The sequence below is a fragment of the Rhizobium sp. rho-13.1 genome (assembly GCF_007000305.1).
Lineage (GTDB): Bacteria > Pseudomonadota > Alphaproteobacteria > Rhizobiales > Rhizobiaceae > Rhizobium > Rhizobium rhododendri.
The window spans coordinates 340,088-421,936 of the sequence record NZ_SCFL01000003.1 but is presented as its reverse complement, the minus strand read 5'-3'; the positions used below and the strand labels follow the sequence as shown (position 1 = coordinate 421,936).

The 81,849-nt window shown below is 62.0% G+C and carries 84 protein-coding genes and 3 tRNA genes (1 of these 87 running past the window's edge); 45 read left to right on the top strand and 42 right to left on the bottom strand.

The window, feature by feature from the left end; genetic code table 11:
- The first annotated feature begins 403 nt into the window (after positions 1 to 403).
- Positions 404 to 2,353 carry a M23 family metallopeptidase gene (locus EQW76_RS13300; protein ID WP_142824842.1) on the top strand — a complete coding sequence of 650 codons (1,950 nt, stop codon included), beginning with the start codon at positions 404 to 406 and terminating at the stop codon, positions 2,351 to 2,353.
- A 12-nt stretch (positions 2,354 to 2,365) separates the two neighbouring features.
- On the opposite strand, the gene EQW76_RS13295 is transcribed toward EQW76_RS13300, so the two are convergent.
- Positions 2,366 to 2,584 (bottom strand): 4-oxalocrotonate tautomerase family protein, encoded by a 219-nt coding sequence (locus tag EQW76_RS13295; protein WP_142824841.1) that lies wholly within the window; start codon positions 2,582 to 2,584, stop codon positions 2,366 to 2,368.
- 83 nt (positions 2,585 to 2,667) lie between these two features.
- Positions 2,668 to 3,408, bottom strand: coding sequence for an SDR family oxidoreductase (locus EQW76_RS13290; protein ID WP_142824840.1), 741 nt, complete (start codon positions 3,406 to 3,408; stop codon positions 2,668 to 2,670).
- A 98-nt stretch (positions 3,409 to 3,506) separates the two neighbouring features.
- Between EQW76_RS13290 and EQW76_RS13285 the strand changes: the two genes are divergently transcribed.
- From EQW76_RS13285 to EQW76_RS13270, 4 genes are all read left to right on the top strand, one after another.
- Positions 3,507 to 4,415 (top strand): LysR family transcriptional regulator, encoded by a 909-nt coding sequence (locus EQW76_RS13285; RefSeq protein WP_142824839.1) that lies wholly within the window; start codon positions 3,507 to 3,509, stop codon positions 4,413 to 4,415.
- A gap of 98 nt (positions 4,416 to 4,513) precedes the next feature.
- A complete protein-coding gene (gene hisC / locus EQW76_RS13280) occupies positions 4,514 to 5,590 on the top strand; it encodes a histidinol-phosphate transaminase (protein ID WP_142824838.1) in 1,077 nt (358 codons plus the stop codon).
- A 241-nt stretch (positions 5,591 to 5,831) separates the two neighbouring features.
- Positions 5,832 to 7,070, top strand: a complete 1,239-nt coding sequence (locus EQW76_RS13275; protein WP_224127907.1) for an MFS transporter — start codon at positions 5,832 to 5,834, stop codon at positions 7,068 to 7,070.
- A 32-nt stretch (positions 7,071 to 7,102) separates the two neighbouring features.
- The gene (locus tag EQW76_RS13270) at positions 7,103 to 7,597 is read left to right on the top strand and encodes a GNAT family N-acetyltransferase (RefSeq protein ID WP_224127905.1); all 495 of its coding nucleotides are present in this window, start codon (positions 7,103 to 7,105) and stop codon (positions 7,595 to 7,597) included.
- Positions 7,598 to 7,643: 46 nt separating this feature from the next.
- Here the strand turns inward: EQW76_RS13270 and EQW76_RS13265 are convergent, their stop codons facing one another.
- Positions 7,644 to 9,578 (bottom strand): methyl-accepting chemotaxis protein, encoded by a 1,935-nt coding sequence (locus tag EQW76_RS13265; protein ID WP_142824867.1) that lies wholly within the window; start codon positions 9,576 to 9,578, stop codon positions 7,644 to 7,646.
- Positions 9,579 to 10,063: 485 nt separating this feature from the next.
- On the bottom strand, positions 10,064 to 10,243 hold the full coding sequence (locus EQW76_RS13260; protein WP_142824836.1) for a hypothetical protein: 180 nt from the start codon (positions 10,241 to 10,243) through the stop codon (positions 10,064 to 10,066).
- 48 nt (positions 10,244 to 10,291) lie between these two features.
- Between EQW76_RS13260 and EQW76_RS29240 the strand changes: the two genes are divergently transcribed.
- Positions 10,292 to 10,504, top strand: a complete 213-nt coding sequence (locus EQW76_RS29240) for a hypothetical protein (RefSeq protein WP_142824835.1) — start codon at positions 10,292 to 10,294, stop codon at positions 10,502 to 10,504.
- Between the two features lie 16 nt (positions 10,505 to 10,520).
- On the opposite strand, the gene EQW76_RS13250 is transcribed toward EQW76_RS29240, so the two are convergent.
- From EQW76_RS13250 to EQW76_RS13220, 7 genes are all read right to left on the bottom strand, one after another.
- Entirely contained in the window at positions 10,521 to 10,889 is a 369-nt protein-coding gene (locus EQW76_RS13250) for a nuclear transport factor 2 family protein (protein WP_142824834.1), read from the bottom strand.
- Positions 10,890 to 11,162: 273 nt separating this feature from the next.
- On the bottom strand, positions 11,163 to 13,763 hold the full coding sequence (gene clpB / locus EQW76_RS13245) for an ATP-dependent chaperone ClpB (RefSeq protein WP_142824833.1): 2,601 nt from the start codon (positions 13,761 to 13,763) through the stop codon (positions 11,163 to 11,165).
- Positions 13,764 to 13,993: 230 nt separating this feature from the next.
- A complete protein-coding gene (locus EQW76_RS13240) occupies positions 13,994 to 14,866 on the bottom strand; it encodes a DUF4167 domain-containing protein (RefSeq protein WP_142824832.1) in 873 nt (290 codons plus the stop codon).
- Between the two features lie 341 nt (positions 14,867 to 15,207).
- Positions 15,208 to 16,080: a peptide chain release factor N(5)-glutamine methyltransferase gene (gene prmC, locus EQW76_RS13235; RefSeq protein WP_142824831.1), complete on the bottom strand. Its 873-nt coding sequence runs from the start codon at positions 16,078 to 16,080 to the stop codon at positions 15,208 to 15,210.
- On the bottom strand, positions 16,077 to 17,156 hold the full coding sequence (prfA, locus tag EQW76_RS13230) for a peptide chain release factor 1 (protein ID WP_142824830.1): 1,080 nt from the start codon (positions 17,154 to 17,156) through the stop codon (positions 16,077 to 16,079). The genes prmC and prfA overlap by 4 nt, the downstream gene beginning before the upstream one ends.
- Before the next feature lie 390 nt (positions 17,157 to 17,546).
- Positions 17,547 to 19,814 carry a phosphoenolpyruvate--protein phosphotransferase gene (gene ptsP, locus EQW76_RS13225; RefSeq protein WP_142824829.1) on the bottom strand — a complete coding sequence of 756 codons (2,268 nt, stop codon included), beginning with the start codon at positions 19,812 to 19,814 and terminating at the stop codon, positions 17,547 to 17,549.
- An 87-nt stretch (positions 19,815 to 19,901) separates the two neighbouring features.
- Positions 19,902 to 21,155: an aspartate kinase gene (locus tag EQW76_RS13220; RefSeq protein ID WP_142824828.1), complete on the bottom strand. Its 1,254-nt coding sequence runs from the start codon at positions 21,153 to 21,155 to the stop codon at positions 19,902 to 19,904.
- 305 nt (positions 21,156 to 21,460) lie between these two features.
- On the opposite strand from EQW76_RS13220, the gene EQW76_RS13215 reads away from it, so the two are divergent.
- Positions 21,461 to 22,522, top strand: coding sequence for a sensor domain-containing diguanylate cyclase (locus EQW76_RS13215; protein WP_142824827.1), 1,062 nt, complete (start codon positions 21,461 to 21,463; stop codon positions 22,520 to 22,522).
- 20 nt (positions 22,523 to 22,542) lie between these two features.
- On the opposite strand, the gene EQW76_RS13210 is transcribed toward EQW76_RS13215, so the two are convergent.
- Positions 22,543 to 23,469 (bottom strand): alpha/beta hydrolase, encoded by a 927-nt coding sequence (locus EQW76_RS13210; RefSeq protein WP_142824826.1) that lies wholly within the window; start codon positions 23,467 to 23,469, stop codon positions 22,543 to 22,545.
- 366 nt (positions 23,470 to 23,835) lie between these two features.
- On the opposite strand from EQW76_RS13210, the gene EQW76_RS13205 reads away from it, so the two are divergent.
- The 3 genes from EQW76_RS13205 to EQW76_RS13195 all read left to right on the top strand — a co-directional run bounded on the left by EQW76_RS13205 (position 23,836) and on the right by EQW76_RS13195 (position 25,521).
- Complete coding sequence (locus EQW76_RS13205) at positions 23,836 to 25,167, top strand: MFS transporter (RefSeq protein ID WP_142824825.1); 1,332 nt, start codon at positions 23,836 to 23,838, stop codon at positions 25,165 to 25,167.
- Between the two features lie 124 nt (positions 25,168 to 25,291).
- Positions 25,292 to 25,364 (top strand) — tRNA-Thr (locus EQW76_RS13200).
- Positions 25,365 to 25,447: 83 nt separating this feature from the next.
- Positions 25,448 to 25,521, top strand: a tRNA-OTHER gene (locus EQW76_RS13195).
- Between the two features lie 294 nt (positions 25,522 to 25,815).
- Here EQW76_RS13195 and EQW76_RS13190 read toward each other — a convergent pair.
- Positions 25,816 to 26,406: an HAD-IA family hydrolase gene (locus tag EQW76_RS13190; protein ID WP_142824824.1), complete on the bottom strand. Its 591-nt coding sequence runs from the start codon at positions 26,404 to 26,406 to the stop codon at positions 25,816 to 25,818.
- Positions 26,407 to 27,601: 1,195 nt separating this feature from the next.
- Here EQW76_RS13190 and ubiG point away from each other — a divergent pair.
- Complete coding sequence (gene ubiG, locus EQW76_RS13180) at positions 27,602 to 28,363, top strand: bifunctional 2-polyprenyl-6-hydroxyphenol methylase/3-demethylubiquinol 3-O-methyltransferase UbiG (RefSeq protein ID WP_142824823.1); 762 nt, start codon at positions 27,602 to 27,604, stop codon at positions 28,361 to 28,363.
- 99 nt (positions 28,364 to 28,462) lie between these two features.
- Here the strand turns inward: ubiG and EQW76_RS13175 are convergent, their stop codons facing one another.
- Genes EQW76_RS13175 through EQW76_RS13160 form a run of 4 tightly spaced genes read right to left on the bottom strand, consistent with a single transcriptional unit; the run spans position 28,463 to position 30,818 of the window.
- Positions 28,463 to 28,891 (bottom strand): DUF1178 family protein, encoded by a 429-nt coding sequence (locus EQW76_RS13175; RefSeq protein ID WP_142824822.1) that lies wholly within the window; start codon positions 28,889 to 28,891, stop codon positions 28,463 to 28,465.
- Complete coding sequence (locus EQW76_RS13170) at positions 28,888 to 29,745, bottom strand: carbon-nitrogen hydrolase family protein (RefSeq protein ID WP_142824821.1); 858 nt, start codon at positions 29,743 to 29,745, stop codon at positions 28,888 to 28,890. The genes EQW76_RS13175 and EQW76_RS13170 overlap by 4 nt, the downstream gene beginning before the upstream one ends.
- 9 nt (positions 29,746 to 29,754) lie before the next feature.
- Positions 29,755 to 30,012, bottom strand: coding sequence for a glutaredoxin 3 (gene grxC / locus EQW76_RS13165; RefSeq protein WP_142824820.1), 258 nt, complete (start codon positions 30,010 to 30,012; stop codon positions 29,755 to 29,757).
- A 29-nt stretch (positions 30,013 to 30,041) separates the two neighbouring features.
- The gene (locus tag EQW76_RS13160) at positions 30,042 to 30,818 is read right to left on the bottom strand and encodes a ComF family protein (protein ID WP_244615203.1); all 777 of its coding nucleotides are present in this window, start codon (positions 30,816 to 30,818) and stop codon (positions 30,042 to 30,044) included.
- Between the two features lie 101 nt (positions 30,819 to 30,919).
- Here EQW76_RS13160 and EQW76_RS13155 point away from each other — a divergent pair, with 101 nt between their 5' ends.
- Positions 30,920 to 31,804, top strand: a complete 885-nt coding sequence (locus tag EQW76_RS13155; protein ID WP_142824818.1) for a methyltransferase domain-containing protein — start codon at positions 30,920 to 30,922, stop codon at positions 31,802 to 31,804.
- Here EQW76_RS13155 and EQW76_RS13150 read toward each other — a convergent pair whose 3' ends face one another.
- The 6 genes from EQW76_RS13150 to EQW76_RS13125 form a co-directional block, all read right to left on the bottom strand.
- Entirely contained in the window at positions 31,805 to 31,972 is a 168-nt protein-coding gene (locus tag EQW76_RS13150) for a Flp family type IVb pilin (protein ID WP_142824817.1), read from the bottom strand.
- Between the two features lie 71 nt (positions 31,973 to 32,043).
- Complete coding sequence (locus tag EQW76_RS13145) at positions 32,044 to 32,358, bottom strand: hypothetical protein (protein WP_142824816.1); 315 nt, start codon at positions 32,356 to 32,358, stop codon at positions 32,044 to 32,046.
- Between the two features lie 142 nt (positions 32,359 to 32,500).
- On the bottom strand, positions 32,501 to 32,917 hold the full coding sequence (gene mutT, locus EQW76_RS13140) for an 8-oxo-dGTP diphosphatase MutT (RefSeq protein ID WP_142824815.1): 417 nt from the start codon (positions 32,915 to 32,917) through the stop codon (positions 32,501 to 32,503).
- On the bottom strand, positions 32,914 to 33,687 hold the full coding sequence (locus EQW76_RS13135) for a GNAT family N-acetyltransferase (RefSeq protein ID WP_142824814.1): 774 nt from the start codon (positions 33,685 to 33,687) through the stop codon (positions 32,914 to 32,916). The genes mutT and EQW76_RS13135 overlap by 4 nt, the downstream gene beginning before the upstream one ends.
- 9 nt (positions 33,688 to 33,696) lie before the next feature.
- Positions 33,697 to 34,938 carry a bifunctional glutamate N-acetyltransferase/amino-acid acetyltransferase ArgJ gene (gene argJ / locus EQW76_RS13130; protein ID WP_142824813.1) on the bottom strand — a complete coding sequence of 414 codons (1,242 nt, stop codon included), beginning with the start codon at positions 34,936 to 34,938 and terminating at the stop codon, positions 33,697 to 33,699.
- A 334-nt stretch (positions 34,939 to 35,272) separates the two neighbouring features.
- Positions 35,273 to 36,187 carry a peptidylprolyl isomerase gene (locus tag EQW76_RS13125; protein ID WP_142824812.1) on the bottom strand — a complete coding sequence of 305 codons (915 nt, stop codon included), beginning with the start codon at positions 36,185 to 36,187 and terminating at the stop codon, positions 35,273 to 35,275.
- A 245-nt stretch (positions 36,188 to 36,432) separates the two neighbouring features.
- Between EQW76_RS13125 and secA the strand changes: the two genes are divergently transcribed.
- The 3 genes from secA to EQW76_RS13110 all read left to right on the top strand — a co-directional run bounded on the left by secA (position 36,433) and on the right by EQW76_RS13110 (position 42,046).
- Entirely contained in the window at positions 36,433 to 39,165 is a 2,733-nt protein-coding gene (gene secA, locus EQW76_RS13120; RefSeq protein ID WP_142824811.1) for a preprotein translocase subunit SecA, read from the top strand.
- Positions 39,166 to 39,356: 191 nt separating this feature from the next.
- Positions 39,357 to 40,772, top strand: coding sequence for a lipopolysaccharide biosynthesis protein (locus tag EQW76_RS13115; protein ID WP_142824810.1), 1,416 nt, complete (start codon positions 39,357 to 39,359; stop codon positions 40,770 to 40,772).
- Positions 40,769 to 42,046, top strand: coding sequence for a GNAT family N-acetyltransferase (locus EQW76_RS13110; protein ID WP_142824865.1), 1,278 nt, complete (start codon positions 40,769 to 40,771; stop codon positions 42,044 to 42,046). The genes EQW76_RS13115 and EQW76_RS13110 overlap by 4 nt, the downstream gene beginning before the upstream one ends.
- A 27-nt stretch (positions 42,047 to 42,073) precedes the next feature.
- Here EQW76_RS13110 and EQW76_RS13105 read toward each other — a convergent pair whose 3' ends face one another.
- Positions 42,074 to 42,451: a nuclear transport factor 2 family protein gene (locus tag EQW76_RS13105; RefSeq protein ID WP_142824809.1), complete on the bottom strand. Its 378-nt coding sequence runs from the start codon at positions 42,449 to 42,451 to the stop codon at positions 42,074 to 42,076.
- Positions 42,452 to 42,576: 125 nt separating this feature from the next.
- Here EQW76_RS13105 and EQW76_RS13100 point away from each other — a divergent pair, with 125 nt between their 5' ends.
- The gene (locus EQW76_RS13100) at positions 42,577 to 43,038 is read left to right on the top strand and encodes a MarR family winged helix-turn-helix transcriptional regulator (protein ID WP_142824808.1); all 462 of its coding nucleotides are present in this window, start codon (positions 42,577 to 42,579) and stop codon (positions 43,036 to 43,038) included.
- Between the two features lie 103 nt (positions 43,039 to 43,141).
- On the opposite strand, the gene EQW76_RS13095 is transcribed toward EQW76_RS13100, so the two are convergent.
- Positions 43,142 to 43,570 (bottom strand): hypothetical protein, encoded by a 429-nt coding sequence (locus tag EQW76_RS13095; RefSeq protein ID WP_142824807.1) that lies wholly within the window; start codon positions 43,568 to 43,570, stop codon positions 43,142 to 43,144.
- Positions 43,571 to 43,812: 242 nt separating this feature from the next.
- Between EQW76_RS13095 and EQW76_RS13090 the strand changes: the two genes are divergently transcribed.
- A complete protein-coding gene (locus EQW76_RS13090) occupies positions 43,813 to 44,793 on the top strand; it encodes an aldo/keto reductase (RefSeq protein WP_142824806.1) in 981 nt (326 codons plus the stop codon).
- Positions 44,794 to 45,021: 228 nt separating this feature from the next.
- A complete protein-coding gene (locus EQW76_RS13085) occupies positions 45,022 to 45,813 on the top strand; it encodes a class I SAM-dependent methyltransferase (RefSeq protein ID WP_142824805.1) in 792 nt (263 codons plus the stop codon).
- Between the two features lie 16 nt (positions 45,814 to 45,829).
- On the opposite strand, the gene EQW76_RS13080 is transcribed toward EQW76_RS13085, so the two are convergent.
- On the bottom strand, positions 45,830 to 46,399 hold the full coding sequence (locus EQW76_RS13080; protein ID WP_142824804.1) for a TetR/AcrR family transcriptional regulator: 570 nt from the start codon (positions 46,397 to 46,399) through the stop codon (positions 45,830 to 45,832).
- Between the two features lie 187 nt (positions 46,400 to 46,586).
- Here EQW76_RS13080 and EQW76_RS13075 point away from each other — a divergent pair, with 187 nt between their 5' ends.
- The 4 genes from EQW76_RS13075 to EQW76_RS13060 all read left to right on the top strand — a co-directional run bounded on the left by EQW76_RS13075 (position 46,587) and on the right by EQW76_RS13060 (position 49,236).
- On the top strand, positions 46,587 to 47,885 hold the full coding sequence (locus EQW76_RS13075; RefSeq protein ID WP_142824803.1) for an MFS transporter: 1,299 nt from the start codon (positions 46,587 to 46,589) through the stop codon (positions 47,883 to 47,885).
- 138 nt (positions 47,886 to 48,023) lie between these two features.
- Positions 48,024 to 48,108: transfer RNA gene (locus tag EQW76_RS13070), tRNA-Leu, on the top strand.
- 422 nt (positions 48,109 to 48,530) lie between these two features.
- On the top strand, positions 48,531 to 48,872 hold the full coding sequence (locus EQW76_RS13065) for a hypothetical protein (protein ID WP_142824802.1): 342 nt from the start codon (positions 48,531 to 48,533) through the stop codon (positions 48,870 to 48,872).
- A 1-nt stretch (position 48,873) separates the two neighbouring features.
- Entirely contained in the window at positions 48,874 to 49,236 is a 363-nt protein-coding gene (locus EQW76_RS13060) for a hypothetical protein (protein WP_142824801.1), read from the top strand.
- 70 nt (positions 49,237 to 49,306) lie between these two features.
- On the opposite strand, the gene EQW76_RS13055 is transcribed toward EQW76_RS13060, so the two are convergent.
- Entirely contained in the window at positions 49,307 to 49,540 is a 234-nt protein-coding gene (locus EQW76_RS13055) for a hypothetical protein (RefSeq protein ID WP_142824800.1), read from the bottom strand.
- Between the two features lie 445 nt (positions 49,541 to 49,985).
- Between EQW76_RS13055 and EQW76_RS13050 the strand changes: the two genes are divergently transcribed.
- Complete coding sequence (locus tag EQW76_RS13050) at positions 49,986 to 50,240, top strand: PilZ domain-containing protein (protein ID WP_224127895.1); 255 nt, start codon at positions 49,986 to 49,988, stop codon at positions 50,238 to 50,240.
- Positions 50,241 to 50,262: 22 nt separating this feature from the next.
- Here EQW76_RS13050 and EQW76_RS13045 read toward each other — a convergent pair whose 3' ends face one another.
- Positions 50,263 to 50,538 (bottom strand): hypothetical protein, encoded by a 276-nt coding sequence (locus EQW76_RS13045; RefSeq protein ID WP_142824798.1) that lies wholly within the window; start codon positions 50,536 to 50,538, stop codon positions 50,263 to 50,265.
- A 245-nt stretch (positions 50,539 to 50,783) separates the two neighbouring features.
- On the opposite strand from EQW76_RS13045, the gene EQW76_RS13040 reads away from it, so the two are divergent.
- Both EQW76_RS13040 and EQW76_RS13035 read left to right on the top strand, forming a co-directional pair.
- Positions 50,784 to 51,374: a YqaA family protein gene (locus EQW76_RS13040; protein ID WP_142824797.1), complete on the top strand. Its 591-nt coding sequence runs from the start codon at positions 50,784 to 50,786 to the stop codon at positions 51,372 to 51,374.
- A gap of 19 nt (positions 51,375 to 51,393) precedes the next feature.
- A complete protein-coding gene (locus tag EQW76_RS13035; RefSeq protein WP_142824796.1) occupies positions 51,394 to 51,909 on the top strand; it encodes a disulfide bond formation protein B in 516 nt (171 codons plus the stop codon).
- Positions 51,910 to 51,923: 14 nt separating this feature from the next.
- Here EQW76_RS13035 and EQW76_RS13030 read toward each other — a convergent pair whose 3' ends face one another.
- Together EQW76_RS13030 and EQW76_RS13025 are read right to left on the bottom strand one after the other, a co-directional pair.
- A complete protein-coding gene (locus EQW76_RS13030; protein WP_111219936.1) occupies positions 51,924 to 52,481 on the bottom strand; it encodes an HNH endonuclease in 558 nt (185 codons plus the stop codon).
- Positions 52,482 to 52,592: 111 nt separating this feature from the next.
- Positions 52,593 to 53,237 (bottom strand): DNA-3-methyladenine glycosylase, encoded by a 645-nt coding sequence (locus tag EQW76_RS13025; RefSeq protein WP_142824795.1) that lies wholly within the window; start codon positions 53,235 to 53,237, stop codon positions 52,593 to 52,595.
- Between the two features lie 50 nt (positions 53,238 to 53,287).
- Here EQW76_RS13025 and gluQRS point away from each other — a divergent pair, with 50 nt between their 5' ends.
- A complete protein-coding gene (gene gluQRS / locus EQW76_RS13020; protein WP_142824794.1) occupies positions 53,288 to 54,169 on the top strand; it encodes a tRNA glutamyl-Q(34) synthetase GluQRS in 882 nt (293 codons plus the stop codon).
- Here the strand turns inward: gluQRS and EQW76_RS13015 are convergent.
- Positions 54,134 to 55,048, bottom strand: a complete 915-nt coding sequence (locus tag EQW76_RS13015) for a YihY/virulence factor BrkB family protein (protein WP_142824793.1) — start codon at positions 55,046 to 55,048, stop codon at positions 54,134 to 54,136. The two genes, gluQRS and EQW76_RS13015, sit on opposite strands and share 36 nt — an antisense overlap.
- Before the next feature lie 98 nt (positions 55,049 to 55,146).
- Here EQW76_RS13015 and EQW76_RS13010 point away from each other — a divergent pair, with 98 nt between their 5' ends.
- The 6 genes from EQW76_RS13010 to EQW76_RS12985 all read left to right on the top strand — a co-directional run bounded on the left by EQW76_RS13010 (position 55,147) and on the right by EQW76_RS12985 (position 59,694).
- Positions 55,147 to 55,980 (top strand): SDR family oxidoreductase, encoded by an 834-nt coding sequence (locus tag EQW76_RS13010; RefSeq protein ID WP_142824792.1) that lies wholly within the window; start codon positions 55,147 to 55,149, stop codon positions 55,978 to 55,980.
- An 18-nt stretch (positions 55,981 to 55,998) separates the two neighbouring features.
- On the top strand, positions 55,999 to 56,202 hold the full coding sequence (locus tag EQW76_RS13005; RefSeq protein ID WP_111219926.1) for a twin transmembrane helix small protein: 204 nt from the start codon (positions 55,999 to 56,001) through the stop codon (positions 56,200 to 56,202).
- A gap of 10 nt (positions 56,203 to 56,212) precedes the next feature.
- Entirely contained in the window at positions 56,213 to 56,791 is a 579-nt protein-coding gene (locus EQW76_RS13000) for a cob(I)yrinic acid a,c-diamide adenosyltransferase (protein WP_142824791.1), read from the top strand.
- A 174-nt stretch (positions 56,792 to 56,965) separates the two neighbouring features.
- Positions 56,966 to 57,715, top strand: coding sequence for an electron transfer flavoprotein subunit beta/FixA family protein (locus tag EQW76_RS12995; protein WP_142824790.1), 750 nt, complete (start codon positions 56,966 to 56,968; stop codon positions 57,713 to 57,715).
- 22 nt (positions 57,716 to 57,737) lie between these two features.
- The gene (locus tag EQW76_RS12990; protein WP_142824789.1) at positions 57,738 to 58,667 is read left to right on the top strand and encodes an electron transfer flavoprotein subunit alpha/FixB family protein; all 930 of its coding nucleotides are present in this window, start codon (positions 57,738 to 57,740) and stop codon (positions 58,665 to 58,667) included.
- A gap of 145 nt (positions 58,668 to 58,812) precedes the next feature.
- Positions 58,813 to 59,694: a 3-hydroxybutyryl-CoA dehydrogenase gene (locus EQW76_RS12985; RefSeq protein WP_142824788.1), complete on the top strand. Its 882-nt coding sequence runs from the start codon at positions 58,813 to 58,815 to the stop codon at positions 59,692 to 59,694.
- 15 nt (positions 59,695 to 59,709) lie between these two features.
- Here EQW76_RS12985 and EQW76_RS12980 read toward each other — a convergent pair whose 3' ends face one another.
- Positions 59,710 to 61,080 (bottom strand): tetratricopeptide repeat protein, encoded by a 1,371-nt coding sequence (locus EQW76_RS12980; protein WP_161990916.1) that lies wholly within the window; start codon positions 61,078 to 61,080, stop codon positions 59,710 to 59,712.
- Between the two features lie 144 nt (positions 61,081 to 61,224).
- Positions 61,225 to 61,890: a TlpA disulfide reductase family protein gene (locus tag EQW76_RS12975; protein ID WP_142824786.1), complete on the bottom strand. Its 666-nt coding sequence runs from the start codon at positions 61,888 to 61,890 to the stop codon at positions 61,225 to 61,227.
- 23 nt (positions 61,891 to 61,913) lie between these two features.
- Here EQW76_RS12975 and argH point away from each other — a divergent pair, with 23 nt between their 5' ends.
- The 4 genes from argH (at position 61,914) to EQW76_RS12955 (ending at position 67,843) form a co-directional block, all read left to right on the top strand.
- Positions 61,914 to 63,317: an argininosuccinate lyase gene (gene argH, locus EQW76_RS12970; RefSeq protein ID WP_111219912.1), complete on the top strand. Its 1,404-nt coding sequence runs from the start codon at positions 61,914 to 61,916 to the stop codon at positions 63,315 to 63,317.
- A 103-nt stretch (positions 63,318 to 63,420) separates the two neighbouring features.
- On the top strand, positions 63,421 to 63,615 hold the full coding sequence (locus EQW76_RS12965) for a lipoprotein (RefSeq protein WP_142824785.1): 195 nt from the start codon (positions 63,421 to 63,423) through the stop codon (positions 63,613 to 63,615).
- 14 nt (positions 63,616 to 63,629) lie between these two features.
- On the top strand, positions 63,630 to 64,898 hold the full coding sequence (lysA, locus tag EQW76_RS12960) for a diaminopimelate decarboxylase (protein WP_142824784.1): 1,269 nt from the start codon (positions 63,630 to 63,632) through the stop codon (positions 64,896 to 64,898).
- 251 nt (positions 64,899 to 65,149) lie between these two features.
- A complete protein-coding gene (locus EQW76_RS12955) occupies positions 65,150 to 67,843 on the top strand; it encodes a TIGR02302 family protein (RefSeq protein ID WP_142824783.1) in 2,694 nt (897 codons plus the stop codon).
- A 58-nt stretch (positions 67,844 to 67,901) separates the two neighbouring features.
- Here the strand turns inward: EQW76_RS12955 and EQW76_RS12950 are convergent, their stop codons facing one another.
- The 3 genes from EQW76_RS12950 to EQW76_RS12940 all read right to left on the bottom strand — a co-directional run bounded on the left by EQW76_RS12950 (position 67,902) and on the right by EQW76_RS12940 (position 69,730).
- On the bottom strand, positions 67,902 to 68,261 hold the full coding sequence (locus tag EQW76_RS12950; RefSeq protein ID WP_111219904.1) for a response regulator: 360 nt from the start codon (positions 68,259 to 68,261) through the stop codon (positions 67,902 to 67,904).
- 133 nt (positions 68,262 to 68,394) lie between these two features.
- The gene (hpt, locus tag EQW76_RS12945) at positions 68,395 to 68,937 is read right to left on the bottom strand and encodes a hypoxanthine phosphoribosyltransferase (protein ID WP_111219902.1); all 543 of its coding nucleotides are present in this window, start codon (positions 68,935 to 68,937) and stop codon (positions 68,395 to 68,397) included.
- A gap of 67 nt (positions 68,938 to 69,004) precedes the next feature.
- On the bottom strand, positions 69,005 to 69,730 hold the full coding sequence (locus tag EQW76_RS12940; protein ID WP_224127892.1) for a hypothetical protein: 726 nt from the start codon (positions 69,728 to 69,730) through the stop codon (positions 69,005 to 69,007).
- Between the two features lie 179 nt (positions 69,731 to 69,909).
- Between EQW76_RS12940 and ftsE the strand changes: the two genes are divergently transcribed.
- From ftsE to EQW76_RS12920, 4 genes are all read left to right on the top strand, one after another.
- Positions 69,910 to 70,569 (top strand): cell division ATP-binding protein FtsE, encoded by a 660-nt coding sequence (gene ftsE, locus EQW76_RS12935; RefSeq protein ID WP_111219900.1) that lies wholly within the window; start codon positions 69,910 to 69,912, stop codon positions 70,567 to 70,569.
- Positions 70,570 to 70,636: 67 nt separating this feature from the next.
- The gene (locus EQW76_RS12930) at positions 70,637 to 71,581 is read left to right on the top strand and encodes an ABC transporter permease (RefSeq protein WP_161990917.1); all 945 of its coding nucleotides are present in this window, start codon (positions 70,637 to 70,639) and stop codon (positions 71,579 to 71,581) included.
- 115 nt (positions 71,582 to 71,696) lie between these two features.
- Positions 71,697 to 72,380 (top strand): YdcF family protein, encoded by a 684-nt coding sequence (locus EQW76_RS12925; protein WP_224127921.1) that lies wholly within the window; start codon positions 71,697 to 71,699, stop codon positions 72,378 to 72,380.
- Between the two features lie 86 nt (positions 72,381 to 72,466).
- Positions 72,467 to 73,270, top strand: coding sequence for a 1-acyl-sn-glycerol-3-phosphate acyltransferase (locus EQW76_RS12920; RefSeq protein ID WP_142824781.1), 804 nt, complete (start codon positions 72,467 to 72,469; stop codon positions 73,268 to 73,270).
- 2 nt (positions 73,271 to 73,272) lie between these two features.
- Here the strand turns inward: EQW76_RS12920 and EQW76_RS12915 are convergent, their stop codons facing one another.
- Positions 73,273 to 73,806, bottom strand: coding sequence for a gamma-glutamylcyclotransferase (locus tag EQW76_RS12915; protein ID WP_142824780.1), 534 nt, complete (start codon positions 73,804 to 73,806; stop codon positions 73,273 to 73,275).
- A gap of 50 nt (positions 73,807 to 73,856) precedes the next feature.
- On the opposite strand from EQW76_RS12915, the gene EQW76_RS12910 reads away from it, so the two are divergent.
- Positions 73,857 to 74,873: a DUF2125 domain-containing protein gene (locus EQW76_RS12910; RefSeq protein ID WP_142824779.1), complete on the top strand. Its 1,017-nt coding sequence runs from the start codon at positions 73,857 to 73,859 to the stop codon at positions 74,871 to 74,873.
- Between the two features lie 24 nt (positions 74,874 to 74,897).
- On the opposite strand, the gene EQW76_RS12905 is transcribed toward EQW76_RS12910, so the two are convergent.
- The 3 genes from EQW76_RS12905 to EQW76_RS12895 all read right to left on the bottom strand — a co-directional run bounded on the left by EQW76_RS12905 (position 74,898) and on the right by EQW76_RS12895 (position 77,789).
- Entirely contained in the window at positions 74,898 to 75,830 is a 933-nt protein-coding gene (locus EQW76_RS12905) for a prephenate/arogenate dehydrogenase family protein (RefSeq protein ID WP_142824778.1), read from the bottom strand.
- On the bottom strand, positions 75,827 to 76,936 hold the full coding sequence (gene hisC, locus EQW76_RS12900) for a histidinol-phosphate transaminase (protein WP_142824777.1): 1,110 nt from the start codon (positions 76,934 to 76,936) through the stop codon (positions 75,827 to 75,829). Before hisC (EQW76_RS12900) ends, EQW76_RS12905 begins: the two co-directional genes overlap by 4 nt.
- A gap of 97 nt (positions 76,937 to 77,033) precedes the next feature.
- Positions 77,034 to 77,789 carry a class I SAM-dependent methyltransferase gene (locus EQW76_RS12895; RefSeq protein WP_142824776.1) on the bottom strand — a complete coding sequence of 252 codons (756 nt, stop codon included), beginning with the start codon at positions 77,787 to 77,789 and terminating at the stop codon, positions 77,034 to 77,036.
- An 87-nt stretch (positions 77,790 to 77,876) separates the two neighbouring features.
- Here EQW76_RS12895 and gloB point away from each other — a divergent pair, with 87 nt between their 5' ends.
- Complete coding sequence (gene gloB / locus EQW76_RS12890) at positions 77,877 to 78,647, top strand: hydroxyacylglutathione hydrolase (protein ID WP_142824775.1); 771 nt, start codon at positions 77,877 to 77,879, stop codon at positions 78,645 to 78,647.
- On the top strand, positions 78,647 to 79,072 hold the full coding sequence (locus EQW76_RS12885) for a cupin domain-containing protein (protein WP_142824774.1): 426 nt from the start codon (positions 78,647 to 78,649) through the stop codon (positions 79,070 to 79,072). The genes gloB and EQW76_RS12885 overlap by 1 nt, the downstream gene beginning before the upstream one ends.
- Before the next feature lie 3 nt (positions 79,073 to 79,075).
- Here EQW76_RS12885 and EQW76_RS12880 read toward each other — a convergent pair whose 3' ends face one another.
- Together EQW76_RS12880 and EQW76_RS12875 are read right to left on the bottom strand one after the other, a co-directional pair.
- Positions 79,076 to 79,969: an EamA family transporter gene (locus EQW76_RS12880; protein WP_142824773.1), complete on the bottom strand. Its 894-nt coding sequence runs from the start codon at positions 79,967 to 79,969 to the stop codon at positions 79,076 to 79,078.
- Between the two features lie 48 nt (positions 79,970 to 80,017).
- A complete protein-coding gene (locus EQW76_RS12875; RefSeq protein ID WP_142824772.1) occupies positions 80,018 to 80,788 on the bottom strand; it encodes a DUF3108 domain-containing protein in 771 nt (256 codons plus the stop codon).
- Positions 80,789 to 81,022: 234 nt separating this feature from the next.
- Between EQW76_RS12875 and rpmB the strand changes: the two genes are divergently transcribed.
- The gene (gene rpmB / locus EQW76_RS12870; protein WP_111219879.1) at positions 81,023 to 81,325 is read left to right on the top strand and encodes a 50S ribosomal protein L28; all 303 of its coding nucleotides are present in this window, start codon (positions 81,023 to 81,025) and stop codon (positions 81,323 to 81,325) included.
- Between the two features lie 115 nt (positions 81,326 to 81,440).
- Positions 81,441 to 81,849, top strand: the 5' portion of a protein-coding gene (locus tag EQW76_RS12865) for a queuosine precursor transporter (RefSeq protein ID WP_142824771.1). It continues 224 nt past the right edge of the window; 409 of the gene's 633 nt are visible here — the first part of the coding sequence; it begins with the start codon at positions 81,441 to 81,443; its stop codon lies off the right edge, out of view.

Sequence of the window (81,849 nt, the reverse complement as noted above, 5' to 3'; positions counted from 1 at the left end):
CCGCCGCCCTCGTCAGTGACCGGCTTATAGGCCCTACCTCCCGAAGTAGTCAACAGTCGATTTTCACAAAATCAGAAAAAAGTCGTAACGCGCTGGAAATGAACGATAATTTTGAATCGTGTGAAAGTGCCGTGACAGAGCCTATCGGATCGCTGTCGATGCCGGCATGGCGCCCGGGCATCGAGAGCCCGTCAAACCCCGGGACTTCCATGCGCTCTGTGAAGCGGAGCCACCGGCCGCGCCGCACTTTACTCTTGTAAGGCGGTGGCAGGCGCTAAAAGGCGGCGCTCTCCATCCCCAGGAACGGCCACGGGTTGATTTGACTTGGCTGTAATAAATATGCACAGCTTGCCGCCAGCTTTGGCGCTGCCTGTTTTATGGGGAAGGAAGCGGACGGATTGGAATGGTGACGGACAAGGCGATGCTTCGCTCGCTCGGTAACGAGCCGCCGATCCTGGCCGACGGCCGGCGTGCGCCCGACCGGCGCGAAGTCTCCCTGCGCTGGCTTTCCGGAACGTTCCTGACCGGCATCACCTCCAGCATGTTGATGGGCATGGCGCTTTTTGCAGCGCTCGACGGCCGCCAGCAGCTCGCCATTCCGGCCGAGGCCTATGCAACGACCGACAGCGGCAACCCCGGCGACGGCGACGCATCCGTGACGCGCGGCGGACGGCTGGTGGCCACGCAGGTCGCCGCCAAGCCTGCCGACCGCAGCATTCTCGAAGTCTCGACGGTCGTGCGCGACGGCGACAAGGATGTCGTCCGCCGCCAGCCCTTCGCCCATGTGAAGATGCAACTGGCCGCCACCCACGCCACCTCGGAGAGCTATCCGGCCTTCGATCCGCTGGCGATCTTTGCCACCGACGACAAGTTGCCGGCTGCAGTCAACCACACCGGTGCCCTCTACGGATCCGACGTCGAATCCGAAGTCAGCCTGAAGACCGTGCCCTTTCCGGTCAAGGGCACACCCTTCACCCTCGCCCCGGCAATGTCGCTGGACGAGGTCGAGGAAAACGTCCGCTCGAACGGCTCGATCCTCACAGACGCCAACACCCAGCTTTCGGCACTCTATTACGTCGACCCGCGCCGCTTTGCGACCGATGAAGCCGATGTCGACCTGACGGCGGGGCTTGCCGCCCGTATCGTCGAGGAGAACATGTCCGTCTCGGTGCCGGAACAGGTGACGCCGAACACGCCGGAATATGCCGACGACATCATCCCCGTGCGCCAGACGACCGCCATCGAGGCCGCCCTCACCGCTGCCGGCTATCCTCCCGCCGATGCGAGCACGGTCGCCGGCAGCATCGAGCCGCTCTACGGCGCACCGGTCGTCAATGCCGGGGACGTCTTGCGGATCGGCATCCTGCAGACCGGCGAGCGCGCCAAGATTATTCGCGCCAGCCTTTATCATGGCACCAAGCATGCGCTGACCGTTGCGCTCGACGACAGCGGCCATTTCGTCGCCGGCAGCGAACCGCCGCTGCTCGACGCAATCGCCACGGCTTTCGACAACGACACGGCGCCTGTGGCCGCCGGGCGCGACCTGCCGCGCGTCTATGACGGGATCTATCGGGCAGGCCTTGCCTATGGGATGACCCGCGAGATGCTGTCGCAGATCATCAAGCTGCTGGCCAGCAATGTCGATTTCCAGGCGCAGCTGAAACCGACTGACATGCTCGAAGCCTTCTTCTCCGTCGTCAACGGCAAGGGCCAGGCGACGTCGGATTCGGAACTGCTCTACGTCAACGCCCGGTTCGGCGACACGGTCACCCGTTTCTACCGTTTCGAGGACCCGGACGACCATTCGATCGACTATTTCAACGAGGACGGCAAAAGCATCCGCCAGTTCCTGCTGCGCAACCCGGTGCCGACAGGCGTCTTTACCTCGGGCTTCGGCATGCGCCGCCATCCGATCCTCGGCTTTGCCCGCATGCACACCGGCGTCGACTGGGCCGGCCCGCGCGGCACGCCGATCATCGCCGCCGGCAACGGTATCGTCGAGAAGGCCGGCTGGGATTCCGGCGGCTTCGGCAACCAGACGCTGATCCGCCACGCCAACGGCTATGTCTCTTCCTACAATCACCAGAGCGCCATCGCCAAGGGCGTCGTGCCCGGCGCAAAGGTGGTGCAGGGCCAGGTAATCGGCTTCATCGGCTCGACCGGCATGGCAACCGGCGCCCATCTGCACTACGAGCTGATCGTCAACGGCACCAAGGTCGATCCGCTGCGCATCCGCCTTCCCGGCGGCAAATCTCTGGACGGCACTGCACTCGCAAAATTCGAGGACGAGCGCAAGCGCATCGACACCCTGCTGTCGGACGAAAAGGCCAAGCAGGTGGCAAGCCGCGGCTAGGTTGCCGGAGCGTCAGGCCGGCTCCTCGGCCCGATAGGCTTGCGGAATGACGAAGACCTCGTCGGCACGACCATAACCGCCGTCTGGCACGGTCTCGATCAGCACCATGGTGTGCGGTCGGGCCGCTTCGCTGAGATAGGCGACCAGCAGGTCCGTGGTCCGATGGATCAGTTCTTCCTTCTGGGCTTTGGAGAGAGCGCCTTCGGGCAGCTTGAAATTGGCAAACGGCATAGGGATTCCCTTGGATTGGAGACGGATTGGCGGCTGGCCTGGCCCGGTTGAGCCGAGACATGGCCAGCACGCATTCGCAATGTTCAGATCGCGCCGCCATTGGCGCGGATGACCTGGCCGTTGACCCAGCCGCTATCGGGGCCGGACAGGAACGAGACGAGGCCGGCGATGTCGTCGGGCTGGCCGAGCCGCCCGAGAGGGATCGTGCCGGCGATGGCCTTGACCAGCGCGTCGCTTTTGCCCGTCATGAAGAGATCGGTCTCGACTGGCCCGGGCGCCACGGCATTGACGGTAATGCCCTTGGGTCCGAGCTCCTTGGCAAGAATGTGGGTCATTGCCTCGACCGCTGCCTTGGTGGCGGCGTAGATTGCGTAATTCGGCTGGTAGAGACCGACGACGCTCGACGAGAAGCTGACGATCCGGCCGCCTTCTCGCAGTCGCCGTGCCGCCTCGCGCATGCCGCGGAAAACGCCGCCGATATTGACCGACACCATCCGCTCGAACGCGGCGTCGTCGACGTCGGCAAGCGGAGACAGCGACATGATGCCGGCATTGTTGACGAGGATGTCGACCTTGCCGAATTCCTGTTCAGCGGCATCGAACAGGGTGCTCATGCAATCTGCTGCGCCAATATCGGCGCCGACCGCGATTGCCCGGCCGCCGGCAGCAGCGATCGTGGCGACGACCTCGTCCGCAGCCTGGCGACCGCTGGCATAATTGACGACGACGGCGATACCATCGCGGGCCAGCCGCCGGGCGATGGCGGCGCCGATACCCTTGGAAGCACCGGTAATGATGGCGGTGCGGGAATGTTGATCTGTCATGTTGATCTCCTTCTGATGAGGAGACCAATACGCCGATGCCAGAATAGAACAATCACCGCTAATTTGACATCTCTATTCGGCTGTGATGAACAAGCTGAATGGATCGCCTGGATCGCCTGCAATTGTTCGTCCGCATTGTCGAGCGCCGCAGCTTCACCGCTGCGGCAGCCGATAGCGGTCTTGCACGCTCGACGGCGACCGAGGCGATCAAGCAGCTGGAAGCCGATATCGGCGCGAGATTGCTGGAGCGCTCCACACGTCATGTGATGCCGACGCTGGACGGCGAGGCTTTTTACCACCGCTGCCTGTCTATCCTGGCGGATGTCGAGGCGGCGGAAAACGCCTTTCGTGACGATCGTCCGCGCGGCCTGTTGCGTATCGACGCCAATGCGCAGGTCACCCGCACCTTTCTTTTGCCGCACCTGCCGGAATTCCTGGAGCGCTACCCGCTGATCGACCTGCATCTGGGACAGGGAGACCGGCTGGTCGATCTGCTGCGCGACGGTGTCGATTGCGTCATTCGCGCCGGCGAACCTTCCGACAGCGGCATGATCATGCGCCGGCTTGCCCTCGTCGAGGAGGTCACCTGCGCCAGCCCGGCCTATCTCGAGGCGCACGGGGTGCCGACCTCGCCGGACGGGCTGGACGGCCACGTGATGATCGGCTTCCTTTCGTCCCGGTCCGGCGAAGTCCTGCCGCTCGAATTTACCGTCGCTGGCAAGAGGCGCGATATCCACCTGCCGACCCGGGTGACCACCAACAGTTCCGATACCATGCATGAACTTGCCCGCATGGGACTGGGCCTGGTACAGGCGCCGCGCTATCGCTTCCGACAGGATTTCGAAGAGGGCGTGCTGGTCGAGGTGCTGAAGGACTTCTCCCCGAGCCCGACGCCCTATTTCGCGCTCTACCCGCAAAACCGCCAGCTGGCGCCAAGGCTGCGCGTCTTTCTCGCCTGGGCGACAGCAATTTTTGCGGAAGCAAAACTGTCTCGCGAAACTGACTGACGCATCCCGCCCGCTCCTGTCGGACGAACGGCGGGCATTGCGTTGCTTTGAGGGACGGAGTTTGCAAGATTGGCGCCATAGTCACCCAGGGAAAACACATGAGCCGCTTCTGGAGCCCCATCGTCTCGACATTGACGCCCTATGTTGCCGGCGAACAATCGAAGATCCCCGGCCTGGTCAAACTGAACGCCAACGAAAGCGCCTATGGGCCTTCGCCTGAGGTGGCGGCGGCAATTGCCGCGCAGCTGGACGGTTCGTTGCGGCTCTATCCCGATCCGACATCCCGCCGCCTGCGCACCGCGATTGCCGATAGCTACGGTTTCGAGCCCGACCGGGTGTTTGTCGGCAATGGCTCCGACGAGGTGCTGGCGCATGTCTTCAAGGCGCTTTTGAAACACGATGCGCCGCTGCTCTTTCCGGACATCACCTACAGCTTCTACACCACCTACTGCCGGCTGTTCGACGTGCCCTATCGCGAAATTCCGCTCGATGAGGCCATGTCGGTGCGGATCGACGACTTCCGGCAAGCCTGCGGCGCGATCATCCTGCCCAACCCGAACGCACCCACCGGTACCGCCCTGCCGCTGGGCGAAATCGAGAGGCTGCTGCTCGAGCACCCCGATCAGGTGGTGGTAATCGACGAAGCCTATGTGGATTTCGGCGGCGACAGCGCGGTGCCGCTGGTCGAGCGCTATCCGAACCTGCTGGTCGTCCAGACCTTTTCGAAATCCCGCAGCCTTGCCGGCCTTCGCGTCGGCTTTGCGATCGGCCAGAGACCGCTGATCGATGCGCTGGAACGGGTGCGCGACAGCTTCAACTCTTACCCGCTCGACCGGCTGGCGGAGGCCGGCGCCATCGCAGCCTGGGAAGACCGGGCATGGTTCGACAAACACCGAGCCATGATCGTCGCCAGCCGCGAGCGTCTGGCAGCGGCGTTGCGCGCGCTTGACTTCGATGTGCTTCCATCCTCGGCCAACTTCCTGTTCGTCACGCATCCGACGCGCACGGCAAGCGATCTTCTCGCCGAACTCAGGCAAAGATCCCTGCTCGTCCGGCATTTTGCAAAGCCCCGCATCAAAAACTACCTGCGCATCACGATCGGCACCGATGCCGAATGCGAGCGTTTGGTGAAGGCGCTGAACGAGATCCTGTCAGAACCACCCGTTGATCGGTAGCGGCGGTCATCCATACCTTGGAAATGCGCCCCGTTGACGATCTCAGGATTTATGCCTAGCTTGGCCGTCATGAAAGCTGCGACGTTTTTTCAGGTGGTGAGTGCGCGCATGGGCAGGATGGCATAGCCATCCGGCGGAAGCACCCATGCGCGACGAACAGGCTCCCGACGGGGCCTTTTTTTATGCCTCAAATCTGGCTGAGCCCCGTCGATCCCTTTCATCCCACCGACAGGACCGAACGATGATAGCCGCATCTCCGGACAACACGCTCAGACACCCGTCTGCATCTGCTACTGCCAGCCAGACGCCCGCCCCACCTCCGCTGCTCTCGCTGATCTTGCTGACGGCGCTCTCGGTTGTGCCAGTCAACATGATCCTGCCGTCGCTGCCGCACATCGCCGCCGAGTTTCACGCCAGTTCCGCCGTCGTCAGCCTTTCCGTTGCCGGCTATGCTGTTGTCACGGCTTTAATCGAGATCGTTTCCGGTGCAATCTCGGATCGATACGGACGGAGGCCCGTCGCCCTGACGGCCATCGTTGTCTTCATCTCGGCATCGATCGGTTGCGCCGTCTCCACGGATATCGTCGCCTTCATGATTTTCAGGGCTCTGCAGGCATCGATAGCCGCCTGCTTTTCGATAGCCCTCGTCATCATCAAGGAGACCTCGGGCGGACATGCGACAGCCAGCCGGTTTGGTTACCTCGCGATGGGATGGGCCCTTGCTCCGATGCTCGCACCCGTCGTCGGGGGTTCGCTGGATGCGGCCTTCGGATGGCGGGCGATCTTCATCACGCTGGCAACGGCCGGTACCGCCGTCCTCATCCTCAGCCTTGTGACGCTGCCAGAAACCGCTGACCGAGCCCGCAGGTCGCACAGTAGCGCGGGCGCCTATCTCCGGCTCATCCGTTCGTCCGCATTCTGGTGCTATGCGCTCTGCATGGCGGCATCCATGGGGACGCTCTACCTCTTTCTCGCAGGCGCCCCTGTTGCCCTCGGTCCCTTGCTTGGCGGCTCGACCGCGAAACTGGGCCTCTCCATGGGTATTGTCCCGGCCGGCTTTATGCTCGGCAGCTTGCTTGCTGGTCGTTACGCTTCGAGAATGTCGCTCGGCACCGTCCTCGTCACGGCGCGGACGCTGACCTGTACCGGCCTGCTGCTCGGTCTCGGCCTTGCGCTCATGGACGCGGGCAACGCTTTTGCGCTTTTCGGGCCCTGCATGTTCATCGGCATCGGCAACGGGCTGACCATGCCCGCCGCCAACAGCGGCGTGCTTTCCGCCCATCCCGACCATGCCGGAACCGCGGCAGGATTGGCGGCCGCCCTCAGCATCGGCGGCGGTGCTCTGATTGTCTCGCTCGGCGGCCCGTTTATCGCAGGCGCCAGTGCCATCCCGCTGTTCTTTGCCGTCATGCTCGTCCCCGCAGGCCTGGCGCTGCTGGCCGCAATCTGCGCCGCATTTCTCGGAGCGAGGGTAGAGTGAATAAAATGGAGAACCGAAGGGAGAATGACAGAATGCAAATATTGCGCCTCAAAGACAATCCAGCCTTCGCAGATACGGTTGCCGATCGCAGCTGGAACGCCTGGTGGACGGAGACGGGGGTCACTCTGGCGCAATATCGCGCCCACCTGGACCCTATGATCGAGAACGACGGCATTCCCTTTTGCCTCGTCGCCGAAGAGGACGGCATCTATCTGGGCTCGGTGCTGATGATTGAAAACGACCTGGATGCACGCCCGGACTATACACCGTGGATCGCGGCTTTATGGGTCGAGCCGCATGCAAGAAAACGAGGGGTCGCCACGCGGCTGATCGTCGCCGCGCGGGCGCAAGCTGCGAAATGGGGGAAATATAACTGCTATCTCTGCGCAACGCCGGAGATGGACAGCTTTTACCTCGGGCAGGGCTTCGAGCAGATCGAGACGGATGTCTCCGGACTGAATATCTTCCGGATCGAGCTTTCAGACCGGCCGGCGAGATCGCCTCGCGGCCGCATCTCGCCTCGGTGATCCAGCCGGTCGGCCCTCTCAGGCCTTCCGGCTGTTCGTCGTCTGATCAGAACTCTTCCCAGCTTTCCTTGACGGCGGCATTGCCGGCGGAGAAAGCCTTGGCTACCTGGCCTGCAAGACGGCGGGCGGGCGATGGGACCGGCCGATGTGCCGGGGCAGCCGCCATGGCACGGGGCGCATGACCGGAGGTGCTGCCGAGCTGGAACTGTGAAATGAGCTCCCGCAATTTGCCGCTTTCGCTGGCAAGCGTCGCGCCCGCAGCACTCGTTTCCTCGACCATCGCGGCGTTCTGCTGGGTCACCTGGTCCATCTGGTTGACGGCGGTGTTCACCTCGCCCAGACCGACCGACTGTTCGCGCGCCGAAGTGGCAATCGAGTCCATGTGCTGGTTGACGGTGACGATATAGCCTTCGATCGTCCGCAGCGCGTTGCCGGTATCGCTGACAAGCTTGACGCCGCTCTGAACATCGGTGCTCGAGTTGCGGATCAGGTCCTTGATTTCCTTGGCAGCCTTGGCCGACCGCTGGGCGAGTTCGCGGACCTCCTGGGCGACGACGGCAAATCCCTTGCCTGCCTCGCCGGCACGGGCGGCTTCGACGCCGGCGTTCAAGGCAAGCAGGTTGGTCTGGAAGGCGATTTCATCGATAACGCCGATGATGTTGGAGATCTCGTTCGACGATTGCTCGATCTTCTGCATCGCCTCGACGGCATTCGCAACGACTTTGCCGGACTGGGCAGCGCTTTCATTTGCCAGCATGGCAATCTGGCGGGCTTCTTCGGCACGCTTCGAAGAATTACTGACATTGACGGTGATCTGGTCGAGGGCAGCGGCCGTTTCTTCCAGCGAAGCCGCCTGTTGCTCCGTGCGCTTGGACAGGTCGTCGGCGCTGACGCTGACTTCGCGACTGCCGGTATCGATCCCGCTCGTTGCCTGCGCCACAGCCCGCAAGGTTTCGGCAAGCTGCTGGACTGCGGCGTTGAAGTCTTCCCGGAGGCTTTCGAACTCGGGAGCGAACTTGCTGGCAAGCTGAAAGGTCAGGTCGCCGCTGGCAAGGTGCTTCAGGCCTTCGCCGAGCCCGGATGTCGCCTCGGCCATGGATTCAGCCTTGATGCGCTCGGCTTCACTGCTCTTGCGGCGTTCCTGTTCGGTCAGGCTGCGATTGGTATCGGCATCCTGTGCGAGCCGGATGCGCTCGATGGCATTCTCCTGGAAGACACCGACGGCAGCGGCCATCTGGCCGATTTCGTCCTTGCGGCCGATACCGGGAACGACCACGCCGGTTTCTCCGTTGGCAATACGCGTCATCGTCGCATTGATGCCGGAAACCGGGCGAACCAGACCGAGGTTCAGGAGATACATGCCGAGTACAGCGACGAACAGCATTGCGCCGCCGCCGACATAAATGGCCATCTGCGCCGTGGACGCAGCATTCTCCGAAAGCGACGCGCGCTTGACGAGGAGAGCCTGCTCGTCTGCCGCCATCTCCTTCACCTTTGCCCGGATACCATCCATGGTTTGCTTGCCAGCGCCCGAAATCTCGATCTGGCGGGCCTGCTCATAGGTCGCGGGATCTTTCACCAGCACGGTTTCCGGCTCGACCACCTTTTGCGTCCAGGTCTTCACCAATGTGTCGAGATCGTCGAGACGCCGTTGCTGGACAGGATTATCGGAGGTGAGAGCCCGGAGCTGCGCCAGATTGTCTGCATAGGCTGCGGCACCGGCCTTCTGGGGTTCCAGGAAGTTGGGGTTCGAGGAGATCACATAGCCGCGCATGCCGGTTTCCTGATCCACCATGGCAGCGACGACACCCTCGAGCCGGGCCAGAACCTTGTAGGTATGCTCGGTCCAGCCCGAGGCCTGCTGCTGAGTCGCAATCGAATTTCCGCTGATCGCACTGACGGCGACATTGATGGCCATCAGCACCACAAGGGTGACTGAGATTTTGTAGAGTATCTTGAGGTTGTTGAAGTACGTCAGCATCGGGTCGGTATCCTCTGGCGGTTCAGTGGCGTTTTCACGCGTTCGATTGTTGGTGAAAGTCGATCCATCCCCACGGAGATCGTCCGGCACGGCGTTTGAAACGATCTTCAGCCCCACCGCATTGCCGCCGAAGCACAGAAAATCCGCATCCTGATTCCCGCGCGCACGGCAGCAGGCGGCGCTTGCAGAAGCGCGCAAATAACAATCTGGATTTAGAAGAAGAAATCGGGTGCGGCGGAGACGATGTAGAGATGAAGGGGAGATTTATCCGATTACAAGGGATCATGCCGCAAATCAGCAGCATGGCTCCCGGCAAGAGGCGACATCATGTCATCTCGACTGGCGTGTCCGGTAATTGCAGAAACTAGGAGGCATTGGTTAATTTACGCTAAATTCTAAGTTTAAAACAATTAACGGGCTATTTTTGTATTTAGGACTTGGCGATGACGGGCAGGGTGCGAAGAGGAATAGGCCAGGTAGAGCGCTCAGCACCCCTTGCCTCCACCACCCAAAGACAAAAGCGCAAGCCTCGTGGTCAACTCGCTGCGCGCTTTTTCGCAGAACTTCAGCATGACCTTGAACTCAGACAACAGCGTGCTCAACGGCTTCAGCTGGCCGCCGACGGAAAAGCGAGCGCGACCGCGCGGCTTGCCGGGGAATTTCAATCCACTACTTCCCTGCTTCATACCACTGACGCGTGAGGATAGAGCCCCATGACAAGCTCTCGTAAGGATCTGTTTTTTGCCCTGGCGATGATCGTTGCCGGCACAGCAGCATTTTTCCTCTTTCTCTACCTCGCCGGTATCGATCCCGATGAACAATCAATCGGCGCGATGGAATGGGTCATAGGCGGTATCCTCATCGGACCAGGCTTTAGTTATCTGCTCAGGTGGAGTAGCAAGCGGGGTAAGATCAAGGACCGTTAGACCCAAATCCGCTCGATCACTGTGGAAAGCGGCTGAGGTGCTCGTGGACGATCTTCCATTGCGCGTAGTCTTTTCTCAAGATGGTAGTGCCGCGTCCGTCGCCTTCATATATTTTCCCATCAATCTCGGCCCTCCAACGGAAGCGGTATATGCAGCTCGCAGCGTTATCGGTGACCGCAATCCAGTCGACGTCCTCAAGCCAGTATGTCTCGTTTTGAAGCTTGCGCCACGTTTCTTCGAACGCAGCCCTTATTGCGTCAATTCCGCAGTGGATACCGTCGGTAAACCAGAAGACCGCGTCCGCCGATATGAGCGGGGCGACTTCATCGAAGCGCCGCAGGTTAACTTTCGTTTCATAGAGTTTCATGAGTTCCTGAGGCTGCATTCGACGCTCTTTTCGTATCGGCTGGCATTCCGAAGTTTGTGGCCGCATGGGGTATTTTGCCATGGCACATTCATCCGGAACAAGCCGGTCGGAAATTTTGCATCTGCCCGAAAAGGATGGACTTCAGCCACCGGATTTCTTCGCGTGGAAGCAAGGGGAACGGGCCGATCCTTTGAAGCTTTAGCTGAACGGCTATCTGAACAGGGCGCCTATCCACCTCAAAATAAGGGCCGGCGTTGCCGCCAGCCCCATCTCCTTTTGCACCGCAAACCCTTACGCCGCCTGTGGCACGGTCTCGCGTGGGCGGAACAGGAGGCGGTCGCTTCCGCTGGTGACCTTGACCAGCGAGTTGTCCGGCACCTGCCCCGACAGGATCTGCTCGGCAAGCGGATCCTGGACGTATTTCTGAATCGCCCGTTTCAGCGGCCGCGCCCCGTAAACCGGATCGTAGCCCTTGTCGGCCAGCCAGCTGCGTGCATCGTCGTCGAGTTCCAGCGTGATCTTGCGCTCGGAAAGCAGCGTGATCAGCCGCTTCAGCTGGATGTCGACGATTGCTCCCATCTCACTCCGCTTCAGGCGGTGGAACAGGATGATCTCGTCGATCCGGTTGAGGAATTCCGGCCGGAAATGGCTGCGGACCTCGCCCATGACCGGTTCGCGCACCGCCTCGCTGTCATCGTTCTCGCCCAGCTTGGTCAAATAGTCGGAGCCAAGGTTCGACGTCATGATGATCATCGTGTTGCGGAAATCGACCGTCCGGCCCTGCCCGTCCGTCAGGCGTCCGTCGTCCAGCACCTGCAGCAGCACGTTGAAGACGTCGGGATGGGCCTTCTCGATCTCGTCGAACAGCACGACCTGATAAGGACGGCGACGGACGGCTTCGGTCAGCGACCCGCCTTCATCGTAGCCGACATAGCCGGGAGGGGCACCGATCAGCCGGGATACGGAGTGTTTCTCCATATATTCCGACATATCCATGCGCACCATGGCGCTGTCGTCGTCGAACAGGAAGCGGGCCAGTGCCTTTGTCAGCTCCGTCTTGCCGACGCCGGTCGGCCCGAGGAAGATGAACGAGCCAAGCGGCCGGTTCGGATCCTGCAGACCGGCGCGGGCGCGGCGCACGGCACGCGAAACGGCTTGCACTGCATCGCCCTGCCCGACCACCGATTTCGCCAGCTCGTCTTCCATGCGGAGCAGCTTGTCCTTGTCACCTTCGAGCATCTTTTCGGTCGGGATGCCGGTCCAGCGCGAGACGATATGGGCGATGTTGTCGGCGGTCACCACCTCCTGAACCATCGCATTCTGCGTGTGATCCTGGGCTTCGGCCTCCGTCAGGTCCTTTTCAAGACCGGGGATGACGCCATAGGCAAGCTCGCCGGCGCGCTGGAATTCACCTTTGCGCTGGGCAATCGCCAGTTCGTTGCGGGCTTCATCGAGCTGCTTCTTGAGGTCCGCGGCAAGGCCGAGCTTGGACTTTTCCGCCTGCCAGCGAGCCGTCAGCGCATCGGCCTGCTCCTCGAGGTTGGTGAGCTCCGTTTCGAGCCGCACCAGCCGGTCGGCCGAGGCCACGTCGGTTTCCTTTTTCAGCGCCTCGCGCTCGATCTTCAGCTGGATGACGCGACGATCGAGTTCGTCCAGTTCCTCCGGCTTGGAATCCACCTGCATGCGCAGCCGCGCTGCCGCCTCGTCCATCAGATCGATGGCCTTGTCGGGCAGGAAGCGGTCCGTGATGTAGCGGTTCGACAGGGTCGCTGCCGCCACCAGAGCGGCGTCGGCTATGCGCACCTTGTGATGCTGCTCGTATTTCTCCTTGAGCCCGCGCAGGATCGAGATGGTGTCCTCGACCGTAGGCTCGCTGACCATGACCGGCTGGAAACGACGGGCCAGCGCCGGGTCCTTCTCGACATGCTTGCGATATTCGTCGAGCGTCGTAGCACCGACGCAATGCAGCTCGCCGCGTGCCAGCGCCGGCTTCAGGAGGTTGGAAGCGTCCATGGCCCCATCGCCCTTGCCGGCACCGACCAGCGTGTGCATCTCGTCGATGAACAGGATGATCTCGCCGTTTTCCGACTGCACCTCGTTGAGCACAGCCTTCAGCCGCTCCTCGAATTCACCTCGGAATTTCGCACCGGCAATCAGCGCGCCCATGTCGAGCGCCATCAGCTTCTTTTCCTTCAGCGATTCCGGCACGTCGCCGTTGACGATGCGTAGCGCAAGGCCTTCGACGATCGCCGTCTTGCCGACGCCGGGCTCGCCGATCAGCACCGGATTGTTCTTGGTGCGACGCGACAGCACCTGGATCGTGCGACGGATTTCGTCGTCACGGCCGATGACAGGATCGAGACGGCCTTCGCGCGCCTCGGCAGTCAGATCGCGCGCATATTTCTTCAGCGCCTCGTAGCCGTTCTCGGCATTCGAAGAATCAGCGGTACGGCCCTTGCGGATCTCGTCGATAGCCTTGTTGAGACCGATAGGCGTCACACCGGCATTCTTCAGCGTCGTCGATGTCGAGGCGCTCGATTCCATCGCCAGCGCCTGCAGCAGACGCTCGACGGTGACGAAACTGTCGCCTGCCTTCTTGGCAAGATCCTCGGCAGTCGTGAACACCTTGGCCAGCGGCTGCGCCAGGTAGACCTGGCCATTGCCACCCGAAACCTTCGGAATTTTCGCCAGGGCCGCATCGTTGGCAAGCTTGGCCGCCTTGGGATCGCCGCCCGCACGCTGGATCAGCGAGGCAGCCATGCCCTGGTCGTCGTCGAGAAGAACCTTGAGCACATGCTCGGCGGTGAACTGCTGGTGATCCTGACCGAGTGCGTTGGTCTGGGCAGACTGCAGAAAGCCGCGCAGCCGTTCAGAGTATTTTTCGATATCCATCTTAGAACCTCCATGGATCGCCCTGCCCGCTTTTCGGCACAGAACGAGAGTGAGAGAAGACCCCCTGAAAAGGCAGATCCCGGTGCCGCATCCGTCAGGGACAGTGCCGCAGCCGAAGAACATATGGGTGGGAAATTACGCTGTTTAAAGGGTGCTGAAAACGAAAATACCCCGGATGAACCGGGGTATCTTGATGTGTATCAATTCAATGTGCGAAGTGGCGAAAATGCCTATTCGGAGCCGACATCCGCAAGGTTCGGGGCGTCGTTGCCACCTTCGCCGGGAGCATCGCTATCGGTGAGGCGCGGGCGGCGCGGACGGCCAGCAGCGCGACGACGCGGCTGGCGCGGCTCCTCGGTGCCCTGGGCTTCCTCGATGGCAACTTCCGCTGGCGTGCCGACGATTTCGGGCTGAGGGCCGGTACCGTCGTTGACGGGAGCGGGAGCTGCGGCCGGCGTACGTGGCGTGTAGACGCGCGGTGTGCGTGGCTGGCGCGGCGCCCGCTGGGCTTCGGCCTGCGGCTGGGGCTGATCGCCCTCGCCAGGCGTTGCATCCTGCTGGACCGGAGCCGGCTGCGGCGCCGGGCTCGGCTGCTGGCTGGCGACGGGACCGTGGGCCGGTTGCTGCGGCATCGACTGCTGCGGCGCATTGCGGCTCTGCATCGAAGGCGCGATCATTGGCTGATCGTCCATCTCGTTGCCGTCCATGTCGTCCATGTCGCGCTCGTTGCCGTCGCGATCATTGAAATCCTGCCTATCTTCGCGCTGGAAGCGTTCCTGCATCTGCGCCTGTGCGGCTGCGATGATGCGGTAATAGTGCTCAGCGTGCTGAAGATAGTTTTCCGCCATGACGCGGTCGCCGGAAGAGTGGGAATCGCGAGCCAGTGTCGAGTATTTCTCAGCGATGTGCTGGGCGGTACCGCGGATCTTCACATCGGGACCAGAACTATCGTAAGTCCGGGTCAGGGGGTTCGATCCCTTCCGATTGAAGTTGTTGTTCTGGCTGTTATTGCTGCTGCTGCCGCTGCTGGGGTTTCCGCCGCCGCTGCCGCCGCCGTTGTTGCCACGCCCTCGACCGCGCTTGTTCTGCTGTCCTGGCCTCATAGATCCTTCACCTGAATTCTCTTGTTGTGATAATTGCGCGCGGCACCCTGCCGCCATGGCCGGACAAACCGAGCCAGGGCCTGCGTGCCGCAAGCAGATCGGGTCTAACCCCCGTCTGCCGCTCGACTACGTCAGATTAACTGAATCACGCATCGGGTACGTTCAACCTTCAACACTCATTCAAGAGAGCGGACCCCTGAGGCTGACCGGAACCCGAACGAATCTCCCATTCGTTTCCGGCTGCCCAACGCGTGAGCGCAACCTATATTGCTTCCCGGCTAAATCCAAGTCCTTTTCTTTAACAGCATAATAAAGTAGGAAAGACTTGTATTTTCAGCGCGTTATATACCTTTTGCGAAGATCAGGGCACGGTCGTTGTGACCATAATCGCGCGCTGCCTCTATCAATCTGAACCCCGAGCCCTCGAACAAGGCGGTGACTGTCGGGCGCTGGTCATAACCGATTTCGAGACCGAGCACGCCGTCGTCGTGAAGAAATTGCGCAGCGTCCGCAGCGATTGCCCGGTAGGCATCAAGACCGTCCCGGCCGCCATCGAGCGCCGCCGTCGGATCGAAATCCCTGACCTCCGGAGCCAGTGTCGGCATAACGTCCGATACGATATAAGGGGGATTTGAGACGATTGCGTGAAACCGTCCCGAAATCGGCGTGAACCAGCTGCCCTCTGCGGTGCGGAACCGGTCGGCAAGGCCATTGCGTTCGGCATTTCCCCTGGCCGTCGCCAGCGCGTCGGCGGAGATGTCGCTGCCCAAACCCGCTGCCTCGCGACATTCATGCAGCAGAGCGAGGCAGATGGCGCCGGTGCCGGTGCCCATGTCGAGAATATCGATGCTCCCGTGCAAGCCGACCAGCCTGCGCAGATGCGGCAGGACGCTGTCCACCAGGATCTCGGTGTCCGCCCGGGGCTCCAGCGTCGCCGGCGACAGGCGCAGCGGCAGGCCGTAGAATTCCCGCTCGCCAAGAATGCGATGCACCGGCTCATGGCGCAAACGACGCGCGATGGCGTCCTCCAGACGCACGACCCCTTCGGCATCCACCGTTTGGTCGGAGCGGGTGACGATCTCGGTGAACGTCAGCCCGAACAGCCCGGATACCAGCACCTTGGCGTCGGCGGCAGGATCGTCGAGGCCCGCCTCCGCAAACCGGCTCCGCGCCGATGCCTGCAATGCGCCGATCGTCGGGCCGGTGTCGCTCACATGCGATCCCCGAGCTGGGCAAGCTGGCTTGCCTGGTGATCGGCACGCAGCGCATCGACGACATCGTCGATCTCGCCTTCCATCATCCGGTCCAGCTTGTAGAGCGTCAGGTTGATGCGGTGGTCGGTGATGCGCCCTTGCGGAAAATTATAGGTGCGGATGCGCTCCGAGCGGTCGCCGGAGCCGACCTGGCTCTTGCGGTCGGCCGAGCGCTCGTTGTCGACCCGCTGGCGCTCCATGTCGTAGAGCCTGGAGCGCAGCACCTGCATCGCCTTGGCGCGGTTCTGATGCTGCGATTTTTCTGAACTGGTGACGACGATGCCAGACGGCATATGGGTGATGCGAACAGCCGAGTCCGTCGTGTTGACGTGCTGGCCGCCGGCGCCCGACGAGCGCATCGTGTCGATGCGGATATCCTGCTCGCGCACTTCGATATCCACCTCTTCGGCCTCGGGCAGCACCGCCACCGTGGCCGCGGAAGTGTGGATGCGGCCGCCGGCCTCGGTGGCCGGTACGCGCTGCACCCGGTGCACCCCGGATTCGAACTTGAGCTTGGAGAAAACGCCCTTGCCGGTGATCGTCGCAATCACTTCCTTGTAGCCGCCCGCTTCGCCGTCGCTCGAGGAGAGAATTTCAACCTTCCAGCCGTTCACCGAGGCGAAACGCTCGTACATGCGGAAAAGGTCGCCGGCAAACAGCGCCGCTTCGGAACCACCGGTCCCGGCACGGATTTCGAGGATGGCGCTCTTCTCGTCGGCGGCATCCTTCGGCAGCAATAGGATCTGTATCTCGGTCTCCAGCGTCTCGATACGCTCGCGCACGCCGGGCAGCTCCATATCGGCCAGGTCGCGCATCTCGCGGTCGACCGTCTTGTCGCCCAGCATCGCTTCGAGATCGGCCCGCTCCGCCGTCGCTTTTTCGTAGTCGCGGATCTTCATGACGACGGGCTGCAGCTCGGAATACTCGGACGCCAGCTTGACGTAGACATCCGCCGCCGGGCCTTCGGACATGCGCGCCTCGATCTCGCCGAACCGGCGCTCCAGCTCACGCATTTTTTCAACAGGTAGTGTAGCCACAGTCGAACTCCGAATTTTTCCAAGGCGCCCTGATGTCAGGCGCCGTCATCCATGGCGATTATCTGGCGGCCAGCCGTTGAACTGCACGCCTCGCCCCCGATCCTTCCTCATTCCTGTGCTTGTCACAGGAATCCAGTGCGCCCAGTCCTAGGCGCGCAAGACCTCCCGATTGCCGAGACAAGTCTTTTCACGACGCAGACGCGCCGTGGCTGGATTCCTGTGACAAGCACAGGAATGAGGGGGAGAGCGTCGCGCCTTCCAGACCCGGGCGAGAGCCAGACCGCGGGAACCAGGTCCCTAGCTTCCCATGCCTGGCCCAGCCCTGAAAGGACGGGCAGAGCGCCTCTTACCTCTTTCCACCGCAGTCAGCAACAGACTGCGCAAGAGCAGCTACAGGGGAATATTATGGGTCAATGCGAACTGCGCAAGGATGTCCCGCACCGAGAGCGTCGGGTTGCGGTCGTCCAAAGCCTCTTCCATGACTGCCGCCAGCGCCCCGACATCGAGACCCAGCAGCATCGCCTTGACCGGCCCGATCGAGGCTGGCGACATCGACACCGAGCGGAAGCCGATGCCCATCAGCGCCATCGCCGAGATCGGCTTGCCGGCAAGCTCGCCACACAGCGTCACCGGTGTCTTGTTGCGCTCGCCGGCGCGCACGATATCCCGCAGGATGCGCAGGAAAGGCCGCCCGAGCGTGTCGAACCGGTCGGACACGCGGGCATTGCCGCGATCGACCGCCATGGAAAACTGGAACAGGTCGTTGGAGCCGACCGAGACGAAATCGACGGCAGCCATGAGCTCGTCGAGCTGCCAGAGCAGCGCCGGGACTTCGAGCATGGCGCCGAACTGCAGCTTCCGCGGCAGCGCATGGCCGAAGCGCGACAGATGGTGCACTTCCTTCTGCAGCAGTTCGCGCACCGCCTTGATCTCGGAAACCTCCGTGACCATCGGCACCATCATCTTCAGTTCGCCGTCGGCGGCAGCCTTCAGCATGGCGCGCAGCTGCGTGCGCAGCAGGCCCGGCCTATCCAGCGAAAGCCGGATGGCGCGCCAGCCGAGTGCCGGATTTTCTTCCTGATGCGCCCGGAAATAGGGCACGACCTTGTCGCCGCCGATATCCAGCGTGCGGAAGGTGACGACGTGATCGCCCGCCTGCTTCAGGACATTGCGGTAGAACATTTCCTGCTCATCGGCCTTCGGCATCGTCGAGGCGATCATGAACTGCAGCTCGGTGCGGAAAAGACCGATGCCTTCGGCGCCGGATTCGGCCAATTGCGGAAGATCGACCAGCAGTCCTGCATTCATCAGCAGCGAGATGCGCTGGCCGTCCCGCGTGACCGGCTCGACGGCACGCAGCGCCCGGAACTGCTCCTGGCGGCGGGCGCGGAACTTGACCTTCTCTTCATAGGACTTCAGGTGATCGGCCATGGGCCGCAGGTGCACGTGGCCCTCGTCGCCATCGATGATGACGGAATCGCCGTTTTCCGCCAGCGCCACGACGCCGGCCGCCTGTCCGACGACCGGAATGCCCATAGCGCGGGCGACGATGACGACATGGCTGGTGACGGCGCTGTCTTCCAGCACTAGGCCGCGAATGTTGTCGCGCGGATAATCGAGCAGCTCGGCGGCTCCCATGGCGCGGGCGAAGATGACTGCGTCGTTGGGAAAACCGTCCGTCGTGTTGCGGCCGGTATGGCCGGTCAGCTGCCGCAGCAGCCGGTTGGCCAGGTCCTCGAAATCGTGCATGCGGTCGCGCAGGTACGGGTCGGTGAGCCGCATCATCCGAGCCTTCGTGTCGCTCTGCACTTTCTCGACCGCAGCCTCGGCCGTCAGGCCGTTGCGGATCGCCTCCTCGAGCTTGCGAACCCAGCCCTGGTCGTGGGCGAACATACGGTAGGTTTCCAGCACCTCGCGGTGCTCTCCTTCCATCGACACGTCGCGACGCGACAGCATGTCGTCGATGGAAATGCGCAAGGAGCCGAGGGCATCGGCCATGCGCGAGATTTCGTGGTCGGTGTCTTCGTTGAGCAGGTTGGTGACGACGACGCGCGGCTCGTGCAGCACGACATAGCCAAGGCCGATGCCTTCATTGTAGCTGTCGCCGTCGATGGTGACCGAGCGGGTCAGGTCGAGTTCGAGGCCGGGCTTCGAGATCTTCTTCAGATCGCCGGTGGCGATCATCTCGGCCAGCACCATGGCCGTCGTCTCGAGCGCTTCAAGCTCCTCGTCGCGGTAGGTGCGGCTGGCCTTGTTCTGCACGACGAGAACGCCGAGCGACCGGCCGGCGCGCAGGATCGGCACACCGAGGAAGGAATGGTAGATCTCTTCTCCGGTTTCCGGCAGATACCGGAAGGCCGGGTGCGACTGGGCGTCGGAGAGATTGAGCGATTGCGCCGAGGCGGCGATGGTGCCGACCAGGCCCTGGCCCATCTTCAACTGCGCCAGATGGACGGAATCCTTGTTGAGACCTTCGGTGGCATAGAGCTCGAGCACGCCGTCGGCGCGCAGCACGTAGACCGAGCACACCTCCGCCACCATGTTGCTGGCGATCTGACGAACGATCCGGTCAAGGCGATCCTGCGGTTCAAGCGGCTCCGCCATCAGCTCGCGCAGCCGCTTGAGCAGGACGCGCGGACCGCCGGAAAGGTCTCTCATTGCGTCACGCTCCCGAAAATCATGTCCACGCTGCGAAGGGTGTCACGAAGCATTTCGCGCTTCGCCCTGCCCCTCTGCAGTTTCAAATCAACTCTTATCCAGACCGTAGCAGGAATGCAAAGTCCTGACTGCAAGTTCTGCATAGGGGCCGTCGATCAGGATCGAAATCTTGATTTCCGAGGTGGTGATTGCCTTGATGTTGATGCCTTTTTCAGCAAGTGCCCGGAAAGCGCTCGCTGCAACGCCTGCGTGCGAACGCATGCCGATGCCAATCACCGAAACCTTGACCAGACCCGATTCGTTCTGGATGACATCGTAGCCGATCTGGCTCTTGTGTTCGCCGAGAACGGCGAGCGCCTTGTCGACGTCGCCGGACGGCACGGTGAAGGTCATATCCGTGGTCGAGCCGTCCTCGGAGATGTTCTGGACGATCATGTCGACATTGATATGGTTTTCAGCGAGCGGCCCGAAGATCGCAGCCGAGACGCCGGGGCGGTCGGAAAGCCGCCGGAGCGAAATCTGCGCTTCATCCTTGGCATAGGCGATGCCGGTTACGACTTCCTGTTCCACGATCTCTTCCTCATCACAAATCAGCGTTCCGGGCGGGTTCAGAAGGTCGCCCATGCCCGGCGCATCGGGGTCTTCGAAAGACGAGCGCACGAAGGTGCGGACCTTGAATACCATGGCAAGTTCGACCGAGCGCACCTGCAGCACCTTGGCGCCGAGCGACGCCATCTCGAGCATTTCCTCGAAGGCGATCTTCTTTAGGCGGCGCGCCTTCGGCACGATGCGCGGGTCGGTCGTATAGACGCCGTCAACGTCTGTGTAGATGTCGCAGCGGTCGGCCTTGACGGCTGCAGCAATCGCCACCGCCGAGGTATCGGAGCCGCCGCGGCCGAGCGTCGAAATGCGATTGTCGGGACCGAGACCCTGGAAGCCGGCAACGACGGCCACCTGGCCCTCGCCCATGCGGCGGATGATCTCGTCACCGTTGATCTCGAGGATGCGGGCCGCGCCATGGGCGTTGTCGGTCTTGATCGGGATCTGCCAGCCCTGCCAGGAACGCGCATTGATGCCGAGGTGCTGAAGCGCGATTGCCACCAGCCCCGAGGTAACCTGCTCGCCCGAGGCGACAACAGCGTCATATTCTCGCGCATCGTGCATCGGCGAGGCATCGCGGGTCCATCCGACCAGCTCGTTGGTCTTGCCCGACATCGCCGAGACGACGACGGCGACTTCGTGGCCGGCATCGACCTCGCGTTTCACATGCCGGGCGACGACGCGAATACGATCCATGTCCGCGACGGAGGTCCCGCCGAATTTCATCACGATGCGTGCCATAAGCCTCTACCCATAGTGGCGCGCCTCGTCACTGAGACCCGCCATACGACAAGGCTCCGCCCGGGGCAGCAGCAAAAGCGGTGGCTTTTCATACTGCCGGTGCACCGGAAACGGAGCGTCTATTTCGGCCGTCTCATACCGACTTTGAAGGGTGCGTGCAATGGGCATGCGACATCGATATGACGGGCGGCGAAAGCCGGCGGCAGTCCCAAACGATGCTCTAAATTAGACAACCTCGGCAACAAAGTCTTAAAGCTTATGCGCGAGTGTAGGCGAGCCGCTTCACGCAAAGCCAGAAATCGACGATGACCAACCCGCCCGCTCCGCGTTTCCTCGACCGCCTGAAGACGCTTGGCGCATCGCTTGTCTCCGTCTGCAATCCGGCCGTTCGTCGCCTGGAGCAGCAGCTGCGCGAAAAGGAAGCCACCATCGCGGAACAGGCCGAGGCGCTGGCCCGTGGCCGCAGGATTTTCAACCGCGCGGCCGAGGCTGCCCGCATCGGCATATGGCAATGCAGCCTGCCCGACGAGACCCTGACCTGGACGGATGTAGTCTACGACATTTTCGACCTCCCGCGCGACCTGCAGGCGGGCCGCGCGGAAACGCTTGCCTGTTATACCCAGGCATCCGCCAAGGAATTGCAGGAAAAGCGCCGTCTTGCCATCGAGACCCGCAGCGGTTTCACGATGGATGCGGAGATCGTGACGCAGAAGGGCAATCATCGCTGGATCCGCATCACCGCCACGGTGGAATGCGAGGGCGAAGAGCCCGTGCGCATCTTTGGCATCAAGCAGGACATCACGGACGCCAAGCTACTTTTCGATCGCACCCGCCACCTTGCCGATTTCGACATGATGACCGGGCTTGCCAACCGCGCCCAATTCCAGCTGCGTCTCGCTGCTCTATGCGAGGAACACGACCGGTCGAAGGCGCCGGCAGCGTTGCTGCTGGTCGACCTCGACGGCTTCAAGGCGGTCAACGATACCTATGGCCATGCCACTGGCGACGCCTGCCTGATCGAGGCGGCCGACCGGCTTCGCGCCGTCTGCAATTGTGCCCATCTGATTGCCCGCATCGGCGGCGACGAGTTTGCGGTTCTGCTGCTGCAGGACGCCGAACGCGGGACGGTGACCGATATCGCAAGCGACATCGTCCAGATCGTTCGCCGGCCGATGATCCTCGGCGATCTCGTCCTCAACATCGGCGCCTCCGTCGGCGTAGCACTTGCCGACGGGTCCAGCCCGTCCGAATTGTTTCAGCGGGCCGACACGGCGCTCTATGCCGCCAAAGCCGCTGGGCGCAACACCTTCAGCATCTTCGAGCCATCAGAGCGCCAGACGCTCTGCGCACCGCGCAGCGCCGCCTGAACCCGCCGAGACCAGATAGGCTAGGCGAGGAACCCGCCCTTGCGCAGCCAGGATTCATACCAGGCCGGCCAGGCGGCGGATGGCGTACCGGCCTTGCCCATGCCGAAGCCGTGTCCGCCGGTCGCGAGGCGGTGCATATCGACAGGCACACCGGCGCTCTTGCAGGCAGCAGCCATGATCAGTGTGTTGTGCGGATCGGAAACAGCATCGTCCTCCGCCTGGACGAGGAACATCGACGGGCAATGGGACCGCACATGCGGCTGCACCGACCATTCGGCGCTTTCCTCGTCGTTCGGATGCCGGCCGATCAGCACGGTCTTTGTCGAGGTATGGTCGTAGGGCGGCTCGAGCGTGATGATCGGATAGATAAGCGCTGCAGCATTCGGCCGCGCCGATTGCTTGTCGGCCTCGTCGACGGCGCGATAGGAGCGATAGGCCGAGCGCGCCGACGCCAGTCCCATCAGATGGCCGCCGGATGAAAAACCGAGCGCGCCGATGCGATCGGGATGAACGTCGTATTCGACGCTTCTCGCCCGGATCAGCCGCAGGGCGCGCTGTGCATCCTGAAGCGGTGCCCGGGGACCTTCCCGCCAGCCCTCCGACGGCAGCCGGTAGGACAGCACGAAGGCGGTGATGCCGCGATCGTTCAGCCAAAGCGCTGCCGGATGCGCCTCGCTTTCCATCTCGATCCGCTTGTATCCGCCGCCCGCCGCCACCAGCATGGCCGCGCCATTGGGCTTGGCCGGGCGGAAGACCTCGATAGATGGCGTGGCGATATTGCTGACGGCGCCTTTGGCGCTGGTCTCGACCGGCCCTTTCGGACCACGGCCGCCCGGGGCTCCTGCCGGCCAGAGCGGGATGACCGCATTGGCCGCGCTTGCCTGCCGCGATGCCGCGAGCAGCAGTGCCGCGCCGCCGGCCATAAGCAATGTTCTGCGATCGATCATGACGGTAATTTCCCTTTGGAGTGGCGTTCAGACAGGTGCGGCAAGGTAAGGGCAAAACTGAGGCAGAACAGCCTCAAAGTGCCGTCCGCAAGCCACCCGGCGACGTAAAACTGCAAATAATGATGATCATGTCATCATACCAGTTGACGACGTCAGCTCAATTTGACAGGTTCCGGCGACTTAAACGGGAGGAAATGCGGCACCACGGCGTGGGGAAAGCCTGTTTGCAGCGTGCAGACAGACAACGCGCGCCGTCGCCCGCATCGGATGAGATCAACAGGAGCCGTTTCCGTGAGGGAGGGCTTCGCGAGACAGGCGGCAGACCCTCTGCGGTGACAGCCCCTGCACTCGTCTTGGGAGGAAGACATGGACGCCACGACACATTCACAGAACACCGAACAGCAGGTCGAGGCATCGACGATCCGGAAGATCTCGTTCCGCATCGTGCCGTTCATCGCGCTGATGTTCTTCATCAATTTCCTCGACCGGACGGCCATCTCGTTTGCCGGGCCGAACGGCATGACCCAGGATCTCGGCATGACGGCCGCCCAGTTCGGCTTTGCCGCCGGCATTTTCTTCTTCGGCTACATCGTGCTCGAGATTCCGAGCAACCTGGCGCTTCACCAGTACGGCGCACGCCGTTGGCTGTCGCGCATCATGGTCACCTGGGGCATCGTCGCCATGCTGTTCACCTGGGTCAGTAGCATCAACGGGCTCTACGCCCTGCGCTTCTTCCTCGGCGTCGCAGAAGCCGGCTTCTTCCCCGGCGCAATCCTCTATCTCAGCACCTGGGTGCCCGGCCGCCACCGCGCAAAGATCCTGGCACTCTTCTATCTCGCACAGCCGCTGACGACCGTGATCGGCGCGCCGCTGGCCTCCGCCCTTATCCAGGCCCATGGGGTCTTCGGCCTCGAGGGCTGGCGGGTGATGTTCCTCGGCGTGTCCATCCCGGCCATCGTCGTCGGCATCATCACCTGGTTCTACCTGCCGGACACCCCCGTCGGCGCCAAGTGGCTCACCCCGGCGGAAAAGGGCTGGCTGAACCGGGCGCTGGCGAAAGAAGAATCGGAAAAGGTGACGGGGCGCCGCCACATGACGCTGCAGGCGCTGAAGGACGGCCGCGTCTGGCTCCTCTCGGTTATCTATTTCGGCCTGATCTACGGTCTCTATGCGCTTGCCTTCTTCCTGCCGACGATCATCGGCGGCTTCGAGGCCAAGTTCGGCACCAAATTCGATGTCTTCGAAAAGGGCATGATAACAGCCATCCCCTATCTGCCTGCCGCCTTCGCGCTCTACTTCTGGAGCCGGGATGCGAGCAAGCGCGGCGTCCGTCTCTGGCATGTCGGTATTCCGGCGCTGGTCGGCGCCATCAGCATCCCGCTGGCACTGCTGATGTCTTCGCCCGAGACGACGGTCCTCGTCGTCACCGTGACCGCCTGTGCGATCTTTGCAGCCCTGCCGAACTTCTGGTCGCTGCCGACAAGGTTCCTGACCGGCGCCGGCGCTGCGGCAGGCATTGCGCTCATCAACACGGTCGGAAACATCGCCGGCTTTGCAGCGCCCTACATCACCGGCGCCGTCAAGGATGCGACAGGCCTGTACGAGATGCCGATGGTCATCGTCGGCGGCTTCATGCTGGTCTCGGCTATCCTCGCTTTCTCCCTCGGCAAGGCCCTCAAGGACCCCACCGCAACCTGAAACCCGCCCTCCCCGTCGCAGCCATTCACCTGCGACGGGGAGGCTCGCGACGACCACGGCGCGTTAACCCTTATTTAACTATAGAGTTGCAACTGCCGCCCGGACGGGCAACAACACGGGGCATGCCCCTCGTAGCTCAACGGTAGAGCAGCTGCCTCGTTTGCAGAAGACCCAGGTTCAAGTCCTCGGCAGGGGCTCCCGCCACAATCTCTCCATAGTCCGGCGGATGCACGATTAAATTTACCCAGATTTAACGAAATACAACTACAGGTCATCCCATGGCCTCGTGGCGGAGTGGAGACGCAAGGGGAGTGAATTCCCCACAGCTTGGTTCGAATCCAGGCGAGGCCTCCATATGAACGTAATGCCGATCACCACCGCCTGCACCATCGGCCCTCCCAATTCCCTCATCCTGCGCCTGTCACAGAAATCCAGTCACAGCGCGTCTGAGCAGTGAGACGACATTATCTTAGGCGGAAAGAACTTTTCGCCCAAGGACTTGGGCGGCTGGATTCCTGTGACGGGCACAGGAATGAGGGTAGCTGGAGCTAACGCTTGTGCTTCCCCAGCTCTATCTAAATCATCCGTTAGGACTACGCCCAAACGGTATCAACGCGCCCATCACATTTTCCCCCCACTTTTCCTGTTTTACAGCGCGCCAACAATGCTCATACCCCTTTGCCAATGGACGGCGCTCCAACCGGAGGCATGCGCGGCCTGCACATTTTCCTCGGTGTCATCGATCAGGACGATGCTTTGCGGAGCGACAGAGGTGGCTTGCGTGACGAGGGAGTAGAATTCGGGGCTCGGCTTCTGGTACCCAAGCGATGCGGAGTAGAAAATGCCATCGACTTTCTCCCGTAGCCCCATGTCTTCCATCAGGTATGCGGCGCGCATATGCTCCTGGTTTGTCGCGAGGTAGACACGATCGCCGCGACCTCTGATCTCCGAAACAGCATCGAGCACCGCGCTGTCGATCCGCGAGTCGTTGGCGAACCAGTAGTCGATAAAAGTATCGACGCTGACATCGGGCGCGATCTCGGCCAGAACTTCGGCAAGCTCCGGCACCAGAGGCTTCCGCCCGCTGACGATATCCTGCCAGCGCGGGGCAAAAAACGCGCTTCGCAACGCATCGCGCGAAATCCCGAGGTCGGCGCCGAGGTCAGTCCACCACTGCGCGCCATCCCCCGGACGACCGCACACCAACACTCCATCGACATCCAGCATGATAGTGCGCATTGCGTGATGCCTTTCGCCAAGCCTGCACAGGGTATTTTCCACAAGACCGTGACGGCTTCATTGCAGCGCACGGCTCGAGGAGAATCCCGTTCGACAAGGGACCTGTGCAAAGGCGCATATGCTGCGGGCGGCGCTGTCCGCAGCGCGTTCGCCGCACACCCTCCAAACCCAACCTTCCGGCGAGCACCCACCGAGACGTTTGTCACTGCCGTCTGCCGGAATGGAGGCAAGTCGGGGCAGAGTAGTCAAGATATTGCAAACACAAACAGATTGAGGCAACCGGCCCAGTGAAAGACCGATCCACCACTGCCAAACCCTTTAAAGTCCAACCGCGCCTGGGATGCCCACCAAACCCTCATTCCTGTGCCCGTCACAGGAATCCAGTCACGGCGCGTCCGCGCCGTGGGAGGACTCTCTGTTGGTGGAGAAGTATCTATCGCCCAAAGACTTGGGCGGCTGGATTCCTGTGACGGGCACAGGAATGAGGGAGGTCGGGGGTGGCTCTTTCCGGTTTTGTGATCTTTCTGACCTCACACACACACTCTATCTCTAGCACACTCTCCTCTCTCGCTTCCCTCCATCGCCCCTGCTCGCAGCACCTCATGGGGATAAACCGTTGGGATTTCCGTTTGGAAACAATGCCGGCATCATAATTTCATCCCCGCTTTTCCGGGTTGATCTATAATCACCCCGTTCCGCCATCGGATACACCGGTCTGCGTTGCCGGCGAGGTGGGGCCGGGTCTTGGAGGGGTTGCTGTCTACGCAGGCACGTCTTCAAGGGTCCGCAGAAAGTGGATCCCTTCGGGCCCCTAGGCTCGGCGTGCCTGTGTGGCATAACTCCTGCAGCTTTTCCCCTCAACGGGACCTGGGTCGGAAACAGAGGATCCGGAGTTGCGGATAAAAACTGTCGAACGGGGCACATCTGGTGTCACTTAACTAAAAAATCATCAGGCACTCGATGTGCCCCGGCCATCAGAATTGTCATGACACGGACCGAACAGGCCGCGTGAACGGGATGGCGTGACGGCGCGACACGGCGAGCTTGCAGACCGGGGCAGAGAGACGATCCTGCTGCGGTCGAATGACGCGGGGCGGCCGGCGTGGTCGTCTCCTGCGTGCAAAGGAAGACCTCCCGCCCTTGACTTCCAGCACCGATCGTCCGACTTCACTGAGACAGGACAAGGAACCAGACGATGACCGAAGCGGCTCAGAACACCACGGCAAAGACCACTATCGACCAGAGCGAAGTCGACCGCTTTTCGGCAATGGCGGCGGAATGGTGGAGCCCGACCGGCAAGTTCAAGCCGCTGCACAAATTCAATCCCGTCCGGCTCGCCTACATCCGCGACCGCGCCGCCGAGAATTTCGGCCGCGACCCGCGCAGCCCCCGCCCGCTGGAAGGCCTGCGGGTGCTCGATATCGGCTGCGGCGGCGGGCTTCTCTCCGAACCCATGGCCCGTATGGGCGCCGAAGTGGTGGGCGCAGATCCGTCCGAAAAGAACATCGGCATCGCCTCCACCCATGCCCGCCAGTCGGGCGTCGAGGTCGACTATCGCCCGGTCACCGCCGAACAGCTGGCTGAGGCCGGCGAGACTTTCGACATCATCCTCAACATGGAGGTCGTCGAGCACGTTTCCGACGTCGAGTTCTTTCTGTCGACCTGCGCGAAGATGGTGCGGCCGGGCGGCATGATGTTCGTTGCCACCATCAACCGCACGATGAAGGCGGCTGCCCTTGCCATCTTTGCCGCCGAAAACGTCCTGCGCTGGCTGCCGCGCGGCACCCATCAGTATGAAAAGCTGGTACGGCCGGAAGAAGTGGAAAAGCCGCTGATCGCCAACGGCCTGATCTTCACCGCCCGCACCGGCGTGTTCTTCTCGCCGCTGCAGAATCAGTGGAACCTGTCTAAGGACATGGACGTGAACTACATGATGGTCGCAAAACGGCCGGCCTGAGCCGCCTTGGCGCACCAGACCCCCACCCTATGGCATTTCATGCTGCGCTGGAGGCGCAGGGTTATTTGACGAGTCGATGGATCGGCGGAAGGGGCAGCGTCAGTTGGCGTCGTCCGGCAGCGTCGGAAGCGGAGCGATCTCGATGCCTTCCTCGATCAGCGAGCGTGCCTCGGCAGGCGTTGCCTGGCCGATGATGCCGCGGGCATCGGCCTCTCCGTAATGGATCTTGCGGGCCTCCTCCGGAAACTTGGGCCCGACATCTTCCGAATTCGCCTTGATGGCGGCAACGGCGTCTTTGAGCGTGGCGATTGCCTGCTTGCGGGCCGCGTCCATCGCCAGCGTCGTTAGCGCCTCCCGGGTCCGGGCCGTCGAAACGGACGGTGCCATCAGCATCTTGCCGATCGAGGAAGATCCGCAGGTCGGGCAGCTCAGCAATCCGCTTTCGACCTGCCGCTCGAAGTCGGCGCTTTGCGAAAACCAGCCCTCGAACTCATGGCCGTGGTCGCAACTGAGCGAATAGCGGATCACGCAGCCACACCCCCGGCCTTTGCGGCCTCGATCGTTTCCAGCGTAAACGCGCGGCCGTTTTTCAGATTGGGGATCTTTTCGCGGGCAGCCTTGACTGCGGCAACGTCGATATCGGCCACCAGCACGGCCTCGCCGCTGCCGCCGGCGGACGTCAGAACCTTGCCCCAGGGATCGACGATCATCGAATGGCCATATGTCTCGCGGCCGTCCTGATGGACGCCGGCCTGGGCTGCGGCGATAACGAACATGCCGTTCTCGATGGCCCGTGCCCTCAGGAGGATTTCCCAGTGAGCCTCGCCGGTCTGGCGGGTAAAGGCGGCAGGAATGCTCATCACTTCGGCGCCGGCAACGGCCTGGCTGCGGAAAAGCTCGGGAAAGCGGACATCGTAGCAGATCGAGAAGCCGAGTTTTGCAAACGGCAGCGACACCACCCGAGCCTCGGAGCCTGGACGATAGACGGCACTCTCGCGCCAGCTTTCGCCATTGTCGAGATCGACGTCGAACATGTGGATCTTGTCGTAGCGCGTCACCAGACCGCCATCCGGGCCGAACAGGAAACCGCGATTGGCGATCTTTCCATCGTCGAGCGAAATGGCCGTCGAGCCGATGTGCAGGTGGATACCCAGTTCCGCCGCTGTCCGCGACGCTGCAGCGACGACGAGATCATCGGCCTCGTTGCGCAGGATGGCCCTCAGGCCGGGCCGGTCGCGCTGGATGGCGCCGGTCATTTCAGGCGTCTGGACATAGACCGCACCCCTGGACGCGGCGTCGCGCACCAGGCGCACCATATCGGCGACGTTCTTCTCCGGGTCGGTGCCCGAGCACATCTGGATAGCGGCGGCCTTGAAGCTCATGATTTATCCTCAGGCGGCAAGAAGCGGATCGAGCTTGCCCCCCCTGTCGAGCGCGTGCAGGTCGTCGCAGCCTCCGACATGCAAGCCGTCGATAAAGATCTGCGGAAAGGTCGTGCCGCCGTTCGATTTGGCGATCATCTCCTCGCGCATCTCCGGGGAATAGGTGGCATTGTGTTCGACATAGGCGACGCCCTTGGCCCCAAGCAGCGATTTTGCCTTGGCGCAGTAGCCGCAGAACTCACGCGTGTAAATAACGACGGATGCCATGGTCACTCCGGGTTTGAACAGCTTTCCTGTCATATAGGCATGGCGAGCGCCCGCGCAAAGGTCAAGACGGTGACATCGGCGGCGCCCGCCTTTTTCAGCACCCGCGTTGCCGCCGCAACGGTCGCTCCCGTCGTGTAGACGTCGTCGATGAGCACGATGCGCCGGCCAAAGACCTCGTTGTCGCGGTGGCGTGCGATTGCAAAGGCGCCCCGGACATTGTCCTGCCGGGCCCGGGCACCAAGCCCGACCTGCTGGCTGGTCCGCTTGATCCGGACAAGTGTCGCCGGCAGCAGCGGCTTGCCGGAGAGTGACGCCAGATGGCGGGCAAGCTCGGCTGCCTGGTTGAACTTACGCGAAAACAGACGGGTGCGGTGCAGCGGCACCGGGATCAGCGCATCGCAACCGGCAACCGCACCGTCGCTGGCGCGCAGCATCCATTCGGCCATCATCCGCGCAAGGTCGATACGATCGCGGTATTTGAGGCCGTGGACGAGATCGCGAACCACGCCGTCATGGATCGCCGCCGAGCGCAGCCGATCGAACGGCGGCGGATCTGCAATCGCCTCGGCGCTGAGAATGCCGGCGCCGAGATCGTGGGTAAACGGGCTGCCCATCACCTCGCAATAGGGACGCTCGACGAAACGGATCGTCGACCAGCAGCGCGGGCAAAGGCTGCGGTGGCTGCCGGTCGAGGCGCCACAGGCAGCACAGCCGGGCGGATAGAGCAGATCGGCCAGCATAAACCACGGCCGCAGCAGCCCGCGTCCGATGAGCGCAGCGGTGATTTCCGGTCGGCTCGTCCCCATATGCCCCATATGATTGACAATAGCCCGTTCCTCGCGCCATTGCGAAAGGAAAGTGCGGCAGGCTCTGGTGCCGCAGAGGACGTGGAGTGCAGGAATAGCGCATGGATATCGTATTCGACCAGGACCTCATCGCCGCCAACCGCCGCCGCGCGCTGGCGAGGGATGACGCCAAGGCCGCCTTCCTGCTCGACATCGCCGCCAACGAACTGGCCGAGCGATTGTCGCTGGTGGAACGCCGTTTCGAGGAGGCGGTGGAGCTGCACGGCGCGACCGGCATCGCGGCACGGTTGGCGATGGCGTCCGGCAAGATCGGCCATATGACGCGCATCGAGACCGACGAAATGCCGGCCGTTGCCGGTGAGACCATCGTCGTTGCGCCGCCAGAACGGCTGCCGCTAGCTCCGGCCTCCGTCAATCTGGTGCTCTCGCCGCTGGGGCTGCACCTCACCAACGACACGCCGGGCGTCTTCATTCAGGTGCATCGCGCATTGCAGCCGGACGGGCTGTTCCTCGCAGCCATACCCGGCAACGGCACGCTGCAGGAATTGCGCGAGGTACTGCTGGCAACCGAGATCGAGATGTTCGGCGGCGCCAGTCCGCGCGTCATCCCCTTCCCCGACATGCGCGATGTCGGCGGGCTGTTGCAGCGGGCGGGTTTCGCGCTGCCGGTCGTCGATGCCGAAAGCTATACGGTGCGCTACGCCTCGCTGTTTCCGCTGATGCAGGACCTGCGCGCCATGGGCATGGCCAACCCGCTGGTCGACCGCAGCCGCCGACCGGTCGGACGCAATTTCTTCCTGCGTGCCGCGGAATTATATGCCGAGCGCTTCGCCGATGCCGACGGACGGATCCGGGCGACATTCTCGATCATCTATGCATCGGGCTGGAAGCCGCATGAAAGCCAGCAGAAGCCACTGCGTCCGGGCTCCGCCAAGACGCGGCTGGCCGACGCGCTGAAGGTCGAGGAGCAGACCCTGAAGCCGTGATTACGGCGTGCTGACCTTGTTGGCAAAGAAGTTGAACATGTTCGAGAGATTGCTGCCGAGAAGACCGAGGCTGACGATCAGCGCAACGGCGATAAGGCCGGCAATCAGGCCGTATTCGATCGCTGTTGCGCCGATCTTGTCGTCAATGAGTTTCCGGACCACATGCATCGAAAATATCCTCTGATCTATACCGAAATCAGCGAACCCGATGCCCCCGGCACAGATCGGCTGCAAGCTGTTCAGCAGTTGATATCGCTGCCATACCCCTGCACGACACAGACTGAACCGGGTTCGTTCTGCAGCACGCTGCGGCGGATCGTAAAGCGCTTGCCGCTTTCCGTCTTCGGAATGGAGCCCGTGGTGATGTTATCGAATTCGGGCGCGCTCGCAAGCACACTCGATTTCGACTTATCGGCCAGCATCGGCGTCAGGATCAGCGACAATGCAACTGCCGCCGTGCCGAAAAGCAGGGCAATATTCAGTGCGCCGGTCTTGCGAGACTGTGAAGTTGCCTGTTCTTTCTCGCGAACGGCCTTCCAGAAATCGTCGTCCATTGTGTCAAGCCTCGTTATGACCATGCCCATCGCTTGATTGAGGTCGATCTTTGCCAGAAGGTCTTAAACGATCTCTTAATATCCACAGGCAAAATGATCATAAAATCTTAAGTGAAGAAGTATTCACTAAATTAATGGCCTGTCACAGCAGGTCTTGCAGAAACGGGATCAGCGGTTCGTCTGCAGGAGGCATGGGATAATCGCGAAGTGCCTGCGGCCGAACCCATTTCAGCCCCTGGCCCTCGCGGCCCTCTGGCGTGCCTTCATAGCGGCGGCAGATGTAGAGTGGCATCAGCAGGTGAAAACTGTCGTAGGTGTGGCTGGCAAAGGTTAACGGCGCGAGGCAGGCTATACGCGTCGTGACGCCAAGCTCCTCGTCGAGTTCACGAATGAGACACTCTTCCGGCGTCTCGCCCGGCTCGACCTTGCCACCTGGAAATTCCCACAGCCCGGCAAGGCTCTTGCCCTCGGGACGCTGCGCGAGGAGAATTCGGCCATCGGCATCGATCAGCGCGCATGCGGCAACCAGCAGGATCTTGCGCCCGGCCGCGACGCTCACGACTGCGGCCTCCAGTAACGGTAACGGTAGGCCTCGCGAAATCCTATGCCGTCATAAAGCGCCAGCGCGGCATCGTTGCTGGCGGCGACCTGCAGCCAGGCGGTTTTTGCGCTGCGGGTCCGGGCCCAGCGGAGCGCCGAGGCGACGATCTCGATACCGAAGCCCTTGCGGCGAAATGCCGGTGCGACCGACAACGACATCAGGCCGGCAAGGTCGTTGTCCTGCACGCAGAGCGTCGTCGCTACAGGCCCGAGTTCCGGATCCTCGATGACGAAGAGGCCCGATGGCGGCTTGATGGAACTGACGACTTCGGCCAGCGCCGGCTTCAGCGCGGAATCGGAACCGTCGACAGAGAGGCTGGCATCGACATAGCGGCCGACATCGTGGCTCGGCAAATGGTCGAGCGTGTCGGGGAGGACGATATCCAAAAGATCGCAGGTCATCACGATCGTCTCTTCGAAGGCGTCCCAGTTTGTCTCGCGCAACAGCGTCATCAACACCGGTGGCGCCAGCGGCGTTTCACGCACCACCAGGGGGCGGCCATAAGCCTCGAACTTGCGTTGCGCCTTCTCCAGCCGGATCTCGACGTCGCGATGGTCGGAGGGGTCGAGCGGCACGATCGAGTTCAGTCGCTTGGAGGGATGCCCGGCCGTCAGCCGCACCTGCCAGCTGCCGTCGTAATGGATAGACGACGCTGGCCAGGCCCGAAAGCCAACGGCTTCGAGCCTGCGCACCAGCGGCAGGGGATTGGACAGGAATTGCAAGGGCATCAGACGCTATCAGCTCCGGTAGTCGCCATTGATGGCAACATATTCCTTTGTGAGGTCGCAGGTCCAGACCGTAGCCCGGCCTTGCCCAAGTCCGAGCTCGACTTTGACCGGAATATCCTGGCGCTTCATGACTGCGGTCGCCGCATCTTCCGAATAGCCGGCGTCGCGTTCGCCATTGACGGCAACCCGGACATCGCCGAACCAGATGGCGAGCTTGTCACGATCTGCCATCTCGCCGGCCTTGCCGACGGCCATGACGATACGGCCCCAGTTGGCGTCCTCGCCGGCTGCAGCGGTCTTGACCAGCGGCGAGTTGGCGATCGACAGCGCAATGGTCTTGGCAGCGGCATCGCTTTCGGCACCGGTGACGGTGATTTCGAGCATCTTGGTCGCACCCTCGCCGTCCCGCACGACTTGCAGCGCAAGGTCCTTGAGAAGCGCATTCAGTGCCGTGCGGAAAGAGGCTAGCCGCGGATCGCTGGCGGTCTCGACGCGTTTCTGGCCGTCGGCCGCAGTGGCGCCGGTCGCAAACAGCATCAGCGTATCTGAGGTCGACGTATCGCTGTCGACGGTCATCGAATTGAAGGTCGGGCCGACGCCATCGGACAGCAGGGCCTGCAGCGCCACCGGCGCGATATCGGCGTCGGTGACAACGAAGGACAGCATCGTCGCCATGTCGGGTGCGATCATCCCGGCGCCCTTGGCGATGCCGTTGATCGTCACCGCGATGCCGTCGATCTCGGCGCTCCGCGTAGCGACCTTCGGATAGGTATCGGTGGTCATGATCGCCTTGGCGGCTTCGAACCAGAAATCGCCCGTGGCATCGGACTGCATCTGGTCCAGCACGCCGGCAAATTTCGTGGCGTCCAGCGGTTCGCCGATGACGCCGGTCGAGGCCAGGTAGACCTCGTTCTCGCTGCAGCCGACGGCGGATGCGGCCGATTTCGCGGTCAACTCCGTCGCCTGGCGGCCCTTTACGCCGGTAAAGGCATTGGCGTTGCCGGAATTGACCACAACCGCACGGGCTGTGCCGTGCGAGAGATTCTTGCGGCAGAAATCGACAGGAGCAGACGGGCACTTCGACTTGGTGAAGACGCCGGCAACAGCCGCCGGTGCATCGAACACCATCATCAGCACGTCGGTGCGGTTCTTGTACTTTATACCGGCGGAAGCAGTCGCCATACGAAGCCCGCGCACCGGCGGCAGCGTGGCAAAGGTTGTCGGGGCAAGCGGGGATACGGAACCAGACATCTTAATACCTTTGCAATTGAAAGGACCCGGATGAACCGGGCCTGTTGTCTAAGCAGTGCACCGCGTCTTGGCCAAAGTTCTCCTCATTCCTGTGCCTGTCACAGGAATCCAGCCACCGCGCGTCTGCGCGGTGAAAGGAGTCTCTTACGCTCACGGACGTGAACGCGCTGCATCTCCGCCACAAGGGCGAGGATGAGGGAAAGAAGACCTCCGGCCATGATCATCTCCCCGGACAAGGCGAACACATGCCCGGCGAGGCGGCCTGAAGAAAACCCACTTCCGCCTAAGCCATCAGGGCCCGGATGAACCGGGCCCCAATCGCATTATTGCTGTCTTACTGCTTCGGTGCCTCGGCGGCCGGCGCGTCAGGTGCATCGGGGGTGGCAGGCGCGGCATCCGGCTGCTGCTGCTGCTTGTCTGCATCGGCATAGGCCTTGGCCAGCGCCGGATCGGAGATCTCGACCTTGGAAGCTGCCTTGGCAGTCTTCAGCAGTTCGAGATACTTGTCACGCATGACCAGCTGCTTGACCTGGTCCTTGACCTGGTCGAACGGCGGAGGAGGCGCATCGCGCTTGTCTTCGACCTTGATGACGTGGAAGCCGAAGTCGGTCTTCACAGGCGTCTTGGAATAGGTGCCGACCGGCATCGAGAAGGCTGCGTCGTCGAATTCCTTGACCATGCGGCCACGCTGGAAATAGCCGAGATCGCCGCCGTCCGACTTGTTCGGATCGGTCGACTTTTCCTTGGCGACTTCAGCGAAATCCTTACCGGCGTCGAGTTCCTTGATGACTTCCTTGGCCTCGTCCTCGGTCTTCACCAGGATGTGGCGGGCGTGCACTTCTTCCTGCTTCGGCAGGGCAGCAACTTCCTTGTCGTAGCGCGCCTTGACCTCAGCGTCCGTCACGACGTCAACGACGTGCTTCTTGAAGTAGGCATTGTGCAGTTCGCGGTCCTGGAGATAGGCCATGCGGGTCTTGAAGTCAGGAGTGTCCTGCAGCTTCTCGGCAAGCGCATCCTTGGCCAGAAGCTTGACGTCGATGGCGGCCGAAAGTGCGGCAACCTTCTTCTGGTCGTCTGGCAACTGGGCCAGCTGCGGGTCGAGGTTGGAGATGGCAAGATCGAGTTCGGACTGGTGGATCTCGAGGTCGCCTACCTTGGCAACGACGGCATCTGCAGCAAAGGCCGGGGCCTGGAAGGCAACGATCGCAGCAAAGGCGACAGCTGCAGCAAGTTTATGGTATCGCGACATGAAATTACCCTTTTGAAGTTCCCACCGGCTTCAGCATGCGCGAATCCGGCCTGAAAGTAGCCTTCACCATCAGAATGTGGCCTTTGTGTATCGGCCAATCCCGTTGACATCAATCGACCCCCCTCTTATCTGTCACGCAACCTTGCGTCCAGAACAGTTTCCGGCCGTTTCGGGTCAATCGGCCGATTTTTTCGGGACGGCGATTGCAGGAACGGCGGGATGTAAATTCAGAAAGGGCCAGTCATATGGTCAGCTTTGGTGGAATTGCCCGAAAGTTGTTTGGCTCGTCCAACGAGCGGCGTGTCCGCGTGTTCACGCCAAATGTTGCGGCGATCAATGCGCTCGAAGAGGGCATGCGCAAGCTGTCCGACGAAGAGCTTGCCGCCAAGACGGTGGAGTTCCGCCAACAACTCGCAAATGGCAAGACGCTCGATGATCTCCTCGTTCCGGCATTCGCCGTTGCCCGCGAAGCATCGCGCCGCGTGCTCGGCATGCGCCCGTTCGACGTCCAGCTGATCGGCGGCATGATCCTGCATTCCAACGCCATCGCCGAGATGAAGACGGGCGAAGGCAAGACGCTCGTCGGCACGTTGCCGGTCTATCTGAATGCGTTGCTCGGCAAGGGCGTGCATGTCGTCACCGTCAACGACTACCTCGCCCAGCGCGATAGCGCGACCATGGCGCGGCTCTACAGCTTCCTCGGCCTCACCACCGGCGTGATCGTTCACGGCATGTCGGATGAGGAACGCAAGGAAGCTTACGCCTGCGACATCACCTACGCCACCAACAACGAGCTCGGCTTCGACTATCTGCGCGACAACATGAAGTACGAGCGCGCCCAGATGGTCCAGCGCGAACACTATTACGCCATCGTCGACGAAGTCGACTCGATCCTGGTCGATGAAGCGCGCACCCCGCTGATCATCTCCGGACCGCTCGACGACCGCTCGGACCTCTACACCACCATCGACGCCTTCATTCCGCAGCTCTCCGAAGAAGACTACGAAATCGACGAGAAGCAGCGCTCGGCCAATTTCTCCGAAGTCGGCACAGAGAAGCTCGAAAATCTCCTCCGCGAAGCCGGCCTGCTGAAGGGCAATGCGCTTTACGACATCGAAAACGTGGCGATCGTCCACCACATCAACAATGCGCTGAAAGCCTACAAGCTGTTCAGCCGAGACAAGGACTACATCGTCCGCAACGACGAAGTCGTCATCATCGACGAGTTCACCGGCCGCATGATGCCGGGCCGCCGCTATTCGGACGGTCAGCACCAGGCGCTGGAAGCCAAGGAACGCGTCAAGATCCAGCCTGAAAACCAGACGCTGGCGCAGATCACCTTCCAGAACTATTTCCGCATGTACGACAAGCTCGCCGGCATGACCGGCACGGCGCAGACGGAAGCAGAGGAATTCGGCAACATCTACAATCTCGAAGTTATCGAAGTCCCGACCAACCTGCCGATCAAGCGCATCGACCAGGACGACGAGGTCTACCGGACGTTCGAGGAAAAGTTCAACGCCATCACCGCCGATATCATCGAGGCGCACAAGCGCGGCCAGCCGGTGCTGGTCGGCACGACGTCGATCGAGAAGTCGGAGCTGCTGGCCGAGCGGATGCGCAGCCAGGGCTTCACCCAGTTCCACATCCTCAACGCCCGTTACCATGAACAGGAAGCCTATATCGTCGCCCAGGCCGGCGTTCCCGGCGGCGTGACGATCGCTACCAACATGGCCGGCCGCGGCACCGACATCCAGCTCGGCGGCAACCTCGAGATGCGCGTCGAGCGCGAGCTTGGCGACATGGAGCCCGGCCCTGAAAAGGACGCCGCCATCCAGGCCATCGCCGAGGAGATCAAGGTCCTGAAGCAGAAGGCCATCGACGCCGGCGGCCTCTACGTCATCGCTACCGAACGCCACGAAAGCCGTCGCATCGACAACCAGCTGCGCGGTCGCTCTGGCCGCCAGGGCGACCCGGGCCGCTCGAAGTTCTACCTGTCGCTCCAGGACGACCTGATGCGCATCTTCGGCTCCGACCGGATGGACGGCATGCTACAGAAGCTCGGCCTCAAAGAGGGAGAGGCGATTGTCCACCCCTGGATCAACAAGGCCCTGGAACGCGCACAGAAGAAGGTCGAAGCCCGCAACTTCGACATCCGCAAGAACCTCCTGAAGTATGACGACGTGCTTAACGATCAGCGCAAGGTGATCTTCGAACAGCGCGTCGAACTGATGGAAGCGACGAATATCTCCGAAACCATCGCCGACATGCGCCACGAGGCCATCGAAGAGCTGGTTGCCAAGCACATCCCCGAGCGCGCCTATGCCGAGCAGTGGGACATGGCCGGCCTCAAGGTCGAGATTGCCAACCTGCTCGATCTGGACCTGCCCGTCGAGGAATGGGCCAAGGAAGAAGGTATTGGCGAGGACGACATCCGCGAACGCCTGATCGAGATCGCCGACAAGGCTGCTGCCGAAAAGGCGGAGCGCTTCGGCCCCGAGATCATGCACTACGTGGAACGCTCGATCATCCTGCAGACGCTGGATGGCCTGTGGCGCGAGCATATCGTCAATCTCGACCACCTGCGCTCGGTCGTCGGATTCCGCGGATATGCCCAGCGCGACCCGCTGCAGGAATACAAGTCGGAATCGTTCGAGCTTTTCCAGTCGCTTCTCAACAACCTGCGCCAGGCAGTCACGGCACAGCTGTCGCGCGTCGAGCTTGTACAGCAGCCACGCGAGCCGGAACCAATGCTGATGGAAGCCCATCACATCGACGCGACGACGGGAGAAGACGAATTTGCCCGCCTGCAGCCGCCGACAGACGTTGTCGTGCCACCTGAAAACCGCGATCCGGACAACCCTGCCACTTGGGGCCGCGTTGGCCGCAACGAGCTCTGCCCTTGCGGCTCCGGGCGCAAGTACAAGCATTGCCATGGCGCCTTCGAATCGCAGTCGGACGAGGCGACCATCGTCTGACACCGGAATGCCGCCCACGGGCGGCATTTTCATATCGAGGCAATTTCAATTCTAGCCACAACCTTTCCTTGCTTTCGCCCCATCCAAACCAACGCAATTGGGGAAAACGTCGACCTGTTGCACTGTTTCTTAACCCTGTCAGGGTGAGAATGATGATCGTCTAAAACGGTATCCGAGTATTGCGTGTGATCATGCCTGTCGTTGAAACAGCAGAAAAAATGCTGCCTGTGGACGTGCGGACAAGATTGTCCTCGGCGCTCCAGCAGCTTGCTGCTGTTCTGTCCGGCCGTGGCGAAAAAGATGCCTCCCGCCGCATGGCGATGGTCGCCTTCATCATCCGCATTCTGAGCGCCGCGCTCGCCTTCGTCTCGCAGATCATCCTTGCCCGCATCATGGGCGAGTTCGAATACGGGATCTTCGTTTTTGTCTGGGTGCTGGTGGTGATCGCCGGCAACCTCTCTTGCATCGGCTTCCACACCGCTGTCATCCGCTTTCTCCCGCAGTACAAGGTCTCCGGCGACGATGCGCTGATCCGCGGCCTCACCAGCACGGCGCGCCGCTTTGCGCTGGCATCGGCCGGGGGATTGGCACTGGCCGGCATGATCGCGCTGTACTTCGGCGCCGGCTCGATTGCGCCCTATTACGCCATCCCGCTTTTCCTTGGATTGCTGATCATGCCGCTGATCGCGCTCGGCGACGTCCTCGACGGCACGTCGCGCGCCAATCACTGGCCCGTCATGGCGCTCAGCCCGACCTTCCTCATCCGCCCGACGCTGATCCTCGTCTTCATGGTCGGCGCCGTCCTTCTGGGTGCACCCCACAGCGCCGTGACGGCCGCCGAGGCAGCGCTCGCCGCCACCTTCGTTACCACGATCGGTCAATACCTCGCCGTCACCACCCGCCTGCGCCGCCATGTTCCGGCCGGCCCCCGGGAAATCCGCTTTTCGACATGGATGGCGGTGGCCTTTCCGATCTTCCTGATCGAGGGCGTCGGCTATCTCCTCACCAATTCCGATGTCATCGTCGTCGGCCTGTTCCTCGAGCCGGAGCAGGTCGCGATCTACTTTGCCGCAGCAAAGACAATGGCGCTGGTGCATTTCGTCTATTTCTCCGTCAAGGCCGCGGCCGGCCCCAGGTTTTCGGCGATCATCGCAGAGGGCGACAAGGCGAAGCTTGCCGCCTTTGCCACGCAGGCCACCCGCTGGGCATTCTGGCCGGCGCTGATCGTCGGTCTTTGTGTGCTGGCAGCCGGCAGCGAGTTGCTGTCGCTGTTCGGCGCTTCGTTTACGGCAGGCCAGGTCGTCATGGCGATCCTGCTCGCCGGTATTCTGGCCAAGGCGCTGGTCGGGCCCGGCGAGGTCCTTCTGATGATGGCAGGCCATCAACGCCTGTGTGCTGCGCTTTACGGCATTGCGCTGGCCGCAAATGTCTGTCTCAATGTGGGATTAATACCGCGCCTCGGAATCGAGGGCGCGGCCATCGCTACGGCCTCGGCCATGGGCGTCGAGGCTGTATTGCTGCATCTGGCGGTTCGCTGGAAGCTCGGTATCGTACTGTTCGCCTTTGCCCGATCAACCAGAACAATGATTGTGAAGGCATTCCCCTGATGGCGCGTCCCCCGCTCAACGATGTCACCGACGGCAAGGTAAATCCGATGATGCACGAGCTCGCCTCGCTGCACTTCGACAACCTGCCGCGCCCGGACGCCCGCACCGATGTTGGCCGCCCTGGCCGCGAACTATGTCTTTATCCGGCTAAGCTTGGCTACGACCTGCAGGACGAGCTCGATTTCCTCTCCAACCGCGCCATGGAGCCGAACGTCTTTTTCTCGGCCCGTTTCCTGGCGCCAGCCATGCCTCGCATCGATGAACGGCAGATCCGGATGGCGCTCATTCGCGACAACAAGGGCACGAGCAGCAGGATGCGCTTGCTCATGCCGTTTTCCGTCGACAAGCCGGGCTTTGCCGTCGGTCCGTCGATCATCCGCGTCTGGGCCAACAATTTCGGCCCACTCGGCACGCCGCTGGTGGATGGAGAAGAGGCGGCGGAGACGCTCGACAACCTGTTCGAAGGCCTGCTCCAGCACGCGCTGCAGCTGCCGACCACGCTGGTGCTGCCTGACGTCAGGCTGAACGGACCCTTTGTCCGCCTGGCGAAGGCGGTTGCCATCGGCCGCAACCTGCCGGTCACCGTTGCCAACGCCTATGAGCGTCCGATGCTGCAAAGCACCGAGGACGCGCTGGATTATCTGGCGGCGGCGATTTCACCCGCTCACTTGCGGGAAATGCGCCGTCAGTGGCGGCAACTCGAAAGCCTCGGCGAACTCGTCTACAACGTCGCCCGCCAACCGTCCGATATCCACCGTCGGATGGAAGAATTCATGGCCCTGGAAGCAGGCGGCTGGAAGGGCAAGAAGCGCAGCGCCATGGTGCTCGACCGCCACCACGCGGCCTTCGCCCGCGAGGCGATCTCCAATCTCGCTAGCGTCGACGCTGTCCGTATCCATACCATTGACCTCGACGGCAAGGCCATTGCCTCGATGATCGTGCTGATGATGGGCGGCGAGGCCTACACCTGGAAGACCGCGTTCGACGAAAGCTATGCACGCTATTCGCCCGGCAAGCTGCTGATGGGAGAACTCACCGAATTCCAGCTGGACGACCCCAACACCGTCCGCTCCGACTCCTGCGCCGTCGCCGATCATCCGATCATGAGCCGTTTCTGGCGGGAACGCGAAGAGATGGGCACGCTGGTCATCGGCCTCACCCAGAACAGCGACCGTGACGTCCGCCAAGCCGCCGCTCAATTGCACATGTATCGCAGCACCCGCAATATGGCCAAGGCCCTGCGCGACCGGATTTTGTCGCTGACACGGCGGTAGGCGGCGGGCGCGGCGGCGTCGTAAACCTCAAACATCGTCCTGAATATCGAAGCGGGTTACCTTGCCGCTTTCGATCCGGAAAATGTGCATTACAGTCTTGTCCCTGAGACCATGCGTTTGCCCCTGGAGCGGCTGGCCGTCGAGATCGAACACCGACTGGATCACCTCGACTGCAACGGCACCATTTTCCTGCTCCGAAAATTTCAAGGGCTCGACATGCGGGCTGACGACGGCCCATTGGGCTGTCCAATAGGCGCGCAGTCCCTCGTGACCGTGCACGTGGCCACCATCCATGCCGTTGGCCCAGGCAACGTCCCGGGCGAGCTTTCCAAGGACACCGTCAATATCCCGGGCGTTGAAACGATCGTAAAGGCCCCTGATCAGGTCGGCGTTGTTGTCTGACATCGTCATTTCCCCCGGGACGGTTTGAAGTGCTTGCCGGGCTCGTCAATCGATGTTGCCGACAGCCCACCGGAGAGATATATACGTGCATATATATATGGGTCAAGCAAGGTCGGGAAATGAGCGACATGGATGAAAACGTACTGTCGACGCCGGGGCATCTCATCGGTCTTGCGGCGCGCGCCTTCGCACGGCTGAGCGAAACGCGGCTGAAACCGCTCGGCTTCGGCGTCGGCCATTTGCCGGTGCTGGTGGCGCTGCGGGATGGCAAGGCGCAAACCCAGCGCGACCTCGCCCGCTTCGCCCGGATAGAACAACCGCCGATGGCGCAAATGCTGGCGCGCATGGAGCGCGACGGCCTGATCGAACGCACCCGCGACCCGGCGGACAGGCGGAGCAGCCATATCGTGCTGACGAGCGACGCGCAAAAACGGATGCCCGAGGCCATCGAGACGCTGTATCAGGGAAACCGCGAGGCGCTGGCCGGCTTCACCCCGGCAGAAACCGCACAATTCGTCCATCTGCTGACCCGGCTCATCGAAAACCTGAACCAAATCACCAACCACGAACCACCGTTGGGGATGTCGTAGGTTTGGGTTGAGGGTCGTGCCTTCAGAGCGCAAAAGCTTTCGCAGTCAAAAAGCGACGTCCGTCGGTACGACGAACCGAGCGAAAGTGCGCGACGAGACCTGCCTATTTGGACTGTTGCTTGTCGATGCATGAGACGATTGCAGGCCCCGCAGTCGTTGATCCCCGGGCGGTAAGAAGCTGTGGCTTGTCGCTTATCCCGTCGGAGATGGCGATCTGCTTCTTGGCTGCGGCAAAAGCCTTTACGAACTCCTTTGCCTGCTCACCTTTTATCTGCGTTTGGGAAATCGCTAGATTGTCTCCTACCGCGCCAACCTCGCCTTCAGCATCGAACAGAAACTTGCCATCGAATGCGAATTTCAAAGTTGGCTTGAAGGCCTCAAGTCGAGCATCGAACGTGAAACCGGGAATGGATCGGATGGTCAGCCCTTCTTTCGCACTGTCACAGAGCAACATGACGCCGGATCGAAACGACGTCATGAATCCTACTGACACGCTGTCGCCACCGGAAAATAGATCGGCCTCCTTGTCCACCGACCACTCCCGGAAGCCGGCTTGGCTTACACCCACCGAAGCCAAAAATACAACTCCAGCAATACAGCATAGCTTATACACTTTATTCCCCCGAATTATGCGTTTGTTCAGCGATGTTCGATCCATGTCGTCAATTCTGCGTGACACCCCTATCCCCCGCCAGCCCTGCGGCCTAGCTTCTGCAGCAACGTCGGCCTGCCGCCAGATCGTCGGGCCCGTACAAGCACCGCAGGAGCAAAGCCATGGACTATGTCAAATTCGGCCCGACCGGCCTCGAGGTGTCGCGCATCTGTCTCGGCTGCATGACCTATGGGGAGCCGGACCGGGGCAACCATGCGTGGACGATGAGCGAGGAGGCGAGCCGCCCGCTGCTGCGCCAGGCCGTCGAGCTCGGGATCAATTTCTGGGATACGGCCAACGCCTATTCGGACGGCAGTTCGGAAGAGATTGTCGGACGCGCGATCAAGGATTTCTCCCGGCGCGAGGACATCGTGCTGGCGACAAAGGTGTTCAACCGCATGCGTCCGGGCCCGAACGGCGCCGGCCTGTCGCGCAAGGCGATCTTCGACGAGATCGACAACAGCCTGCGCCGGCTCGGCACCGATTATGTCGATCTCTACCAGATCCACCGTTTCGACCATGCCACGCCCATCGAGGAAACGCTGGAGGCGCTGCACGATGTGGTGAAGGCCGGCAAGGCCCGTTATATCGGCGCCTCCTCGATGCACGCCTGGGAATTCGCCAAGGCGGTATACACCTCGCGGCTGCACGGCTGGACCCAGTTTGTCAGCATGCAGGATCACCTCAACCTGCTCTACCGCGAGGAGGAGCGCGAGATGCTGCCCTTCTGCGAGGACCAGAAGATCGCCGTCATCCCCTGGAGCCCGCTGGCGCGCGGCCGCCTCACCCGCGACTGGAACGAGAGCACGTCCCGCCAGGAGAGCGACCAGTTCGGCAAGACGCTCTATAACCAGGCGGTCGAGAGCGACAGGCAGATCATCGATGCCGTCGGCGCACTCGCCAAGGCACGCGGCGTCTCCCGCGCCCAGATCGGCATCGCCTGGATCGCCCAGAAGAGCGCAGTCACCGCGCCCATCGTCGGCGCATCCAAACCGCACCATCTGACCGACGCCGTGGCCGCCCTTTCGGTGAAGCTGACGGCAGAAGAAGTCGCCACACTGGAGGCCCCATATGTGCCGCGCGGTATTGCCGGGTTCGCCTGAGATATCTTCGAGAGGGCCGCGCTTGCTCCTGCGTCGGCTTCGCTGGCAATTTCCAACACGGGTAGATGGGATGAACGCGGCATGGCAAGAAAATCATTGGCTTAGCCCGAGGTAAGGTCTCTCCGGCAAAGGCCACCTGCCCGCTCGAGGGCAGATGTCATGAAACGCCAGATGGCGATCGGCTATAGTGGATCGTCACGTCCTGTCCCGGCATCCGAGGATCTCCCCATGTCCACCGTCCCCTTCGAGGCCCGCCGCTTCCAGTCCACGGCCGAGTATTACCTGCGCTACCGCGTTCCCTATCCGGACACGCTGATTGCCCGCGTCGCCAACCGTTGCGGCCTGCAGATCGGAGATCCGCTGCTCGATCTAGGCTGCGGACCGGCCCAGCTCGGCATCGCCTTTGCTCGCCTGGGCGCCAGGGTGACGGCGATGGATCCGGAGCCGGAGATGCTGTGTGCCGCGACAGAAGGCGCCCGGGAAGCCGGCGTCGAGATGACCGTGCAGCAGGGCTCTTCCTACGACCTCGGCCCGGATATCGGTCCCCTCAAGCTTGCGGTGATGGGCCGCTCCTTCCACTGGATGGATCGGCCTGCGACGCTGGGAGCGCTCGACCGGCTGATCGTGCCGGGCGGCGCGGTCGTGCTGTTCCACGCCACCCATCTTGCCATGGTCCCGGACGGACGCAAGATCATCCAGCAGCTTGCCGAAAAATTCTCGCCGGAGCGCAGCGCCGACAGCGCCATCCGGCAGAGCAGCGAATGGCCGCGGCACGAGAGCATCCTGCTCCGCTCCACCTTCAACAATCTCGAGAGCATCGGTATCATCCGCGAGCGCCACATCGGCATCGACGATCTCGTCGGCCGCGCTCTTTCCATGTCCACCGCCTCGCCCCAGGCGCTTGGCGAAGACGCTGCTGCCTTCGAGGCAGCCGCGCGTACCGCGCTGACGGAGGCTGCACCCGATGGCAAATTTACCGAGATCGTCGAATCGACCGCCCTGCTCGCCTTTCGCGATTGACCGACAAGAGCAAAAACTAGACCTGTTGGCGAGCTAGCTGGCGATGGGTAGCCGCCAGAAACTCGTCGGCCATCGCCGCGTCCTCCATGGTGCGCGCCAGGATTACCGCACCCATCATCGCTGCAAGCGTGGCCAGCGCGTTGGCGCGACGCGCCTCGGGCGTCTCGCCGGCAACGATCTCGGCCAGCACATCGACCAGGTCCGTCAGTCCGCCTGAAAAGGTCGATTGCAGGCCGGCGCCCTGGCGGCTGACCTCCTGCGTCAGCGAGGCGAAGACGCAGGCGCGGCTCTGCAGATTGCGGCGCGACAGGTAATGCTGCAGCAGAACCTCCAGCGGATCGCCCTCGGCTGTCTCGACGATCTGCCGCCAGCGATCCCGGGTCTTTTCGACCAGTATCTTGCTTGCCTCTAAGGCCAGCTTCTCCTTCGATTCGAAGTGCCCGTAGAAACCGCCATGGGTGAGCCCCGCTGTCTTCATGATGTCGGCAACGCCGATCCCGTCGAAACCCTTCTCGCGAAACAGGTCGCAGGCAGCCTCCAGGATCAACGCCCGGTTTTCAGCAAATTTTTCGCGGCTCACGCGCATCGGCCTGCCTCTTCGAAATCGTTGCTTGACAATTTACATGACGACCATCATCAATGCAAGATACATGATGCCCGTCATGTAAAGGACAGGTCGCAGGCTTGCTGGACTTTGCCTCGGAGACGGGTGAATAGTCGCAGACACGGTCGCGCCGCAAACGCTCCGACCACCCGATCACTGGAACAGTCCCATGGTGTCCACTGCCCTAGCCTCGACGCTTGCACGCCGCAACATCCACTACGGATGGGTGGTGGTGGGTGCCACTTTCCTCACCATGCTGGTGACCGCCGGCGCCATGGGCGCACCGGGCGTACTCATCAAGCCGCTGCAGGACGAATTCGGCTGGAGCACATCGTCGATTTCCTCGGCGCTGGCCATCCGCCTTCTGCTATTCGGGCTGATGGGGCCCTTTGCCGCTGCCTTCATGAACCGCTTCGGCGTGCGCAACGTCATCATTTTCGCGCTCGTCACCGTGGCCATCGGCTTCATCGGCTCGCTCTACATGACGCAACTCTGGCAGCTGCTGCTGTTCTGGGGGATCATCGTCGGCTTTGGCACGGGGCTGACGGCGATGGTGCTGGCCGCCACGGTCTCGGCCCGCTGGTTCAGCAAAAATCGCGGCCTCGTGGTCGGCATGCTGTCGGCGAGCTCTGCCACCGGCCAGCTGGTCTTCCTGCCGCTGATGGCGGAGCTGACCCAGCGCTACGGCTGGCGCACCACCGTTGTCTTCGTCTGCACCATGCTGGCCGTCGCGGCCCTGGTCGTCATGGCGCTGATGCGCGACCGCCCGGCCGACCTCGGCCTGCCGGTCTTCGGCGAGGAAACAGTGACGCCCGTACCGAAGATCGACAAGAGCCTTGCTGCCATGCTGATGTCGCCGCTGCTGGTCCTGAAGGAGGTCTCGCGGAGCTCAACCTTCTGGATCCTGTTCACCACCTTCTTCATCTGCGGGCTGAGCACCAACGGGCTGATCCAGACGCATTTCGTCACCCTCTGCGGCGATTACGGCATCCTGCCTGTCGCAGCCGCCAGCGTGCTGGCCGTCATGGGCATTTTCGATTTCTTCGGCACGATCGGCTCGGGCTGGCTGTCCGACCGCTTCGACAATCGCTGGCTGCTGTTCTGGTACTACGGCCTGCGCGGCCTCGCCCTGCTGTTCCTGCCGTTCAGCCAGTTCGGTTTCTACGGCCTGTCGATCTTCGCCGTCTTCTACGGGCTGGACTGGATCGCCACTGTGCCGCCGACGGTCAAGATCGCCGCCGACCGCTTTGGCCCGGAAAAGGCCGGCATGGTGTTCGGCTGGGTTTTCACCGGCCACCAGCTGGGTGCTGCCACTGCCGCCTTCGGCGCCGGCCTGTCGCGCACCGAGCTCGACAGCTACCTGCCGGCATTCTTCGTCGCCGGCGCCTTCTGCCTGCTGGCCGCGATCCTGGCAATCACGCTAAGCAAACCCGGCATCACGCTTCGCCGCACAGCCACCGCCCACTGACACACACGAACCAACGTTTGCCCGGGCCCGCAAGGCCTGCCTGCAAACGCCCACCGACGGAAATTGCCGACGAGCCCCCGCGCCGTCTTGCGCCTGCGCCCACTCGCATGTTAGACACCCGCCTCGTCGGTATCCGTTGCCCCATTGGCGGAATTGGTAGACGCGCTCGACTCAAAATCGAGTTTCGCAAGAAGTGCTGGTTCGACTCCGGCATGGGGCACCACCACTGTTTTTTGACGTTGAAAGATTGACTTTTTTGGCACTAAACGTCCAGAAGACTTGCCCTGCACCAAAAAAGCTGGACACTTTTCTTCAGCCTGTGATCCTCAGCCTTCCTGATTTTATCTATTGAGACCCCCCATGGCACCGTCTGCAGGCCGTCTCTGATTGGCGGCGCCGTGTATCTGTTGACTTCCTTCGACGTCGTATGGCCCGTAATCGACATGATTTGGCGTTCCGATTGGATGGACAATGACGGAGCGGACAGGGCTCAAAAAATACGCCCGTCCTACAGAGGTCGGTTTTGACGAAGCGTTTGCCCATCGGGGCTCTAGGTCTTTATCTAAATTGCCACCTCTACCTAAAGAAGAACTTGCCTTTAAACACTATCGCGATATGAGTGGTAAATATTAACGGTTGATGCATATGTTCCAAGTTTTCAATAATGCTTCTAAGGCGCAAACAACTGGAAGTGCATTGGCGCCCATATTGTGGGCCATAGCAACCTTTGGAGCTTTGGCAACCGCCTTATATGTCGCCATGGCTGGATTAGCGGCCCATGTCGCGTTGGCTGCAACGATCGCAGTGCTGGGCTATTTCATTTATGTTTACAACTTCCTGCTCCACAACGACCGCGACCGAATTCATTCGGAGGCTCACATACAGAATATGCGAACGATCGATGGCAAGTTGATGGGAGACGACCAAAGATCTATAACGACTGTCGGGAACATGCCGCTGGGTAATCCTAATCTACTGGAGCATTAATATGACCATTGATGAAGACAATGGTATCAATTGTCATATGATTTACGGCCTGTACGAAAACGTAAACGTGGCTGGGTTTCAGAGATATTTACTAGATAGCGTCGATATATTGTCTTATTGGAATCATGTTCCGCTTATTTACTTTGTAAAAACTAAACTGGACACGAATGAGCTTACAGTAAAATTACAGGATTTCTTTAATAAGAACCTGTTTGTTGTAGCCGAAATCGACCCTATGAGCATCAGCGGCTGGCTGCCTATGCATTCGTGGGATTGGTTCAGGACGCCTGCACCACTCTACAAGCTACCATCCAACAAGCTGACGTATGGACAACTGCTATCTGGCATCGAAAATAACTCTTGATGCAACGTGTTTTGAAGCATTCTCTGGAGCGTCTGAGCATTTCAAGTATGACGGCTATTCGTGAGCCGGGCTACAGTTCTTCTCGCGAGGCTTCGTCATGAATGTAGCTTGTGAAAGGCGAAAATTGCAACTCTTCAAGCCGATACCTGGGCTGCAAGCTCACCTTCAGATTGAATTTGATTTGCCATCGCTTAGCTGAATTTTGATCGAAACCACTAAAAGCGACCTGCATGGGGCGCGACCACGCCGTATAGCGCTGAAAACTTGTTGAATTTCCAGCAATGCTCGCCACATCACCTGACAAACGTCATTTCCATATTGATAGAACTGCATGACCGAGAGATGTTTGTTGTCGACGGTGGGCTGATCTTGCTGTAACGCCGCCGCATGCTCCGAACAGTCATTATGTATTATTTGATCTCTTGTCTCAGTGCTGCAGCATTTGGAGGGCTGGCTTATTATCTGTACCTTAAGGGTGCCGATAATTATCGCACCTCGATCGACGAACCCGTCAATACGAAGCCTGTCGCGAAAAAAGGCGACCGCCTGAAGCCATCGGATGTAGTGCCGCCGGGCCGGCCGGGTTTGTAGGCAGCACTGGAAAGAATTCGGTTGGCACGTATCGAACCCCAACCTCTCCCCCCACCCTACAATTTTTGCCTTACGACAACTTGCAGCGTCGGCTTTCATAAAGCTTCAATCTTTCCGTCTGCTAATGAAGGAACGACCACGGCTTCAGGATGTTCGTCTTGCAAAATCGAGAGCACGTTCGATCACGGTCTTTCCTCGGGGCGAAAATTGTTCTGGAGGGCGGCTATTCCGTCTTCGATTGCATCGTCAGGGACATTTCGCCGGCGGGTGCGCGGTTGAAGGTGCAGAACGCCATCTCCATACCGGATACCTTCACACTGCTGCTGTCCGATGGACGCAGCTTCGATGCTACCGTCAAATGGCGTCGCATCGATTCCGTCGGCGTCAGCTTCCCGGTGCCCGACATCGCATAAACAGACAAATCCAACCCCCACCTCAGCCCAGCGGCCAGTAGACGTCCGAGCGAAAATCGTCGGGAATGCGCTCGAGCCGGGCCAGCGTTTCTGCGGCATAGGCGATCTGCATCTGGAGATAGCGCAGCGCCTTTGGCATTGCGGCGCCCGTGGCGAATTCGCGGATGCGCCACGTGTCATAGCCGGCCATTCCGATGCGCCGCATGGCTTCGGCATGAACATCGGCGGCAGTCGGCCGCACGGTCGGTGCCGTCAGCCGCGCTGCATTCCTGCCACCCTCGATCACCAGAAGCTTCATGGCTTGCTCCACAGATTCGCGTTAAAACGAGTGTGCGCCGTAACAGTCGATTTGCAATGCAGCAGACACGAAGCTGCCGCCCGCTGCAGCGCGATTGGGTCCGGCGTGACAAGTTTGCGACAGCGCCGGTGCTCAGCGCCATCACGAAAATTTTGCACAGGGCAGGTAGAAGCCGGCGCCGGCGCCATTTACAGCCCCGGTCGAGCCCCCTAAAGCTCTTGCACTGCAACCGGGAAAGGGAACGCATGCTGCGCAGACTGTACGACTGGACCATGTCGCTCGCCGGCCGGCCCTCGGCCGAAATCTGGCTCGCAGTCATCGCCTTCGTCGAAAGCTCGGTGTTTCTGGTGCCGGCCGACGTGATGCTGCTGCCGATGACGCTCGCCAAACCCCACCGCGCCTATCGCTACGCGCTGATTGCCACCGTCGCCTCGGTGCTCGGCGGCATCGCCGGCTGGGCCATCGGCTATTACGCCTTCGAGACCGTCGCCAAGCCGATCCTCGAATTCTACGGCAAGCTCGAAGCCTTCGACAAGCTGCGCAACGGCATCACCTACGAGACCGTCGTCCTCCTGCTGGTGACCTCGGGCCTCGCCCATCTGCCGCCGATCAAGGTGGTGACCATCCTGTCGGGCGTTGCCAACATCAATCTCGGCCTGTTCATCATCTCCGCCATCGTTGCCCGTGGCGCCCGGTTCTTCTTTCTCGCCTGGCTGCTGCAGCGCTACGGCGAACCGATCCGCCATTTCATCGAAAAACGCCTGGGCCTGATTGCCGGCGCCGTCGCGGCGGTGCTGATCCTGCTCTATATCGCCCTGCATTTCCTGACGCACTGAACGACCCCGGAGCCATACAATGACCGAGACGATCAACCCCGCCCGCCCCGCCTTCGGTTACGCCGCGCTTCTGGCACTCGGCATGTCGGCCACCGTCGGCTCGGCGCTCGGCTTCCAGTATATCGGCGGCTACACCCCTTGCGAACTCTGCCTGATGCAGCGCCTGCCCTACTACTACGGCATCCCTGTCGCCATTCTCGCAGCGCTGAGCGCACTGTTCGGCATGCCCGCCTGGCTCACCCGCGCGCTGCTTGCCGTGGCCGGCATCATGATGCTGGTGGGCGGCGGCATGGGCGTCTATCACGCCGGTGTCGAATGGAATTTCTGGGAAGGGCCGTCTTCCTGCACAGGGCCGGCCTTCTCGTCAACGACGCCTGCCAGCGGTGGCGTGCTCGGCAGCCTCAACAAGGTGCATGGTCCGTCGTGCTCGGTGGCTGCGCTGCGCGTGCTTGGTCTTTCCATGGCCGGCTGGAATGTCATTGCCAGCCTCATCCTCGCTGCCATCGCCGTTGCCGGCTTCCGCAAGGCGGCGTGAGCAAACCGCAGCCATCAGGGCTGCAGTTCGGTATCCCAGTAGAGATAGTCGAGCCAGCTTTCGTGCAGATAGTTCGGCGGAAACAACCGGCCGTTATTGTGCAGGTCTTGCACGGTCGGCTGGTACGGCTTCTGCGCCGGGAACATCTGTGCCTGCTTCGGCAGCTTGCTTCCCTTGCGCAGATTGCAGGGCGAGCAGGCGGCAACGACATTCTGCCACGTGGTCTCGCCGCCATGGGCGCGCGGGATGACGTGATCGAAGGTCAGGTCGTCATGGGCGCCGCAATACTGGCATTCGAAGCGATCGCGCAGGAAAACGTTGAAGCGCGTAAAGGCCGGATTGCGGGATGGCTGGACATAGCTCTTCAGGCAAACGACGCTGGGCAGGCGCATGGAGAAGCTCGGCGAAGAGACCGAGTGGTCGTATTCCGCAATGATATTCACGCGGTCTAGGAAGACGGCCTTGATCGCGTCCTGCCAGGACCACAACGACAAGGGATAATAACTCAGTGGCCGGTAGTCAGCGTTCAGGACGAGCGCCGGCAAGGCCTGGGGCGAAACTGCAATCGTCAAGGAAATCCTCCCGGTCGATTCATCTGCAGCACCATATTAGGCCTGTTGTTACAGGAATGTGAAGTCCAATAAATTCAGTGCAGAGCAGCATTTTTGGCATCCGTCAGCCGATCATCCGACGGGCAGAGCGACACGCGCCGTGCGAACCGCGTAAAATGCCCAAAAAAGCCGTGCCGCCACCGACCGCCACGGTGCCCACGCCGTCGCCAGCACAACCACCTGCCTGGCCGACGGGCGCGCTTCCATCCCGAAAGCCATGCCGACTGCTGCCTGCAGCGCGACGTCGCCCGCTGGAAACAGGTCGGCATGTCCGCAGCAGAACATCAGGTAGACCTCCGCCGTCCAAGGGCCGATACCCTTCACCGCTATCAACCTGGAAAGCCCCTCTTCCGGGCTTTTCGAACCGAGATCCATGAGGTCGAGTCGGCCCTCCGCCACCGCTGTTGCCACTCGCGACAACGTCTCGGCCTTGCCGCGCGACAGGCCGAACGCGCGCCAGGCATCGGGCGCCAGTGACACATAGGCCTCGGCGGGCGGTGGCCCTGCGGCCGCACACATCCTGGCCCAGATCGCTTCGGCGCTCGCCCGCGACACCGCCTGCGAGACGATGACATACGCCAGTCCGGCAAAACCGGGTTCACTCAGCCGCAACGGCAGAGTGCCGCACAGTGCGGCGATCGGGCGCAGGCGCGGGTCGCTCTCGAGCAGCGCTTCGAGCCCCTCCGCGATGTCGTCGGCGTCGCGGATAATACGCATTGCGCACTCCTCCTGTTGGCCGAAGCCCTCAAATCGTGGCAGAAGAAAGCATGATCGACCCGCCCCGTCAAAAGCCGACCTTCCGCTTTGCACCGAGCCCGAACGGGCCGCTGCATCTCGGCCACGCGCTGTCGGCGATCCTCAACCACGACATGGCGAGGGATGCCGGCGGCCGTTTCCTGCTGCGGATCGAGGATATCGACCTCGCCCGATGCACGCCGGAGCTGGAAGCCGCAGTCCTCTCGGATCTCGACTGGCTGGGGCTCGAATGGGAACGTCCGGTACGCCGGCAATCGGAACATTTCGACAGCTATCAGGGCGCCCTGTCCACGCTCATCGGGCGCGGCCTTGTCTATCCCGCCTTCATGACGCGCGGCGAGGTCCGCCAGAGGGTCCGCGAGGCCGAGCAAGCCAGCCGGCCCTGGCCCCGCGATCCCGATGGCGCGCCGCATTATCCGGCAGACGACCGCGACCGGAGCGACACCGAACGTCGACGCCGGATCGACGCAGGCGAGAAACATGCCTGGCGGCTGGACATGGCGAAGGCGCTTGCCGCCGTCCCGCAGACGCTGTCATGGATGGAGAGCGGCGACGGCCGGCGCGGCGAGATTGCGGCCGACCCCGGCGCCTGGGGAGATGTCGTCCTGTCGCGGTCGGATGCGCCGTCCAGCTATCACCTCTCCGTGGTTGTCGACGATGCCGCGCAGGGAATAACCCATGTGGTGCGCGGTCTCGACCTGTTCGCCGCGACCTCCATCCACCGCCTGCTGCAGGCCCTGCTCGACCTGCCGCAGCCGCTCTACCATCATCATCGGCTGATCACCGATCCCGATGGGCGAAAGCTGTCGAAAAGCTTCGGCGCCGTCGGGCTGGAAGCCCTCAGGGAGGAAGGCCTGTCACCGGCGGATATTCGCCGACGGATCGGGCTTTGAGGCGCTGCCGGCATCGAGCCCATAGTAATTGCGCGCAATCATCCGGCGGACACGGAACTTCATCAGCGCCGCATTGATCTCGGCACCGATGATGAAGATCACACCGACCATGTAGAGAAACACCAGCACGATCATAACAGACGCCAGCCCCGCATAGGTGGCGGTGTAGTTGGCGAAGGTCTGCAGATAATAGGCAAAGATCAGCGCGCCCGCGAGCCACGACAGCAGGGTCAGAAGTACGCCCGGTACGACATCCAGCACCTTGCGCCGCCCGGCCGGCAACCAGAGATGGACGATCAGCAGCCCCGCGGTGAGGGCGAACAGCGTGCCGTAGATACGCCAGCTGGCAACGATATCCAGCGTATCGGCAAGCCAGGGTAGCTTGGCGCGGATGTAGTCGAGCACCACAGGCACGGCCAGCAGCAGGATGCTGATCGCCGCAAAGATCAGCACCGCAATCAGCACATAGCCGAGGCTGGCGAGCCGGGTGAAATACCACGGCCGCGTTTCCGGCACGCGGTAGGCGCGATTGAGCGAGATGCGCAGCGCCTCGACGCCGTTCGAGGCGAAATAGGCGGCGGCCAGCACGGAGACGGTCAGCAGTCCGCCGCGCGGGATCGTCAGCACCTGCAGCAGCTGGTCGGCAAGCGGCTTGGCAATGGTCTCTGGCCAGGTGTCGAAGATCAGGTGGATGGCCGTACCGGAAAACTGGCTCGCACCGAGAAAGCTCGCCAGCGCGGTGCCGAAGATAAGAAAGGGAAAGACAGCAAGAAGCGTCGACAGGGCGACGTGGCTCGCCATCGCAAAGCCGTCGTCCTCGATGAAGTGAAAGATCGCGTCGTAGACCACCTTGTAGAGCGTACGAAGAACCGTCTGCATTCCATCTCCGCAGTGCCCGGTCGGCGACCGTGGGTGAGTTGATTGTATCGTCGCTGCGAATATGGGAAACGACGCATGCTTTGTACAGGAATCATTGCATGATGGATCACCGCGTCATCATCATTACGGGCTGTTCGACCGGTATCGGCGCCCATTGCGCCCGGGCATTGAAGGCCGATGGCTGGCGGGTCTTTGCGACCGTCCGGAAAGATAGCGACCTTGCCCCGCTCGAGACCGACGGCATCGAGGCGCTGGTCATGGACTATACGGAGACCGCAACCATCACGGCGCTGGTTGAAACGGTCGCCGCGCGCACCGGCGGACGCATCGATGCCCTGTTCAACAACGGCGCCTATGGCCAGCCCGGCGCAGTCGAGGATCTGCCGACGGACGTATTGCGGCAGCAATTCGAGACCAACCTGTTCGGCTGGCACGAGCTGACGCGGCAGGTGATTCCGCTGATGCGCCGGCGCGGACAGGGTCGCATCGTCCAGTGCTCGTCGATCCTCGGCCTCATCCCCTATCGTTTTCGCGGTGCCTACACCGCCTCCAAATTTGCGCTGGAGGGACTGAGCATCACCATGCGGATGGAACTGCAGGGATCGGGCATCCATGTCAGCCTGATCGAGCCCGGGCCGATTGCCTCGCAGTTCACGGCGACGGCGCTGGCGCGCTTTGAAGCCAATATCGATATCGAGGGTTCGGCCCATGCAGCCGAATACCGCCGGCAGCTGGCGCGACTGAATGGCACAGGCCCCGTCAATCGTCACAAACTCGGTCCCGAGGCCGTTTATTCTGTGCTAAAGCATGCGCTGGAGGCGAGGAGGCCTCACCCGCATTATCTGGTAACGACCCCTGCCAGGCAGGGAGCGTGGTTGAAGCGGCTTTTGCCGGCCGATCTCTTCTACCGCCTGATGCGTCGGTTCGATTGAGGAGGGAGGATCAGTTCGATGTCTACTTTTACCTATATTCTTGCGATCATCTTCATGGGCCTCGTCGCCATCGTTCTGGTGCGCGGCCTGTTCAACATGACGCGCGGCGACAATCCAAGCCTGTCCAACCGGTTGATGCAGATGCGCATCCTCCTGCAGGCAGTAGCGATCATCTTGATCATGCTGACCCTGTGGCTAACCGGCGGCGGGCGACCTACCTGAGGCGAAAACCATGGTCAAACTCAACAAGATCTACACCAGGACAGGCGATGACGGCACGACGGGACTGGTCTGCGGACCGCGCCGGCTGAAGCACGATTTGCGCGTCGAATCCTACGGCACCATAGACGAAGCAAATTCGGCAATCGGCATCGCCAGGCTACACAGCCACACCATGCCTGTGCTCGACATGATGCTGATGGCAATCCAGAACGACCTGTTCGACCTCGGTGCAGACCTTTCCACGCCGGAAACCGACGAGCCTCCCGCATGGGAACCGTTGCGCGTCATCGATACGCAGGTCGAGCGGCTGGAACGGGACATCGACTACCTCAACGGCGAGCTTCAGCCGCTGACCTCGTTCGTGCTGCCCGGCGGCAACGCGGCAGCGGCCCACCTGCATCTAGCCCGCACGATCGCACGCCGGGCGGAGCGGCTGATGGTGGAGTTGTCCCACACCGAGGGCGAGCGCGTCAGTGCCCCGGCGCTGCATTACATAAATCGCCTCTCCGATTTCCTGTTTGTCGCGGCAAGGCACGCCAACGACCAAGGTCGTGCCGACGTGCTCTGGATACCGGGCAAGAACCGCTGACGACGGTTCCTGCATGTGCTCTGCCGCGACGATTTCGCAACCCCGGCAAAATCGACCTTTTGCGGCGGGCAAGCGTTGTATTTGGAGAAAAAACGCGTATCGATGTCGCCAATCGACAAATGGATTGGCGCTAAAAAGCGCATTTTCCGGGCGACCAGTTGAAGGAAGGATTGCATGAAAATTCTCGTAACCGTGAAGCGGGTTGTCGACTACAACGTCAAGATCCGCGTCAAGCCGGATGGCACAGGCGTCGAGCTTGCCAACGTCAAGATGTCGATGAACCCGTTCGACGAAATCTCGGTCGAGGAAGCGCTCCGCATGCGCGAGGCCGGCAAGGCAACGGAAGTGGTCGTCGTATCGATCGGCCCGGCCAAGGCCGAGGAAACGCTGCGCACGGCTCTCGCCATGGGTGCCGACCGCGCCATCCTGGTCGAGACCGACGATGCCGTCGAGCCGCTGAACGTCGCCAAGATCCTGAAGGGCGTTGCTGAAGCCGAGCAGCCCGGCCTGATCATCGTCGGCAAGCAGGCAATCGACGACGACAGCAACCAGACCGGCCAGATGCTGTCAGCCCTGATGGGCATCGCCCAGGCAACCTTCGCGTCAAAGATCGAGATCGGCGATGGCAGCGCCACCGTCACCCGCGAAGTCGATGGCGGACTGCAGACCATCGACATCAAGCTGCCAGCCGTCGTCACCTCTGACCTTCGCCTCAACGAACCGCGCTATGCCTCGCTGCCAAACATCATGAAGGCCAAGAAAAAGCCGCTCGACAAGAAGACGCCAGCCGATTTCGGTGTCTCGACGGAAGCACGCCTCAAGGTGTTGAAGACGGAAGAGCCAGGCGGTCGCAAGGCGGGTGTCAAGGTTGCCTCGGTCGCCGAACTGGTGGACAAGCTCAAAAACGAAGCCGGCGTGCTCTAACTTACGGAAAGGACGATCCAAAATGGCCATTCTTCTTCTGGCTGACCACGACAATGTCAGCCTTTCCGACCAGACCGCCAAGACCCTGACCGCCGCAGCTAAAATCGGCGGCGACATCCATGTGCTGGTATCAGGCAAGGGCGCCCGGGCTGCGGCCGACGCTGCTGCAAAGCTGTCCGGCGTCTCCAAGGTACTGCTCGCCGAAAGCGACGATCTCGCCAACAATCTTGCCGAACCTCTGGCTGACCTGATCGTCTCGCTGGCCGGCAGCTACGACACCATTATCTCGGCTGCCACCTCGGTCGGCAAGAATGTCCTGCCGCGCGTTGCAGCGCTGCTCGACATCGCGCAGATCTCGGAAATCATCGAGGTCGTTTCACCGGACACGTTCAAACGGCCGATCTACGCCGGCAATGCCATCCAGACGGTCCAGTCGACCGACGCCAAGAAGGTGATCACGGTGCGCACGGCATCCTTCGCTTCGGCGGAAGAAGGCGGCTCGGCTGCTGTCGAAGCCATCTCGGCTGTTGCCAATCCCGGCCTGTCGACCTTCGTCGGCGACGCGCTGTCCTCTTCGGACCGTCCGGAACTGACTTCTGCCAAGATCATCGTTTCCGGCGGCCGCGCGCTCGGCTCGGCGGAAAAATTCCGGGAAGTCATCCTGCCGCTTGCCGACAAGCTCGGTGCTGCCGTCGGCGCCTCCCGCGCTGCCGTCGATGCAGGCTATGCGCCGAACGACTGGCAGGTCGGGCAGACCGGCAAGGTGGTTGCGCCCCAGCTCTACATCGCAGTCGGCATTTCCGGCGCCATCCAGCATCTCGCCGGCATGAAGGATTCGAAGGTCATCGTTGCCATCAACAAGGACGACGAAGCACCGATCTTCCAGGTTGCCGATTACGGTCTCGTCGGCGATCTGTTCGAACTTCTGCCGGAGCTTGAAAAGGCGCTTTGAGCCGACGGGACCCGGTTTGTCCAATGCGGACGACTGGAAACTTCGCTCTTATCAGTCTATCAATAGTGCCGGGCTAGAAATGGCCCGGCATTATTTATAAACGGACGGGCCGCATCAATGAAATGCGCCGACCAAGGAGTGGGCGATGAGCACGATTTTGAACGCGATCGGTATTGTCGGCGCCGGCCAGATGGGCTGCGGCATCGCCCAGGTTTCCGCAGTTGCCGGCTACAAGGTCCACATCTACGACCTTTCGCAGGAACGCATCGAAAGCGCGCTGGCGACCATCAACGGCAACCTCGCCCGCCAGGTCTCATCAGGCAAGCTGACCGATGACAATCGCAAGACCGCGCTGGCGCTCATTTCCGGCTCCGCCGATGTCAACGATCTGGCGCCGATGGATCTGGTCATCGAGGCTGCCACCGAGGAAGAAAGCGTCAAGCGCAAGATCTACACACAAGTCTGCGCCGTGCTGAAGCCGGACGCCATTCTCGCCACCAACACCTCGTCGCTGTCGATCACCCGGCTTGCCGCGTCTACAGACCGCCCGGAACGCTTCATGGGCATCCATTTCATGAACCCGGTCCCGGTGATGAAGCTGGTCGAACTGGTGCGCGGTATCGCCACGGAGGAGGCGACCTTCAAGGTGGCGCGCGACTATGTGAGCTCCCTCGACAAGACCTTCACCGTTTCGGAAGATTTCCCCGCCTTCATCGTCAATCGCATCCTCCTGCCGATGATCAACGAGGCGATCTACACGCTCTATGAAGGCGTCGGCACCGTCGATGCCATCGACACCGCGATGAAGCTCGGCGCCAACCATCCGATGGGCCCCTTGCAACTGGCAGATTTCATCGGCCTCGACACCTGTCTATCGATCATGCAGGTGCTGCATGACGGCCTGTCGGACTCGAAATACCGGCCCTGCCCGCTACTGGTGAAGTATGTCGAAGCCGGCTGGCTCGGCCGCAAGTCAGGCCGCGGCTTCTATGACTACCGTGGCGAAGTGCCGGTCCCGACGCGCTAGGAACCATCCGCTGTCTCAGGCGATAGCTGGTCTCCCCGTCATAACCCGGTACTCGCTTGCCCGCCGCTCCAGTAGACGCTCGAAGGCGGCCTTTATCGCCAGCACGTAGGGCGTCTTGTATTCGAACCCCGGGTTGTCGTTATGGATCAGCATCGAGGCGTTGACCTCGAAGACGACCACCCTGCCCTCGGCATCGAGCGCACAGTCTATGCCGCAATAATCGAGACCGACCTGCCGGCGAATGGTCTCCAGTGCTGCCATACCCGATATTCCGAAAATGCTGGCCGGATCGGCAAGGAACGCCTGCTCTTCCATCCGCATCCACTCCACATCGCCCATCCGGGTCGACGCATGATGCACCTTCCAGCCATCGCCGATTGCCAGGTGGTAGGGAAGAATTTCATCGCCGACGAACAGGAAGCGATACTTCCGGAACAGTCCGTCGGCGGAGCGGTAGTCGACATAGTCCGTCAGGTAGAGCATGCGCTCGCCGGCTTCCTCGGCAAAATCCAGCAGTGCTTCCGGGCTGTCGACAAGCTCCATCATCTCGCCGCCATGGGTGGTCGCATGGCGGACGATGACCGGCAGGGACGGCGTGGCCTGGTCGCGCACGCGGCGGCAAAGGTCACCGGCATCGATGCGCACCGTCGCCGGCATCACCGTATCAGGGACATGGGCCAGTCGCTGCGAGATCGATTCGCGATCCGTGCCCAGGATCAGCCGGGGATGGTTGACCACAGGCCTTCCGAGTGAGTCCGCAAGATCGATGGCCGAGGCGATCACATCGAGACCGAAATCCGTTTCGGAAACGAGGTTGACGACGACATCGACGCGGGGGTCCCGAACGTCAGGATCGTTGCGATAGCCGCGCAGAACCATGATCACTTCGCTGTCGAAGCGACCGCCATTGATCAGATCCTCGTAGGGCGTATTGCCGGCTTCGGGCGAGAACAGCATGAGGATGCGAAATCTGGCTGGCTTCTGCGCGGCCGGATAGTTGCGTACCACGCCCTTCTCGGCGACGGTCAGAAAGCAGGCATGGGCTCCCGCTGAATTGCCGAGCCTCAGCTCGAAAGTACCGCACAGAAGCAGCGCCTCCTGGCTTTCCGGATCGAGACGCAGGGCCGCCTGTGCGGTCTCCAACGCCTCCAGTCTCCGGCCAAGCTGCTCGAACGCCTGCGCCTTGTTGCAAAGGCATTTGATGTGGCCGGGCAAGCGGGCCAACCCCTTGTCATAGGCCTCGATCGAAAGGGCGAACTGTCCCATGCGCTGCAGAAAATTTCCGCGTTTCAGCCATGCAGCGGCCTCGTCCTCGGCAGACAGGCCGATCATCGGTGCCATGATGGCAGAAACGTGCTGCGAAAAATCCGCCTCGGGCTGGCTCATCGGTATGGCTCTCAACAAAAGAAATGACGGGCAATGCCACGACTCTAAAGAGCGGGCCTTACTCCAGGGTGATGCCATCGATGATAGAGTTGATCCGCAGCGCCTGCGGATCAGGAGCCGGAGCACACAACTTTTGGCTCAGGCCTACAAGGCTGTCGCGGCCTTGATCAGCCCCTTTGCATCTTCGCTGTCCCAGGCCGCCGGGCCGTTCATGGCCGACACCAGGCAGCCCTTGCCGTCGAGCAGCAATGTCACCGGCAGGCCGAAGGCCAGGCCCTGCTTCTTCAGCGCATTGAAGACGCCCATGCTGTTGTCGCGGTAATAGCCGAGCGTATCGATACCGTTGTCGCTGCGGAAGGTCTTGGGCTTCTCGTCGTCGCCGGTGTCGATGTTGACAGCCACGACCTCGAACTTGTCGTTGCCCATCTGCTTCTGAAGTGCGTTCAGCGCCGGCATCTCCTCGCGGCAGGGAACGCACCATGTGGCCCAGAGATTGAGCAGCACGGTCTTGCCGGCAAAATTCCCGACCGACAGGGGCTGGCTGTCAGCCCCTTTGAAGGCAACGCCTTGCAGCGACAGCGGCTGCTGGGCTCCGACCATGGCCGCGACCTGGCCCTTGGTGAAGGGTGTCAGCGCAGCGCCCTTGGCCTTGGCCGGCTGGCAGTCGCCGGCGTCAGCGGTTTCGGTCGTCCCATTGCCAGACCCCGCCTGCTTCACGTATACCGCTGCCGCACCCGCGACGACGCCGGCAACGGCTGCGATCAGGACCAATTTCAAAGACGGCAGACCGAACGGCTTCTTTGCTGTCATTTCGTTCTCCAGATAGGCATCTCATGGCTGACGACACCAACGACACCAGCGCCTCCAACCAGATGTGGGGCGGACGTTTCGCGTCCGGTCCCGCCGCCATCATGGAGGAGATAAATGCATCCATCGGTTTCGACAAGAAGCTGTTTGCGCAGGACATCCGCGGTTCTGTCGCCCACGCCACGATGCTTGCTCATCAAGGCATCATTTCGACGGAGGACAAAGACAAGATCGTTCACGGCCTGAACACGATCATGTCAGAAATCGAGAGCGGCAATTTCGAATTTTCCCGCAAGCTCGAAGACATCCACATGAACATCGAGGCCCGGCTTGCGACATTGATCGGCCCCGCTGCCGGCAGGCTTCACACCGCCCGTTCGCGCAACGACCAGGTCGCGCTCGACTTCCGTCTCTGGGTGAAGGAAGAGTTGCAGCGCTGCGAACAGGCGCTGACCGGCCTGATCGCCGCCTTCCTCGACCGCGCCGAAGAGCATGCCGATACCGTCATGCCCGGCTTCACTCATCTGCAGACCGCACAGCCTGTGACATTCGGTCACCACTGCATGGCCTATGTCGAGATGTTCGGCCGTGACCGCTCGCGCGTTCGCCACGCCATCGAGCACATGGACGAATCACCTATCGGGGCGGCGGCGCTGGCCGGCACCGGCTTCCAGATCGACCGCCACATGACAGCCAAGGCACTCGGCTTCCGCGAGCCGACCCGCAATTCGATCGACACCGTATCGGACCGCGACTTCGCGCTGGAATTCCTGTCGATTGCCGCCATCGCCGGCATGCACCTGTCGCGTCTGGCGGAAGAAATTGTCATCTGGTCGACGCCGCAATTCGGCTTTGTGCGCCTATCCGACGCCTTTTCCACGGGCTCGTCGATCATGCCGCAGAAGAAGAACCCCGATGCCGCAGAACTGGTGCGCGCCAAGACCGGCCGCATCAACGGCTCGCTGGTAGCCCTGCTGACGATCATGAAGGGCCTGCCGCTCGCCTATTCGAAGGACATGCAGGAAGACAAGGAACAGGTCTTCGACGCCGCCGAGAGCCTAGAACTGGCCATTGCCGCCATGACCGGCATGGTCCGTGACATGACCGTCAACGTCGCGCGCATGAAGGCTGCCGCTGGCTCCGGCTATTCGACGGCCACCGATCTTGCCGACTGGCTGGTCCGCGAGGCCGGACTGCCGTTCCGCGACGCCCACCACGTCACTGGCCACGCCGTGGCGCTGGCGGAAAGCAAGGGCTGCGAACTGGCGGAACTTTCGCTCGACGACCTCAAGGCCCTGAACGCGGCGATTACGGCCGAGATTTTCGACGTTCTGACCGTCGAAGCCTCGGTTGCCAGCCGCAAGAGCTTCGGCGGAACCGCGCCCTCCGAAGTCCGCAAGCAGATCGCCTACTGGCGCGCCCGCAACTGACTGCACGGGCTGCAAGCCGCAACGCAACAATCAGGGTGCACAAGGCGCTGAAACTTCGCTATGAAGGTCTGCCTGCCCGACGCCGCGCCTCAAGAGGAAATCGATGCAAATCAACGTGCCGCACATCATCCGCATGACCCTCGTGCTTTCGCTCATGGGTCTCGCCACCGTTGCGTGCGGCCGCAAGGGCGATCTCGATCCGCCGAGCGTCAACGCCACCAAGGGCGGCGACACCTCGAAGCCGACCAAGCAACCGGGTACGGCCGACAAGCCTTTCATCCTCGATCCGCTTCTTTAGAACAGGCAACCGCCGTGAACCATTTCCAGTATCGCGACGGCGTTCTCTACGCCGAGGACGTTGCCGTTTCGAAGATCGCCGAGACGGTTGGCACGCCTTTCTACTGTTACTCCACGGCGACGCTCGAGCGGCATTACCGGGTGTTTTCGGAAGCCTTCCACGGCGTCGATGCCATGGTCTGCTACGCGATGAAGGCCAATTCCAACCAGGCGGTGCTGAAGACGCTGGGCCGCCTCGGTGCTGGCGTCGATGTGGTATCCCTCGGCGAGCTCACACGGGCGCTGGCCGCCGGCATTCCGGCGGAACGCATCATGTTTTCCGGCGTCGGCAAGACCGCGCCTGAGATGGATGCAGCTCTCGAGGCCGGCATCTACTGTTTCAACGTCGAATCCGAGCCGGAACTGGAAGTCCTGAACCAGCGCGCCGTCCGCGCCGGAAAAAGGGCGCCAGTCTCCTTCCGCATCAATCCCGATGTCGACGCCCGCACCCATGCGAAGATTTCGACGGGCAAGAAGGAAAACAAGTTCGGCATCTCCTATGAGCGTGCCCGCGCCGTCTATGCCCGCGCAGCCACCCTGCCGGGCATCGAGGTGACTGGCATCGACATGCATATCGGCAGCCAGATCACCGAGCTGCAGCCCTTCCAGGCGGCCTTCAAGCTGCTTCGCGAACTCGTCGAGACGCTGCGTGGCGAAGGCCATGCCATCCACCACGTCGACGTCGGCGGCGGGCTCGGCATTCCCTACCATGACGACAACAATCCGCCGCCATCGCCGGACGCCTATGCCGAGATCGTCAGGAACGAGCTGAGCCAGCTGAACTGCCGTATCGTCACCGAGCCGGGCCGCCTGCTGGTCGGCAATGCCGGCATCCTCGTCACCGAGGTGATCTATGTGAAGGATGGCGGCGAAAAGAGCTTCGTCGTCGTCGATGCCGCCATGAACGACCTCATTCGCCCGACGCTCTACGAGGCCTATCACGAGATCCGCCCGGTCGTCGTCACCGCCGCCAGCGCGCCGCGCATCAAGGCCGATGTCGTCGGCCCAGTCTGCGAGACCGGCGACTACCTGGCGCTCGACCGCGAGATGAGCATGCCGAAGCCCGGCGACCTGCTGGCCGTTTCCTCCGGCGGTGCCTACGGTGCCGTGCAGGCCGGCACCTACAATAGCCGGCTGCTGGTGCCCGAAGTGCTGGTCAAGGGCGACGAATTCCATGTCGTCAGACCGCGCCAGACCTATCAGGACTTGATCAACCTCGATTCCCTGCCGGCCTGGCTTGCCTGATCCCTTCTTCGAATTAAAGCAAAGACGCATGGAAAAACCGGCTTTGTCGTTGCACGCCCTCGTCTTCGCCACAAAGAATGCTATCCTTCCGCAAGCGCTGCTTCCTCGGAGGCGCTGGACCATGGGCGCTGCCTGCTGGGAACGGCGATGACGATGTGGGGCGTTTTCAGGCGGCGCAGGGTCGCCGGAGCAAATCTTCGCCCCGGGGATAAGCGTCGGCCAGCAACACCAGTTCGGGGAACAGCGAACCGATGACCAATGCCAGCAAAGATAGGAAAGGCGCTTTTGCCTCCCGGCCGGCGCTCGCACGCCTGGTCGCGACCAAGCGTTTCCTGGCAAGAGCGGTACTCGTCTCCGAGCAGTTGCTGCCGATGTTGCTGCCCTTGGCATCAGTGGCTGCCCTCTATGTCTCCGCCTCATGGTTCGGTCTCTTCCGTATCTTGCCGACTGTCCCGAGGCTGGCGCTGCTGGGCATCTTCATCATCGCGCTCGTCGCCTCCTTCATTCCATTCCGCCGCCTGCGCTGGCCGACCGCTCTCGATGCCGACCGGTTGCTCGAAGAGCGCAACGGCCTGTCGCATCAGCCGGTCGCGGTGCAGGAGGACGAACCTGCCTTCGAGACGCCATTCGCGCGAGCCCTCTGGCGCGAGCACCAGACACGCATGGCGGAACGGATCGCATCCCTCGATGCCGGCCTGCCGCGCCCCGATATCGCCCGCCACGACCCCTATGCGTTGCGTGCCCTCCCGGCCCTGCTGCTGGCGGTGGCCTTCGGCTATTCGATGTCGAACAGCGCCGGCACGCTGGGCGACGCCTTCGACCACCCTCTGGCGTCAACCAACGCCCCCGACCTGCGCATCGACGCCTGGGTGACCCCGCCCGCCTACACAGGCCAGCCGCCCGTCTACCTGACGGGCACGGCAGCCACTGCCGCCGGCGCGATCTCCGTCCCGCAATTTTCCGAACTGACCGTCCGCGTTACCGGCGGTGCCGGCAGCGAAACGGTGCTGTTCCAGGACACCGGTAGCAAGAGCGGGACCGAGGTCGCCTTGCAGGAGGATGCGCCGGCTGCCAAGGCGGGTTCGCCCACGGCTCAAACGCCGCCTGCCGCTGCCGATGCCACCGAAGCCGCGGCGCGGACCCATCAGATGAAGCTCGACAAGGGCGGCACGCTCTCGGTCAACGGCCGGCAATGGGCGTTCAACGTGCTCGCCGACAAGCCGCCGGAAATCGTCTTCGACGGATTGCCGCACGCGACCGTCAACGGGGCCCTCGAAATCGGCTTCAAGGCGAAGGACGACTACGGCGTGGACGAAGCCCACGCTGAAATCGTACCCGTCGATGCCGACCCGCAGGCAACGCCGCTCTATGCGGTGCCGGACTACAAGTTCGAGTTTTCCCGCCGCAACCGCAAGGACGTCAAGGGGCTCGGCAGCCACGACCTGACCCAGGATCCGCTGGCCGGAAAGCGCGTCCGGATCACACTTGTTGCCCGCGATGGCGCCGGCCAGACCGGTCGCAGCCCGCCGCACGAGATGACCATGCCGGCCCGCAACTTCAACGAACCGCTGGCCGGTGCCGTCGCCGAGCAACGGCAGGTGTTCGCGCTCGACACCCGCAAGATGCCGGATGCGATCCAGCTGAACGAAGCGCTGACGATCCGCGCCGACGAGACCGTGCCGAACCTCACCCACTACCTGCTGCTGCAATCGGCGCAGGCACGCATGCGGCTTGCCCATGACGATGCGTCTCTGAAGGATACCGCCGACTATCTCTGGCAGATCGCGCTCGGCATGGAGGACGGACAGCTTTCGGATGCCGAGAAGCAATTGCGCGACGCCCAGCAGAAACTCTCGGAGGCGCTGCAGCGCAACGCTCCGGATTCGGAGATCAAGAAGCTCACCGACGAATTGCGCAAGGCAATGGACGGCTACATGAAGGAGCTGGCGCAGCGCATGCAGAACGCGCCAAACCAGCCGAACCAGAAGAATGCGAGGGTTTTGCGCCAGCAGGATCTCGAGCGGATGATGGACCAGATCGAGAACCTTGCCCGCTCCGGCAACCGCGATGCGGCCCAACAGATGCTGTCCGAACTGCAGCGGATGATGAATAACATGCAGGCAGGCCGACCGCAGCAGGGACAGCAACAGCAAGGCAAGGACGACAGCAAGGGCCGCCAGCAGATGGACAAGCTCGGCCAGATCCTGCGCGAGCAGCAGAAGCTGATGGACAAGACCTTCAAGCTCGACCAGGCCATGCGCAACAAGATGCAGAGCGGCGATCCGAACGAGGATATGGACCCCTTTGCCCAGCCGATGCCAGGCCCGCAGGGGCAGCAGCCGCCGGGACAAGAGCAGCCGCAGCAGGGGCAGCAACCGCAGGATCCGCAGCAGGGCCAAGGCCAGCAGAAGGCGCAGTCGCCGGAAGACGACATGACGGAAGACCAGCTGCGCGATGCACTGAAGGCCTTGAAGGAGCAGCAGAACACTCTGGAAAAGCAGCTCGGCGAATTGCAGAAGGGTCTCGGGGAGATGGGCGTCAAGCCGGGCCCGGGCTTTGGCCAGGCACAGCGGGAAATGCAAGGCGCCGGCGGCGCGCTCGGCAAGGGCGATGGCGAGAAGGCGACGCAGGGCCAGGGCCGCGCTCTGGAAGCGCTACGCCAGGGTGCCCGCGACATGCTCAACCAGATGATGCAGGCGCAGCAGGGACAAGGCCAAGGGCAGCAGCAGGGCCAGGGTCCGGGCAATCCGGGAGGCCGGGATCCGCTTGGGCGCGCCACGGCAGACGGCAACGGTCCGCTCGACGACGGCAACACCAAGATCCCGGACCAGATCGACGCCCAGAGGGCCCGCGAAATCCTCGACGCGATCCGCCAGCGACTCGGCAACAATCCGACCCAGGAAGAAGAACGGCGCTATCTGGAGCGGCTGCTCGACATCCAGTAGAAGACGCGACCCTCACCATGCGAGCCGATATCGGCCTCGGGGGTGGCGAGGCGTGGCGTCAGGCGGCAAGCGCCAGCGCAACGGCCTTGCGGATGTCCGGCAGGGCAAAGGGCTTGGAGACAACGTCAACGATCTTTTCCATGAGGTCGTCGGCGCGTTCGCGCTGTTCGGCATAGCCGGTCATCAGCAGGATCTTCATGTCCGGCCAGTGCGAAGACGCCTGGTGCGCCAGCTCTATGCCATCCATCACGGGCATGCGGATATCCGACAGCAAAAGATCGAAGCCGCCGCCCTGCAGCTTCTCCAGTCCCTCGGCGCCATCGGCCGCTTCTTCCGTTTCGTGACCGTCCATGCGCAACGCGCGAGCGACGAACCGGCGCAGCGAATCTTCGTCTTCGGTGATTAGAATTCTTGCCATGTGCATCGCTCCGTCGGACGGTCATGTCCCTGGCAGCGAAATCACCAGACTTTCCTTTGCGATCGGTAAACGGCACGCCGAAGAACCGGTCGCATGGTTAACAAGGCGTCTGTGACAGGCGCCCCGAAATGGCTCAGGCGTCGCCGGTAACGACACCGACGAAAGGCAATTCGCGGAAGGCATAGGCGACGTCCATGCCGTATCCGACAACGAAATAATCCGGGCATTCGAAGCCGACATACTCGGCCTCGATCTTTTCCTGGCGCTTGACGCTCTTGTCGAGCAGCACAGCCACCGAAACATTTCTGGCGCCACGCTCATAAAGCATTTCCTTGGCGAACCGCAGCGTCCGGCCGGATTCGAGGATGTCGTCGATCAGCAGCACGTCCCGGTCGCGCACGTCGCTGTCGATATCCTTGACGATCCTGACACCCTGCGACACCGTTCCGGTGCCGTAGCTGGAGAGGGTGACGAACTCGACCTCGGGCGCCAGCCCGGTATCGTGCAGCGCCCGCAGCAGGTCGGCGGCGAAGATGAATGAGCCCTTGAGGATGGCAATGACCAGCAGGTCCTTGGTCGGTCCCTTGGCGATCTCGGCGGCCAGTTCGAGATTGCGTGCGGCAATCTGCGCGGCGGTGAAAAGCGGCTCGATGTTTTTTCCGCGAACGACTGGCATGGTCGGCAGGCTCCCTGGGCATCATCGGCGGAAGGCCCGCCGGTTGGAGCAACAGCCGTTAGCACAATCACCGCCCGTCGGCACCCGCCTGGACAAAGGAAAGCCGAACCTCTGGCATTTTTTCGCCTTGGTGCGGCAATCGCGCCGAAAAGCCACGGCTCTCGCCTCCGCCGATCCGCTCGCTGGGTGGCGCAATCATCACGCTCGCCAGCAACTGGTCGCCATCATAGAGATCGGCCCGGATTTCCGGCAAGGAGCGACCGGCGGCGGTGACATTGTCGATGATGCCGTTGAGTACGAGGATATGCATGCCGTTGGCATCGCGCGGCGTCAGCGAGACATGGGTGAACTGCAAGGGTGCTGCAGCGATCGGCGGGACCCGCACCGGCGCTTCCGCCAGGCCCGAAAAACCGCCGACCAGACCGAACACCAGCACGAAAAGCGCCACGATCAACACCGCGAAGCTGCGACCGGACGCCCGTTGCAGCCAGCTTTCGCCGGCGCGCATGAAATAGACGCCCGCCGACAGGAGAGCGGCAGATGCCATGCCCTTGCGCGGCTGCGGATGATGGCGCCTGTGATTGTCGTTACCGCTGCGGGCCGAAAAATTGTTGCTACGGCCCGGCTGGACGATGACGAATTCGGCGTCGACGATATCGTCCGACCGCTCGAAACGGCGAAGTGATCGCGTTGGCTGTTGCGCCTCGGGCGGGATCAGATCATAAGCCAGTCCCGTCTGATGGTGGCGATTGCGAAATGCGCCCATGGTGACGTCCTCTGTGGTGATCCACATCGTTTCATCGGCGCCGGCAAACGGGCCATTGAAAGGAATCCCACCTAGAAGTAAATTTGAATGGTTAATGCTTCGCAAAGATGGTCGCCGAAGCAGCTTGGGGCCGGCAAACTTTACGGTCCGTTAACCCTGTTGGTTAACAAGTCAGCGATCGAAACCGCGGAAGACTGGGCTGCCCGTTGATTCATTTTGAAAACGTCGGTTTGCGTTACGGCATGGGCCCGGAGATTCTCCGGGACATGACCTTCGACATTCCGAAAAAGTCCTTCCAGTTCCTGACCGGCCCCTCGGGCGCCGGCAAGACGACGCTTTTGCGTCTTCTCTTCATGTCGCTGCAGCCCACACGCGGCCTGATCCGCATGTTCGGCCGGGACATTTCCGCCATTCCCCATAGCGAGCTGCCGCTGCTGCGTCGGCGAGTCGGGATCGTTTTCCAGGATTTCCGCCTGCTCGACCATCTCACCACCTATGAGAACGTGGCCCTGCCCTTGAGGGTCCGCGGCAAGGACGAGAGCTCCTATCGCAACGATGTGCTCGAATTGCTGAAATGGGTCGGCCTCGGCGAGCGTATAAACGTGCTGCCGCCAGTTCTGTCCGGCGGCGAAAAGCAACGTGCCGCCATCGCCCGCGCACTGATCGACCGACCGGAAATCCTGCTCGCAGACGAGCCCACTGGCAATGTCGATCCGCCGATGGCCCGCCGGCTGCTCAATCTCTTCCTCGAGTTGAACCGGCTCGGCACCGCCGTCGTCATCGCCACCCATGACCTGACGCTGATGGACCAGGTCGAAGCGCGACGCATGATCCTCTCCGAGGGGCATCTCGACATCTATGATTGAACCTGATGTCCCCAGCAAGCAGGCGCGTCCGGACGCGCAGACGCCAGCCGAAACGAGGCGGCCGGCAATGCGCGTGCGCCCGACTGGGCCGATCGTTCCGTCCTCGAAAATCCAGGGCAATGCGCTGATGGTGGTGATTGCCATCATGGCTTTCCTCGCCTGCCTGACACTCGGCGCCGTCAGCATGGTACGCTCAACGGCTGCCAGTTGGGAAAGCCAGATCGCCCGCGAAATCACGATCCAGATCAAGCCTGACGACGACCTCGACATGGAGAAGGCGCTGGTCAAGGCCCGCGATATCGCCATGACCTTTGTCGGCACCAAGACCGGGCAGATCGTCGACGAGGCCGCGACCGCCCGCCTGCTGGAGCCGTGGCTCGGCTCGGGCCTCGATCTCAAGGAACTGCCCGTGCCCCGGCTGGTCATCGTCACCATCGACGAAACCCACCCGCCGGATTTCGAGGCGATGCGCGCATTGCTGAAGGACGCGATCCCGCAGGCCTCGCTCGACGACCACCGCACCTGGGTCGACCGGCTGGTGTCGATGGCCCACACCACGGTCATGATCGGTACCGGCATCCTGCTGCTGGTGTTCACGGCTATGGTGCTGACGGTGGTCTTTGCCACACGGGGCGCACTGTCCGGCAATCGTCACATCGTCGAGGTGCTGCATTTCGTCGGCGCCGAAAGCGCTTTCGTAGCCAAGGAATTCCAGAAGCATTTCCTGAAAATCAGCTTCAAGGGCTCCGCGGTCGGCAGTGCCTTGGCGGCGCTTTTCTTTGCCGCCGCAGGCTTGCTGCAGAGCCACACGATCGCCACCCCGCAGACCGACCAGGCGACGGCACTGTTCGGCACCTTCTCGGTCGGCGCACTCGGCTATCTCGGCATTTTCGCGACGATGGTAATCATCGCACTGCTGACGACGGTCACCGCGCGGTTTACGGTGATGCGAACCATATACGAGATCGACCAGATCCGATCGGACCCGAGCAGGAGCGATAATGCGACCTGAGCTTAAAACTATGACTGATCTGCCATCAAACGGCCCGGACACAGCCCTAGTCTGGCGGAACTGACGTTTGGCAACCATGGAACAGATGACACGAAACACGCTCGATCCGGCGACGATGCGGCAGGTAGCAGGTGGTGAAAATCCCCCGCGCCGCAGCGTTTTCCGTCGGATTATGCGTTGGACGGGCTTTGCCACCATTCTTGCCGGCGCCATCCTTTTCGGTGGCTTCCTGCGCTTTGCTGATTCGGTCACCACCCTACGGCCGCCACTTGATCCAAAGGCCGACGCCATCGTCGTGCTTACCGGTGGCTACCAGCGCATCGACCAGGCGATCGAGCTTCTGCGCAGCGGCGCCGGCAACCGGCTCCTGATATCGGGCGCCTATCCCGCCACGACCCGCAAGCAGATCGCCAAGGCGACACAGACGCCGCCGGATCTTTTCGCCTGCTGTGTCGATATCGGCTACGACGCCATCGACACGATCGGCAATGCCAGCGAAACGGTGAAGTGGATCCATGCCAAGGGCTACAAGAGCGTGCTGGTGGTCACCAACAACTACCACATGCCGCGCAGCATAGCGGAACTGCGCTATGCCGACCCGGAAATGGATTTCATTCCCTATCCCGTCGTCAACTCGGACCTGAAGACCAAGGCCTGGTTTACCGACCCGAATGCGCTTCGCACCATGCTCTCCGAATATGCCAAGGTACTGTTGACCGGTGGCCGCAACCTGTTCGGTTTTGCCCGCCCTGCAGGCCTTCGCTCGCAGGAGCAGGACGACGCGCAGCACAAGGGCTAGCATCGGCGCCTGCCGTCTTTTTATTGAGATCGATATCGTGTAGGCACGGGATCAGGCGCCGTCACCAGGCGTGTCGGGACAGCTTCATGATCACCGTTCGTTCGATCCTCTTCAATGCCGCCTTCTATCTGAACCTGATCATCCGGATGATCGTGCTTTCGCCCATCTATTTCATGATGCCGCGCAAGGCCGGCTACGCCATTCCCAAGGCCTGGGCCACATCCAGCGTCTGGCTGATGGAGAAGATCGTCGGCACCACCTTCGAGATCGAGGGTCTCGAGAACATTCCGAAGGGCGGCTACATGTTTGCGCCGAAACACCAGTCTTTCTGGGATACGTTTGCGCTGCTCCCCTACCTCGACGATCCCGTCTATATCCTGAAGCGCGAGCTTTTATGGATCCCGCTGTTCGGCTGGTATGCCAAGAAGCAGCAGATGATCCCGGTCAATCGCGGCGCCCGTGGCAAGGTGATGGTCGAGGTCCTCAGGCGCACGCGCGAGGTTCTGGCGGCAGGCCGACAGCTGATCATCTACCCCGAGGGCACGCGCCGCCCGCCCGGTGCCGAGCCCGTCTACAAATACGGCATTGCGCGCATGTACCGCGATCTCGATGTGCCGGTGGTGGCGGTCGCCATGCACCCCGGACTGTTCTGGCCACGCCGCGATTTTCGTCGCTATCCCGGCCATTTCAAGGTCCGCATCCTGCCCCCGATCCAGCCGGGTATGGACCCCGATGCCTTTTTCGCTCACCTGATCAAGGTGACCGAGGCTGCCAGCGACGAACTGCTGCAGGAAACCGTGGCCCGCAATCCGGACCTGCCGCTACCGCCGACGGCCATCGAAAGACTGGCAATCCTGCGCAGTTCCCCGTCGGCAGAGGCCAGCGGCTGAGCTCAGGCAGCGCCTCGCAACCGCAACACTTCTTCATTGACGCTCTCGAGCCAGGCATCGCGGATGCCAGCCTCGCGGAGATGGGTGAGCGTATTGAACACATAGGCATCGTTTGGCCCGGACTGGCCGACGGAGACATCGACGATGCGGGCAGCTGTCAGCGGATCGAGCGCGCCGGCATATTGCCTGTGATGGCGGTCGACCACATAAGCCACAGCGGTCACCCGGCGGCCGTCTGCAAGCCGGATCGGAGCGAGGCGCTCGAGGTAGACCCTGGTCACCAGTTCCCGCTCCCTGAGGTAGGAAAGCACTGCATCCCTGTCCGCGTCCGCCACCCGGAACGCCACGCCACGGCAGGCCCCGCCACGGTCGAGGCCGAGCACCAACCCGGGGCTGGCCTCGCTGCCACGATGCACCCAGGAATAAACGCAGAGCGAACGGCGATAACCGAAAATGACGGCATCCGCTTGTTCCAAAAAGGCGAAACCCGGATTCCACATGAGCGATCCGTAGCCAAACACCCAAAATTCGTCCATATCCAAAGCCATACTCACATCAGCATTGCTGTGCACCATTGGAGAACATCATGTCAGCGTCAAGCCAGAGCGAGCGATCCGGCAGAGGCTTCCGGGGGATGTTCATCCTTTTGGGGATCATCGTCCTGCTGGCCGCAGTCTACACCGCCGGCTGGTTCTATGCCGCCTCGGCGCTGAAGACCAATGTCCTGCGGGCGCTGGGCAAACAGGATGCGGCAGGCTTTACCGGCCAGTGTACGGACCTCGACCAGCAGGGCTTTCCCTTCCGCATCGGCCTGACCTGCTCCAAGGTCCAGGTCGACGACCACACACGGGGTGTGTCCGCCACCTTCGACGACCTCAGCGCCTCGGCTCACGTCTACGCGCCCGGCAACATCGAGTGGCAGCTGAATTCCCCGGCAGAGATCCGAACCTCGCAGGGACTGACCATCTCCTCCGAATGGGCAGCGCTACAATCCACCATGGTCACCCGGGGCAACGGCATCGAGCAGGGCGCCACCACGATCAACGGCCTCAAGACCGCCGTCGTCTCCTCGGCAACCGGCCAGACGGTGAATTTTACGGCCGACAAGACGGAGATCCATGTCCGCCAGAACGGTGAAGACCTCGAAGCCGTCTTCGAGGTGAAGAACTCCAACGCCATCATCAAGGATTTCCCGCAGCTTCCGGCGCTCGCGGCCGAGATCGATGTGACGCTGACCGGCAAGGCGGGGCTGCTCGACGGCAGCGAAAAGGACGGGCGCGGCCTGTTTGGCGCATCGGGTATCCTGCGCAAGGTAACGACCGACATCGGCGACGGCCGTATCATGACCCTGTCAGGGCCGTTCTCCTTCGACGACGACGGCTTTCTGTCCGGCCAGTTCAAGCTGGAGATCCAGCAGATCAGCCATTGGCGCGACAGCATCAAGCAGGCGATCCCTGCCGCCAAGCAGACGGTGGACATGGCCGGCAAGCTGCTGAAGGCGCTCGCCGCCGGCGAGGACAAGGTGTCCGTCGATCTCACCGTCGATCACGGCGCGGTCACGCTCAGCGGCTTCATCCCGGTCGGCAAGATCCCGCCGATCTGAGGCGGTACGCCTTGAGACCGAGCGTCACGGCGCTTTCGGATCGAGCGCGTGTCGGCCGAAATCGGGGGCGTCGACATCCTGGCCGGCCTCGATGATGGAGCGGCGGACGGCGCGGGTGCGGGTGAAGAGTTCCATGATCTTGTCGCCCTCGCCCCAGCGGATCGCCCGCTGCAGATAGGCGAGATCTTCGGAAAACCGCGCCAGCATCTCGAGGATCGCATCCTTGTTGTGCAGGCAGACATCGCGCCACATGGTGGGATCGGAAGCTGCCAGGCGGGTAAAGTCGCGAAAGCCGGAGGCGGAATATTTGATCACTTCCGACTGCGTCACCGTCTCGAGATCGGCTGCCGTCCCGACGATGTTGTAGGCAATCAGGTGCGGCAGGTGGCTGACGATGGCCAGCACCTTGTCATGGTGTTCAGCGTCCATTTCGTCGACACGGGAACCAAGTGTCTCCCAGAAATGCCGCAGCACCTTCAGCGCCGTCTCGTCCGTGCCTTCGACAGGCGTGAAAATGCACCAGCGTCCCCGGAAAAGACCAGCAAAACCCGCGTCGGGCCCCGATTTTTCCGTGCCTGCGAGGGGGTGGCCCGGAATGAAATGCACGCCCTCCGGAATATGCGGTTGCATCTGCGCGATGACCGAGGCCTTGGTCGAACCGACATCGGTGACGATGGCACCCTGCTTCAGATACGGGGCAATCTCGATGGCGACACTCTCCGAGGAGCCCACAGGCACCGAGACGATGACGAGATCGGCACCCTTGACGGCCTCGCCCGACGACAGCGTGTAGCGGTCGCCCAGTCGCAGTTCCTCGGCCCGCTTCAGCGTCTCTGCGCCGCGCGTCGCGATGACGACCTCACGGGCAAGACCGAGCCCACGGATGTCATGGGCGAGAGACGAACCGATCAGTCCGATGCCGATCAGCGCGATCCGGTCGAACTGGACATCGCTCATGCCTTGCGTCCCATGAATTCGCCGAGTGTCTCGATGACACCGCGATTGGCCTCTTCCGTGCCGATGCTCATCCGCAACGAATTGGTGAAGCCGTAGCCGCGCACGGCACGCAGGATATAGCCCCGGCTGGCCAGCAACTCGTCGGCATCGGCGGCCCGCTTGCCGTCCACATCCGGGAAGTGGATGAGAACGAAATTGGCAACCGATGGCGTGACCTTAAGCCCGATGGCTTCAAACGCCGCAGTCAGCTTGTCCAGCCACAGCAGATTGTAGGTGACCGCCGTCTCGACGAACGCCTGGTCGCGCATGGCAGCGGCTCCGGCGGCGATTGCAGGGGCATTCATGTTGAACGGTCCGCGAATACGGTTCAGCGCATCGACGATCTCCGCCGGGCCGAACATCCAGCCGACGCGAAGCGCCGCCAGGCCGTAGGCCTTGGAGAAGGTGCGGGTCATGACGACATTGGAATTTGCCGAGACCAGTTCGATGCCGGCCTCGTAGTCGTTGCGGCGGACATATTCGGCGTAGGCGGCGTCGAGCACGAGGATCACGTTCTTCGGCAAAGCCGCGTGCAGGCGCCTGATGTCGTTGACGGGCACGTAGGTGCCTGTCGGATTGCCGGGATTGGCGATAAACACCATCCGCGTCCGGTCGGTGACGGCGGCAAGGATCGCGTCGACGTCGACAGTGCAGTCCTTTTCCTTGACCGTAACAGGCGTCGCCCCGGCGCCCATGATCTGGATCTTGTAGACGAGGAACCCGTGTTCGGTGATGACGGCCTCGTCGCCCGGTGCCAGGTAGACGTGGCAGAGCAGGCCGAGCAGTTCGTCGGAACCGTTGCCGCAGAGGATATTCGCCGGATTGAGCCCGTTGACGTCGGCGATGGCCTGCCGCAGCGCCAATGCCTGGCCGTCCGGATAACGTTCCAGCTCGTCGGCGGCAGCCTTGAAGGCGGCGATGGCCTTGGGGCTGGCACCGAGCGGCGTCTCGTTGGAGGACAGCTTGAACACGCGGGAAAGACCCGGCGCACCTTCCTTGCCCGGCACATAGGCAGCGATGTCGAGAATACCGGGACGCGGGACGGGCTTGCTGATTTCGCTGCTCATGGGATCGACCTTGGACAAGGGCCGGCATATCCGGCTTCAAACATCCCGTGGCATTAATCCGGAATGACGATTTTGTCGAGCAGGAAGCCGGCAACACTCAGCGCTTCGGCTGGGTTTCCTCACGCGTGGTGGGCACGCCGCGCGGCGCCAGCACGGGCACGAACACACGTCGCGAAGCGCGCACCGCAACCGGCAGGCCCTGGTAAAGCCGTTTCTGCGCCTCGACGATGATGACGCCGGAGAAGGCCGGCCACAGCGTCCTGCCGATACGCTCGAAGGCCCGGCGCAGCCTGAGCACCGCACGCAGCTTGGAAGGCGGGAAGAACAGCGCTTCGGCGGTCGCTCCCGGCGTGAAGTTCGTCTCGCGCAACAGCGCCGTCAGCTGGCCGCGCGAATAGGGCCGGCCCGAGCCGAATGGCGTATGTTCCATCCGCGCCCAGACGCCACGCCGGTTCGGCACCACGATCACCAGCCGCCCGCCGGGCGCCAGCACCCGCCAAAGCTCTTTCAGCGTCTCGCGCGGGCTTTCGGCAAATTCCAGCGAATGCACCAGAAGGACGCGGTCGATCGACGAATCGGGCAAAGGCAGTTCTTCGTCGAAGATCAGCGCCGTCGACGACGCCGATCCCATCGGCCAGTTCACCGCCCCCTGCCCCGCCGGCATGAACGCGAAGGTCCGCTCGGTATCGGCGCGAAAGCGGTCGAGATAGGGCACGGAATATCCGAGACCGACGAGCCGCTCCTCCGGCAATCGCGCCCAGAGCGACGACAGCGCCATGGCAATCGATTGCTCCGCCAGCCGGCCGAGTTCGGAATGATAGAATTGGCGAAGGTCGACGATATCGGCATGCATACGGTAAATCTTATCAGCCGGCGGTTGGACTTCAAGGCCGCAGCCTCTACATTCGTGTCGACCGACGAAAGTTAGGACATTTGAGCCATGCAGCCTTTGGAACTCGACGTATTTACCTGCCGCACCGACAATTACGGCGTTCTCGTCCACGATCCGGAGACAGGCCTCACCGCCTCCATCGATGCGCCGGACGCAGCAGCCGTTGCCGCAGCAGCGGGGCGCCGTGGCTGGAAGATCAGCCACATCTTCACCACCCACCATCACACCGACCATGTCGAAGGCAACCTGGCGCTGAAGGAGCAGTTCGGCTGTCTCATCTTCGGCCCGCTCAACGAGGCGGTCGCCATTCCCGGCCTCGACCGCGCCTATGGTGACGGCGACAGCTTCAAGTTCGGCAGCCACACTGTCAACGTCATCGAGACGCCGGGCCACACAGCCGGACATATCTGCTACCACTTCGAGGACGACAAGCTGCTGTTTGCCGCAGATACGCTGTTCGCGCTCGGCTGCGGTCGTCTTTTCGAACGCCCGGCCTCGGACATGTGGGCTTCGCTGCAGAAACTTGCCGTGCTGCCCGACGAGACCGCCGTCTATTTCGGCCATGAATACACGCTGGCCAATGCCCGTTTCGCGCTCACCATCGATCCCGACAACGAGCGCCTGAAAGCCCGGGCGGCCGATATCGAGGCGATGCGCGCCGAGGGCAAGTTCACCATCCCGACGACGCTGGCGCTGGAGAAGGAAACCAATCCGTTCCTGCGCCCCGCCGATCCGGCCATCCGCCGCAACCTTTTGATGGAAAGCCGCACCAACGAGGAAGTCTTCACCGAAATCCGCAAGCGGAAAGATAATTTCTGATGCGGCCGGAGGACATCATCCGCGAACTCGGCATGCAGCCCCACCCGGAAGGTGGCTGGTACGTCCAGACCTTCCGCGACAGCACAGGCGAGGCGCGCGGTCATTCGACGGCGATCTATTACATGCTGCAGTCCGGAGAGCGCTCTCACTGGCACCGTGTGCGGGATGCCGCCGAAGTCTGGCATTACTATGCCGGCGCTCCCTTGGCGCTCGACATCTCGGAGAATGGCCAGGGCAAGACGACGATCGTCCTCGGGACAGATTTCGCGAGCGGCGAACGGCCACAGGCGATCGTACCCGCCGACTGGTGGCAGGCGGCGGAAACAACCGGCGACTACACGCTGGTCGGCTGCACCGTCGCCCCGGGCTTTGAATTTTCGAGCTTCGAAATGGCGCCTCCGGGCTGGAAGCCTTCGGACGCCTGATTCCTATTCGGCAATGGCGACATCCGGCGCTGGCGGACGGCGCAGGATCATTTTATGGGCGGCAAGCACGGCGCCGCCGGTCACCAGCAGGCAGGCACCGACAATTCCCCACCTCGGCTCGGCAAAGCCGAACAACGTCAGGATCAGTGTCGACAGCAACGGCGCCGCATAGCTGGCGGCACCGAGGATCTGGATATCGCCGCTCTTGACACCATAATCCCAGGCGTAGAAGGCAGCCCCGACCGGCAACAGCCCGAGACCGGCTATCGCCGCCCATTGAAAGCCTGTTTCCGGCCAGACAGTGCTTTCCAGCCCCACATGGCACAGCAGCGACAGGATCGACGTCGCAAGGCAGAAGCCGGTGACGACATCGGTCGAGACGGCATCGAAACGCCGCGTCAGCAACGAATAGCCTGACCACGTGAAAGCGCAGAGAACGGCCGCGCCATAGCCGAGCCCATAGGCCGCATCGAAATGAAACCCGTTGCGCCCGACGATCAGCACCGTCCCGGCGAGCCCGGCAAAGGCGCCTGCGATGTGATACCAGCGCAGCCGTTCCCCCGGCAGCAGCGCCGAGCCGACGACGATGAGCAACGGCCAGAGATAGGCGATGAGACCGGCCTCGACCGCCGGCGCATTTCTAAGTGCCGTGAAATAGAGAAAATGATAGCCGAACAGCCCGGCAATGCCTGTGATCCACACTTTCGCCGGCTGACGCAGCAGCTTTATCCGCTCCGGCCTGAGGATCAGAACCACAATGCCCGGGATGCTGCCGATGGCAAAGCAGATGGCCGAAAGCTGGAAGGCCGGCATTGTCCCGGAGGCGGCAGTGAACAGCGCCAGGAAGGACCACATCAGGATTGCCGAAAAACCGATCAGCGTTGCCCGCAATGTCATTCTGCCCCCTTTGCGACACCGCGCCGGTGTCTGCCGGAGGAGGTGCCGTTAACTGCCGTACTTGACCGCCGTGATTGTCACCGTGCCGTACTTGGTCGGGATGCGGACGTAGACGGGAGCATATACCTTCATGGCGTCCGCCTTGGCAAACCAGATCTCCATGTCGTTGCTCTTGCTCAGGTAGTCGAAATCGGTACGGCTCTTCTTGTAGCCGCCGAGAGCTGTGAAATGCACGCCGCAAACGATCGCGTCGCCCTTGAAACCCTCGGTCGAAAACGGCTTGGAGCCCTTCGGAGACAGCTTCAGGTTCATGCGCGTCTCGCCGTCGTAGATCGGCAGTGTCTGCGCACAGACGTTGGTGTTTGCCGGAAAAATCAGCCCCGACACCGGATCGAGAACGGAGCGCAGGTCTCCCTCGGCAACCGGGATCCAGTTCTGCGGCCGGTGCGGCTCCGGCGTCGTGGTCGACGATGTGACGTTGCCATCGCGGTAAAGGACGTCATAGGTGTGCTGCTTGCGGCCGCTCTTGTAATTGAGCGTGTAGCGCGATGTCTCGAGCTTCCGCGGCCCCACGACACCGGCAACATCGGCTTGCGCCGAGATCGTCGTCACAAGATCGGCGAGGCCCGAGGAACTGACCGTGCCCTTGATGGTGAAATGCTTGTCGATGACTTCGGTCTTGAAATCGGCGTGCGCGATCGGCAGCCCGGCCAGCGCCACGCGGTATTCGGTTTCATGCCGCATGTCCTCGGCATGACCCATGGCCGGGAGTGATCCGGCGATAACGGAGACGAGAAGCCATTTTCCGAGATATGACATCGTGATTGCCTTCATATGAGTGGTAGTACCCTATATAGACACTTGTGACGATGTCTGCGATGCCAACAAGCACGAGCTTTTTGGCGGAATTGCGGGAAATGCCAAGGTTTGGCTTGACTGCCAAGGCTGCGCTGACTATAGAACCGCAACTTTCCAATCATGGCCTGTTGGATTGCGGAACCGGTTTTGCCGGCAAGGCTCTCCGATGGCAGACAAAAATAAAATAGGTGTACCATGTCCCGCATGTGCGAATTGACCGGCAAGGCCGTCCTGACGGGTAACAATGTCAGCCACGCAAACAACAAGACCAAGCGCAAGTTCCTTCCGAACCTGTGCCAGGTAACGCTGATCTCCGATTCGCTCGGCCAGCGTTATCGCCTACGCGTTTCGGCTGCGGCGCTCCGCACTGTCGAACACCGTGGCGGCCTCGATGCCTTCCTTCTGAAGTCCGACGAAACCACGCTGAGCCAGCGCGCTCGCCTGCTTCGTCGCCAGATCGTCAAGAAGACTGCAGAACTTGCAGCGACCGCTGCCTAAGCTTTCTTGATCTGACTTTATACGTGCTTTCAAAGGCTTGACGGATAATATCCGCTCAAGCCTTTGCTTTGACCGGTCCTTCCCTCCAACTGGTGGCATCACCCAGGATAAAAAAATGCCCAACCCGCGCTTTCTGCTGATCTACGTTGCCCTGATGACGCTGGTCGTCGTCGCGTCCAATTTTCTCGTCCAGTTCCCGCTGAACGGCGAGATTGCCGGCATCAAGCTCGGCGACATCCTGACCTGGGGTGCCTTCACCTACCCGGTCGCCTTTCTCGTCACGGACCTCACCAACCGCCAGTTCGGCCCGACCATCGCGCGCCGCGTCGTGCTTGCCGGCTTCGTCGTCGGTATCGCCATGTCGTTCTTCTCGTCGGTGCCGCGCATCGCCATTGCCTCGGGCGCTGCCTATCTGGCAGGCCAGCTGCTCGACATCGTGCTGTTCAACCGCTTGCGCCGCCAGGCGTGGTGGCGCGCGCCGCTGGTTGGCTCCCTGCTGGGCTCTCTGCTCGATACCGTGCTGT

Excerpts from the sequence above, each read along its gene's own strand:
- hisC (WP_142824777.1), bottom strand. The coding sequence starts at position 76,936 with ATGAGCAGCGAAATCAGCAAGCCCGTCCCGCGTCCCGGTATTCTCGAC.
- EQW76_RS13060 (WP_142824801.1), top strand. The coding sequence starts at position 48,874 with ATGACCATTGATGAAGACAATGGTATCAATTGTCATATGATTTACGGC.
- EQW76_RS12885 (WP_142824774.1), top strand. The coding sequence starts at position 78,647 with ATGCGGCCGGAGGACATCATCCGCGAACTCGGCATGCAGCCCCACCCG.
- EQW76_RS12920 (WP_142824781.1), top strand. The coding sequence starts at position 72,467 with ATGATCACCGTTCGTTCGATCCTCTTCAATGCCGCCTTCTATCTGAAC.
- EQW76_RS13170 (WP_142824821.1), bottom strand. The coding sequence starts at position 29,745 with ATGAGCTTCAAGGCCGCCGCTATCCAGATGTGCTCGGGCACCGACCCG.
- hisC (WP_142824838.1), top strand. The coding sequence starts at position 4,514 with ATGAGCCGCTTCTGGAGCCCCATCGTCTCGACATTGACGCCCTATGTT.
- EQW76_RS12990 (WP_142824789.1), top strand. The coding sequence starts at position 57,738 with ATGGCCATTCTTCTTCTGGCTGACCACGACAATGTCAGCCTTTCCGAC.
- EQW76_RS12975 (WP_142824786.1), bottom strand. The coding sequence starts at position 61,890 with ATGACAGCAAAGAAGCCGTTCGGTCTGCCGTCTTTGAAATTGGTCCTG.
- EQW76_RS13150 (WP_142824817.1), bottom strand. The coding sequence starts at position 31,972 with ATGCATGTGGTCCGGAAACTCATTGACGACAAGATCGGCGCAACAGCG.
- EQW76_RS13015 (WP_142824793.1), bottom strand. The coding sequence starts at position 55,048 with ATGCAGACGGTTCTTCGTACGCTCTACAAGGTGGTCTACGACGCGATC.
- EQW76_RS13125 (WP_142824812.1), bottom strand. The coding sequence starts at position 36,187 with ATGTCGCGATACCATAAACTTGCTGCAGCTGTCGCCTTTGCTGCGATC.
- EQW76_RS12995 (WP_142824790.1), top strand. The coding sequence starts at position 56,966 with ATGAAAATTCTCGTAACCGTGAAGCGGGTTGTCGACTACAACGTCAAG.
- secA (WP_142824811.1), top strand. The coding sequence starts at position 36,433 with ATGGTCAGCTTTGGTGGAATTGCCCGAAAGTTGTTTGGCTCGTCCAAC.
- EQW76_RS12930 (WP_161990917.1), top strand. The coding sequence starts at position 70,637 with ATGCGCGTGCGCCCGACTGGGCCGATCGTTCCGTCCTCGAAAATCCAG.
- ubiG (WP_142824823.1), top strand. The coding sequence starts at position 27,602 with ATGACCGAAGCGGCTCAGAACACCACGGCAAAGACCACTATCGACCAG.
- EQW76_RS13265 (WP_142824867.1), bottom strand. The coding sequence starts at position 9,578 with ATGCTGACGTACTTCAACAACCTCAAGATACTCTACAAAATCTCAGTC.
- argH (WP_111219912.1), top strand. The coding sequence starts at position 61,914 with ATGGCTGACGACACCAACGACACCAGCGCCTCCAACCAGATGTGGGGC.
- EQW76_RS13045 (WP_142824798.1), bottom strand. The coding sequence starts at position 50,538 with ATGAAGCTTCTGGTGATCGAGGGTGGCAGGAATGCAGCGCGGCTGACG.
- EQW76_RS13065 (WP_142824802.1), top strand. The coding sequence starts at position 48,531 with ATGTTCCAAGTTTTCAATAATGCTTCTAAGGCGCAAACAACTGGAAGT.
- rpmB (WP_111219879.1), top strand. The coding sequence starts at position 81,023 with ATGTCCCGCATGTGCGAATTGACCGGCAAGGCCGTCCTGACGGGTAAC.
- EQW76_RS13145 (WP_142824816.1), bottom strand. The coding sequence starts at position 32,358 with ATGGACGACGATTTCTGGAAGGCCGTTCGCGAGAAAGAACAGGCAACT.
- EQW76_RS13270 (WP_224127905.1), top strand. The coding sequence starts at position 7,103 with ATGCAAATATTGCGCCTCAAAGACAATCCAGCCTTCGCAGATACGGTT.
- EQW76_RS12910 (WP_142824779.1), top strand. The coding sequence starts at position 73,857 with ATGTCAGCGTCAAGCCAGAGCGAGCGATCCGGCAGAGGCTTCCGGGGG.
- EQW76_RS13105 (WP_142824809.1), bottom strand. The coding sequence starts at position 42,451 with ATGTCAGACAACAACGCCGACCTGATCAGGGGCCTTTACGATCGTTTC.
- EQW76_RS13300 (WP_142824842.1), top strand. The coding sequence starts at position 404 with ATGGTGACGGACAAGGCGATGCTTCGCTCGCTCGGTAACGAGCCGCCG.
- EQW76_RS13210 (WP_142824826.1), bottom strand. The coding sequence starts at position 23,469 with ATGATCGATCGCAGAACATTGCTTATGGCCGGCGGCGCGGCACTGCTG.
- EQW76_RS13005 (WP_111219926.1), top strand. The coding sequence starts at position 55,999 with ATGTCTACTTTTACCTATATTCTTGCGATCATCTTCATGGGCCTCGTC.
- EQW76_RS13205 (WP_142824825.1), top strand. The coding sequence starts at position 23,836 with ATGGACGCCACGACACATTCACAGAACACCGAACAGCAGGTCGAGGCA.
- EQW76_RS13190 (WP_142824824.1), bottom strand. The coding sequence starts at position 26,406 with ATGCGCACTATCATGCTGGATGTCGATGGAGTGTTGGTGTGCGGTCGT.
- EQW76_RS12985 (WP_142824788.1), top strand. The coding sequence starts at position 58,813 with ATGAGCACGATTTTGAACGCGATCGGTATTGTCGGCGCCGGCCAGATG.
- EQW76_RS13100 (WP_142824808.1), top strand. The coding sequence starts at position 42,577 with ATGGATGAAAACGTACTGTCGACGCCGGGGCATCTCATCGGTCTTGCG.
- EQW76_RS12895 (WP_142824776.1), bottom strand. The coding sequence starts at position 77,789 with ATGCATGCCGATATCGTCGACCTTCGCCAATTCTATCATTCCGAACTC.
- EQW76_RS13220 (WP_142824828.1), bottom strand. The coding sequence starts at position 21,155 with ATGGCACGCATCGTGATGAAATTCGGCGGGACCTCCGTCGCGGACATG.
- EQW76_RS13160 (WP_244615203.1), bottom strand. The coding sequence starts at position 30,818 with ATGGGGACGAGCCGACCGGAAATCACCGCTGCGCTCATCGGACGCGGG.
- EQW76_RS13040 (WP_142824797.1), top strand. The coding sequence starts at position 50,784 with ATGCTGCGCAGACTGTACGACTGGACCATGTCGCTCGCCGGCCGGCCC.
- EQW76_RS13290 (WP_142824840.1), bottom strand. The coding sequence starts at position 3,408 with ATGACAGATCAACATTCCCGCACCGCCATCATTACCGGTGCTTCCAAG.
- argJ (WP_142824813.1), bottom strand. The coding sequence starts at position 34,938 with ATGTCTGGTTCCGTATCCCCGCTTGCCCCGACAACCTTTGCCACGCTG.
- EQW76_RS12875 (WP_142824772.1), bottom strand. The coding sequence starts at position 80,788 with ATGTCATATCTCGGAAAATGGCTTCTCGTCTCCGTTATCGCCGGATCA.
- EQW76_RS12925 (WP_224127921.1), top strand. The coding sequence starts at position 71,697 with ATGCGGCAGGTAGCAGGTGGTGAAAATCCCCCGCGCCGCAGCGTTTTC.
- EQW76_RS13295 (WP_142824841.1), bottom strand. The coding sequence starts at position 2,584 with ATGCCGTTTGCCAATTTCAAGCTGCCCGAAGGCGCTCTCTCCAAAGCC.
- EQW76_RS13000 (WP_142824791.1), top strand. The coding sequence starts at position 56,213 with ATGGTCAAACTCAACAAGATCTACACCAGGACAGGCGATGACGGCACG.
- clpB (WP_142824833.1), bottom strand. The coding sequence starts at position 13,763 with ATGGATATCGAAAAATACTCTGAACGGCTGCGCGGCTTTCTGCAGTCT.
- ptsP (WP_142824829.1), bottom strand. The coding sequence starts at position 19,814 with ATGAGAGACCTTTCCGGCGGTCCGCGCGTCCTGCTCAAGCGGCTGCGC.
- EQW76_RS13085 (WP_142824805.1), top strand. The coding sequence starts at position 45,022 with ATGTCCACCGTCCCCTTCGAGGCCCGCCGCTTCCAGTCCACGGCCGAG.
- EQW76_RS12880 (WP_142824773.1), bottom strand. The coding sequence starts at position 79,969 with ATGACATTGCGGGCAACGCTGATCGGTTTTTCGGCAATCCTGATGTGG.
- EQW76_RS13275 (WP_224127907.1), top strand. The coding sequence starts at position 5,832 with ATGATAGCCGCATCTCCGGACAACACGCTCAGACACCCGTCTGCATCT.
- hpt (WP_111219902.1), bottom strand. The coding sequence starts at position 68,937 with ATGCCAGTCGTTCGCGGAAAAAACATCGAGCCGCTTTTCACCGCCGCG.
- EQW76_RS13215 (WP_142824827.1), top strand. The coding sequence starts at position 21,461 with ATGACCAACCCGCCCGCTCCGCGTTTCCTCGACCGCCTGAAGACGCTT.
- EQW76_RS13025 (WP_142824795.1), bottom strand. The coding sequence starts at position 53,237 with ATGCGTATTATCCGCGACGCCGACGACATCGCGGAGGGGCTCGAAGCG.
- EQW76_RS13090 (WP_142824806.1), top strand. The coding sequence starts at position 43,813 with ATGGACTATGTCAAATTCGGCCCGACCGGCCTCGAGGTGTCGCGCATC.
- EQW76_RS13240 (WP_142824832.1), bottom strand. The coding sequence starts at position 14,866 with ATGAGGCCAGGACAGCAGAACAAGCGCGGTCGAGGGCGTGGCAACAAC.
- EQW76_RS13135 (WP_142824814.1), bottom strand. The coding sequence starts at position 33,687 with ATGCCCTTGCAATTCCTGTCCAATCCCCTGCCGCTGGTGCGCAGGCTC.
- EQW76_RS12915 (WP_142824780.1), bottom strand. The coding sequence starts at position 73,806 with ATGGACGAATTTTGGGTGTTTGGCTACGGATCGCTCATGTGGAATCCG.
- EQW76_RS29240 (WP_142824835.1), top strand. The coding sequence starts at position 10,292 with ATGACAAGCTCTCGTAAGGATCTGTTTTTTGCCCTGGCGATGATCGTT.
- EQW76_RS13010 (WP_142824792.1), top strand. The coding sequence starts at position 55,147 with ATGATGGATCACCGCGTCATCATCATTACGGGCTGTTCGACCGGTATC.
- EQW76_RS12940 (WP_224127892.1), bottom strand. The coding sequence starts at position 69,730 with ATGTGGATCACCACAGAGGACGTCACCATGGGCGCATTTCGCAATCGC.
- EQW76_RS13075 (WP_142824803.1), top strand. The coding sequence starts at position 46,587 with ATGGTGTCCACTGCCCTAGCCTCGACGCTTGCACGCCGCAACATCCAC.
- gluQRS (WP_142824794.1), top strand. The coding sequence starts at position 53,288 with ATGATCGACCCGCCCCGTCAAAAGCCGACCTTCCGCTTTGCACCGAGC.
- EQW76_RS12950 (WP_111219904.1), bottom strand. The coding sequence starts at position 68,261 with ATGGCAAGAATTCTAATCACCGAAGACGAAGATTCGCTGCGCCGGTTC.
- EQW76_RS13035 (WP_142824796.1), top strand. The coding sequence starts at position 51,394 with ATGACCGAGACGATCAACCCCGCCCGCCCCGCCTTCGGTTACGCCGCG.
- EQW76_RS12965 (WP_142824785.1), top strand. The coding sequence starts at position 63,421 with ATGCAAATCAACGTGCCGCACATCATCCGCATGACCCTCGTGCTTTCG.
- EQW76_RS13155 (WP_142824818.1), top strand. The coding sequence starts at position 30,920 with ATGGATATCGTATTCGACCAGGACCTCATCGCCGCCAACCGCCGCCGC.
- gloB (WP_142824775.1), top strand. The coding sequence starts at position 77,877 with ATGCAGCCTTTGGAACTCGACGTATTTACCTGCCGCACCGACAATTAC.
- EQW76_RS13080 (WP_142824804.1), bottom strand. The coding sequence starts at position 46,399 with ATGCGCGTGAGCCGCGAAAAATTTGCTGAAAACCGGGCGTTGATCCTG.
- EQW76_RS12905 (WP_142824778.1), bottom strand. The coding sequence starts at position 75,830 with ATGAGCGATGTCCAGTTCGACCGGATCGCGCTGATCGGCATCGGACTG.
- EQW76_RS12980 (WP_161990916.1), bottom strand. The coding sequence starts at position 61,080 with ATGAGCCAGCCCGAGGCGGATTTTTCGCAGCACGTTTCTGCCATCATG.
- EQW76_RS12955 (WP_142824783.1), top strand. The coding sequence starts at position 65,150 with ATGACCAATGCCAGCAAAGATAGGAAAGGCGCTTTTGCCTCCCGGCCG.
- EQW76_RS13250 (WP_142824834.1), bottom strand. The coding sequence starts at position 10,889 with ATGCAGCCTCAGGAACTCATGAAACTCTATGAAACGAAAGTTAACCTG.
- EQW76_RS13285 (WP_142824839.1), top strand. The coding sequence starts at position 3,507 with ATGGATCGCCTGGATCGCCTGCAATTGTTCGTCCGCATTGTCGAGCGC.
- EQW76_RS13115 (WP_142824810.1), top strand. The coding sequence starts at position 39,357 with ATGCCTGTCGTTGAAACAGCAGAAAAAATGCTGCCTGTGGACGTGCGG.
- grxC (WP_142824820.1), bottom strand. The coding sequence starts at position 30,012 with ATGGCATCCGTCGTTATTTACACGCGTGAGTTCTGCGGCTACTGCGCC.